The 92,731-nt window shown below is 66.6% G+C and carries 81 protein-coding genes, 4 tRNA genes and 1 pseudogene; 64 read left to right on the top strand and 22 right to left on the bottom strand.

From position 1 onward, the window contains the following. The first annotated feature begins 62 nt into the window (after nucleotides 1–62). The 16 genes from ACESLR_RS00430 to arfB all read left to right on the top strand — a co-directional run bounded on the left by ACESLR_RS00430 (nucleotide 63) and on the right by arfB (nucleotide 16,237). Nucleotides 63–611: a diguanylate cyclase domain-containing protein gene (locus tag ACESLR_RS00430; RefSeq protein ID WP_373066552.1), complete on the top strand. Its 549-nt coding sequence runs from the start codon at nucleotides 63–65 to the stop codon at nucleotides 609–611. After that, the gene (locus ACESLR_RS00425; RefSeq protein WP_373024762.1) at nucleotides 608–1,864 is read left to right on the top strand and encodes a hypothetical protein; all 1,257 of its coding nucleotides are present in this window, start codon (nucleotides 608–610) and stop codon (nucleotides 1,862–1,864) included. The genes ACESLR_RS00430 and ACESLR_RS00425 overlap by 4 nt, the downstream gene beginning before the upstream one ends. A gap of 5 nt (nucleotides 1,865–1,869) precedes the next feature. Beyond that, entirely contained in the window at nucleotides 1,870–2,919 is a 1,050-nt protein-coding gene (locus ACESLR_RS00420) for an EAL domain-containing protein (protein ID WP_373024763.1), read from the top strand. A gap of 349 nt (nucleotides 2,920–3,268) precedes the next feature. Next, entirely contained in the window at nucleotides 3,269–4,435 is a 1,167-nt protein-coding gene (locus tag ACESLR_RS00415) for an aldo/keto reductase (protein WP_373024764.1), read from the top strand. A gap of 135 nt (nucleotides 4,436–4,570) precedes the next feature. Then, nucleotides 4,571–6,154, top strand: coding sequence for an endonuclease MutS2 (locus tag ACESLR_RS00410; RefSeq protein WP_373024765.1), 1,584 nt, complete (start codon nucleotides 4,571–4,573; stop codon nucleotides 6,152–6,154). 243 nt (nucleotides 6,155–6,397) lie between these two features. After that, nucleotides 6,398–8,116: a biosynthetic-type acetolactate synthase large subunit gene (ilvB, locus tag ACESLR_RS00405; protein ID WP_373024766.1), complete on the top strand. Its 1,719-nt coding sequence runs from the start codon at nucleotides 6,398–6,400 to the stop codon at nucleotides 8,114–8,116. Between the two features lie 22 nt (nucleotides 8,117–8,138). After that, nucleotides 8,139–8,633, top strand: a complete 495-nt coding sequence (gene ilvN / locus ACESLR_RS00400) for an acetolactate synthase small subunit (RefSeq protein ID WP_373024767.1) — start codon at nucleotides 8,139–8,141, stop codon at nucleotides 8,631–8,633. A gap of 85 nt (nucleotides 8,634–8,718) precedes the next feature. Further along, the gene (ilvC, locus tag ACESLR_RS00395; RefSeq protein ID WP_373024768.1) at nucleotides 8,719–9,735 is read left to right on the top strand and encodes a ketol-acid reductoisomerase; all 1,017 of its coding nucleotides are present in this window, start codon (nucleotides 8,719–8,721) and stop codon (nucleotides 9,733–9,735) included. Nucleotides 9,736–9,797: 62 nt separating this feature from the next. Continuing rightward, nucleotides 9,798–10,472 carry a phosphatidylserine decarboxylase gene (locus ACESLR_RS00390; protein ID WP_373024769.1) on the top strand — a complete coding sequence of 225 codons (675 nt, stop codon included), beginning with the start codon at nucleotides 9,798–9,800 and terminating at the stop codon, nucleotides 10,470–10,472. Next, on the top strand, nucleotides 10,469–11,296 hold the full coding sequence (pssA, locus tag ACESLR_RS00385; protein ID WP_373024770.1) for a CDP-diacylglycerol--serine O-phosphatidyltransferase: 828 nt from the start codon (nucleotides 10,469–10,471) through the stop codon (nucleotides 11,294–11,296). The genes ACESLR_RS00390 and pssA overlap by 4 nt, the downstream gene beginning before the upstream one ends. Before the next feature lie 4 nt (nucleotides 11,297–11,300). Beyond that, nucleotides 11,301–12,026 carry a uracil-DNA glycosylase family protein gene (locus ACESLR_RS00380; protein WP_373024771.1) on the top strand — a complete coding sequence of 242 codons (726 nt, stop codon included), beginning with the start codon at nucleotides 11,301–11,303 and terminating at the stop codon, nucleotides 12,024–12,026. A gap of 108 nt (nucleotides 12,027–12,134) precedes the next feature. Continuing rightward, nucleotides 12,135–12,614, top strand: coding sequence for a ribosomal protein S18-alanine N-acetyltransferase (gene rimI, locus ACESLR_RS00375; RefSeq protein ID WP_373024772.1), 480 nt, complete (start codon nucleotides 12,135–12,137; stop codon nucleotides 12,612–12,614). A gap of 174 nt (nucleotides 12,615–12,788) precedes the next feature. Next, nucleotides 12,789–13,595: a tetratricopeptide repeat protein gene (locus tag ACESLR_RS00370; RefSeq protein WP_373024774.1), complete on the top strand. Its 807-nt coding sequence runs from the start codon at nucleotides 12,789–12,791 to the stop codon at nucleotides 13,593–13,595. Between the two features lie 150 nt (nucleotides 13,596–13,745). Then, a complete protein-coding gene (locus ACESLR_RS00365) occupies nucleotides 13,746–15,338 on the top strand; it encodes a peptide chain release factor 3 (RefSeq protein WP_373024775.1) in 1,593 nt (530 codons plus the stop codon). 169 nt (nucleotides 15,339–15,507) lie between these two features. Then, nucleotides 15,508–15,813, top strand: coding sequence for a hypothetical protein (locus tag ACESLR_RS00360; RefSeq protein ID WP_373024776.1), 306 nt, complete (start codon nucleotides 15,508–15,510; stop codon nucleotides 15,811–15,813). A gap of 7 nt (nucleotides 15,814–15,820) precedes the next feature. Continuing rightward, on the top strand, nucleotides 15,821–16,237 hold the full coding sequence (gene arfB / locus ACESLR_RS00355; RefSeq protein ID WP_373024777.1) for an alternative ribosome rescue aminoacyl-tRNA hydrolase ArfB: 417 nt from the start codon (nucleotides 15,821–15,823) through the stop codon (nucleotides 16,235–16,237). Nucleotides 16,238–16,439: 202 nt separating this feature from the next. On the opposite strand, the gene ACESLR_RS00350 is transcribed toward arfB, so the two are convergent. The 4 genes from ACESLR_RS00350 to ACESLR_RS00335 form a co-directional block, all read right to left on the bottom strand. Then, nucleotides 16,440–18,266, bottom strand: a complete 1,827-nt coding sequence (locus ACESLR_RS00350; protein WP_373024778.1) for an ABCB family ABC transporter ATP-binding protein/permease — start codon at nucleotides 18,264–18,266, stop codon at nucleotides 16,440–16,442. A gap of 103 nt (nucleotides 18,267–18,369) precedes the next feature. Beyond that, the gene (locus ACESLR_RS00345; RefSeq protein WP_373024779.1) at nucleotides 18,370–18,768 is read right to left on the bottom strand and encodes a hypothetical protein; all 399 of its coding nucleotides are present in this window, start codon (nucleotides 18,766–18,768) and stop codon (nucleotides 18,370–18,372) included. Between the two features lie 76 nt (nucleotides 18,769–18,844). Further along, on the bottom strand, nucleotides 18,845–19,843 hold the full coding sequence (locus tag ACESLR_RS00340) for a GGDEF domain-containing protein (RefSeq protein ID WP_373024780.1): 999 nt from the start codon (nucleotides 19,841–19,843) through the stop codon (nucleotides 18,845–18,847). A 5-nt stretch (nucleotides 19,844–19,848) separates the two neighbouring features. Then, the gene (locus tag ACESLR_RS00335; RefSeq protein ID WP_373024781.1) at nucleotides 19,849–20,310 is read right to left on the bottom strand and encodes a c-type cytochrome; all 462 of its coding nucleotides are present in this window, start codon (nucleotides 20,308–20,310) and stop codon (nucleotides 19,849–19,851) included. A 167-nt stretch (nucleotides 20,311–20,477) separates the two neighbouring features. Between ACESLR_RS00335 and recQ the strand changes: the two genes are divergently transcribed. Both recQ and ACESLR_RS00325 read left to right on the top strand, forming a co-directional pair. Continuing rightward, nucleotides 20,478–22,364: a DNA helicase RecQ gene (gene recQ, locus ACESLR_RS00330; protein ID WP_373024782.1), complete on the top strand. Its 1,887-nt coding sequence runs from the start codon at nucleotides 20,478–20,480 to the stop codon at nucleotides 22,362–22,364. Nucleotides 22,365–22,407: 43 nt separating this feature from the next. Next, complete coding sequence (locus tag ACESLR_RS00325; RefSeq protein WP_373024783.1) at nucleotides 22,408–23,163, top strand: DUF3581 family protein; 756 nt, start codon at nucleotides 22,408–22,410, stop codon at nucleotides 23,161–23,163. Nucleotides 23,164–23,257: 94 nt separating this feature from the next. Here ACESLR_RS00325 and asd read toward each other — a convergent pair whose 3' ends face one another. Further along, nucleotides 23,258–24,112, bottom strand: coding sequence for an archaetidylserine decarboxylase (gene asd, locus ACESLR_RS00320; RefSeq protein ID WP_373024784.1), 855 nt, complete (start codon nucleotides 24,110–24,112; stop codon nucleotides 23,258–23,260). A gap of 77 nt (nucleotides 24,113–24,189) precedes the next feature. On the opposite strand from asd, the gene prmB reads away from it, so the two are divergent. From prmB to ACESLR_RS00210, 22 genes are all read left to right on the top strand, one after another. Continuing rightward, nucleotides 24,190–25,083, top strand: coding sequence for a 50S ribosomal protein L3 N(5)-glutamine methyltransferase (prmB, locus tag ACESLR_RS00315; RefSeq protein ID WP_373024785.1), 894 nt, complete (start codon nucleotides 24,190–24,192; stop codon nucleotides 25,081–25,083). A 91-nt stretch (nucleotides 25,084–25,174) separates the two neighbouring features. Next, complete coding sequence (gene ruvB, locus ACESLR_RS00310) at nucleotides 25,175–26,218, top strand: Holliday junction branch migration DNA helicase RuvB (protein ID WP_373024786.1); 1,044 nt, start codon at nucleotides 25,175–25,177, stop codon at nucleotides 26,216–26,218. Beyond that, the gene (gene ybgC, locus ACESLR_RS00305; RefSeq protein ID WP_373024787.1) at nucleotides 26,215–26,634 is read left to right on the top strand and encodes a tol-pal system-associated acyl-CoA thioesterase; all 420 of its coding nucleotides are present in this window, start codon (nucleotides 26,215–26,217) and stop codon (nucleotides 26,632–26,634) included. The genes ruvB and ybgC overlap by 4 nt, the downstream gene beginning before the upstream one ends. Before the next feature lie 32 nt (nucleotides 26,635–26,666). Beyond that, nucleotides 26,667–27,341 carry a protein TolQ gene (gene tolQ, locus ACESLR_RS00300; RefSeq protein ID WP_373024801.1) on the top strand — a complete coding sequence of 225 codons (675 nt, stop codon included), beginning with the start codon at nucleotides 26,667–26,669 and terminating at the stop codon, nucleotides 27,339–27,341. A gap of 3 nt (nucleotides 27,342–27,344) precedes the next feature. Then, entirely contained in the window at nucleotides 27,345–27,797 is a 453-nt protein-coding gene (gene tolR, locus ACESLR_RS00295; protein WP_373024788.1) for a protein TolR, read from the top strand. Between the two features lie 10 nt (nucleotides 27,798–27,807). Beyond that, nucleotides 27,808–28,821, top strand: coding sequence for a cell envelope integrity protein TolA (gene tolA, locus ACESLR_RS00290; RefSeq protein WP_373024789.1), 1,014 nt, complete (start codon nucleotides 27,808–27,810; stop codon nucleotides 28,819–28,821). 34 nt (nucleotides 28,822–28,855) lie between these two features. Next, the gene (gene tolB / locus ACESLR_RS00285) at nucleotides 28,856–30,142 is read left to right on the top strand and encodes a Tol-Pal system beta propeller repeat protein TolB (protein WP_373024790.1); all 1,287 of its coding nucleotides are present in this window, start codon (nucleotides 28,856–28,858) and stop codon (nucleotides 30,140–30,142) included. A gap of 44 nt (nucleotides 30,143–30,186) precedes the next feature. After that, the gene (pal, locus tag ACESLR_RS00280; protein ID WP_373024791.1) at nucleotides 30,187–30,747 is read left to right on the top strand and encodes a peptidoglycan-associated lipoprotein Pal; all 561 of its coding nucleotides are present in this window, start codon (nucleotides 30,187–30,189) and stop codon (nucleotides 30,745–30,747) included. A 120-nt stretch (nucleotides 30,748–30,867) separates the two neighbouring features. Next, complete coding sequence (gene ybgF, locus ACESLR_RS00275; protein WP_373024792.1) at nucleotides 30,868–31,617, top strand: tol-pal system protein YbgF; 750 nt, start codon at nucleotides 30,868–30,870, stop codon at nucleotides 31,615–31,617. Then, nucleotides 31,614–32,309: a 7-carboxy-7-deazaguanine synthase QueE gene (gene queE / locus ACESLR_RS00270; protein WP_373024793.1), complete on the top strand. Its 696-nt coding sequence runs from the start codon at nucleotides 31,614–31,616 to the stop codon at nucleotides 32,307–32,309. Before ybgF ends, queE begins: the two co-directional genes overlap by 4 nt. A 1-nt stretch (nucleotide 32,310) precedes the next feature. Next, on the top strand, nucleotides 32,311–32,997 hold the full coding sequence (gene queC, locus ACESLR_RS00265; RefSeq protein WP_373024794.1) for a 7-cyano-7-deazaguanine synthase QueC: 687 nt from the start codon (nucleotides 32,311–32,313) through the stop codon (nucleotides 32,995–32,997). Nucleotides 32,998–33,147: 150 nt separating this feature from the next. Beyond that, nucleotides 33,148–34,416 carry a YeeE/YedE family protein gene (locus ACESLR_RS00260; protein WP_373024795.1) on the top strand — a complete coding sequence of 423 codons (1,269 nt, stop codon included), beginning with the start codon at nucleotides 33,148–33,150 and terminating at the stop codon, nucleotides 34,414–34,416. A gap of 139 nt (nucleotides 34,417–34,555) precedes the next feature. After that, nucleotides 34,556–34,631 (top strand) — tRNA-Lys (locus tag ACESLR_RS00255). A gap of 120 nt (nucleotides 34,632–34,751) precedes the next feature. Next, nucleotides 34,752–34,838: transfer RNA gene (locus tag ACESLR_RS00250), tRNA-Leu, on the top strand. 82 nt (nucleotides 34,839–34,920) lie between these two features. Beyond that, complete coding sequence (gene tig, locus ACESLR_RS00245) at nucleotides 34,921–36,228, top strand: trigger factor (RefSeq protein ID WP_373024796.1); 1,308 nt, start codon at nucleotides 34,921–34,923, stop codon at nucleotides 36,226–36,228. Further along, nucleotides 36,225–36,866: an ATP-dependent Clp endopeptidase proteolytic subunit ClpP gene (gene clpP / locus ACESLR_RS00240; RefSeq protein WP_373024797.1), complete on the top strand. Its 642-nt coding sequence runs from the start codon at nucleotides 36,225–36,227 to the stop codon at nucleotides 36,864–36,866. The genes tig and clpP overlap by 4 nt, the downstream gene beginning before the upstream one ends. Nucleotides 36,867–37,007: 141 nt before the next feature. Beyond that, a complete protein-coding gene (gene clpX / locus ACESLR_RS00235) occupies nucleotides 37,008–38,288 on the top strand; it encodes an ATP-dependent Clp protease ATP-binding subunit ClpX (protein ID WP_373024798.1) in 1,281 nt (426 codons plus the stop codon). 82 nt (nucleotides 38,289–38,370) lie between these two features. Beyond that, a complete protein-coding gene (gene lon / locus ACESLR_RS00230) occupies nucleotides 38,371–40,836 on the top strand; it encodes an endopeptidase La (protein ID WP_373024799.1) in 2,466 nt (821 codons plus the stop codon). A 261-nt stretch (nucleotides 40,837–41,097) separates the two neighbouring features. Further along, nucleotides 41,098–41,370, top strand: coding sequence for an HU family DNA-binding protein (locus ACESLR_RS00225; RefSeq protein ID WP_017940837.1), 273 nt, complete (start codon nucleotides 41,098–41,100; stop codon nucleotides 41,368–41,370). Nucleotides 41,371–41,381: 11 nt separating this feature from the next. Beyond that, nucleotides 41,382–41,457: transfer RNA gene (locus ACESLR_RS00220), tRNA-Val, on the top strand. Between the two features lie 36 nt (nucleotides 41,458–41,493). After that, nucleotides 41,494–41,570 (top strand) — tRNA-Asp (locus ACESLR_RS00215). 469 nt (nucleotides 41,571–42,039) lie between these two features. Beyond that, a complete protein-coding gene (locus ACESLR_RS00210; protein WP_373024493.1) occupies nucleotides 42,040–43,929 on the top strand; it encodes a SurA N-terminal domain-containing protein in 1,890 nt (629 codons plus the stop codon). A 311-nt stretch (nucleotides 43,930–44,240) separates the two neighbouring features. Here ACESLR_RS00210 and ACESLR_RS00205 read toward each other — a convergent pair whose 3' ends face one another. Next, entirely contained in the window at nucleotides 44,241–45,041 is an 801-nt protein-coding gene (locus tag ACESLR_RS00205; RefSeq protein WP_373024494.1) for an enoyl-ACP reductase, read from the bottom strand. A gap of 263 nt (nucleotides 45,042–45,304) precedes the next feature. Here ACESLR_RS00205 and ACESLR_RS00200 point away from each other — a divergent pair, with 263 nt between their 5' ends. Genes ACESLR_RS00200 through ACESLR_RS00185 form a run of 4 tightly spaced genes read left to right on the top strand, consistent with a single transcriptional unit; the run spans nucleotide 45,305 to nucleotide 51,471 of the window. Continuing rightward, on the top strand, nucleotides 45,305–47,164 hold the full coding sequence (locus ACESLR_RS00200; RefSeq protein WP_373024495.1) for a peptide-binding protein: 1,860 nt from the start codon (nucleotides 45,305–45,307) through the stop codon (nucleotides 47,162–47,164). Nucleotides 47,165–47,211: 47 nt separating this feature from the next. Continuing rightward, nucleotides 47,212–48,591 carry an ABC transporter permease gene (locus ACESLR_RS00195; RefSeq protein WP_373024496.1) on the top strand — a complete coding sequence of 460 codons (1,380 nt, stop codon included), beginning with the start codon at nucleotides 47,212–47,214 and terminating at the stop codon, nucleotides 48,589–48,591. Next, nucleotides 48,584–49,852: an ABC transporter permease gene (locus ACESLR_RS00190; RefSeq protein WP_373024497.1), complete on the top strand. Its 1,269-nt coding sequence runs from the start codon at nucleotides 48,584–48,586 to the stop codon at nucleotides 49,850–49,852. The genes ACESLR_RS00195 and ACESLR_RS00190 overlap by 8 nt, the downstream gene beginning before the upstream one ends. Nucleotides 49,853–49,854: 2 nt before the next feature. Next, nucleotides 49,855–51,471, top strand: a complete 1,617-nt coding sequence (locus ACESLR_RS00185) for an ABC transporter ATP-binding protein (RefSeq protein ID WP_373024499.1) — start codon at nucleotides 49,855–49,857, stop codon at nucleotides 51,469–51,471. Between the two features lie 281 nt (nucleotides 51,472–51,752). On the opposite strand, the gene mutM is transcribed toward ACESLR_RS00185, so the two are convergent. From mutM to ACESLR_RS00170, 3 genes are read right to left on the bottom strand one after another with little or no spacing between them, the layout of a single operon-like run. Further along, entirely contained in the window at nucleotides 51,753–52,568 is an 816-nt protein-coding gene (gene mutM, locus ACESLR_RS00180) for a bifunctional DNA-formamidopyrimidine glycosylase/DNA-(apurinic or apyrimidinic site) lyase (protein ID WP_373024500.1), read from the bottom strand. After that, complete coding sequence (locus ACESLR_RS00175; RefSeq protein WP_373024501.1) at nucleotides 52,561–53,508, bottom strand: pteridine-dependent deoxygenase like protein; 948 nt, start codon at nucleotides 53,506–53,508, stop codon at nucleotides 52,561–52,563. The genes mutM and ACESLR_RS00175 overlap by 8 nt, the downstream gene beginning before the upstream one ends. Nucleotides 53,509–53,511: 3 nt before the next feature. Next, nucleotides 53,512–54,726, bottom strand: a complete 1,215-nt coding sequence (locus tag ACESLR_RS00170) for an EAL and HDOD domain-containing protein (RefSeq protein WP_373024502.1) — start codon at nucleotides 54,724–54,726, stop codon at nucleotides 53,512–53,514. A 75-nt stretch (nucleotides 54,727–54,801) separates the two neighbouring features. Here ACESLR_RS00170 and ACESLR_RS00165 point away from each other — a divergent pair, with 75 nt between their 5' ends. Continuing rightward, a complete protein-coding gene (locus ACESLR_RS00165) occupies nucleotides 54,802–55,032 on the top strand; it encodes a DUF6967 family protein (RefSeq protein ID WP_373024503.1) in 231 nt (76 codons plus the stop codon). A gap of 154 nt (nucleotides 55,033–55,186) precedes the next feature. Here the strand turns inward: ACESLR_RS00165 and rpmG are convergent, their stop codons facing one another. The 3 genes and pseudogenes from rpmG to ACESLR_RS00150 all read right to left on the bottom strand — a co-directional run bounded on the left by rpmG (nucleotide 55,187) and on the right by ACESLR_RS00150 (nucleotide 57,490). Next, complete coding sequence (gene rpmG, locus ACESLR_RS00160) at nucleotides 55,187–55,357, bottom strand: 50S ribosomal protein L33 (RefSeq protein WP_017941410.1); 171 nt, start codon at nucleotides 55,355–55,357, stop codon at nucleotides 55,187–55,189. A gap of 12 nt (nucleotides 55,358–55,369) precedes the next feature. Further along, complete coding sequence (gene rpmB / locus ACESLR_RS00155; protein WP_018872178.1) at nucleotides 55,370–55,606, bottom strand: 50S ribosomal protein L28; 237 nt, start codon at nucleotides 55,604–55,606, stop codon at nucleotides 55,370–55,372. A gap of 140 nt (nucleotides 55,607–55,746) precedes the next feature. Then, nucleotides 55,747–57,490 (bottom strand): annotated as a pseudogene (locus ACESLR_RS00150) (putative bifunctional diguanylate cyclase/phosphodiesterase). Between the two features lie 184 nt (nucleotides 57,491–57,674). Between ACESLR_RS00150 and ACESLR_RS00145 the strand changes: the two are divergent. The 12 genes from ACESLR_RS00145 to ACESLR_RS00090 all read left to right on the top strand — a co-directional run bounded on the left by ACESLR_RS00145 (nucleotide 57,675) and on the right by ACESLR_RS00090 (nucleotide 73,487). Continuing rightward, nucleotides 57,675–58,568: a LysR family transcriptional regulator gene (locus tag ACESLR_RS00145; RefSeq protein WP_373024505.1), complete on the top strand. Its 894-nt coding sequence runs from the start codon at nucleotides 57,675–57,677 to the stop codon at nucleotides 58,566–58,568. A 42-nt stretch (nucleotides 58,569–58,610) separates the two neighbouring features. After that, a complete protein-coding gene (locus ACESLR_RS00140; protein ID WP_373024507.1) occupies nucleotides 58,611–59,357 on the top strand; it encodes a type 1 glutamine amidotransferase in 747 nt (248 codons plus the stop codon). Next, the gene (locus tag ACESLR_RS00135) at nucleotides 59,354–59,842 is read left to right on the top strand and encodes a hypothetical protein (RefSeq protein ID WP_373024508.1); all 489 of its coding nucleotides are present in this window, start codon (nucleotides 59,354–59,356) and stop codon (nucleotides 59,840–59,842) included. Before ACESLR_RS00140 ends, ACESLR_RS00135 begins: the two co-directional genes overlap by 4 nt. Further along, a complete protein-coding gene (locus ACESLR_RS00130; protein ID WP_373024510.1) occupies nucleotides 59,839–60,936 on the top strand; it encodes an AI-2E family transporter in 1,098 nt (365 codons plus the stop codon). Before ACESLR_RS00135 ends, ACESLR_RS00130 begins: the two co-directional genes overlap by 4 nt. Before the next feature lie 76 nt (nucleotides 60,937–61,012). Further along, nucleotides 61,013–62,545, top strand: a complete 1,533-nt coding sequence (rng, locus tag ACESLR_RS00125; RefSeq protein WP_373024511.1) for a ribonuclease G — start codon at nucleotides 61,013–61,015, stop codon at nucleotides 62,543–62,545. Nucleotides 62,546–62,674: 129 nt separating this feature from the next. Next, nucleotides 62,675–66,604 (top strand): YhdP family protein, encoded by a 3,930-nt coding sequence (locus ACESLR_RS00120; RefSeq protein ID WP_373024512.1) that lies wholly within the window; start codon nucleotides 62,675–62,677, stop codon nucleotides 66,602–66,604. Between the two features lie 56 nt (nucleotides 66,605–66,660). After that, nucleotides 66,661–67,491, top strand: coding sequence for a carbon-nitrogen hydrolase family protein (locus ACESLR_RS00115; RefSeq protein ID WP_373024513.1), 831 nt, complete (start codon nucleotides 66,661–66,663; stop codon nucleotides 67,489–67,491). A gap of 152 nt (nucleotides 67,492–67,643) precedes the next feature. Then, nucleotides 67,644–69,086 carry a metalloprotease TldD gene (gene tldD / locus ACESLR_RS00110; protein WP_373024514.1) on the top strand — a complete coding sequence of 481 codons (1,443 nt, stop codon included), beginning with the start codon at nucleotides 67,644–67,646 and terminating at the stop codon, nucleotides 69,084–69,086. A 42-nt stretch (nucleotides 69,087–69,128) separates the two neighbouring features. Beyond that, nucleotides 69,129–69,392, top strand: coding sequence for a hypothetical protein (locus ACESLR_RS00105; protein WP_373024515.1), 264 nt, complete (start codon nucleotides 69,129–69,131; stop codon nucleotides 69,390–69,392). A gap of 89 nt (nucleotides 69,393–69,481) precedes the next feature. After that, nucleotides 69,482–70,870 (top strand): metalloprotease PmbA, encoded by a 1,389-nt coding sequence (gene pmbA, locus ACESLR_RS00100; protein ID WP_373024516.1) that lies wholly within the window; start codon nucleotides 69,482–69,484, stop codon nucleotides 70,868–70,870. 131 nt (nucleotides 70,871–71,001) lie between these two features. Beyond that, complete coding sequence (locus tag ACESLR_RS00095; RefSeq protein WP_373024517.1) at nucleotides 71,002–72,918, top strand: M48 family metalloprotease; 1,917 nt, start codon at nucleotides 71,002–71,004, stop codon at nucleotides 72,916–72,918. A 365-nt stretch (nucleotides 72,919–73,283) separates the two neighbouring features. Then, nucleotides 73,284–73,487, top strand: coding sequence for a cold-shock protein (locus tag ACESLR_RS00090; RefSeq protein ID WP_018140642.1), 204 nt, complete (start codon nucleotides 73,284–73,286; stop codon nucleotides 73,485–73,487). A gap of 549 nt (nucleotides 73,488–74,036) precedes the next feature. Here the strand turns inward: ACESLR_RS00090 and ACESLR_RS00085 are convergent. Genes ACESLR_RS00085 through purM form a run of 4 tightly spaced genes read right to left on the bottom strand, consistent with a single transcriptional unit; the run spans nucleotide 74,037 to nucleotide 78,013 of the window. After that, nucleotides 74,037–75,443, bottom strand: coding sequence for a dihydrolipoyl dehydrogenase family protein (locus ACESLR_RS00085; protein ID WP_373024518.1), 1,407 nt, complete (start codon nucleotides 75,441–75,443; stop codon nucleotides 74,037–74,039). Between the two features lie 5 nt (nucleotides 75,444–75,448). After that, on the bottom strand, nucleotides 75,449–76,171 hold the full coding sequence (locus ACESLR_RS00080) for a DUF3108 domain-containing protein (RefSeq protein WP_373024537.1): 723 nt from the start codon (nucleotides 76,169–76,171) through the stop codon (nucleotides 75,449–75,451). A gap of 58 nt (nucleotides 76,172–76,229) precedes the next feature. Then, nucleotides 76,230–76,958: a phosphoribosylglycinamide formyltransferase gene (gene purN / locus ACESLR_RS00075; RefSeq protein WP_373024519.1), complete on the bottom strand. Its 729-nt coding sequence runs from the start codon at nucleotides 76,956–76,958 to the stop codon at nucleotides 76,230–76,232. After that, a complete protein-coding gene (gene purM, locus ACESLR_RS00070; protein ID WP_373024520.1) occupies nucleotides 76,955–78,013 on the bottom strand; it encodes a phosphoribosylformylglycinamidine cyclo-ligase in 1,059 nt (352 codons plus the stop codon). Before purM ends, purN begins: the two co-directional genes overlap by 4 nt. A 232-nt stretch (nucleotides 78,014–78,245) precedes the next feature. Between purM and ACESLR_RS00065 the strand changes: the two genes are divergently transcribed. Genes ACESLR_RS00065 through hda form a run of 4 tightly spaced genes read left to right on the top strand, consistent with a single transcriptional unit; the run spans nucleotide 78,246 to nucleotide 81,734 of the window. Beyond that, a complete protein-coding gene (locus tag ACESLR_RS00065; RefSeq protein WP_373066547.1) occupies nucleotides 78,246–79,277 on the top strand; it encodes a DUF2066 domain-containing protein in 1,032 nt (343 codons plus the stop codon). Nucleotides 79,278–79,297: 20 nt separating this feature from the next. Then, nucleotides 79,298–79,888 carry a CDP-alcohol phosphatidyltransferase family protein gene (locus tag ACESLR_RS00060; protein WP_373024522.1) on the top strand — a complete coding sequence of 197 codons (591 nt, stop codon included), beginning with the start codon at nucleotides 79,298–79,300 and terminating at the stop codon, nucleotides 79,886–79,888. Continuing rightward, on the top strand, nucleotides 79,885–81,003 hold the full coding sequence (locus ACESLR_RS00055) for an AI-2E family transporter (protein WP_373024524.1): 1,119 nt from the start codon (nucleotides 79,885–79,887) through the stop codon (nucleotides 81,001–81,003). The genes ACESLR_RS00060 and ACESLR_RS00055 overlap by 4 nt, the downstream gene beginning before the upstream one ends. Beyond that, nucleotides 81,000–81,734, top strand: coding sequence for a DnaA regulatory inactivator Hda (hda, locus tag ACESLR_RS00050; protein WP_373024525.1), 735 nt, complete (start codon nucleotides 81,000–81,002; stop codon nucleotides 81,732–81,734). Before ACESLR_RS00055 ends, hda begins: the two co-directional genes overlap by 4 nt. Nucleotides 81,735–82,117: 383 nt before the next feature. Here the strand turns inward: hda and ACESLR_RS00045 are convergent, their stop codons facing one another. Genes ACESLR_RS00045 through arsC form a run of 3 tightly spaced genes read right to left on the bottom strand, consistent with a single transcriptional unit; the run spans nucleotide 82,118 to nucleotide 83,435 of the window. After that, the gene (locus tag ACESLR_RS00045) at nucleotides 82,118–82,474 is read right to left on the bottom strand and encodes a DUF2069 domain-containing protein (RefSeq protein WP_373024526.1); all 357 of its coding nucleotides are present in this window, start codon (nucleotides 82,472–82,474) and stop codon (nucleotides 82,118–82,120) included. Further along, nucleotides 82,471–83,082, bottom strand: a complete 612-nt coding sequence (wrbA, locus tag ACESLR_RS00040) for an NAD(P)H:quinone oxidoreductase (RefSeq protein ID WP_373024528.1) — start codon at nucleotides 83,080–83,082, stop codon at nucleotides 82,471–82,473. Before wrbA ends, ACESLR_RS00045 begins: the two co-directional genes overlap by 4 nt. Beyond that, entirely contained in the window at nucleotides 83,079–83,435 is a 357-nt protein-coding gene (gene arsC, locus ACESLR_RS00035; protein WP_373024529.1) for an arsenate reductase (glutaredoxin), read from the bottom strand. Before arsC ends, wrbA begins: the two co-directional genes overlap by 4 nt. Nucleotides 83,436–83,458: 23 nt before the next feature. Here arsC and yccX point away from each other — a divergent pair, with 23 nt between their 5' ends. Beyond that, nucleotides 83,459–83,749, top strand: a complete 291-nt coding sequence (gene yccX, locus ACESLR_RS00030) for an acylphosphatase (RefSeq protein WP_373024530.1) — start codon at nucleotides 83,459–83,461, stop codon at nucleotides 83,747–83,749. Nucleotides 83,750–83,885: 136 nt separating this feature from the next. Here the strand turns inward: yccX and ACESLR_RS00025 are convergent, their stop codons facing one another. Genes ACESLR_RS00025 through ACESLR_RS00015 form a run of 3 tightly spaced genes read right to left on the bottom strand, consistent with a single transcriptional unit; the run spans nucleotide 83,886 to nucleotide 87,853 of the window. Further along, nucleotides 83,886–85,748 carry an SLC13 family permease gene (locus ACESLR_RS00025; RefSeq protein WP_373024531.1) on the bottom strand — a complete coding sequence of 621 codons (1,863 nt, stop codon included), beginning with the start codon at nucleotides 85,746–85,748 and terminating at the stop codon, nucleotides 83,886–83,888. 16 nt (nucleotides 85,749–85,764) lie between these two features. Continuing rightward, entirely contained in the window at nucleotides 85,765–87,477 is a 1,713-nt protein-coding gene (locus ACESLR_RS00020; RefSeq protein WP_373024532.1) for a proline--tRNA ligase, read from the bottom strand. A 34-nt stretch (nucleotides 87,478–87,511) separates the two neighbouring features. Beyond that, on the bottom strand, nucleotides 87,512–87,853 hold the full coding sequence (locus tag ACESLR_RS00015) for a phenylpyruvate tautomerase MIF-related protein (RefSeq protein WP_373024534.1): 342 nt from the start codon (nucleotides 87,851–87,853) through the stop codon (nucleotides 87,512–87,514). A gap of 270 nt (nucleotides 87,854–88,123) precedes the next feature. Between ACESLR_RS00015 and ACESLR_RS00010 the strand changes: the two genes are divergently transcribed. Continuing rightward, complete coding sequence (locus tag ACESLR_RS00010; RefSeq protein WP_373024538.1) at nucleotides 88,124–89,149, top strand: efflux RND transporter periplasmic adaptor subunit; 1,026 nt, start codon at nucleotides 88,124–88,126, stop codon at nucleotides 89,147–89,149. After that, entirely contained in the window at nucleotides 89,146–92,454 is a 3,309-nt protein-coding gene (locus ACESLR_RS00005) for an efflux RND transporter permease subunit (protein WP_373024536.1), read from the top strand. Before ACESLR_RS00010 ends, ACESLR_RS00005 begins: the two co-directional genes overlap by 4 nt. Nucleotides 92,455–92,731: the final 277 nt, after the last annotated feature.

Here is a 92,731-nt window from a genome sequence, read left to right as displayed (position 1 = left end):
CGAGCGCTCGGGGCCGGTGCGCCCCGAACTCGAGGAACGCCTGGGGCGACTGTTCCGGACCCATCCGTTGTTGGGCGCCTAGCCGCCGGTCGTACCTTCTGACCGGGCTTCCGAACCGCGCGCTGTTGCTCGATCGGCTGTCCAAGGCCCTGGCCCAGGTTCGTCGCCGGGAACTCTGGCTGGCTGTGGTGTTTCTCGACCTGGATGGATTCAAGGCGATCAATGATCGTCATGGCCATCAGATGGGTGATCGTTTTCTGCACCATCTGGCACGACGTATGGGTGCGCGGCTGCGCGAAGGAGACACGCTCGCACGGCTCGGGGGCGACGAGTTCGTGGTCATCCTGGTCGACCTGGTCGGGCCCGAAGCGGTCGATCCTCTGCTGCAGCGGGTACTGAGAGCGGTGAGCGAGCCGGTACACGAGGATGGGCACGATCTTTGTGTGACCGCCAGCCTGGGCGTCACCCTGACTCGCGGCGAGCCGGGGATTACACCGGACCGGCTGCTGCAGGAGGCGGACCAGGCGATGTACCGCGCCAAGGAGGCCGGCAGGAACCGGTACCATCTGTCAGGATCGCCGCCAGACTCTGCTCCCGGTAGCCGTCCATGATCGTGGCGCGGCCGTGGTTTCTGCGTGGCGCGCTGGTGGCCGGGGTCGGGCTGGTCCTGCTGCTGGGCGTGGTGGCCTCGCTGCTGGTGTATCAGGCGACCGAGCGCGTTGCGCACAGTAGCGATGTCCTGACCCAGACGCGTCTGCCGGAACTGCGGTCGATCGCCATGTTCCGGGCTGATCTGCTGGAGCATGAACGCCTGGCCTACGAACTCTATGCGGTGATCGATGCCGAGCGCATGCGCGAGCCCATCCGCCGCCAGCGGCTTGCGGTGGAGGCCAGGCTCGAGCGCATCGGGCCCCTGCTGGCGGCGGCCGATGGCGAGCGGTTGCGGGATCGCTGGGGTGCCATCGTGACCGAAGTCGACCGCCTGAGCGCGAACATTGCACGCGATCCCACGGACTGGGACGAGGCGCGCGCCCAGTTACGCCGCATCAGCGAGCAGCGCCGGGCTGTGGATCCGGTGCTCGACCGTCTGGCCGATACCGCCGAGGCGCAGGCCGGACTGGCGGAGGAGCGCAACCGCGCGGAGCTGACCTGGATGTCGTCTCTGGTCACGGCCTATTCCGCACTGATCCTGCTGGTCGCAGGGGTTACCGCCTGGATGCTGCGCGGATTGCTGGCCGCAAACGCCCGCAATCATGCGCTTGCCCAGTTTCCCGAACGCAATCCGATGCCGGTGCTGACCCTGGATGCCAGCGCTCGGGTGCAGTACGCCAATCGTTCCGCGCGGCACTGGGTCACGGAGCACCTGGGCGAGGATGCCCCGGTCGGCGCGCTGGTTCCCGGCGCGGTGGCACACACGATCCTGCAGGAGACGCGGGCACGTCCGGAGGGCCGTATCGAGCAGGCACTGGGGGACGCGCTGCTGGCCCTTCACTGGTACTGGTTCGCCGACCGGAACCGTTACCACGTCTACATCCGGGATATTACCGCCGAACGCAACGCACAGCGCCGCCTCGAGCGCATGGCCTTCGAGGACGAAGTGACCGGGTTGCCGAATCGCAACGCGCTGTTGGCGCGCCTGGGCGAGGCTGACGTGTGGGCGTTGCCACGTTGCCTGGCCTTACTGAGTATCGAACGTTTCTACCTGCTCCCGATCAGCCAGGGTATCGATGCTGCCGATGCAATCCTTGCGCGCTTTGCGCAGCTGTTGCGTGAGCGAGCCGGAGAGGCGTTTGGGGGGGCGTGGTCCTGGCGCGGGTCGAGGGTGCGACGTTTGCGCTGTGCGGGTCGGCCCCTGCGCGGATAGGAGACATGGAACAAGTCCTGGAAGATTTTCTGGATGGCCTGCCCGAGGTGGTGCATTCCGGCCACAACATGTTTCATGCGCGCTACCGCATGGGTGTGCGCTGGATCCCGGTGGGTGAGCCATCATCCCCGGAGGCCTTGTTCAGCGACGCCGATGCGGCTCTTCTGCGTCATGGCAACCGGAACCCCGGTGAACGCTATGTGATCTACGATCAGCAGGTCCACGAACAACAAAAACAGATCCTGAAAATCGAGGAACGCCTGCGGGAGGCGATGCATTCAGACGCGCGCGGGCTTTCGATCCATCTGCAACCGAAGGTGGAGATGGGCCAGCGGCGGATCATCGGAGCCGAGGCCCTGCTGCGCTGGGATGATCCGGAGCTCGGCTTGATCAGCCCCGGGCGTTTCGTGCCCATTGCAGAACAGTCCGGGCTGATTTTTGAACTCGGGCAGTGGGTTGTTGGCCGGGTGCTGGGGTTGCTCGCCAGCTGGCGTGATGATCCGGTGCTCGGGCAATTGCATTTGGCCTTGAATGCCGCGCCGGAAGAATTTCAATACGAATTTTACAGTGAACGCATCTTGCAGGGACTGTCCGAGCACGGGGTTGCTCCTGAGCGCCTGGAAGTTGAGGTGACGGAGCGCGTACTGGCGGGCGTTCAGGATGTCGGTCGTCTGGACGGGCTCGGGCAGCTACGCCGCGCCGGAGTAGCAGTGTCCCTGGATGACTTCGGTACAGGTTATTCTTCGCTTGGCTATCTGGCTTCCATGCTGATCAGCAGATTGAAGATCGACAAGCGCTTTGTCGACGCTGTGCCCCCGCAGACCGATTCGGAACCGGCTATGGCCGGTATTATCGTAAACCTTGCAGAGCAACTGGGGCTGGAATGTGTAGCGGAAGGCGTGGAAAGCGTGGAGCAGGCCGATTGGCTCCTGGATGCCGGTTGTCGCTACGCGCAGGGCTATTATTATGCGCGTCCGATGCCGGTCGAGGCCTTCATCGTTCTCGCGCGTAGCGGACTGGGGGCTGTTTCGGCCAAGCCTGCCGGCCAAGCTTGAAGCTTGCACCCAGACGTGTACCCCGTTCGGGAACACGGATCGACAGGGCTGCATTCGGCTCAGTGCCATCGATACGCTGTTAGCGGCGGGCGATGATGCATCGCTCCCCGTGCGTGCCAACGCACGTTGCGATTATCGGGCAATCGGGGGGATACGCTGGCTGGACTGCGGGCATCTGTGGCCGAGGCGAGCCAGAAGCCCGAAACGGTTGCGGGTTTTCGCAAATTCCACTGGCTGACGTACGATCCCTTCGCCTCAAGATCCGGGCGACGGCAGTTCGTTGCGCCCGCCCCGGCGTTACCGGTCTCGTGTGCCGGGTGTATTGATTTGCAAATGAACGAGGAGACGCATGGAGCCCGTGCAGAAACTGATACCCGGATACGCCAACGCCAAGGCGACGCGCCGCTACGCGGAACAGTTCGTGTCCGAGGGCAAGGCCGCCGAGGGGCATTACAGCGAGTTCTCGCGCGCGAAGATGCGTCTGTCGAGTCTGGGGATCGGCACCTTTGGCGGGGCAGCCACCGCGGAGGTCGACGCGCAGATCTCCGCCATTGTTGCGCGTGGCCTGGCCGAGGGCGTCAACGTGGTGGATACCGGTGCGCACTACCGCTATGGCCGGTCGCTGGCCGCGGTCGGGGCCGGCGTGCGCACGGCGCTGGAGGCCGGGGTCCCGCGCGAGGCGATGTTCCTGATCTCCAAGGGCGGGTTCCTGACCCTGCGCGGCGGGCCACCGGAGGACATGGAGGCCTGGTTCCAGCGCGAGATCGAGGCCCAGGGCATGGGCACGAAGGACGACCTGGCCAAGGGCGCACACCTGCTGACGCCGGAATACATCCACTATCAGATGGAGTTGTCGCGCTCGCTGATGGGGGTGGAGACGCTGGACGCGTTTATCATCGACCAGCCCGAGGTGCATATCCACGAGATCGGCAAGGAGCCGACCAACCGGAAGCTGGAACCGGTATTCGAGATGCTGGAGCGGGCGGCGCGCGAAAAGAAGATCCGGACCTACGGCATTTCCACTTTCGAGGGCTTCCGCGAGGAGACCGACGCCGTGGTGTTCCAGTCGCTGACCTCGATGCAGGGCCTGGCCGAACGCGCCGCCCAGACGGTGACCGGCGACGACCATGCGCGGCACCACTTCAAGATCGCCATGCTGCCATTCAACCAGGTGATGCTGGAAGGGTTTACCCGGTTCAACACCGCGACCGGGCAGGGCAACGTCGCAAGCCCGCTGCAGGCCGCGCACCAGTTGGAGGTGTACATGTTCGCGTCGCACTCCATGCTGAAGGGACATCTGGCGAAACAGTCGGTGGAAGTGGTCGAGCAGCAACTGGCGAGCCTGCCCAATCCAGCCCAGCGCGCGATGCAGTTCAACCGCTCCACGCCGGGGCTGGGTACCTCGCTGGTCGGCATGAGCACCCCGGAGCACCTGGACGACATGCTGGCGGTGATGCGCGAGCCGATGATGGACAAGAAGGCCTATCTCGGCATGTTCAAGAAGGCGGAGGAGTAACCAGGATCCTCGCCCTTCCTTGTAGGCGCGTGCTTGCACGCGAAGCCCCTTCCAAAGCCGGATGCGGGCAGGGGCTTCGCCGGCAAGCCGGCTCCCACAAGGTTCCGGCAGAGATTTCATGCACAAGGGTATGCCATGCAGGTTGATTTGAAGGCCCTCGAATTCCCCGCGATCCAGCGCCTGCTGGAGCGCCTGACTGCCACCCCCTACGGCGCGGATGCCGCGCGCGGGCTGGAGCCCGCGCCAAATCTGGATGCGGCGCGCGCATTACAGAAGGCGGTGACGGTCGCGCGCCAGCGCCTGGATGCCGGCACGCTGCCGCGGCTGGGACAGTTGCCGGACGTGCGTGCGGCCCTGCGCCAGGCGGCCAATCCCGGCGCGGCGCTGCCGGTGCAGGCGCTGCACAACCTGCAGACCATCATGCGCCATGCCCGCGAGTTGGCGGACCATCTCGCCGACACCCCGGAGATCTATCCGGCGGACCTGAACAAGCTGTATCCCCCCGAGGCACTGGAAGAGCGCCTGGCGGCCTGCCTGAACCCCGGCGGTTCGCTGCGCGAAGATGCCAGCGCCGCACTGGTCGAGGCCTTCGGGCAGCGCGGGCGGCTGCGCGACGAGGTCGAGGCGGTGGTGAAGAAGCGCCTGGCGGGCTCCGATCTCGCGCAGAAGGGCGAGGATGCGCTGAAGGTGCAGTGGCACCAGGAGCGTGCGGTGATGGTCCTGCGCGGCGAGACGGCCAATACCGTCAAGGGCGTGCGCCGGGGCACGGCGATGGGCGGGCGTGACCAGATCGTCGAGCCAATCGAGGCAGTCCCGCTGAACAACCAGCTCGATACGGTGAATGGCCAGATCAATACCGAGCAGCAGCGCCTGCTGCGCGAGCTGACCGATGGGGTGCGCCAGTACGGCGAACCCCTGGAGCTGATGCTGACCGCGCTGACCTGGATCGACCTGGCCTCGGCTGCGGCGCAGCTCTCGGCCCAGATGAACGCACACGCCCCACAGCTGGAGGCGGAGGCCGGCGTCGAGCTGGCCGAGGCCTATCATCCACTGCTGCTGTTGCAGTTCGCCGAGGGCAACGGCCCGCAGCCGGTGCCCCTCTCGATCCGGCTGGATGGCGAGCAGCCGCTGTTGCTGATTACCGGGCCGAACACCGGCGGCAAGACCGTGGCGCTGAAGACCCTCGGGCTGTTGGTCACCATGGCTTGGTGTGGCCTGCATATCCCGGCCGAGCGGGACTGCCGCATCGGGCGTTTCGACCGGGTGATGGTGGACGTGGGCGACAACCAGAGCCTGTTCCATCACCTGTCGACCTTTGCCGGGCATGTCGAAGTTCTCAAGCGCATCCTCGACCATGCCGGCCCCGAGAGCCTGATCCTGCTGGACGAGCTGGGTACGGGGACCGACCCGGACGAGGGCGCGGCCCTGGCGATGGCGATGCTGGACGAGCTGCGCGCGCGCGGCACGCGCGGGATCGTGAACACCCACCTGGCGCCGCTGAAGGACTACGCGGCGCAGCATGCGGGCATCGTCAATGCCTCGATGCAGTTCGATGCCGAGACCCTGTCGCCCACCTACCGGTTGCTGATCGGGGAGCCTGGGGTGTCCTTCGGCCTCACCATCGCCGAGAAGAACGGCCTGCCGGCGCAACTGGTCGCCCGGGCCCGCGAACACTTCGCCGAGCTGCCCACCGCGCAGGCGGGGGCCGAGCCCAGCTGAACGCGGCGGTGGGGCGCTTTCGGGGGCTACCACGTTGCCGCGCGCCTGGCGATGACGGCGATGCCCGGTTCCGGGCACGGGTGGCTGAAAAGTGGCCGGGTATTCGCGTGGGTCGGCCCGCCCTCGAGCGCTTAATGGCGTGAAATGGTGGCGATTTCATATTAGGATGGTGGGCTATTTTGATTCGTGGTGCATGATCGCCTGACGATCGTGCACAAGCCCCCGGTAAGGAAGTCGACCATCATGTCCGAGACCGCAAGTTCCTCCACCGCCATCACCGGCGCCGAAATCTTCTGCCGCAGCCTGCAGGCCGAGGGTGTCGACGTCGTCTTCGGCTATCCCGGTGGCGCGGTACTGCACATCTATGATGCGCTGTACCGGCAGGACAAGGTCTCCCACGTACTGGTCCGTCACGAGCAGGGCGCGGTGCACGCCGCCGAGGGCTACGCGAAGTCCTCGGACAAGCCCGGCGTGGCGCTGGTGACTTCCGGCCCCGGCGCGACCAACGCGATCACCGGCATTGCCGACGCCTACATGGATTCGGTGCCGCTGGTGGTGTTCTCCGGACAGGTGCCGACCAGCCTGATCGGCAACGATGCATTCCAGGAGGTCGACACCGTCGGCATCACCCGTCCCTGCGTGAAGCACAACTTCCTGGTCAAGGACGTGAAAGATCTGGCCACCACGATCAAGAAGGCCTTCTACGTAGCGACCACCGGACGCCCCGGGCCGGTGGTGGTGGACATCCCGAAGGACGTGACTGCCGACAGCTGCGAGTTCGAGTACCCGGAGAGCATCCATATGCGCTCCTACAACCCGACTACCAAGGGGCACACGGGCCAGATCCGCAAGGCGGTGGAGCTGATCCTGTCGGCCAAGCAGCCGATGATCTACACCGGTGGCGGCGTGATCCTGGGCAAGGGCTCCGAGGCGTTGACCGAGTTCACCCGCAAGCTGGGCTATCCGATCACCAACACCCTGATGGGTCTGGGCGGCTATCCGGCGTCGGACAAGCAGTACCTGGGCATGCTCGGCATGCACGGGACCTACGAGGCCAACATGGCCATGCACCACGCGGATGTGCTGATCGCGATCGGTGCGCGCTTCGATGACCGCGTGACCGGCAACATCGAGAAGTTCTGCCCGCATGCGAAGATCGTCCATGTCGATGTTGACCCGTCCTCCATCTCCAAGAACGTGAAGGTGGACGTGCCGATCGTCGGTGAGGTGGAGCCGGTACTGCGCGAGCTGATCAAGGGGCTGAACGAGAACGGTGGCAAGCCGGATGCCGAGGCCCTGGCGACCTGGTGGAAGCAGATCGAAGAGTGGCAGGCGCAGGACTGCCTGAAATATGACCAGAACTCGGAGCTGATCAAGCCGCAGTACGTGGTGCAGAAGTTCTGGGAGCTGACCAAGGGCGATGCCTACGTGACCTCCGATGTCGGCCAGCACCAGATGTGGGCGGCACAGTTCTACCGTTTCGACAAGCCGAACCGCTGGATCAATTCCGGTGGCCTGGGGACGATGGGGGTCGGTCTTCCGTTCGCGATGGGCGTGCAGTTCGCGCACCCGGATGCCACGGTGGGCTGCATCACCGGCGAGGCCAGCATCCAGATGTGCATCCAGGAGCTGTCGACCTGCTTCCAGTACCAGCTGCCGCTGAAGATCCTGAACCTGAACAACCGCTATCTGGGCATGGTCCGGCAGTGGCAGGAATTCTTCTATCAGGGCCGTTACGCGATGTCCTACATGGATGCCCTGCCGGACTTCGTGAAGCTGGCCGAGGCCTATGGCCACGTCGGCATTCAGGTCACCAAGCCCGGCGACGTCGAGGGTGCGATCGAGGAGGCCCTGGCGCAGAAGGAGCGCCTGGTGTTCCTGGACTTCATCACCGACCAGTCCGAGAACGTCTATCCGATGATCCCGGCCGGTGCCGGCCAGAACGAAATGATCCTGGTCTGAGCCGGGTACAGGGAAAAGCCGTATGCGTCATATCATCAGTGTCCTGCTGGAAAACGAAGCCGGTGCCCTTTCGCGGGTGGCCGGGCTGTTCTCCGCGCGTGGCTACAACATCGAGTCGCTCACCGTCGCGCCCACCGACGACCCGTCGCTGTCGCGCATGACCATCGTCACCAGCGGCTCGGACGAGATCGTCGAGCAGATTACCAAGCAGCTGAACAAACTGATCGACGTGATCAAGCTGCTCGACATGACCGCCTATCCGCACATCGAGCGCGAGATGGCGCTGGTCAAGGTGCGCGTGCCGGAGGCTTCTGACCGCGAGGAGGCCAAGCGTCTGGCCGACATCTTCCGCGGCCGGATCATCGACGTGACCCACGACAGCTACGTGATCGAAATTACCGGCGAGGGCTCCAAGCTGGATGCCTTCCTCGAGGCGCTGCAGCCATTCCCGGTGCTGGAGGTCGTGCGTTCCGGCGTGATGGGCATCGCCCGGGGCGAGGTCAGCCTGCAAATCTGAATCCCCGGGTCCGGCCCCGGCTGGCGGGGCCGGACCCGTTTGTTTGTCATGGGCCCCGCACGGGGCTGATATCAAGGAAATTGCGATGAATCTCTACTACGACAAAGACGCCGATCTCTCCATCATCAAGGGCATGAAGGTGGCCATTATCGGCTACGGCTCGCAGGGCCACGCCCATGCGAACAACCTGAAGGATTCCGGCGTGGACGTGACCGTGGGCCTGCGCGAAGGCTCCGGCTCCCGCGCGAAGGCCGAAGAGGCCGGCCTGAAGGTGGCCGATGTCGACGCCGCAACCGCCAATGCGGACCTGATCATGGTGCTGGCCCCCGACGAATACCAGGCCGCGCTGTACCGCGACGTGCTGGAACCGAACCTGAAGCAGGGCGCGACCCTGGCCTTCGCCCACGGCTTCGCCATCCACTACAACCAGATCGAGCCGCGCAAGGACCTGGACGTGATCATGATCGCGCCCAAGGCCCCGGGCCACACCGTGCGCTCCGAGTTCGTGCGCGGCGGCGGCATCCCCGACCTGATCGCGATCCAGCAGGACGCCTCCGGCAAGGCGCGCGACATCGCCATGTCCTACGCCTCCGCGATCGGCGGCGGCCGCACCGGCATTATCGAGACTACCTTCAAGGACGAGACCGAGACCGACCTGTTCGGCGAGCAGGCCGTGCTCTGCGGCGGGGCTGTCGAACTGGTCAAGGCCGGCTTCGAAACCCTGACCGAGGCCGGCTACGCCCCGGAGATGGCCTACTTCGAGTGCCTGCACGAACTGAAGCTGATCGTGGATCTCATGTACGAGGGCGGTATCGCCAACATGAACTACTCGATTTCCAACAATGCTGAATATGGCGAGTACGTGACCGGCCCGAAGGTGATCAACGAAGAGTCGCGCTGGGCCATGCGCGAGGCGCTGCGCAACATCCAGAATGGTGAATACGCCAAGCAGTTCATCCTGGAAGGCGCGATGAACTATCCGTCGATGACCGCGAACCGTCGCCTGAACGCGGCCCACGAGATCGAGCAGGTCGGCGAACGCCTGCGCTCCATGATGCCGTGGATCAAGGCCAACCAGCTGGTCGACAAGTCCCGCAACTGATACGAGACCCCCGTGGCGGGCGGTCCCGTCCGCCACGGCCCTTATTCCCCGCGGAGCGTGCGATGCTGTTTCCGCTAGCCCCCGAAGGCCGCCTGTTCGTGATTATCGCTGCCTGGATGGCGGTCATCACCTTGCTGGTCGGGGAGGCGGAGCTTGGCCTGTTCATGGTGATTCTCACCGTGTCGCTGATGGCGCTGTTCCGCGATCTCCGGCGCAAGGCCCCGGCGCCCGCCCTGGGTGTAATCGCCCCGGCCGATGGCACCATCGAGTCGATTACCGACACGCGGGATCCCTTCACGAACAAGCCGGCGATCTGCATCCGCCTGCGTCAGCGGCGGCTTGGCGAGTACAACGTGCATGCCCCTCAGGAGGCCGAGATCCGCGAACGGGTATGGCCCGGAAAGGAGACCGACGAGCCCCCGGATACGCAGCTGGCCGGCCGCCTGGCGTACGCACTGGAAACCGACGAGGGCACGCGACTGACGCTGGCGCTCCGTGTTGATCACTGGCCCCGCATGATCCGCATGCAGAACAACGTACCGGGCAACCGTCTCGGACGCGGCAAGCGCATGGGGTTCGCCGGATTTGGTGGTACTTTCGAGGTCTGGCTGCCGGCCGGCTCTCAGGTCATGGTCAAGCCGGGCCAGCGGGTGCTGGGAGGCTCTGCCCTTCTGGGTGGGCTCCCGGAGTCCGAAGCCACCGTGGACGGCGAGGGCGCCGTGGAGATGCTGCAATGAGCGCTGGGGACAAAGCGGACCGACCGGTCGAGCCGGACTACATCGAGGGCGAGGATGCCGTTGCCGACCACCAGCCGCCGCATCGCCGGCGCCGGCGCGGTGTGTTTCTGCTGCCCAACCTGTTCACCACCGGGGTGCTGTTCTCTGGCTTCTTTGCCATTGTCTCCGCGATCAACGGTGAATACATCACCGCCGCCATCGCGATCTTCGTGGCGATGGTGCTGGACACCCTGGACGGGCGTGTCGCACGCATGACCGACACCCAGAGCGAGTTCGGCGCGCAGTACGATTCGCTCTCGGACCTGGTGTCGTTCGGCGTCGCGCCGTCACTGATCGTCTATCTCTGGCACCTGCACGACCTGGGCAACTTTGGCTGGGTGGCGGCCTTCTTCTTTGCCACCGCCGCGGCCCTGCGCCTGGCGCGTTTCAACAGCCGCCTTGCGGTCAGCGACAAGCGCTTCTTCCAGGGACTGCCGAGCCCGGCCAGCGCCGCGATCCTGGTGGGCATGGTCTGGGTGCTGGAGGATTGGGGTATCCCGTCGGAGCTGGCCGATCCCTATGTGGTCGGCATCCTGGCGATCACCGTGCTCTCGGGCGCGGCGATGGTCAGCAACCTGACCTACTTCAGTTTCAAGGACATGGACTTCAAACACCGGGTACCGTTCCTGGCGATCGTCGGGGTCGTGGTCGCCTTGATGCTGCTGGCTCTGGACCCGCCGAAGGTCCTGCTGGCGGGCTTCGTGATCTATGCCCTGTCGGGACCGCTGCTGACCCTGGAGCGCTGGCGCCGGCATCGGCGCCGGGCGCCCTCGTCGGGGGAATAGCCACGTGTTGCTGTCGGTGCGCCAGCGCCGCATTCTCGCGGACATGGGCATCCCGATCTGGCGCTTGCGCGACACGTCCGCCGCGGGGATCGCGTCGTCTGGTGGGGAAGTGCCGGCGTTCGGCAGTCCGGCCGCTGCACCGGAGTTCGGTACCGTGGCACAGGACGCGGCCGTCGAGATCCTGGACTGGGAGGCCCTGGAGGCGCGCGTACGCGACTGCCAGGCCTGTACCGTACTGGCCCGTGACCGCACGCAGACCGTGTTCGGGGTGGGCGACCGCCGTGCCCGCTGGCTGTTCATCGGCGAGGCCCCGGGCGCGGAGGAGGACCGACGCGGCGAGCCCTTCGTCGGCCGGGCGGGACAATTGCTGGACAACATGCTGATGGCGCTGGGCCTGGACCGCCATCACGACGTCTTCATCGCCAACGTGCTGAAGTGCCGCCCGCCCGGGAACCGCGATCCGAAACCGGAGGAGTCGGCGGCGTGCCGCGAATATCTCGACCGCCAGATCGCATTGATCCAGCCTGAGGTGATCGTTGCCCTGGGGCGAATCGCGGCCCAGAGTCTGCTGGAATCGGAAGAGCCCCTGGGGCGCCTTCGAGGGGCGGAGCATCACTACCAGGGGGTGCCGCTGATCGTGACCTACCACCCGGCCTACCTGCTGCGAAAGCCGGGCGACAAGGCGCGTGCCTGGCAGGACCTGCAGCGCGCCCGGGCCTGTCTGACATAACACAACTAAAAGTGAGGAAATGGGAACCTGGGCGGGATCGCCGGGTTCCGACTCCACGAGACAACACTGCGTCCTGTTTTTTTCACTGTTGCCGGAGAAGCTCGAGTCATGAGTGCCGAACCCCGTGTCCAGCCCGAGTTGCGCCGCATGGAGCCGGCCGATGTGGAGGGCGTGATGCGCGTGGAGCGCGAGGCTTATGATTACCCGTGGACCGCCCGCATCTTCGCGGACTGCATCCGGGTGGGCTATGACTGCTGGGTCCTGGAGGTGGACGGGCGCCAGGTAGGCCACAGTGTGCTGACCGTCGCGGCCGGCGAGGCCCACCTGCTGAACCTGACGGTCGACCCCCGCTGGCAGGGAAACGGCCTTGGCCGGTTCTTGGTCCGGCGCCTGTTCGATTATGTCTGCGATCAGGATGCCGAGGCGCTCTTCCTCGAGGTGCGGCCGTCCAACGTGGCCGCGGTCCAGCTCTACCGTTCCGAGGGCTTCGAGCACATCGGGACGCGGCCGTGTTATTACCCGCTCCCCAGCGGGCGCGAGGACGCCTGGGTGCTCACGCGTCGTTGCGCCGCCCCGGCCGGCGCCTGAAGGACAGGTTCCCGAACCCGGCGTGAACCTGGTCACAGGTTGAGCCCCCGTTTGCGGGATTCGCCCGCGTTTTGCCGGTACCGGTTCTCGTCCTGCGGCGTTTGCGTTGTGGTCGCCTACCCCCCGGTCTATGATCGAAACCGATATTCGCCCCGACACCGAATGAGGTATCCCATGTCCCGAGCCCTGCGTGCAATGTTCGTTTCGCTCCCCCTGGCCCTGTCGCTGGTGCTCTCCACTGGCGCCGTGCAGGCCCAGCAGGCCTTCGGCTATGACGAGGAGGAGCGCAAGCAGGAACTGCTGGGCGTCTGGTACGAGATCCGCGAGAGCAACGCACAGAAGGGGGATACCGACGCGATGTTCGACGTGGGCATGGCCAACTACTCCGGGCGCGGCACGGAGGTGGATCATGATCAGGCCGTGCACTGGTTCGAGCGTGCCGCCGATGCGGACCATGCCGCAGCGCACTACTATCTGGGGTACCTCTTTGCTGCTGGCAAGGGCGCCCCGGCGGACGCCGAACGCAGTCGCGAGCACTACACGCGCGCCGCCGAGTTGGGTCATGCCGACGCCCAGTACTGGCTGGGGAGCCAGCTGGCGAATGGCGAGCAGGACCCGGCGGCGGGACTCGAATGGCTCATGAAGGCGGCCGATCAGGGCCTGCCCGCCGCGCAGTATTACGTCGGGCTGCTGCACGAGAACGGCCAGGGCACGACGCGCGACGCCGAAACTGCCGCCCGCTGGTACACCGCCGCGGCGGAGCAGGGCTACCGCCATGCGCAGATCGGGCTGGGCCGCCTGCACCAGAACGGGCGTGGGGTCGAGCGCGACCTGGTCCAGGCGCACGTCTGGTACAGCCTGGCCCAGGACGAGGAGCGTCTCGCCAGCCTCGAGGCCCGCATGAACAACCGTGACCTGGTCACCGCCCAGGGCCGTTTCGAGGAGCAGAACGCCGCGATCCAGGCGGCCTCCGCGCGCTAATTGAACGGCATTCGTTTTTGCGCTGGCGACGGCCCCGGTTTCCGGGGCCGTTTTGGTCTCCGGGTGTGGATCCGCGCGCGGGCTTCCCAAGCTGAACCGAATCCCCGGTTTCGCGTTAAACTTGCGGGCTGTTCCAAGTGGCCCGCATTCATGTCGTTTATCGAGGAAACCCGTCGACGCCGGACCTTCGCGATCATTTCGCACCCGGACGCCGGCAAGACCACTATGACCGAAAAACTCCTGCTGTACGGCGGCGCGATCCAGCTCGCCGGTACGGTCAAGGGGCGCAAGTCGTCGCGCCACGCCACCTCCGACTGGATGGAGATGGAGAAGTCGCGCGGGATTTCGGTTACCTCCTCCGTCATGCAGTACCCCTACAAGGGGCGCATGGTGAACCTGCTCGATACCCCGGGGCACGCGGACTTCTCCGAGGACACCTACCGTACCCTGACGGCGGTCGACTCCGCTTTGATGGTCATCGACGCGGCCAAGGGCGTGGAGGAACGGACCATCAAGCTGATGGAGGTCTGCCGGCTGCGCGATACGCCGATCATGACCTTCGTCAACAAGATGGACCGCGAGGGACGCGACCCGATCGAGCTGCTGGACGAGGTCGAGGAGGTGCTGAAGATCGAGTGCGCGCCGGTGACCTGGCCGATCGGGTCCGGCAAGCGCTTCCGCGGGGTCTACCACATCCGCCGGGACGCAGTGCACCTCTACGATCCCGAGCAGGGCGGGAAAAAGTCCACCGGCGAGATCATCGAGGGCCTGGAGAATCCGCGCCTGGACGAGCTGCTGGGCGACCAGGCTCAGGAACTGCGCGAGGAGCTGGAACTGGTGCAGGGCGCCTCGCACGAGTTCGATCCGGACGCCTACCTGCGCGGCGAGCAGACCCCGGTGTTCTTCGGTTCGGCGATCAACAACTTCGGGATCGAGGAGCTGCTGGACGATTTCGTCGAGTATGCCCCGGGCCCGTTGCCGCGCCCGACGCACTCGCGCCGTGTGGAACCCACCGAGGAGAAATTCACCGGTTTCGTGTTCAAGATCCAGGCGAACATGGACCCGAACCACCGCGACCGTATCGCGTTCATGCGCATCTGCTCCGGCACCTTCGACAAGGGCGCGAAGCTGCGCCACGTGCGTATTGGGCGCGACGTGAAGATCCCGGATGCGCTGACCTTTCTGGCCTCCGACCGCGAGCACGTGGAGACCGCCTATCCCGGCGACATCATCGGCATCCACAACCACGGCACCATCCGTATCGGCGATACCTTCACCCAGGGCGAGGATCTGACCTTTACCGGCGTGCCGAACTTCGCGCCGGAGTTGTTCCGTCGCGCGCAGCTGAAGGACCCGTTGAAGATGAAGCAGCTCGCAAAGGGCTTGCAGGAGCTGTGTGAGGAGGGTGCGACCCAGCTCTACCGTCCGCTGACCAACAATGACCTGATTCTGGGCGCCGTCGGCGTCCTGCAGTTCGACGTGGTCGCCGAGCGGCTGCGCACCGAATACAAGGTCGAGGCACAGTTCGAGAACGTGAACGTACAGACCGCGCGCTGGGTCGAATGCGATGATCCGAAGAAGCTCGAGGAGTTCAAGGAAAAGGCCGCGGCGAACCTGGCCATCGACCACGGCGGCGATCTGGTCTATATCGCCCCGACCCGGGTCAACCTGCAAATGGCGCAGGAGAAATGGCCCGAGATCCGCTTCGAGGCGACCCGCGAGCACGGCCAGCCGACGGAGTAGGACGTCATTCTGGAGCCTTGCCCTGGCACCGGAATCGCGAGGCGCGTAGCGACATGGCGACCTCCATCCGGAACCAACGAATCGTGGCTCGATGCCAGCTTGGGGTGATTGCCACGCCGCCTGCGGCGTCTCGCGATGACGGTGCAGTTGTGCGGTGCAGGAGGAGAGTATGGCGTTTCGATATTCGTCCGTGATCGGCGTGGTACTGGTGCTGGGGATTGGTGGCTGTTCGGCGCACAAGACCGAGACCCGGGTTGACGGGCCCGAGCCGCGTCCGGGCACGGTCGAGCAGATGAACCCGTTCCTGCGTTTTCTCGAGACCCGCCCGACACCGGCGGAATTCGAGCGCGTCTATCCCGACGTGATGCTGGTGCTGCCCGGCGACGTCGTGACCCAGGAATACCGCACCGATAACAGCCGATTCTTTGCCGAGCTGGACGAAGAAGGCCGTATCCACGACGGCGAGTTCCGCTGACCCCGCGATGCTGCGCATCTCCAAAAGCGTCAGCGTGCCCGAGCAGGAGATCGAACTGATCCCGATCCGCGCCCAGGGGGCCGGTGGTCAGAACGTGAACAAGCTCGCCACGGCCATTCACCTGCGCTTCGACATCCGTGCGTCCGGCCTGCCCGATGTCTACAAGGAGCGTCTGCTGCGCCGCCGCGACCGGCGCATCAGCAAGGACGGCGTGATCGTCATCAAGGCGCAGCAGTACCGTACCCAGGAGGCCAATCGCGAGGACGCACTGGAGCGCCTGGCGGAGCTTTTGCGCGAGGCCGGGCGCCCGATCAAGGCGCGCAAGCCGACCCGCCCGACCCGGGCCTCCAAGCTGCGCCGCTTGGAAGGCAAGACCCATCGCGGCCACAAGAAGGCCCTGCGCGGCCGCGTCGACCCCGACTGAGTGGGTCCCCGCGGTGCACGCAGATGGCCCAGGTCAAAAGTCAAAAGCGGACAGGAAGACGGGAAGATCGGAAGAACAGCTGGCGCTCGAGCGAATCGCGGACGATTTCACGCTCTTTTATCCAATTATTTTTTCTTCCAGCCTTCCCATCTTCCTGTGAATTGCTGTTGACCTGGCCCTGCTGTGCGCGCTTCGGAGTGAATCAACACTTGGGCCCCGGCGTTGGGTCCGGGTCGGCGGTGGTGGGTTCGTGTTCCTGTTGGTGCTGCCACAGACGGGCGTAGGCGCCGTCGCGGGCGAGGAGTTCGCGGTGGGTGCCGCGTTCGACTACGCGGCCCTGGTCCAGCACCACGATCTGCTCGGCATCCTTCACGGTCGACAGCCGATGCGCGATGACCAGCGTGGTGCGCCGCGCCGAGACTTCGTTCAGGGCCTGCAGGATCGCCTTCTCCGAGCCCGAGTCCAGTGACGAGGTGGCCTCGTCGAACACCAGGATCGGCGGGTCCTTCAGCAGCATGCGGGCGATGGCGATGCGCTGCTTCTCGCCGCCGGAGACCTTGAGCCCGCGTTCGCCGACCACCGTGTTCAGGCCATCGGGCAGGCGCTGGATGAAGTCGTCCAGATGCGCGAGATGGACGGCGCGCCGGATGGCTTCCTCGGAGGCCCCGGGATCGCCGTAGGCGATGTTGTAGCGAATGCTGGCGTTGAACAGGACGGTGTCCTGGGGGACCACGCCGATTGCGCCGCGCAGGCTCTGCTGGGTCACCTCGCGGATGTCCTGGCCGTCGATGGTGATGCGCCCGTCGGTTACATCAAAGAAGCGGAACAGCAAACGCGCGAGCGTGGACTTGCCGGCGCCGCTGGGCCCAACCACCGCGAGCTTGTGCCCGGCGGGGATTTCGAGCGATACGTCCGCGAGGATCAAGCGCTCCGGCTGGTAGTGGAAGGCGACCTGTTCGAAGCGCACATGCCCGCCGGTGACCTCGAGATCCGGTGCGTCCGGCCGGTCCTCGACCTGCACGGGTTTTCCCAGCAGGGCGAACAGACGCTCGATGTTCGCCAGTGACTGGCGGATCTCGCGATAGACGAAGCCAAGGAAGTTCAGCGGCATGAACAGCTGGATCATGTAGGCGTTGACCATGACCAGGTCGCCCAGTGACATCTGCCCCGAGGCCACGCGGCTGGCGGCCAGCAGCATCATCACGGTGATCGTCCCGGCGATGATCAGGGCCTGTCCGGAGTTCAGCAGCACCAGCGACAGGACATTCTTGGTTCGGGCCTGTTCCCAGGTGGCCAGGCCCTCGTCGTAGCGCCGGGCCTCGAAGCCCTCGTTGCCGAAGTACTTGACCGTCTCGTAGTTCAGCAGGCTGTCGATCGCGCGGGTGTTGGACTCGTTGTCGCGCTGGTTGGCCTCGCGCACGAAGCGGGTGCGCCACTCGGTGATCCACACCGACCAGGCGATGTAGGCCGCCACCGCGATGATGACCGTCAGGGTGAACACGGGGCCCACCGCGACCAGCAGGATGACCGCGACCAGTGCGATTTCGATGATCGTCGGCAGGATGTTGAACACCATGAAGCGCAGCAGGAAGCTGATGCCGCTCGTTCCGCGCTCGATGTCTCGCGCCAGGCCGCCAGTCTCGCGCGCCAGATGAAAGCTCAGTTCCAGCCGGTGCAGGTGTTCGAACACGCGCAGCGCCGCGCGCCGCATGGCGCGCTCGGCCACGCGTACAAAGACGGCATCGCGCAGCTCGCCGAACAGGGTTCCGCCAAATCGCAGCAGGCCGTAGGCAACCACCAGTGCCACCGGGACCGTGACCAGCGCGTCGGTGCCGGAATCCTCGAAGTGGTCGACGATGTACTTCAGTGCTAGCGGCACCAGCACGGTCGCCAGCTTGGCCAGGCCCATCAGGCCGAGGGCGAGGAACAGCCGCCCGCGGAATTCCGCGAGATAGGGGAACAGGGAGCGAACGATGCGCCAGTTGATCGCCTCGTCGGGCGCATCGTGCACGCTGGAATGACCGCGCATGGGGAAATCCGGGGCTGGGTAGGCGGCTTACTTTAGAGCGGCGCGGCACGGTTCGCACATGGGCGCGCATTCAGTAGCGGCTCCTCCCCGGCGTCCGGGAAGGTCAGCGGCGGATGCGGTAGGCCTCGCCCCGGTCCTGTTCCAGGTCGACCTGCAGGCGCCGGTGGCCCCAGTCGTCCTGAGAGCAACGCGCCTCGATCTGCACGAAACGGGTTCCCTCGGGGATGGACAAACGGCGCAGGCTGCGCGTGAACGGCTGTTCGTTTACGTGCGGGTGGTGCAGGATGCGCTCGCCGAGGACGTTCCCATCGGCGTCAAGCACGCGCCAGGCATCGGCATAGTGGTCCCAGCCGCTGTCCGGGTGTTCCACGGTGACGGACACCCGCCACTGGTTCGGGCCGCTGGCGTGCAGCCGGGCCTCCAGGATATCGACCTCGTCGGCTGGGGCGGGCAGGGCCAGAAGGCCCAGAAGGGCGCCGAGGGCCAGTCTCCGTGTCAACATGGCAACACCCCTTATGCCGGTTCGATGGACCCGTCCCAAAGATCCACTGACGGGTCACCGAGGGGTGGGATTGATTTCACGCGGCTTGTACCTGGTTGCGCCCGGCATTCTTGGCAGCGTACAGGGCCCGGTCCGCGCGATCGACCAGGGCCTCCCCTGTCTCGCCCGGCTTCAGTTGGGCCACGCCGAAGCTGGCGGTCAGCGCGTGTCCGGTGTCGAAGTCGGTGACCCCAAGGGCGCGGCGCAGATCCTCGGCCAGATGGCTCGTGGCCGCGGCATCGCCCTGCGGGCACAGGATGAGGAATTCCTCGCCACCCCAGCGGGCGGCCCGGTCGGTCTCGCGGATGCGCGCGGCGATCAGGCGCCCGACCTCGGTGAGCACAGTATCGCCGCGACCGTGCCCCAGGGTGTCGTTAATCGGCTTGAAGTGGTCCAGATCCATCATGATCACGCCAAGCAGGCCCCCGTGACGCTCGGCCCGCCGGATTTCGTCGGCCAGCAACTCGCTCGCCTTCATGCGGTTGTGGAGACCCGTCAGCGGGTCGGTGGTGGCGAGACGTTCCAGGCGGCTCTGGGCCGCCTCCAGGGAGTGTGTTCGTTCCTGGACCAGGCGTTCGAGCGCATGCGCGCGTTCCTCCAGTTCCTTGACCGGGTACGGCTCGTCGGCACCGTGGACGCTGGCGGGGAAGGAGCCGTGCAGGTGTTCCAGACGCCAGCTGTCGTCGGTCCGGTGCAGCAAGAGGCTGGTCCGCAGTCCGTTCAGTCGGACCCGTTGTCCGCGGGTGTCAAGCAGCATGTCGAATACCAGCATCACCAGGGCGACCTCGTCCGTGACGAGGCGGACGTCTTCGCGGTGTATCTCGTAGTCGAAGGGGTCCGGGACCTGTTCGATGTCGCGGCCGACGACGCGCTCCACATCCTCGGGCGTGAAGGCCGATTCGTCGCCTCCAGTTCCGAAGCCACTGACATGCGGCGCGTGCCATCCGAGTACGCCCGCGAGGTCGCGCTTGCGCAGCCAGGCGTCGAGGTACGCGTGAACGGCCTGGCGGATTGCGGCCTTGGAACTGGAGGGCATCGAGCTCAGTCGATGCCGACGGCGCGCTGTTCCTGGCGGATCCAGGCGATGATGTGGGCGGTCTCCTCGCCGGTGATGCCCGCCACCGGCGGCATGTCGCCGAATTCCCAGTGGTGTTGGTTCACGCCCAGAGCCGCCGCGCGATGGAAGGTGATGTCCGGATGGTGCGAGGGCTCGTAGATGCGGTGGATCAGCGGCGGCCCCTGGTCGGTACCGCGGGCCTCTTCCCCGTGGCACTGCATGCAGTTGGACCGGAACAGTGAACGTCCGGCCTCGGGGTCGGCGGAGAAGTCGTCCGGCGGCAGGCTGTAGTCGAGCTCAGCCGTGGAACCGGAAGCCGCGTTCGACTCGCCGCTGGTTTCCTGCTCGGCCGGGTCCCCGGTGTCCGGGTCCGGGGTTTCGGAGCAGGCGGTCAGTGCGAGCAGGGCCAGGCAGGCAACAGTCAGGAGGCGGGCAGTTGTCGGCATCGGTCGTCCTGGGAAAGAGGATTCGGGTGGAAGCTTATCGCGATGGATACCCACGGGGAAATGCATCCCGGGTGTTGTGTACGCGGCGATTGTGGCGCCGGTTGCTTGCAGCGATGGCTGGCATTCGGCAGTGTTCGTCGCTTGTCTTACTGTCTGGAGTACGTCCCTTGGAACCCTCGGGTCTTGCAGTTGGAGAGGCGCAGGGAAGCGCTCCGGCGGCGCCACTGGAGATCCTGCGCGAGACCTTCGGCTATACGGAATTTCGCGGTCAGCAGCAGGCGATCGTCGAGCATGTGACCGCGGGCGGCGACGCGGTGGTGCTGATGCCCACCGGCGGCGGCAAGTCACTTTGCTACCAGATCCCGGCGCTTGCTCGACCCGGCTGCGGCATCGTGATTTCGCCGCTGATCGCGCTGATGCAGGATCAGGTGGCCGCCCTACGCCAAAACGGGGTGGCCGCGGCCAGCCTGGACTCCGGCCAGAAGGCGGACGTGGCGCGTTCCGTTCTGGCGGCCCTGCACGCCGGTGAACTGGACCTGCTGTACATGTCGCCGGAGCGCCTTTTCGCCCCGGGCATGCTGGAGCGCCTGGAGGGCATCGACCTGGCCCTGTTCGCGATCGACGAGGCGCACTGCGTCTCGCAGTGGGGGCATGACTTCCGCCCGGAATACAGCCAGCTGGCGGTGCTGGCCGAGCGTTTCCCGCAGGTGCCGCGCCTGGCACTGACCGCGACCGCCGACGGCCCGACCCGCCAGGAGATCCGAGAACGACTGTGCCTCGACGAGGCGCGCGCCTTCGTCAGTTCCTTCGACCGGCCCAACATCCGCTACCGCATCGCCCAGGCGGACGGTGGCCGGGGTGGTTCCGCGCGCGATCGACTGCTGCGCTTTATCCGCGAGGAACACGCCGGCGAGGCGGGGATTGTCTACTGCCTGTCGCGCAAGAAGGTCGAGGCGGTGGCCGAGTGGCTGGCGGAACAGGGCGTTCCCGCGCTCCCCTATCACGCTGGACTGCCGGCCGCCACGCGCGCGGCGAATCAGACTCGCTTTCTGCGCGAGGAGGGGGTGGTGATGGTCGCCACCATCGCCTTCGGAATGGGCATCGACAAGCCGAACGTGCGCTTTGTCGCCCACCTGAACCTGCCCAAGAGTCTGGAGGGGTACTACCAGGAGACCGGCCGCGCCGGCCGCGACGGTCTGCCGGCGAATGCCTGGATGGTCTACGGGCTACAGGATGTCGTGACCCTGCGCCAGATGCTGGAGGGCTCGCAGGCCGGGGCCGAGCGCCAGCGGGTCGAGCAGCAGAAGCTGGAGGCGATGCTCGGGTTCTGCGAGATCACCAGCTGCCGGCGCCAGGCGCTTCTCGCCTACTTCGACGAGCGCATGCCTCGGCCCTGCGGGACCTGCGACAACTGCATGGAACCACCGGCGACCTGGGACGCCAGCGTGCCGGTGCAGAAGCTGCTGTCGTGCGTCTATCGAACTGGCGAGCGCTTCGGGGCCGGGCATGTGATCGACGTGCTGCGCGGCTCGGCGAGCGAGCGCCTGACCCGCCTGGGCCACGATCGCCTGAGCACCTTCGGTATCGGCAAGGAGCTGGACAAGGCGCAGTGGCGCGGCGTGGTCCGGCAGTTGCTCGCACGCGGGCTGCTGCGCCTGGATGACGAGGGCTACGGCGGACTCCGCCTGGACCCGGACTGTCGCCCGGTGCTGCGGGGCGAGGAGACGATCCACCTGCGCGAGGAGGTGGCCCGCCCGGGACGTGAGGCGCGCGCGGCCCGTCCGGCCCGCCGCGACACCGCCCGCAGCGTCGCGGCAATGGACAGCGAGGATCGCGCTCTGTGGGAGGCCCTGCGCGGGCTGCGCACGGACCTCGCGCGCGACCAGGGGGTGCCGCCCTACGTGATCTTCAGTGATGCCACGTTGCTGGAGATGGTGGCCGCGGCCCCGCGCACCCGCGACGAGATGGCCGGGATCTCCGGGGTGGGGCAGCACAAGCTGGAACGCTACGGCGATGCCTTTATCAAGGCCATCGAGGGACATTTCGGGCTATAGTGGTGCGAAAAACCATGCAGCAAGACGATTTCGGGGAAACCGCGTGACCGACAAAAGCTTCCTTGAGGACTTCTACCGCCTTCGCGACGGTCAGCTGGTCGTGACCCCGGAGCAGGGGAGCGACTTTGCCAAGACGCTCGCCGGCGATTTCAATCCCATCCACGACGCCGACAACCGGCGTTTCTGCGTCCCGGGCGATCTCCTGTTCGCCCTCGTGCTGGATACCTACGGAGCCAGCGCCAACATGCTCTTCCGCTTTACCGGCATGGTGGGCGGCAACGTGCCGCTGGTGTTCCCGGACAACCCGGGTGAGGCCTTCGCCATCACCGACGAAGGCGGCAAGAGCGTGATCGAGGTGGAACGCTCCGGTCCCGTGATCGACGAGCCGAATGCGATCGAGTCGCTGATCCGCAGCTATGTCGGCTTTTCCGGTCAGAACTTTCCGCACGTGCTGGTGCCGCTGATGGAGGAACACGGCGTGATGGTGAACCCGAAGCGCCCGCTGGTGATGTACGAGCGCATGGGCTTTCGCCTGCCCGAGCCGCTGGCGGCCAGCGCCGGGGTGCCGGAGCCGCGCCTGAAGGATGCGGTGATGACGGTCAGCGGCAAGCGTGGCGAGATCCGCCTGGACTACGAACTGGTGATCGACCATTCCGTGGTCGCCGACGGCAGCAAGCACCTGGTCCTGAGCGGCCTGCGCCCGTTCGATGCCGCCGACGTCGAACAGCTGGTCGCCGACTACGAAAGCTGGAAGGCCGCTTACTACAACCAGCCCGCCGGGACCCGTGCCCACGCGTGAGCGTCCGGAATCACCTCGAAGCACACGAAGCCACGAAGAAGGGCCGGATCAATGGCGGATTCCTTCGTGGCTTCGTGTGCTTCGTCGTGAAATCTCAGTAAAACTGCCCCAGGGCCGAGCGGACCTGGACCTCGGTCTCCGGCGTCAGGTGGTCCGCGAGCTGCAGCGGATGTTTCGGCAACAGCAGCACGACTGACGAGCCCAGGTTGAAGCGCCCCATCTCCGCGCCGCGTTCCAGGGTGACGTCGCGGTCGGGATACTCGCTCACGCTGATCTCGCGGCCATGCGGCGGGGTGACCTCTCCGGCCCAGACGGTCTCGATGGAACCGACGTTCTGGGCCCCGATCAGCGCCATGGCCGTCGGCCCTATCGGTGTGTCGAAGCAGGCGATAACCCGTTCGTTGCGGGCGTACAGCCGCGGCACGTGACGCACGATGCGCGGGGAAACCGAGAACAGCCGCCCCGGCACATGGATCATGTGGGTCAGGGTTCCCGTCAGCGGCATGTGCAGTCGGTGGTAGTGGCGCGGTGACAGGTAGAGGGTCACGAAGTGCCCGTGGCGGAAGGCCTCCGCGAGTTCGCCTTCCCCGCCAAGCAGTTCCCGGACCGTGTAGTGATGCCCCTTGGCCTGGAAGATCTGTCCGGCCTCGATGCGCCCGGCGGCGCTGACCCGGGAATCGGCCGGGCTGACCAGGGTATTCGCATCCCCCTCCAGTGGCCGCGCCTCGTCGCGCAGGGCGCGAGTGAACAGGGCGTTGAAGCTGGAATAGGCGGTCAGGTCCGGCTGGGCGGCCTCGTTCATGTTCAGGCCGAAGCGGCGCACGAAGGCGTGCAGCAGCGGTTGCAGCCGCGGCGACTCGATGCGCGCCAGCCGGTGCACGACGCGTGAAAGGGCGTGTTGGGGCAGCAGGTGCGACAGGCGTGCCAGCCAGGGGTCGATCTTGCTCATGCGGTGTCCGAGGGGTGGGTGGCGTACAGGCCGAGGCGGTATGATGACCGCCCTCGCACGCAACGGAAAGACCGGGCATGGATTCGACCACCGGATTGCGCACCCTGCGCGACTTCATTCGCTTCGGCGCCAGCCAGTTTCGCGGGGCCGGCCTGAGCTTCGGGCACGGGACCGACAATGCCTTCGACGAGGCGGCCTGGCTGGTGCTGCACACCCTGCATCTGCCGCTGGACCTGCCCGAGTCGTGGTGGGAATCGCGCCTGAGCGAGGCCGAGCGCACGCGCGTGGTGGCCGTGTTGCGCGAGCGTGTCGCGACGCGCAAGCCCGCCGCTTACCTGACCCGCGAGGCCTGGTTCGCTGGCTTGCCGTTCTATGTCGACGAGCGCGTACTGGTGCCGCGCTCGCCGCTGGCGGAACTGATTGCCGCGGGCTTCGAGCCCTGGGTCGACCCCGATGCCGTGACCCGCGCGCTGGATCTGTGCACCGGGGGCGGGTGCATCGGGATCGCGATGGCCCTGGCCATGCCGCAGGCGCGGGTGGATCTGGCGGATATCTCGACGGATGCATTGGCCGTGGCGCATATCAACATCGAACGCCACCAGGTGGGCGATCGGGTGAGCGCGCTGCAGTCCGACGTGTTCGACGGGATGGAGCCGGGGGATCGCTACGAGCTGATCGTGTCCAATCCGCCGTATGTCGATGCCGGGGACATGGCGGCGCTACCGGATGAATACCGCCACGAGCCGCCACTGGGGCTGGCCGCCGGCGGTGACGGTCTGGATATCGTGCGGCGCATCCTGGCCGGCGCCCGCGAGCATCTGACCGACGACGGTGTGTTGATCGTCGAGGTCGGCAACAGCCAGCCAGCGGTGGAGGCGGCCTTCCCGGATCTGCCGCTGATCTGGCTGGAGTTCGAGGCTGGCGGGCACGGGGTGTTCCTGGTCCACGCCCGTGATCTCCCGGGCACCTGAGCCGCAACGCGCCCGCGCCCGCGGGCATGGGTCCGAAAACCTGCCGGATGGCCCTGTAAACGGCACCGGTGGCGATGCATACTGCGGGGCTATGGAATCACGTCTGGTGGATATGCAGAGTCGGTCCGAGGAAGAGCGGGCGGAGGTCAGCCTGCGCCCGAAGCGGCTCGCGGACTACACCGGCCAGCCCCGCGTGGTCGAGCAGCTGGGGCTGTTCATCGAGGCCGCACGCCGCCGCGACGAGGCCCTGGATCACACCCTGGTGGCCGGCCCGCCCGGTCTGGGCAAGACTACCCTCGCGCACATCGTGGCCAACGAGTTGGGTGTGGGTCTGCGCCAGACCTCTGGTCCGGTGCTGGAGCGCGCCGGCGATCTCGCCGCTATTCTGACCGCGCTCGAGCCGCGCGATGTCCTGTTCGTCGACGAGATCCACCGCCTGCCGACGGTGGTGGAGGAGATTCTGTACCCCGCGCTGGAAGACGGCCAGCTGGACATCGTGATCGGCGAGGGCCCGGCCGCGCGTTCGATCAAGGTGGACCTGCCTCCGTTCACGCTGGTGGGCGCGACCACCCGCGCGGGGCTGCTCTCGGCCCCGTTACGTGACCGGTTCGGTATCGTGCAGCGTCTCGATCATTACACTGTCACGGATCTCGCACATATTGTGGATCGCGCGGCCGGTCTGCTGGGTGTGGGGATCGAGGCCGAGGGTGCGGCGGAGATCGCGCGACGCGGGCGCGGGACGCCCCGCCTGGCCAATCGCCTGCTGCGGCGGGTGCGGGATTTCGCCCAGGTGCGGGCCGACGGCGTGGTGACGCACGAGGTGGCCGCACAGGCGCTGGACCTGCTGGCGATCGACACCTCGGGGCTGGATGCCCAGGACCGCCGCCTGCTGGAAGTGCTGGTGGAGAAGTTTGACGGCGGCCCGGTCGGGGTCGAGAGCCTGGCCACGGCGATGAACGAGGACCGCGGCACGCTGGAGGATGTGGTCGAACCCTTCCTGATTCAGCAGGGCTACCTGCAGCGGACCCCGCGCGGGCGCCAGGCGACCCGGCGCACACTGGCGATGTTCGGTCTGACCCGGATGGACGAGGGCGATCTTCTGACGCCCGCGGCGGAGGGCTCGCGCCAGCCATGACCGCGACATTCGAATGGCCGGTGCGGGTGTACTACGAGGATACCGACGCGGGTGGTGTGGTCTACCACGCGAATTACTTGAAGTTTATGGAACGCGTACGGACCGAATGGCTGCGCGCCCTGGGCTTTGAGCAGGACCGGCTGCGGGCCGAATATGGAATTGTGTTCGCCGTGCGGCGTCTGGCTGTGGAGATGCAGCGCCCTGCACATTTCAACGAGGCTCTGACGGTGACCTGCCGGGTACGGCGCCTGCGCCGCGCCAGCGTCGAGTTCGAGCAAGCAGTGCACCGCGAGGCGACGACGCTGGTGACCGGCGAGGTGGCCATTGCCTGCGTCGATGTCGCCCGGCAGGCACCAGTGGCGATCCCCGACAACGTGGCGCGCGCGATGCGTGCGGCGGAAGGAACAAAGGCATAACGGGAGATGGACAAGTGACAGTCGACTTTTCGATGTACCAGCTGATCATGGACGCGAGTCTGATCGTGCAGCTGGTCATGGTGATCCTGGTGATCGCCTCGGTACTCTCCTGGCTGGTTATCATCATCAAGGCACGCTCGTTAAAGGGGGCCCGGCGCGCCAGTGATGAGTTCGAGGAGCGTTTCTGGTCGGGTGCGGACCTCTCGCACCTGTACGAGGGGGTGCGCCGCAAGGCCGAGATGTCCGGCATGGAGCATGTGTTCTCCTCCGGCTTCAAGGAGTTCCTGCGCGCCCGGCAGCACGGCATGTCCCCGGGAGAGCCCGCCCACCGCGCAATGCGCGTGGCCATCGCGCGCGAGACCGACGAGATGGAACGCTATCTGCAGTTCCTGGCCACCGTCGGCTCGACCAGCCCCTACATCGGGTTGTTCGGGACGGTGTGGGGCATCATGCACGCCTTTCTCGGGCTGTCCGGGGTGCAGCAGGCCACGCTGGCGATGGTCGCACCGGGGATTGCCGAGGCCCTGATCGCCACCGCCCTGGGCCTGTTCGCGGCCATCCCCGCGGTGATTGCCTATAACCGCTTCGCCGGGGACGTCGATCGCGTGGCCGCGCGGCTCGAGAACTTTAGTGACGAGTTCGTGGCCTTGCTGAACCGCCAGGGCGCGGGTAGACCCGCCGAGGGCGCCACCGGGACGCCGGCCTGAGCCATGGCCGAGTCGCGTCGCAACAGCCGCCGACTGCGGCGGCCCATGTCGCAGATCAACGTCGTGCCGTTCATCGACGTGATGCTGGTTTTGCTGATCATCTTCATGATCACCGCACCCATGCTGCAGCAGGGCGTGGAGGTTGATCTTCCGGAGGCCGATGCGGAGGCCCTGGAGGAGGACCCGCAGGCGGCCGAACCGCTGGTGGTCACGGTGGACGAGACGGGTGCCATGAGCCTGAACCAGGGCCCGCAGGTGAACGAACCCCTGGCCCCGCAGGAAATGACCGAGATCGTGCGCGACTTCCTCGCCGAGAACCCGGGTACCCAGACCTTCGTGCGCGGTGACCGCAACGTGGACTACGGTCGCGTGATTGATGCGATGGTCGCCCTGCAACGCGCCGGGGGCGGCCGTGTTGGCCTGATCACCGACCCGCCACGCGATAACCAGGACTGAGTCGAACGCCGTGTTCGAGCTCCTTCGTCGTCACCCTCTCAGCTTGCTCCTCGTCCTGGTCCTGCACGGGCTGCTGTTCGCGGCATTGCTGTTGAACGTGAGCCTGATGTCGCCGACCTCCAGCCGGGCGGCGGTGGAGATCGCGGTGCAGGAGGATATCGAGGTGATCGACGCGGTCGCGGTGGATGCCGAGACCTTCGATCGCGTCGAGCACGAACGCGAGGTGGCCGAGCAGGAGCAGATCGCCGAGCAGCTGCGCGCCGAAGAGGAACGCCGCCGCGCCGAGGAACAGGCCCGGCGCGAGGAAGAGCGCCGCCGGGCCGAGGAGCAGCGCCGGCGCGAGGAGGAGGAGCGTGCCCGGCAGCAGGCACTGGAAGAGGCCGAGGAGGCCCGCCGGGAGGCGGAGGAGGAGCGCCGTCGGGCACGCGAGGAGGCCGAGGCGGAACGCGAGCGCATTCGCCAGGAACGCGAGGCCGCGGAAGAGGCCCGGCGTGAGGCGGAGGAGGCCCGCGAGCGTGAGGAGGCCGAACGCCGGGAACGCGAAGAGGCGGAACGCCAGGCCCGGGAAGAAGCGGAGCGGCGCGAACGCGAGGAGGCCGAACGCCGGGAACGCGAAGAGGCGGAGCGCCGCGCCGAGCAGGAGCGCGAACTGGAGAAGCAGCGCCGCCGCGAGGCGATGGAACGTGAACAGGAACGCATGGCCGAGGCGCAGGCCCGGCGGGAGGAGGCGGAGCGCCAAGCCCGGCTGGACCAGGAGCTCGACGAATGGCGTGCTCAGGTGCAATCCGTGGTACAGCGGCGCTGGCGGCAACCGTCGGGGTTGAATCCCTCGGATCGTGCCATTGTTCTCGTGCGTGTCAACGAGACCGGGCGTATCATCGATTTCGATATCGAGAGTTGCTCTGGCGGGACCGCGTTTTGCGAGTCGGTCCGTCAGACGATGGACCGCCTGTCGTCGCTGCCGCGTCCGCCGGATGCGGATACCGCGCGCGGTGGGGTACGCATCCGCTTCGAGCCCGACTGACCCACCCGGTGTCCACCGGGCAACGAGGAACGACATGCAACGAATGATTCACGCGATGCTGCTGGGGCTGGCGCTGCTGTGGTCGGCGCAGGCCCAGGCCGTCCTGGAAGTCACGGTAACCGAGGGGGTGACCGGTGCCATTCCAGTGGCCGTTGCGCCCTTCGCCTGGGAGGGTGAAGGGCAACCGGACGAGGACGTGAGCCGGATTGTGGCGCAGAACCTGGCCCGCAGTGGACTGTTCGACGTCGAGCGCGAGGACTTGCCGCGGCCCCCCTCGGGTCCGGCCGATTTTATCGCGCAGCCCTGGGCGGACGCCGGGATGGAATACCTGGTGGTCGGCTCCAAGCGCCCCGACGGCGACAACGTGATCGTGGAGTTCCACGTATTCGACGTGCTGGCGGAGGAACGCCTGGGCGGCTGGCGCATCCCGGTGCCGGCCGACATGCTCCGGCGCGGGGCGCATCGTGTGTCGGATATCGTCTACGAGCAGATCACCGGCGATCCGGGCGCCTTCAGCGCCCGCATCGCCTTTGTAAGCGTCGAACGCCGGAACGACTCGCGCGAGTTCAGTCTGGAGGTGGCAGACTCCGACGGGGCCAACCCGCGCACCCTGTTCCGTTCCGAGGACCCGGTTATGTCGCCCGAATGGTCCCCGGACGGGCGCGAGCTGGTGTACGTCTCGTTCGAGAACCGCCGCTCCGAGGTCTTCCGCCAGAACGTGGAAACCGGCGAGCGCAACCGCATCGCGAGCTTTTCCGGAATCAACAGTGCGCCGGCCTGGTCCCCGGACGGCCGCCACCTGGCGCTGAGCCTGTCGCGTGACGGTTCGCCCAACATCTACGTGATGGACCTGGAGTCCGGGGATCTGCGCCAGGTCACCCGGTCTGGTGCGATCGAGACCGAGCCGGTCTGGTCGCCAGACGGTGAAACGATCTATTTCACCTCCGATCGCGCGGGCGCTCCGCAGATCTATGCTCAGTCGGTCAGTGGCGGCAATGCACGCCGTCTCACCTTCGAGAGTGACTACGCGGCGGCGGCAGCGATCTCCCCGGACGGACGTTCACTGGTGTACGTGCATGGGGGTGATGACGGATTTCAGCTGGCCCGTCTCGATCTCGATGATCGCCGTGTGACACGCCTCACGGACGGCCAGGATGCAGAATCGCCAAGCTTTGCCCCCAATGGCAGCATGATCCTGTATGCCATGACGGACGGGGGACGAGGCGTGCTGGGCTCCGTCAGCCGCGACGGCCAGGTGCACCAGCGGCTGTCCGCCCGTGAAGGCGAGGTGCGCGAGCCCGCCTGGTCGCCCCTGAACTGATGTCCAACGCTTTGACTGTCACTTTTCTCAAGGAAACGAACGCCATGAACAACGTCTTTCGCCTGACCCTTTCCGCCGTGGTAATCGCGGCCCTGTCGGCCTGCGCCACGCCGACCCGTGATGCCGAGGATGCCGAGCGCGAGGCTGCCGAAGCTGCCGAACAGGAAAGCGCCGAACGCGAAGGGGAAGGGGAAGGGGCCGAGGCCCGTGCACTCGGGCGGGACCGCGAGTTCGACGAGGCGGCCCTGGATGACCCGGACAGCCCGCTGGCCGAGCGTCTGGTCTACTTCGACTTCGACCGTGACGAGGTGAAATCCGAGTTTATGCCGATGCTGGAGGCGCACGCGGCCTATCTGGCGGAGAATCCCGGCGCCCGCATGCGCCTGGAGGGGCATACCGACGAGCGTGGCACTCGTGAGTACAACCTGGCGCTGGGCGAGCGTCGCGCGCAGTCGGTCCGCCGCGTGCTGAACCTTAACGGCGCCTCGGATGACCAGCTTGAGGTCATCAGTTATGGTGAGGAGATGCCGGTGGCCTTCGAGCAGAACGAGGAGGCCTGGGCCAAGAATCGCCGGGTCGAACTGGTCTACGAATCCCGGCGCTAAGCCACGAGAAGCGAGCGCGGAATCCAGATGCAATTACCGTTCGACAACGCTTGCGGAAATGCCCCCTCGGGGGCATTTCTGTTTCGGCGCCCGGGACGTCCGGGCCTTCTTCCCGCGCCCATGCTGGTTGCGTCGCTTGTTCTGGCGCCGCTGGTGCTGTTGCCTGGTACGGTCGGGGCTCAGGACGATACGGTGTTCGCGACCCAGTCGCAGATCCGCGAGCTTGACCGTCGTCTGGAACGCATCGAACGCGTGCTGGACTCCAGTGCCATGAACGAGCTGCTGCAGGCCTCCGAGTCCCTGACCCGCGATCTGCGCGAGCTGCGCGGCGAGGTGGAGACCCTGCGCCACGAGGTGAACCGCCTCAGTACCCGGCAGCGGGACCAGTTTCGCCACCTGGACGAGCGCGTCGCCTCCGTCGAGAGCGGCGCCACGGTGCCGGATTCGGCTTCGCGTGACGAGGTGGTCGAACTCGATCTGCCGGACGCGGACGAACAGGCCGCCTATCAGACGGCGTTCGATGACCTGATGGCCGGGGACTACACCACTGCGATGCGCAAGCTGGAGCAGTTCCTCGAGGACTACCCGGACGGCAGTTTTGCCGCGAACGCCTGGTACTGGCTGGCCGAGGCCAAGTACGCCAGTGGGGAATTCGAGGCCGCGCTGGAGGATTTCGAGCGTCTGCGCGAGGACTTTCCCGAAAGCGAAAAGAGCGGCGATGCCCTGTTGAAGATTGGCTACGTCCATTTCGAGCTGGAGGATTTCGACGCGGCCCGCGAGGCGCTGGAGGAGGTGCGCGCCGAGTACGGCGGCACCACGCTGGACCGTCTGGCCCGCGAACGCCTGCAGCGAATCGACCAGGCCCAATGACCACCGCCCCATTGCGTGACGCCCGGGGATCGGGAGCCGTCGACCCGGAATCGGTGCGGCTTCGAATCAGCGAGATGTTTGTTTCGCTTCAGGGGGAGGCGTCGCAGGTGGGATGGCCCACTGCCTTCGTCCGCCTCACGGGTTGCCCGTTGCGCTGTCGCTGGTGCGACAGCGAATACGCCTTTGAGGGTGGCGAGGCGTTGATGCTGCCGACTGTCCTGGGATGGGTTGGACGTGCCGGGGTCCAGCATGTCTGCGTGACCGGTGGCGAGCCGTTGGCGCAGCCGGGATGCCTGCCGCTGCTGGAGGCGCTGTGCGATGCCGGATTTGCGGTGTCGCTGGAGACCAGCGGGGCGATGGATGTCGGCGGCGTCGATCCCCGGGTGGCGATCGTGATGGACTGGAAGGCACCGGGCTCGCAGGAAGCCGCACGCAACCAGCCCGGAAACATCCCGCGGCTGAAGGCCGGCGACCAGCTGAAGTTCGTGCTGGCCGGGCGGGAGGACTTCGACTGGGCCCGGGCTGAGCGGGATGGTCTGGCCCTGGCCCCGGAGGTCGAGGTCCTGTTCTCGCCGGTGTTCGGCGAGTTGGAGCCGCGCACCCTGGCCGACTGGATCGTGGCCGAACGTGTCCCGGTGCGCTTCCAGGTCCAGCTGCACAAGCTCCTCTGGGGCGACCAGCCGGGACGCTGAGGTGAGTGAACGCGCGGAGACGGCGGTGGTGCTGCTCTCGGGTGGGCTCGACTCGGCGACCTGCCTGGCCATGGCCCGGGCCGAAGGCCTGGAGTGTCATGCCCTCTCTATCGACTATGGCCAGCGCCATCGCACCGAACTGGATGCCGCGCGGCGGGTCGCGGCCGACCAGGGCGTAACGGACCACCGCGTCGTGGCCGTCGACCTAAGCGCCATTGGCGGTTCTGCCCTGACGGACACGGCGATCGACGTTCCCACAACCCCGACCGAGGGCATCCCGGTGACCTACGTACCGGCGCGCAACACGGTGTTCCTGGCCCTGGCGCTGGGGATGGCCGAGACCCTGGGCGCGCGGCTCTTGTATGTCGGGGCCAACGCGGTGGACTATTCCGGGTACCCGGACTGCCGCCCGGCCTTCATCGACGCCTTCCGCGACCTGGCCCGGGTGGCAACCCGCAGCGGGGTGGAGGGCACGCCCTGGGAGATCCGAGCGCCGCTGATGCACCTGTCCAAGGCCGAGATCATCCGGTCGGGCAGTGACCTCGGGGTGGACTACAGCCGGACGGTCAGCTGTTATCAGGCCGACGCCGACGGGCGCGCCTGCGGGCGTTGCGACAGTTGCCGCATTCGCCGAGAGGGGTTTGCCGCCGCCGGTGTCCCGGATCCGACTCGCTACACCACTGACTGATCCACCCGCAGGCCCCGGGCGGGATGCCCGTGCCCGGTGACTGGCCGGGACCGGAATGAAAACGGGGTCGATCTCGTCTAGCGTCCGATGTATGCTGCGCACCCCGTGGGTGCAGGCTTGCCCTGAAATCTTTCATCGAGAGGATACGTGATGGAATTCTCCAGTTTTTCAGCCGCCGCGATGGCGTTCCTCGGTGGGGCGTTCATTCTCGCCTTCATCATGGGAGCCGTGGCGAACAAGACCAACTTCTGCACCATGGGCGCCGTCTCCGACTGGGTGAACATGGGCGATACTGGGCGCATGCGTTCCTGGCTGCTGGCGATCGCCGTGGCCATGCTGGGCGTGGCCATCCTCGAGTTCTTCGGCGTGCTGAGCGCCGACGGATCCTTCCCGAACTACCGCATGAGCGAGTTCCAGTGGGTCGAACACGCCCTGGGCGGCTTCCTGTTCGGGATCGGCATGACCTACGCCTCGGGCTGCGGGAACAAGACGCTGGTGCGCGTGGGCGGCGGCAACATCAAGTCGCTGATGGTGCTGATCGTGATCGCGATCATCGCGTACTTCATGGTGCGCCCGCTGCCGGGTACCTCCGACACCCTGTACTCCCTGCTGTTCATGGACTGGACTACCGCGCTGGCCGTTTCCACGCCGGCGGGCCAGGACCTGGGTACGCTGGTCGCCGGTGAAGAGAACGGCGTGACCGCCCGCCTGGTGCTGGGTCTGGTGATCGGCGTGCTGCTGCTGGCCCTGATCTTCAAGGCGGCGGACTTCCGCAAGAGCTTCGACAATATCCTGGGCGGTCTGGTGATCGGCCTGATGGTGCTGGGTGCCTGGTGGCTGACGAGCAACGTCCAGATTGATGATGGAATGGACACCTACACGCCCCAGGCCTATATCGCCGACTGGAGCTTCGTGGCCACCGGTGACGAGCCGTTCGAGCCACGCAATGACGCCGAGTGGTCCAACCAGTCCTTTACCTTCATCAATCCGATGGGGCAGAGCTTGCGTTACGTGTCGAACGGTTTCGACAGCAGCGTGCTTTACTTCGGCGTGATGGCGCTGGCCGGCGTGATCCTGGGATCCCTGTTCTGGGCCCTGGTGACGCGCACGTTCCGCTTCGAGTGGTTCGCCTCGGTGCGGGACTTCGTGAACCACTTCATCGGCGCCATCCTGATGGGCTTCGGTGGCGTCCTGGCAATGGGGTGCACCATCGGTCAGGGTATCACCGGTATCTCCACGCTCGCGCTGGGTGGCTTCCTGACGTTCATCATGATCGTCTTCGGGGCCGCGCTGACCATGAAGATCCAGTACTACAAGATGGTTTATGAAGACGAAGCCAGTCTCGGCAAGGCACTGGTCACCTCGCTGGTGGACATGAGGCTGCTGCCGGGTGGCATGCGCAAGCTGGAAGCCATCTGATGGCGTAGCGGCAGGGACGCGTCTTGCGTTTTCCCCGTCGCGCCGTAAACTACGCGGCACTGGAGGCCCGGTGATCCCGGGCCTTCGACTTTGCAACGGTCAGGGCGATCCAGGTGTTCGCCCCGGGCCATACCGAAAAGGGTCGTTAGCTCAGTTGGTAGAGCAGTTGGCTTTTAACCAATTGGTCGTAGGTTCGAATCCTACACGACCCACCATTATTCTCCGGTCCCCGCGCCGGCACATGGGCCCGTTCATGCGGGCCTTTTGTGTTTGGCGGCGGGGAACACGCTAGAATGCGCGGCTGAGCGAACGCAACAAGAGTTATCTGCAAGATCGCGAAAGTGGCGGAACTGGTAGACGCGCTGGGTTTAGGTCCCAGTGGGGTAAAACCCGTGAGAGTTCGAGTCTCTCCTTTCGCACCACTGTCCGCATTTCGAAAAGCCATGAAGGTTACCGCTGCGATCGGCAGGGATGACCGATATCCGAACTATTACGAGGCCCTCCATGCAAGTTTCTGTTGAAGCCACCGGCAACCTGGAACGCAAGATGACCATCCAGGTCCCCTCCGAGCGGGTCGACGCCGAAGTCGACAACCGCCTGAAGTCCCTGGCCAAGAGGGTCAAGCTGGACGGCTTCCGCCCGGGCAAGGTCCCGTTGAAGGTGGTCCGCCAGCGTTATGGCTCCGGGGTGTATCAGGAAGTGCTGAGCGAGGTGCTGCAGGAAAGCTACCGCGAGGCGGTGCAGCAGGAGGGCCTAGAGCCGGCCGGTAATCCGAGCATCGAGCCGACCAACCTCGAGGGTGGCGATGCTATCGAGTTCACCGCTAGCTTCCAGGTCTTCCCGGAAATCGAGGTGGCTGATTTCTCCGACGTCGAAATCGAGCGACCGAAGGCCGAGGTCGCGGACGAGGACATCGACCGGGTGATCGACTCCCTGCGCGAGCAGAACAAGGAATGGGCCGAGGTCAAGCGCAAGGCTAAGAAGGGTGATCGCGTGACCCTGGATTTTGTCGGCAGCCTGAACGGCGAGGAGTTCGAGGGCGGCAAGGCCGAGGACTTCCAGGTCGAAGTCGGCGCCGGGCGGTTGATCGAGGACTTTGAGAAGCAGCTCAAGGGCGTGAAGACCGGCGAGGAGCCAACCATCGACGTCACCTTCCCCGATGACTACCCGGCCGAGAACCTGAAGGGCCAGACGGCGCAGTTCGCGCTGACGATCAAGAAGGTCGAGGGACCCAAGCTGCCGGAGGTCGACGAGGAATTCGCGAAGAAATTCGGCATCGAGGATGGTTCGGTGGAGAAACTTCGCGCCGATGTTCGGTCCAACATGGAAAGGGAGCTGCGCCAAGCCCTGAAGGGTCGGGTCAAACAGCAGGTACTGGAGGCCGTGGTCGACAAGCACGACTTCGACCTGCCGGATGCCCTGGTGAAGTCGGAGATCAACCGTCTTCGCGAGGAGGCCGAGAAGCGGTTCGGCGGGGCTGAACAGACCCAGCCGCTGCCGGACAGCCTGTTCGAGGACGAGGCAAAACGCCGCGTCCGTCTGGGCCTGGCGCTGCGTGCCATCATCGACCAGAAGGGTTTCGAGGTGGACGCCGAGCGGGTCGAACGGGATCTCGAGGAGATGGCCGCGACCTACGAGGACCCGGAAGAGGTGAAGCAGTACTACCGCTCCAATCCCCAGGCCAAGAGCAACCTGGAGTCACTGGTGCTGGAAGATCAGGTGGTCGACTGGGTGGTCGAGCAGGGCAAGGTCACCGAGAAGGAAACCAGCTTCCAGGACGTGATGAATCCGAACAAGGAGTCGACTGAATGAGCCACGACATGGCCGACCAGGGCGCGCAGCATGCCCAGGGACTGAATCTGGTCCCGATGGTGGTCGAACAGACCGCCCGCGGTGAACGCGCCTACGACATCTACTCCCGCCTGCTGAAGGACCGGGTCATCTTCTGTGTGGGTCCGGTCGAGGACTACATGGCCAACGTCATCGTGGCCCAGTTGCTGTTCCTCGAATCGGAGAACCCCGACAAGGAAATCAGCCTGTATATCAACTCCCCGGGTGGCGCGGTGACCGCTGGCATGGCGGTCTACGACACCATGCAGTTCATCAAGCCCGAGGTCAGCACGCTGTGTGTGGGCCAGGCGGCCAGCATGGGTGCCGTCCTGCTGGCGGGCGGGGCCCCCGGCAAACGCCACACGCTGCCGCATTCACGGGTGATGATCCACCAGCCGCTGGGTGGCTTCCAGGGCCAGGCCTCGGATATCGACATCCACGCCCGCGAGATCCTGAAGATCCGTGACGAGCTCAACCGCGTGCTGGCGCACCACACGGGCCAGCCGATCGAGAAGATCGAGCAGGACACCGATCGCGACCGCTTCATGACGGCGACCGATGCGAAGGAATACGGTCTGGTCGACCACGTCCTGACCCATCGCAACTCCGCGGACGACTGAGTCCGCGCCGTTCGCAACCCCGTCCCGGGGCCCCGCTCCGGGACGGGGCCTCAATACCGGACTTCCGCTTGGCTCGTTTGCAACTCGCAGGCAAACGGGGCATGTTTTGAAGGACACTGAAATCGCAACCGAGGCAAACGGATGAGCGACGAAACCACCCCCTCCGCCGACGGCAAGCTCCTGTACTGTTCTTTCTGCGGGAAGAGCCAGCACGAGGTGCGCAAGCTGATCGCCGGGCCATCCGTATTCATCTGCGACGAGTGCGTCGAACTGTGCAACGACATTATCCGCGAGGAGATGCAGGAGGCCGGCCACACCGAGCGCGACTCCCTGCCGACCCCGCACGAGATCCGCGCGATCCTCGACGACTACGTGATCGGCCAGAACTCCGCCAAGAAGATCCTTTCGGTCGCGGTGTACAACCACTACAAGCGCCTGCAGGCCAGGGCCGGCAAGGACGATGTCGAGCTGTCCAAGTCGAACATCATGCTGATCGGCCCCACCGGTTCCGGCAAGACCCTGCTGGCCGAGACCCTGGCGCGGGTGCTGAACGTCCCGTTCACCATTGCCGATGCGACCACGCTGACCGAGGCCGGCTACGTGGGCGAGGATGTCGAGAACATCATCCAGAAGCTGCTGCAGAAGTGCGACTACGATGTGGAAAAGGCCGAGAACGGCATCGTCTACATCGACGAGATCGACAAGGTCTCGCGCAAGTCGGACAACCCTTCCATCACCCGTGACGTCTCGGGCGAGGGCGTGCAGCAGGCGCTCTTGAAGCTCATCGAGGGTACCACCGCCTCGGTGCCGCCGCAGGGCGGGCGCAAGCACCCGCAGCAGGAATTCCTGCAGGTGGACACCAGCAATATTCTGTTCATCTGTGGCGGGGCCTTCTCCGGGCTGGAGAAGGTCATCCAGCAGCGAGCCGAGAAGGGCGGTATCGGCTTTGGTGCCGAGCTGCGCACCACCGAGGCGGCCAAGTCCGGCGGCCAGTGGCTCAAGCAGTTGGAGGCCGACGACCTGGTGCGCTACGGCCTGATCCCCGAGTTCGTCGGACGCCTGCCGGTGCAGGCCACGCTGGACGAGCTGGACGAGGACGCGCTGATCACCATCCTGACGCAGCCGAAGAATGCCCTGGTCAAGCAATATGCCCGCCTGTTCGAGATGGAAGGCGTGGAGCTGGAGTTCCGCGACGACGCTCTGTCCGCGATTGCGCACAAGGCGATGGAGCGCAAAACCGGTGCGCGCGGCCTGCGCACGATCATGGAGAATATCCTGCTCGACACCATGTACGAACTGCCGTCCATGGAAGGGGTCAGCAAGGTGGTGATCGACGAGGCGGTGATCCGCGGCGATGCCGAGCCGTACCTGGTCTACGAGAACGACTCGTTTGCCAAGAAACAGGCTGCCGCGGATTCCTGAGCGGAAGTGTTGCGTCGCCCTTGAAATGGGCGCCGCCGCCCCCACTTCCTCCTGTACATTCGTCCAGCCCTGAGGGGGCAACATGACCGATACCCACTCCTCCCAGAACGAGGTGGACTCCCCCGTCAAGCGCGTCGCGGTGCTGCCGCTGCGCGATGTCGTGGTCTATCCGCACATGGTCATCCCGCTGTTCGTGGGTCGCGAGAAGTCGATCCGCGCGCTGGATTCGGCCATGGCCGAGAACAAGCAGGTCCTGCTGGTCGCGCAGAAGAGCGCGGAGGTCGACGAGCCCGAGGCCGGCGACCTGCACGAGATCGGCACCCTCGGCAATATCCTCCAGCTGCTGCGCCTGCCCGACGGTACCATCAAGGTGCTGGTCGAAGGGGCCCAGCGTGCCCGCGTGATGGACGTCTCTACCACCGGCGACGCCGAGAAGGAGGAGGACTACTTTGTCTCCGACATCCGGCTGATCGACGAGGAATACGATACCGAGGACAAGGAACTCGAGGTTCTCGGACGTTCCGCGCTGAACCAGTTCGAGCAGTACATCAAGCTGAACAAGAAGGTCCCGCCGGAGATCCTGACGTCGCTGGCGGGGATCGACGACACCTCGCGCCTTGCCGATACCATCGCCGCGCACATGTCGCTGAAGCTCGAGGAGAAGCAGCAGGTCCTCGAGATCCCCAACGTGCGCGAACGCCTCGAGCATCTGGTCGCCCGAATCGAGGGCGAGATGGACGTTCTGCAGATCGAGAAGAAGATCCGCGGCCGCGTGAAGCAGCAGATGGAGAAGTCCCAGCGCGAGTACTACCTGAATGAGCAGATGAAGGCCATTCAGAAGGAGCTGGGGGATCTCGAGGACGCGCCGAACGAGCAGGAAGATCTGGCCGAGAAGATCGAGAAGGCCGGGATGCCGGAGGAGGCCAAGAAGAAGGCCACCGCCGAACTGAACAAGCTGAAGATGATGTCGCCGATGTCGGCCGAGGCCACCGTCGTGCGTAGCTACATCGACTGGCTGGTCAACGTCCCGTGGAAGAAGAAGACCCGGGTCAGCAAGGACCTGGCGCGTGCCGAGAAGATCCTTAACGAGGACCACTACGGCCTGGAAGAGGTCAAGGAACGCATCCTCGAGTACCTCGCGGTGCAGTCCCGTGTGCGCAAGCTGAAGGGCCCGATCCTTTGCCTGGTGGGCCCGCCCGGGGTGGGCAAGACCTCGCTGGGGCAGTCCATCGCGCGCGCGACCAATCGCAAGTTCATGCGCATGGCACTGGGCGGGGTTCGTGACGAGGCCGAGATCCGCGGCCATCGCCGCACCTACATCGGTTCGCTGCCGGGCAAGATCATCCAGAACCTGGCCAAGGTGGGTGTGCGCAACCCCCTGTTCCTGCTGGACGAGATCGACAAGATGGCGATGGATTTCCGGGGGGACCCGGCCTCGGCCATGCTCGAGGTGCTGGACCCGGAACAGAACCACACCTTCAGCGACCATTATCTGGAGGTCGACTTCGACCTGTCCGACGTGATGTTCGTGGCGACGGCCAACAGCATGCACATCCCCGGCCCGCTGCTGGACCGCATGGAGGTGATCCGCCTGTCCGGTTACACCGAGGACGAGAAGGTTAATATCGCGCATAACTATTTGCTTGAAAAGCAGATCAAGGCCAACGGTCTGAAGCCGGAGGAGATCCAGATTTCCGACGCGGCGGTCCGCGATATGGTGCGCTACTACACCCGCGAGGCCGGGGTGCGGTCACTTGAGCGCGAGATCGCCAAGGTCTGCCGCAAGGTGGCCAAGCAGCGCCTGCTGGCCAGCGAGAAGGAACGGGCACGGACCACGTCGGTCACGCCGAAGACGCTGGAGAAGTACCTGGGGGTGCGCCGCTTCCGTTTCGGCCTGGCCGAGGAGAACGACCAGATCGGGCAGGTCACCGGCCTGGCCTGGACCGAGGTGGGCGGCGAGCTGCTGACCATCGAGGCCAGCGTGGTCCCGGGCAAGGGGAAGACCCAGCAGACCGGCAAGCTCGGGGATGTGATGCAGGAGTCCATCCATGCCGCCCTGACCGTGGTGCGGTCGCGCGCCGAGGCCCTGGGCCTGGAAGAGAACTTCCATGAGAAGAAGGACCTGCACATCCACGTACCGGAGGGCGCCACGCCCAAGGACGGGCCGTCCGCGGGTATCGGGATGTGCACCGCCATCGTTTCGGCCCTGACGGGGATCCCGGTCCGCGCAGATGTCGCCATGACCGGCGAGATTACCCTGCGCGGCCAGGTTCTGCCGATCGGCGGACTCAAGGAGAAGCTGCTGGCCGCCCATCGCGGCGGGATTCGCACAGTCCTGATCCCGGAGGAAAACGAGAAGGATCTGGTCGACATCCCGAAGAACATCAAGCAGAAGCTCGATATCCGCCCGGTGCGCTGGATCGACGAGGTGCTGGAGGTGGCGCTGACCCACATGCCGGAAGGCAAGGCGGGCGAGGGCCCGGAGAAGGTCGAGGAGGTGGTCAAGCCGGCCAAGGAATCCGGTCGCCGGCGGGTCCGCCATCACTAAGCCTTTGTAATCGGTACCAAAACGCGGACACCGGATTGATCGGTGTCCGCGTTTTTTTTGTGTGTCGGTTCACGTTCGCCCGAAGCCCGGGCACGCCGGACGTTTGACTCGTTTTCGGGGGGCTTGCTATAACCCCATCCGCATCATCTGATTTCGTGCCGAGGGCAGTCGCGGGGCCATGGAGAAAAGGTCCCCGGCTGGTGTAAGCTAGATCCCGTCCGGCAGAAAGCCTGAGTCACCACTGAGATAAGGAAGCGCTTCATGAATAAATCCGAACTGATCGACGCGATCGCGGCGGAAGCCGATGTCCCCAAGGCCCAGGCCGGCCGGATCGTGGATGCCATGGTAAGTGTTGTCGGCGACACGCTCGCCAAGGGTGACCAGGTCTCCCTGGTCGGCTTCGGCACCTTCCTGGTGCGCGAGCGTGAAGCCCGCACCGGCCGCAACCCGCGTACCGGTCAGACCATCCAGATCGCCGCTTCGAAAACGCCTTCGTTCAAGGCTGGCAAAGCGCTGAAGGATCGAGTAAACTAGCGCGCTTTATCGGGTGCTTAGCTCAGTTGGTAGAGCGTCGCCCTTACAAGGCGAATGTCGGCGGTTCGAACCCGTCAGCACCCACCAAGTGCAACCCCGACTCTGGTTGCACTGCATCAATACGGAGCGGTAGTTCAGCTGGTTAGAATACCGGCCTGTCACGCCGGGGGTCGCGGGTTCGAGTCCCGTCCGCTCCGCCAACTCCGAGAAAGGCGCCCTTGTGGCGCCTTTTTCTTTTTTGGCTATTGCGATGCAGGGCGGAAGAAGGTCAAGGGCGTTTGCACCACAGAGGACACGGAGAAGGGAAAGGAATTTGGTTCGGGCGGGCAGGGCGCTTAGCCCCGGGAATCGAATCGGGGCGCGTTCTCCCTCGCAGTCGAATCGACGGGGCCCATGCCATGATTCTGGCGCGGACCGCGCTAACGCGTGGCTGGGCCCTCGGCGCAACTTCGATCCCTTCCAAAGACGCGATTCTCTGGCCTTCACGTGGTTCGGTATTGTCTTTCTCCGTGCCCTCCGTGTCCTCTGTGGTGCAATAACGCTTGATCGTGCTGACCTTCTTCGTGCCTTCGTGGTCGGCCCTCAAGCGCAGACGCGCGCCGGCGTGCCTGCTACCATCAGCGGCTGATTCCCGATTCCCTCTCCACGGCGGAACGAGCAGAGACCATCATGTTGCAAGCGATTCGTGATCGGGCGAGCGGCTGGCTCGCCTATGTGATCATCGGCCTGATCACCATTCCCTTTGCCCTGTGGGGGCTCGGGGAATATTTCGGCGGGGCCGGCCCGCAGGTGGCGGCCGAGGTGAACGGCACGGATATCGCGGTTCGCGACGTGCATCAGGAGGCGCGCACCCAGCGCGACCAGATGGCGCAGATGTTCGGCGGCGAGATTCCCGATGACCTCCTCGACGAGCAGGGTATCCGGCTACAGGCCCTGGAGACGCTGATTCGGCAGGAACTGCTGCGCCAGGCCGCCGATTCCGCCGGGTTCAAGGCCGCGGGAGACAGTGTGCTGCGCGAGATCCGCGCGATGCCGGTGTTTCAGGAGGAGGATCGCTTCAGCCGCGAACGCTACAGTCAGTTGCTGAATGCCCAGCGGATCAGTCCGGCGGATTTCGAGCAGGACATCGCCCGCAGCATCGTCATGTCGCAGATCCAGCGTGGTCTTCAGGCCACCGGCGTGGTGCCGGAGGCCCTGATCGAGGACTTCAGCCGCCTGCGCAATCAGACTCGGGTCGCGAGCTGGACCATCTTCTCCGCGGACGACTTCGACCGCCCCGACGTGGTCGACGATGACGCCATCCAGGAATACTACGAGGCCAATCCGGACGAGTTCACCACGACCGAACGTGTACGCGTGAACTATCTGCGTCTGGATCCGGAAGGCCTGGAGGCCGGGGTCGAGGTGAGCGAGGATGAGGTGCGGGAGCACTATCGGATGAATCGCAGCCGCTACGAGGAGCCGGAGCTGCGCGAGGTGCGCCAGATCCGTATTCAGGACACGGGCGAGGACGGTGAGGCCCGCATCCGCGAGATACGTGAGCGTCTGGAGGACGGCGAGGACTTCGCCGAGCTGGCCGAGGAATACTCGGAGGACAGCCTGACAGCCGATCGAGGTGGCCGCCTTGGGGAGATTGCGCGCGGTGATCTGGATTCCACCCTGGAGACGGTGATCTTCACCCTGCCGGAGGATCTGATCAGCCAGCCGGTGCGAACCGAGCGCGGGTGGTTCGTCCTCGAGGTCACCGATATCCAGGAAGTGCAGCCGCAGCCGTTGGAGGAGGTTCGCGACGAGGTCGAGCAGGATCTGCGCGACCGTACCGCCGAACAGATGCAGATTGACGCCCTGGACGATTTGATGGCGCTGGCGATCGAATTCCCGGACAGCCTGGAACCGGCGGCCGATGCGACGGGCCTGGAAATCCAGACGAGTGACTGGTTCTCTCGCGATTCCGGTGAGGGCATTGCGAATCACCGATCGATTCGCGAGGCGGCGTTTGATCCGCGGGTGCTGGAGGACGGCAACAACAGCGAGGCGATTGATCTGGAGGATGGTTCGACCGTGGTGCTGCGCATCGACGAACACGAGCCGTCGGAGGTGCGTCCTCTGGCCGAGGTGGAGGACGAAATCCGTGATGGTCTGCAGCGCCAGGCGGCCGCCGATGCCGCGCGAGAAGAGGGCGAGGCGTTGATCGAGCGCCTGCACGACGCCGATGACTGGACGGCGGAGGTCGAGGGGGACGCCGATTGGAACCGCTCGGTCGAGGTCACGCGCGACCGGGCGGCCGAGCTGCCTACCGGGTTGCAGGATCACCTGTTCCGTCTGCCGGCCCCGGGCGAGGGCGCGGTGGAGATCGCCGGTGCCCGGATCGGGGGCGGTGATTTCGCGGTGACCGTGCTGGAAGAGGTGCGCATGGACGAGGACGAGGTCGATGCGGCGGCGCGCCAGGAAGCGCGTGATCAGCTCGGCAATGCCTACGGGAGTGCGGAGTTCCGTGCCTATCTGGCCTGGCTGGAAGAGCAGGCGGACATTGAGCGCTTCCCGGAGGCGCTCGACTAGCCTGAATCGGCGTGCCGGGAGGTCATAGGACGTTCCGCCACGACGGACACGGAGAAAGTCGATCGCGTTTGCCCGCACGGGGCGGGTCTCACCGGATCCCGCCGGCTATGAAGCCGTGCAGATCCTCCGCTTCCTCGGTGCACCCGGTGGTTGAACGCCCTTGCCGGGTCGTCCGTGATACAGAACGGGCTTGACTGGCCGAGGCAGGGTTGCGGCCCGCAGACATGGAAAAGCCCGGCTTCGCTCACGCGGGCCGGGCTTTTCCATTCCTGCCGCCTGAAGAGGCGACATGAAGGCTGGAAGCGGGCGAGCTACTTGTCGAGACCAATCTCGGCCGCGCCCAGGCCGACCGTGTTGTAGCCGGAGTCCACGTACATCACCTCGCCGGTGATCCCGGCTGCGAGATCGGAGCAGAGGAAGGCGCCGGCGTTGCCAACCTGCTCGGTGGTCACGTTTCGCCGCAGCGGGGCGTTGGCCTCGACGTGGTCCAGGATGCGCTTGAAATCGCCGATTCCGGAGGCCGCGAGGGTGCGGATCGGGCCGGCGGAGATCGCGTTCACGCGGGTGCCCTCCGGCCCCAGGTTGTACGCGAGGTAGCGCACGTTGGCCTCCAGGCTCGCCTTGGCCAGACCCATCACGTTGTAGTTGGGCATGGAGCGTTCGGCTCCCAGATAGCTGAGGGTCAGGATGGAAGCGTCGCGATCCTTCATCATGCCGCGTCCGGCCTTGGCCAGAGCCGCGAGGCTGTAGGAGCTGACGTCATGCGCGATGCGGAATCCGTCGCGGGTCATGTTGTCGAGGAAGTCGCCCTCCAACTGCTCCTTGGGCGCGAAGGCCACCGAGTGCACCAGGATGTCGATCCCGTCCCAGTAGTCGTCCAGGTGTTCGAAGACCTGCTCGATCTCGCGGTCGTCTTCGACGTTGCAGGGCACGAGGATGTCGGAATCGAAATCCGCGACCAGCTTTTCAACGCGATCGCGCAGGCGCTCGTTCTGATAGGTAAAGGCGAGCTCGGCGCCCTCGCGATGCATGGCCGCGGCAATGCCGTAGGCGATGGAACGGTTACTGGCAACGCCGACGATGAGTGCGCGCTTGCCCTTCAGAAAACCCATTTGAAACTCCTTGGCTCAGATCCGTGCCGACGCACCCGGGCGGGTCGTCGCGACGGCGTCCGACCGCCGGCGGAACCGGGGGGCGGACGCGACTGTCTCCGGATCATACCGATGTGCCGCAAGCGCGGCCAGCACCCGGTGAGCCGGAGCAAGTGGCTTGCTATAGTGCCGGTGTCTGCCCGATACCCGCGGTCCCCGTGATCGCTCGCCCGGGGTCCCGCAACGGGATGGCCGGACCGCCACAGCAACAAGCCGGAGGCCCTGTGAGTCGTCATTTTGGTTGGATCGTGACCCTGATCGTGCTGGGCATCCTGCTGTTGCTGGTGATGGTCCAGATCGACCGCCAGTGGCAGCGCATGGCCGGCATGCAAAGCACCATGAGCGAGCAGGCCCGGGACTTGCGGGCGCTGCGGCGCAGCCTGCAGGGGCTGGAATCGGATCTCGCGTCCGGGCGCTTTGCCGGCATGGAGGCAGATCAGGCCCCGCGGGTCGACGAGGTGCCATCGGCCTTCCGCCGCGCGGCCCGGTCGGTGGAGCAGGAGGACTACGCCGAAGGCGACTGGCTGGTGCAGGCCTTTGGCACGGGGCTGGACACGATCACGCCGTATGTCTCCTCCGACGCTTACGCGTCCGAGGTGCAGAATTACGTGCTCGAGTCACTGGTGGTGCGCGACCCGGAGTCGCTGGAGTGGCAGGGGCTGCTGGCCGAGTCCTGGGAATTCGACGATAGCGGCACGGAACTGACCTTCCAGCTGCGCCCGGGGCTTCAGTTCTCCGACGGTGAGCCGCTGACGGCCGAGGACATCGAGTTCACCTTCGATTTCCTGATGACCGATGCCATCGCGGTCCCGCGGGCGCGTGCCTTCCTGGAAAAGGTCGAGGCGGTCGAGGCGACGGATGAACGCACGGTCCGGTTCACCTTCGAGGAGCCGTACTTCGATGCCATGCGAGTTGCCGGTGGCCTGGACGTGCTGCCGAAGCACTTTTACGAGCGCTACCTGGAAGAGCCCGAGACCTTCAACGAGTCGCGGGGGATCCTGCTCGGCTCCGGGCCGTACCGTCTGGAGGATCCGTCTGGCTGGACCCCGGACGCCGGACGCATCGAGCTGGAGCGCAACCCACGGTACTGGGGGCCGGTGGAGCCGCCGCTGGACCGGCTGGTGTGGCGCGTGATCCAGAACGACAGCGCGCGTCTGACAACTTTCCGCAACCAGGACATCGATGTCTACAGCGCACGACCGCGCGAATATGCCCGGCTGCGCGACGACGAGGCGCTGCGCGAGCGCGCGGATACCCACGAATACATGAGCCCCACGGCGGGGTATTCCTTCATCGCCTGGAACCAGCAGCGCGATGACGAGCCGACGCGATTCGCCGACCCGCGGGTACGCAAGGCGATGAGCTACCTGACCGATATCGACCGGCTGATCGAGGAGGTTATGCTGGGCTATGCCGAACGGGCGATCTCGCCGTTCTCCCCACGCAGCGAGCAGCATAATCCCGATCTCGAGCCGATCCCGTATGACGTCGAGCGCGCCACGGAACTGCTGGCCGAGGCCGGCTATCGCGAGCGCAACCGTGATGGCGTACTGGTCGACGAGGACGGCGAGCCGTTCTCCTTCGAACTGACCTACTTCCAGGACAACGAGGACACCCGCCGGATCGCGCTGTTCCTGCGCGACCTGTATGCCCGTGCCGGCGTCGAGATGAAACCGCAGCCGACCGAGTGGTCCGTGATGCTCGAAAAGCTCAGCCGCCAGGACTTCGATGCCATCACACTGGGGTGGACCAGTGGCGTCGAGGTGGATATCTACCAGATGTTCCACTCCAGCCAGACCGTCTCCGGTGGCGACAACTTTATCCACTACGAGAACCCTGAAATGGACGCCGTCATCGAGGAGGCGCGCGGCGAGGTGGACGAGTCCGCGCGCATGGACCTGTGGCGCGAGGCCGAGCGCATCCTGCTGGAGGACCAGCCGTACACTTTCCTGATGCGACGTCAGACCCTGGCCTTCATCGACCGGCGCATCCAGAACCTGGAGCAGACCGCGCTGGGGCTCAATCTGGGCGCGGTTCCGCTGGAGATCTACGTCCCGTTCGAACAGCAGCGCTACGGGCAGTAGCCGGCGATGCGCATGGCAGCGGAAGGGGCGGGAGGCCGGCGCGCGCGATGCTGACCTATATCCTGCGCCGCATGATCCTGATGGTGCCGACCCTGGTCGGCATCACCGTGGTGGTTTTTGCCGTGATGGCGGCCGCGCCCGGTGGCATCAGCGCCCTGACCCTGGTGGAGGGCCAGGGCCTGGAGCCGCAGGCGCAAAAGGCGATGGAAGAGTACTACAACCGCCTCTATGGCCTGGATCAGCCGGCACCGGTGCAATTCGGGCGCTGGCTGAACAATATCTCGCCGGTGGGTTTTGCCCAGGACGAGGATGGCTCGTTGACGGGATGGCCCCACTTCAAGGTCCCCAATCTGGGCACCAGCTTCCGCTACGGTCGGCCGGTGACCGACCTGATCGCGGAACGCCTGCCAATCACGCTGTTGCTGAACGTTTTGTCCATCCCCCTGATCTACATCGTTGCGGTCGCCGTGGGGGTGCGGGCGGCCACCCAGCATGGTCAGGCCTTCGACTCGCAGTCCGGCGTGGTGCTGCTGGCCCTGTGGTCGGTTCCGACCATGCTGGCGGGAGTTTTGCTGATCGGCTTTTTTGCCTCTGACCAGTTCTGGCAGTGGTTCCCCACCGGGGGGCTCAGCCAGCGTGCGGCGCTGGACATGACCTTCCTGCCCACGGTGGAGGTGGTCTGGGCGCTGCCGTTGCTGCTGATCCTACCGTTTCTGGGGACGGCCCTGGGGGTCTACCTCGCTCGTGCCCTGCCCGCCCTGATTCGCGGCGGACTCGGCGCCGTGCTCGGGGCGCTCTGTGGCTGGCTGATGTTCCGCGATCTGGCGATGGCCGGGATGGTCAGTACAGCCGTGGCCGTGATCATCGGGGTCGCGGTGGGCTGGCTGATCGCGCACAGCGACTGGGGTGTACTGCGCGGCTTCTACCTGGGCACGCTGGGGCTGGGCGCCGGGCTGGCGCTGGCCCTCGGACTGGCGCCGGGGGACATGGTGCCGGGCTTCCTGCTGGACCGGGCCTGGCACCTGGTGCTGCCGGTCCTGTGCCTGTCCTACGGCGGGCTGGCGTTCCTGGCCAAGCTGTCGCGTTCGGCGGTGCTGGAGAACCTGACCTCGGACTACGCGCGCACGGCGCGCGCCAAGGGGGTGGCCGAGCACGACGTGCTGTGGCGCCACGTGTTCCGCAATTCCCTGCTGCCGCTGATCACCGTGTCGGCCACCCTGTTGCCCTCGCTGCTGGCGGGCTCGGTCATCGTGGAGGCGATCTTTTCCATCGACGGCATGGGCAAGCTGGCGGTGGAGGCGGTGCAGACCCGCGACCGCGAGCTGGTGCTGTCGATCACCCTGATCTCCGGCATGCTCACCCTGGTTGGCTACCTGCTGGCCGATCTTGCTTATGCCATCGTCGACCCGCGGGTGAACTATGACTGAGGCCCGATCCAATCCGGGAACCGGGGAGCGCCGCAGTCGTTCCTGGGTGCGGCGTGTGGTGGGCGAGATCCTGCTGCGCTGGGGGGCGCGTCTCGGGATCGCCTGGATCGCGCTGCTGACGCTGGTGGCGATCTTCGCACCGGTGCTGGCGACGTCCTACCCGCTGCTGCTGCAGACTGCCGACGGCGCGTGGTCCATGCCGTTTCTGCGCTACCTGACGGCGGCGGACGTGACTCTGTTCGGGATGCTGGTGCTGGCGTTGGTCTTCTGGCGCCTGCCCGGGCGCCCGTGGCGGCGCTTGGGCTTGTGGGCGGTGCTTGGTGCGGTACTGGCCGTGGTCGCCTGGCAGACGGTGTCGCCGCCATCGTTGGTGATCCACGAGCAGTACCGCGAGGCCGAACGGATGGGCGAGTACCAGACGGTGATTCGCGCGCCGATCCCGTATTCGCCGCGCGACTACCTGCGCGACTACGCCGACACCGGGCTGGAGGCTCCGCGCGAGTCCCCCGAGCGGGTGCACTGGTTCGGTACCGACGACACCGGCGCGGACGTGCTCTCGCGCATGATCCATGCCTCGCGGATCGCGCTGTCCATTGGCTTCATCGCGACCGGAATCGCGCTGGGGATCGGCGTGATCCTCGGTGGTTTGATGGGCTATTTCTCGGGGATCGTAGACATGATCGGGATGCGCCTGGTGGAGATATTCGAGGCCATCCCGACGCTGTTCCTGTTGCTGACGTTTGTCGCCTTCTTCGGGCGCTCGCTGTACCTGATGATGCTGATCATCGGCCTGACGTCGTGGTCGGGCTATGCGCGCTACGTGCGCGCGGAGTTCCTGCGCCTGCGCCAGCAGGACTTTGTTCAGGGCGCCATCGCGTCGGGGCTGTCGCTGCCGTCGATCCTGTTCCGGCACATGCTGCCGAACGGGATCGCGCCGATCCTGGTCGCCGCCAGCTTCGGCGTGGCGTCAGCGATCCTCGCCGAGGCCACGCTCTCGTTCCTCGGCCTGGGGCTGGTCGATGATCCCTCCTGGGGGCAGATGCTGAACCAGGCCGTACAAAGCTCCACCTTCAACTGGTGGATGGCGGCCTTTCCCGGCGGGGCGATCTTCCTGACCGTGTTCGCCTACAACCTGATCGGCGAGGCCCTGCGCGACGCGGTCGACCCGCACGCCCGTTCGGCGGCGCGCACTGCCAATCGCGACGCCGATGCCCGTCCGGCCGCCGGCGCTGCTGGTGCCACCAGTGGCGGGGTGCGCTGATCATGCTGGAGGTCCGCAACCTGCAGATCCGTCACCGCGACAGCGCCGAGGCGCTGGTCGAGGATGCGAGCTTTACCATCCGCGCGGGCGAACTGTTCGCCCTGGTGGGTGAATCGGGCTCCGGCAAGTCGATCACTGCGCTGGCGATCATGCGCCTGCTGGATGCGGGCTTCGAGCGTCCCACGGGCGAGGTCTGGCTGGCCGGGCACGAAGGTCGACAGGAATTGCTGGGACTGCCGTCCACGGCGATGCAGCACGTGCGCGGCGACCGTGTCGGCATGATCTTTCAGGAGCCGATGACCTCGCTGAACCCGGTGCTGACCGTGGGCGACCAGATCGAGGAGGTGCTGCGCCTGCACCGCCCGCAGATGAGTCCGGAGCAGCGCGCCGCGCGGACCCTGGAGGTCCTGCGCGAGGTGCAGCTGCCGAACCCCGAGCAGCGCCGCGACGAGTTTCCGCACAAGCTCTCAGGCGGCCAGCGCCAGCGCGTTATGATCGCCATGGCCCTGGTTGCCGAGCCAGATCTGCTGATCGCGGACGAGCCGACCACCGCGCTGGACGTGACCATCCAGGCCGAGATCCTGAAGCTGATCGACCACCTGCGCGAGAAGAACGGCATGGCGGTACTGCTGATCACCCACGACTTCGGGGTGGTTGCCTCGGTGGCCGATCGCGTGGCGGTGATGCGCAAGGGGCGCCTGGTGGAGCAAGGGGAATGCCTGCCGCTTCTGCGCGATCCGCAGGATGCCTATACCCGCAAGCTGATCCAGGCGCTGCCGGAGAACCTGCCACCGCTGCCGCCGGTGCCGGGAGCGGGGCGAGACGCGTTGTTGCAGGTGTCCGGGCTGCAGGTGCACTTCCCGGTGCTGAAGGGACTGTTGCGCCGTCAGGTGGACGTGGTACGGGCGGTGGACGACGTCAGTTTCGAACTGGACAACGGCGAGGTGTTGGCGGTGGTGGGCGAGTCCGGCTGCGGCAAGACCACGCTGGGTCGGGCCCTCCTGCGTCTGGTCGAGCCCACCGGTGGCGAGATCTGCTACCGCGGCGAGTCGCTGACCCGTATGCCACGCAAGCCGCTGCGCCGGCTGCGGCGCCACTTGCAGGTGGTGTTCCAGGACCCGGCCTCGTCGCTGAACCCGCGCCTGAACGTGCTCACGCTTCTCACCGAACCGATGGCGGTGCACGGGATCGGCGCGAACCAGGATGAACGGATTGCCCTGGCCGGCCGGGTACTGGATCAGGTGGCGTTGCCGGAAGATACCCTGTGGCGCTATCCGCACGAGTTCTCCGGTGGCCAGCGCCAGCGTATCGCCATCGCGCGGGCGCTGGTGCTGGATCCGGACGTGATCATCTGCGACGAGGTCACCAGCGCTCTGGACGTGTCGGTACAGGCCGAGGTGCTGCAGATCCTCGGCCGACTGCGTGCAGAGCGGCGTCTGGCGATGATCTTTATCACCCACGACATGGGTGTGGTGGAGTACTTCTCCGACCGCATGCTGGTCATGCACGACGGGCGCATGGAGGAGATTGGCACCACCGCCGAGGTGCTGGCCAATCCGCAGGCCGACTACACCCGGCACCTGCTGAGCGCCGTGCCGCGCGTGTCGCGCTATCTGTAAGCCCGCCCCTCCCGTTTCGGGGACCGGCAGCCTTTCGCTGGCCATGCCTGTTGGGGACACCACAGAGTGCACCGCGCACGCGGCGCAATTCGATCATGGGGGTCGCAGGATGGTGCCATTTCGAACCGGGGCACGTTGTTTGGGCCTCCCCGCGGAGAAGTGCCGCAGGCCTGGGTGCGTTTTGGGCGCCCCACCGCATCGAATCCTTTCTTGCGTTCCCCTGCGTCCTCCGTGCCCTCCGAGTGAACAACAAGCCTTGCGACGCTGTGACGGAGCAGGATTTACTTCTGGCAGGTGGGGCAGTAGCTGCTGGCGCGCTGCCCGATGCGGCGGGTGCGCAGGACGCTGGCACATACGTGGCAGGTTTCCCCGGCGCGTCCGTACACCCGTAGGGACTGGCGGAAATAGCCGTGTGTGCCGTCCTCGCGCAGGAAGTCGCGCAGGGTGGTCCCGCCCTGTTGGATGGCCTCGGCCAGCACGGCCTTGACGTGCGCCGCCAGCCGCTGGTACTCGACGCGGGTCACCCGGCCGGCCGCGCGCCCCGGGCGGACCCCGGCGAGGAACAGGGCCTCGGTGGCGTAGATATTGCCGACCCCGACCACGTTGGCCTGGTCCATGAGAAAGGCCTTCACCGGGCCGCGACGGCCGCGGCTGCGCCGGAACAGGTAGTCGCCGCCAAACGCGGGGTCCAGCGGTTCTGGCCCCAGTCCCGCCAGCAACGGGTGGGGGCTGCCGTCGGACGGGAGTGGCAGGCAGCAGCCGAAGCGGCGCGGGTCATGCAGCCGGAGCTGGTACCCGTTGTCGAGATGCAGGATCAGGTGGTCGTGCCGGCGCAAGGGGGTCTCCGGCGTGCAGTGGCGCAGGCTGCCGGACATTCCCAGGTGCAGGAGCAGGCCCGCACGGTCGGTTTCCAGCAGCAGGTATTTCGCGCGGCGGGCGAGGCCACGCACGCGGGCGCCGGCCAGCTGCGGGGCCAGCTCGCCCGGCACCGGCCAGCGCAGGCGCGAGTCACGGACCTCGAAGGCCGTGATGCGCCGTCCCGCCAGCAGGCGTGCGAGGCCGCGCCGGGTGGTCTCGACCTCCGGCAGTTCAGGCATGTACGCCCTCGATCTCCAGAAGCAGTTCCTGGCGACAGATGTCGCCGCGCACCCATTGCACGGTGGGGCCCGGCTGGACGGCCTTGTAGTGTTCTGCCAGCACGGCGGCAACGCGGGATCGATGTTCAGGGTGGCGCAGGTAAACCCGCAGCCAAGACGGTCGGGGAAGTTCGCGCCCGGCGGTGTCATGCAGTGCCTGGAGGTTGGCGAGGGTCTCGTGTGCCTGGGCGACGACGTTGTCGGGATGCCGGCTCTCGTGGCCGACAATGCTGGCGGTCCCGGAGAGCAGGACCAGCGGGCCGTCGTTCGTGGCCAGACGGGTGGCGCGGGCAAAGGTCGGGCTCTTCGGGCTGTAGCGCTCCGGGTAGTGATAGGCGCTGACCTGCCGGGGGTTTTCGATCGGCTCGGCCGGGGTCCGGGTGGCGATGAGATAGATGATCAGCGTGCGCTGGTCGCTGCCGATCGCGGTTGCCGCGGGCATCCCTGCCTGCGGAATCTCCAGGGCCTCCAGGGCGTCCGCCCGGCCCATGCAGAACGCCTGGTAACGTTCGATGCCGTTCTCCTCGGCGTGGATGTCGCCGAAGAAGTTCCAGATGCGGGCCAGGTGCTCGAAACCCCGCGCGCGGCAGGCGTCGAGCAGCGCCCGGTAGGCCGCTTCCGTCTGGACCCGCAAATCGTGGTCCGGCCCGACCCAGGTCGCGAACAGGACCTCGTCGTATTCCAGCAGGTGGAGGGGTCCTTCGTGGCTCGCCTTCGGCGTTCCCTGGGCCGTCCAGCACTCGGCATAGTCGTCCGGTTCCAGCGCACGCAGACCGGGATGCACCTCCAGTAGACGGCGGCCACCCTCGATCCCTGCCGGATCGCGTAAACGGATGCGCAGCCCCGAGTCGGGGCCTGCGGCGGCTTCCGGTATGAGCTGGCTGCGCAGGGTGAGAGGCATCGCCTATTCCTCTTCCAGTAACGCGAGCAGATCCTCGGTCCAGCGCACGGCCTCTAGATAGAGGCGGCTGGAGACCGGCGCGGGCACGGGGGTAGGGGCGGGGTCCGGCACAGTGACCGGGCCCTCGAAGGCGTCGATGGTTGCCAGCAGCGGTGCCAGTGGGCCGGTGCTTTCCAGCAGGGCCTGCTCCATCTCGCTGGAGAGGTGCAGCTCGCCCAGGATGCGCCGCAGCGGCACGCCCAGTACGCGATCCAGGCCTGAGAGCATGCCCAGGGTGAAATAGCGTTCGCATTCCTCGGGGGGCAGGTCCAGGGCGCGTGCCATCAGCATGCCCATGCGGGCGCGGATCATGACCTGTTCGAGCCCCTGGGTCTGACCGCCGGAACCGCGCAAGACCATCAGCATGGCGAGGCGCTTGATGCGCCCCTGTCCCAGGCGCAGGATCGCGTCGTGCAGGGAATCGGTCGCGCGCCGGCCGCGGTAGGCCGGGCTGTTGGCGATGCGCAATAGCTGGAGGGCAAGCCCCGGTTCGGCGGCGATCAGGCCCTCCAGCTCTTCCGGCGTGGGGTCGGGCGCCTGCAGCGCCTTCAATAGCCGCAACAGGGCGAGTTCGAGGCTCTCCAGACGCTGGCCTTCGATAACGTGGGGGAAGGACAGGTGAAACCCCTGGAAGAGGCTGAACCCGAGGCGCCGGCAGTGGGCATATGCCTCGGCGGTCTCGACCTTTTCGGCCAGTAGTTCGACGCCGAAGCGACGCAGTTTGGCGACTTCCTCTTCCAGGCGTTCCCCTCCCAGGCTGAGCACGTCCAGCTTGACCAGGTCCGCCAGCTCGACCAGTTCGGCGTGGCTTTCCTGGAACTGGTAGTCATCCAGCGCGATGCGAAACCCCTCGCCCTTCAGCCGGCGCACCGCGGCGATCACCTCGGCATCGATCTCGACATCCTCGAGGATCTCCAGCACCACCTGCTCCGGCGGCAGGCTGGTTATGACCTCGTGCTCGAGAAAGCCGCGCGTCAGGTTGACGAAGGCGAGGTGCTTGCCGACCAGGTGCTCCAGGCCGATGTCGATGAAGGCGCTGCGCAGGAGATCGGAGGTGGCCAGATCGCCGTCGGTGACCGAAGCGGCATCCAGGTGACCCGCGCGGAAGAGGAGTTCGAAGCCGACCAGATTCTCCTGATCGTCGAAGATGGGTTGCCGGCCGACAAAAATTGGTTGCATGCTTGCGCTTGGTCAAGAACGGATGGGCGGCCACGGCTGTGTGAGGCAGGCCGGCTCGGGAGGAACACACGCACCATGGATTCGATCAATGCGCCATTTGGCGAAGTCGTAGAGTTGCGCCAGATCCTGCACGACTCGGGGGTTCCGCTCCTGCGGATTATTATCCGCGATGGCGGACGTTATACCAAAATCGAAGTGGATCCGGCGACGGCGCATCGTTGGGGGCGTGTGATGACGCGCTGGGCAGAGACCGCCGCCGAAGGCAATGACGCGCCCGGGGCGGGCGGGCAGGCCGATCCGGTTTGAGCAAACGCCGAGGCGTCTCGGGTGAGTGCGGTCTGGATCCGGGGTCCTTCGGCCGCGTACATTGCGGAACGCCCACACAGAAAGGGCCCGGCTCCGCGTTCGCGGGCCGGGCCCTTTCATTCCCGTAACCGGGCCATCGTGCTGTAGGGCGCGATTACTTGATCTTGGCTTCCTTGTACATCACGTGTTTGCGGACGACGGGATCAAACTTCTTGATCTCCATCTTCTCGGGCATGTTCCGCTTGTTCTTGGACGTGGTGTAGAAGTGGCCGGTGCCGGCGGAGGACACCAGGCGGATCTTGTCGCGTGCGGACTTGGCAGCCATCGTGAAGCCTCCTTAGATCTTTTCACCGCGGGCACGGCAGTCCGCCAGGACCGCGTCGATGCCGCGCTTGTCGATAATGCGCATGCCCTTGCTGCTGACGCGCAGGCGTACGAAACGGTTCTCGCTCTCCACCCAGAAACGGTGGGAGTGCAGATTGGGCAGGAAGCGCCGCCGCGTCTTGCGGTGGGCGTGCGAAACGTTGTTACCGGTCGCCGGGCGCTTGCCGGTCACCTGACATACTCGGGCCATCGGGGACTCCGGAATTTGGGTCTACCAGAAAGACGGCGGACTATAGCGCAGCACCGGGGGCGGCGCAAGGGATGCCGGGCCGAAAACCGGGGTCTGCGGCCGGAGAATCCGGGGAATGCATGCTTCCGGACTTGTCGCCGTCAGTGGAGGTTCCCCTGGTGACGGTGTTGGCATTGGCCGGATGCGGTCCCCTGCACATGGGCCCAGTCGAGCATCGCGTCGAGCGGCATTGGTCGGGCGATGCCGTGGCCCTGGGCCGCATCGCATCCGTATTCGCGGAGCCGCTCCAGGGTGGCCGCGTCCTCCGCGTCCTCCGCGTCCTCCGCGCCTTCCGCGACGACGTTCAGGCCCAGATCCCGCGCCAGGCTGATGCTGGCGCGGGATCTGGGCGTCGACCGGGTGCCCCAGCATCTGACGCATGAAGGCCTGGTCGATCTTGAGGGTGGTGACGGGCATGCGCTTGAGATAGACGAGCGATGAGTAGCCGGTGCCAAAGTCGTCGATGGCGAGTTCCAGGCCCGCCCCGGTAAGGCGCCGCAGTGCGCGGATTACCTCATCGGGGTCGGCCATCACGGCGGTCTCGGTAAATTCGAGTTCCACCGCGCAGGGCGGCAGGCCGGAGGCGTGGACCTTTTTCAGCAGGTGCTCGGCAAAGAGCGGATCCAGGAAGTTGGGGGCCGAGATGTTCACACTGACCGGCATTTCCAGGCCCTGCGCGCGAAGCCGGGTGATGTCGGCCAGTGCCAGGTCGAGGACCCGGTCCGTGAGGGCGTGGATCAACCCGGTGCGTTCGGCGGGCGGGATGAACGCCCCGGGCGCGATGCGTCCGCGGGTAGGATGCTCCCAGCGCAGCAGGGCCTCGAGACCCATCACGTGCCCGCTCGCGAGCTCGACCTTGGGCTGGTAGTGCAGGTGCAGCTAGCCATCGTAGAGCGCGCTCTGTAGCTAGCCCAGCAGTTCCACCGTGTCCAGGCTGTGGTCGTCGCGGTGCCGGTTGTAACTACGAGAACGGCGGCCGGAGTGGCTGGCCTCGTGCATCGCCATCCAGGCCTTGGTGAGCAGGCGGGTCGGTTCGTCCTGTTCATGGAAAGGAAAGGACGACACGCCCGCGTGGGCGCCGAGATAGACCGGGATATCGAGAACCTCGAACGGGGCCTGCAGGCTGTCGATCGCGCTGCGTGTGACCGCCAGGGCGTCCTTGCGGCTGCGGTGCGGCAGGATCAATGCGAAGTGGTCGTCATGGACGTGGAACAGCGTGGCGCCGGCGGGTGCGGCCACCGCTTGCAGGCGCTGGGTAATGGCACGCAGCAGGGGGCGTTCGGCGGCGAAGCCCAGCGCGCCGATGCTGTCGGGGTAGTTGTCCATCTGCAGGCTGATCACGAACACACGGGTGGCTCGGGCCTCGGGGCGGTCCGCCTCCTGCATCAGTTGGTGCACGTACTGTTCCAGCGATTCGCGGTTCGGCAGGCCGGTTACCGGGTTGTGGTAGGCCTGTTCCAGGAGCCGGTTGGAGTGTCGGCACACGGTGTCGAACAGCCAGCCGGAGAACCCGCCGAGCACGACATAAATGCCCGCGCGCGTAAGCCAGTTCAGGGCGGGCTGGGCGAGCCCGGCGGCGGTGTCCAGCGGCATCAGGGGGCCGAGGACAACGCCCGCCAGGAGCCCGAAGGCCAGGCCGCCCCACAGGCCGAACAGCGCGGCCCCGAGCAGCACCGGAATCAGGATAAAGTTGAGATAGGCGGTGGACGTGCCGCCAGTCTGGTAGACCAGCAGGGCGATCAGGGCCATCAGCACCACTGCACTGGCACCCCCGGCGAGTCGCCAGTGGCCGGGGATTCCCCGTGAGCGTGCATCCGACCAGGCATCGTACGGGGACTGCGGCATACCGGTTTCCCCGGTTTGTGCTGTTGCCTTGAGGACGCTTACGGACCTTGTGGCGTCCGTGGTGGAATTGTCCTTGCAAGGGTGCCGGATGGTTCGCGCGTCGGCGCGGGGTTGCTGTTGCCGGTCGCGGGGGCTTGGTAGCATCCCCGTTCGAACGGATTTCCACTTTATCGGGCGGGGCAGCATGGCCGATCGGCGTTTGCAGGTCTTTCTTACGGTGGCGCGGCTGCTGTCCTTTACCCGGGCCGCCGAGGTGCTGCACATGACGCAGCCCGCGGTGACCTTCCAGGTGCGTCAACTGGAAGAGCAGCTGGACACCCGGTTGTTCGATCGCAATCACAATCGAGTGACACTGACGGACGCCGGCCGCCTGGTTCAACGATATGCCGAGCGCATCTTTGATACCTACGGCGAGCTGGAGGCGGCCCTGCGTGAGCTGAAGGGTGCGGATGGCGGGGCCCTGGTGATTGGAGCCAGTACCACGGTGGCGGAATACATGCTGCCGGCCCTGCTGGGGGCCTTCCGCCGCGAGCATCCGGATATCGGGATCCGCCTGCGCGTCGGCAATACCGAGAGTGTGGTGGTGATGGTCGAGGAGGGGAGCGTGGATCTCGGCATCGTCGAGGCCCCGGTCACCCATCGCAGCCTGCAGGTGCAGCCCTGCCTGGTGGATCAGCTCCGGCTGATTGTGCCGCCGGACCACGAACTGGCAGGGCGCGACACCGCCCAGGTCGCGGATTTCATCGAACGCCCATTCATATGCCGCGAGGAGGGTTCCGGGACCCGCGAGGTCATCATGGAGTACCTTGGGCACGCCGGATACGACCGCAACAGCCTGCGCGGCTGCATGGAACTGGGCAGCTCGGAGGCGATCAAGGGTGCGGTGGTGGCCGGCATGGGGATCTCGGTGTTGTCCGAGGCGGTGGTGGCCAAGGAACTGTCCCTCGGTGACCTGGTGGCGCTCCCGCTTTCGCCGCCGCTGGAACGGCCGATCTCGCTGGTGCACGCGCGGCAGAAGTTCCGCGTGCCCACGCTGGAGGTGCTGATGCAATTCCTGCGTGGGTACTGCACCGGTTAGGCCCGTTCGCCCCGACCCGAATTCAAACAGGATTGACGCGACATGAAGAATTACTGCGTGGTGCAGCATACGTATTCCGAGTTTCTCGGCCTGATCGAGTCGCAGCTGGAAAAACGCGATATCGGGTTCTCCTATTACCGCCCCTTCGTGGGGCAGGACCTGCCGGGATCCGCCGCGCAGTTCGACGGGTTGTGGCTGCTGGGCGGTGCCTGGCCGACCGCGGATCACGAGGAGAATCCCCAGGTCCCCGATGAGCTTTCGCTGATCGATATTTTCCGCCGTTCGAAGCGTCCGGTGGTGGGAATCGGCATGGGCGGGTTGCTCGTGGCCGAGCAGGCCGGCGGCACCGCCCAGGAGGACCCGATGTACCGCGCCCGCTTCGTCACCGCCCACAAGACCGCGGCCGGGCAGGGCGACGAACTGGCGGAGGCCCTGGACGGCCGCCGGGTCCTGCAGCTGGTCAACGGCCGGGTGGACCTGCCGGAGGACGTCCAGCCGGTCCTGGTGGACGACGACGGCGACTGGCTGGCGGTCCGGCCGGACGAACTGACCTATGGCATCCTGTTCCGACCCGAGATGAAGCCCGGGATGCTCGAGGACATCATCATGGAGGCGCGCCACAACCCGCCCCCGAACATGGGTGAGCTCCTGGGCGAGGCGCGCATGGAATGGGGCGAGATGCAGAAGGTGACCGAGGACGTGATCGTGGCCCTGGTGAAGGCGCTGGGCCTGATGCAGGAACGCCGCAAGATGCCGGTGTTCAGCCTGAAGATCGAGGACGAGGGATGATTCCACCGCTCGGCACGGGCAACGACGGGGGCCTGCCCGGTGGGGATCTCGGCTCGGTGCTCGGCGGCGCGCGCAAGAAGGGCCGCGAGGACCCGGCCAGGGCGATCGCCGAGATCGCCGCGCGGCTGTCGCCCGAGGACCAGGCCAGCTTGCTGAAGTTTGCCCGTTTCCTGGAGCAGGAGTCGCCGGCTCCCGCGCCGGAGCCGGTCCCCGAACCGGAACCCATTCCGCGCCCGGAGAACGAGTCGGTGATCAAGGCGATGCGCCGGCTGTCCGCGACCTATCACATGCTGGATCGCTCCAAGCTGCTGAACGAGACCTCGGCCCTGATGGGGCAGCACGTGATGCAGGGGCGCCCGGCGGTGGAGGTGATCGACGAGCTCGAGGTGGTCTTCCGCACCCATTACGAGAAGGCCGTCGCGCAGGATCCCGCGCGACGGGCGGATGCCGGTGACGACCCGGACTCGGGAACGCCCTCGCGATGATCGACATCCTGCGCCAGTGGTACCAGCGTCATTTCACCGACCCGCAGGTGGTGATTCTGGCGTTTCTGCTGCTGGCGGGGTTCCTGATCATCATCTTTGCCGGGCGTATCCTGGCGCCGCTACTGGCCTCGCTAATCATCGCCTACCTGCTGGAGGGGGCGGTGCAAAAGCTCGCGCGCTTCCACATCCCGCGCATCCTCGCCGTGACCTTCGTGCTGCTGGCCTTTCTGGCGCTGACGGTCGCCGCGCTGTTCAGCGTGGTCCCGCTGATGTCGGCCCAGGTGACCCAACTGGTGCGCGAACTGCCGGGCATGATCTCCGAGGGCCAGAACCTGCTGTTGCAGCTCCCCGAGCGCTATCCACAGCTGATTACCGACGATCAGGTGCTTGAGCTGATGGGCGCCATCCGCGCCGAGGCGACCCTGCTGGGGCAGCGCGTGGTGTCGTTCTCGCTGTCTTCGGCGCGGCACATCGTGGACGTGGTGATCTACCTGGTCGTGGTCCCGCTGATGGTGTTCTTCATGCTCAAGGACCGCGACCTGATCCTCGGCTGGGTGCGTGGTTTCATGCCCCGGGATACCCACCTGGCCAGCCAGGTCTGGCGCGAGGTGAACCTGAAGATCGCCAGCTATGTGCGCGGCAAGTTCATCGAGATCGTCATGGTCTGGGCAGTCAGCTTCCTGACCTTCAACTGGTTCGGGCTGGAGTACGCCGTCCTGCTGTCGTTCATGGTGGGCATCTCGGTGATCATCCCGTATATCGGCGCGGCCGTGGTGACCATCCCGGTCGCCGCGGTCGCGTACTTCCAGTTCGGGCTGAGTTCCGAGTTTGCCTGGGTGCTGATTGCCTACGGGGTGATCCAGTTCCTCGACGGCAATGTGCTGGTGCCATTGCTGTTTTCGGAGGTCGTCAACCTGCACCCGGTGGCAATCATCGCCGCGGTGTTCGTGTTCGGCGGCATCTGGGGCCTGTGGGGGGTGTTCTTCGCCATCCCGCTGGCGACCCTGGTACACGCGGTGATTAAGTCCTGGCCACGTGCCCAGCGGCCTCCGCCGGCGGCCGAGACCGACCCGGCGGAAGCCGTCTCGAAGTAGCCGACATCCCGGACCGCCGCCCCGCCCGCGCGCGGGTTTGGCGGTCTGCCCGTGAAATCAAGAACAAGAAGAGCGCATGACCGGAACCGAGATCCTGATGAACGTGACGCCCCAAGAGAGCCGCGTGGCCCTGGTGGAAAATGGCGTCCTGACCGAGCTGCACCTGGAACGTACCCACCGCCGCGGCATCGTGGGCAATATCTACAAGGGCCGGGTGGTGCGCGTGCTGCCGGGCATGGACGCGGCCTTCGTGGATATCGGGCTGGAGCGCACGGCCTTCCTGCATGCCTCCGACGTGGCCCCGGTGGAGCGCGAGGAGCTCAATGGCCAGGGCATCTCCACGGGGACATCGCCCGCGGGCAATGGCAACGGAAACGGTGCGCCGGCCCCCGCGGCCCGCGAGGGCATCCGCGAGCTGCTGCGCGACGGGCAGGAGATTCTGGTGCAGGCGGTCAAGGATCCGCTCGGCTCCAAGGGCGCGCGCCTGACGACCTACATCACGCTGCCATCGCGCAACCTGGTGCTGATGCCGAACCAGTCCAACGTCGGCGTGAGCACGCGCATCGAGGACGAGGGTGTGCGCGCACGGCTGCGCGAGTCCATCGAGCAGCTGCGCGACGAACTGGCGCCCCAGCACGGCTTTATCGTGCGCACCGCCGCGGAATTGGCGGACTACGAGGCGATGTACAACGACACGGCTTTCCTGAAGAAGGTCTGGGACGGCCTGCAGGAGCGGGCCGCCGGGGCGCCGCCGGGGACCGAGGTCTACGTCGACCTGCCGCTGGTCGAGCGTATCCTGCGCGACATGGTGGGTGTGGATATCGAGCGCATCCGTATCGACTCGCGCGAGACCTATCAGAAGGTCTGTGGCTTCGTGGAGCGCTACCTGCCGGAGTTGATCGGCCGCATCGAACATTATCCGGGCGAGCGCCCGATCTTCGACCTGTTCAACGTCGAGGAGGAGATCCATCGTGCCCTGGAGCGCAAGGTGGAACTGAAATCCGGCGGCTACTTGATCTTCGATCAGACCGAGGCGATGACCACCGTCGACATCAATACCGGTGGCTTCGTCGGGCATCGCAAGCTCGAGGAGACCATCTTCAAGACCAACCTGGAGGCGGCCCAGGCGATCGGTCGCCAGCTGCGCCTGCGCAATCTGGGCGGAATCATCATCATCGATTTCATCGACATGCAGGACGACGAGCACAAGCGCCAGGTGATCCGCGCGCTGGAAAAGGCCCTGGAACGCGATCACGTGAAGACGCAGATCTGCGATGTCTCGCCGCTGGGGCTGGTGGAGATGACCCGCAAGCGCACCCGAGAGAGCCTAGAACACCAGATGTGCGAGCCGTGTCAGGTTTGCGGCGGGCGTGGCTACCTGAAATCGGCGGAGACGGTGTGCTACGAGCTGTTTCGCGAGATCCTGCGCGAAGTGCGTCAGTACGACGCGCGCGAGTTGCGGGTGCTCGCGTCGCAGAACGTGATCGACCTGCTGCTGGACGAGGAATCCGCCGCGCTGGCGGAACTGCAGAGCTTCGTCGGCATCCCCATCCGCTTCCAGGTGGAGACGCTCTACACTCAGGAACAGTTCGACGTGGTTTTCGTCTGAACCAGGGGGATCTGGCCCCCGTCTCCATCCGGGAGGGAGCGACGCCAAGGTGAAACACACGTGCGGACCCAGCAAGGATCGGGGTCCCGGTCGGCCGGACGGGCCGCGTCGTGACCGGGCGCGGGGAAAATGAGCATCCGCGCACGCAATGTGCGGGTGACGCTGGGGGTGCTCCTGGCCCTGGCGCTCACCCTGATGATCGCGGTCCTCGCATTGCGCCTGGCACTGCCCCACTGGGACGGGCTGCATGCGTGGGTGGAGAAAACCGCCAGCGAGCAGCTGGAGCGCGAGGTCACGGCGGCGGGTATCGAGCTGGGCTGGGCCGGCTGGTCGCCGGCGCTCGTGGCACAGGACGTGCGAGTCGAAATGCCGGGCGGCGAGCCCGTCCCCATTGATCGCCTCGGGGTCTCCCTGAGCGCCGGGGCCAGCCTGCGCAGCCGCCATCTGGCCTTCGCCGTGCGAATCGAGGGTGTGGAACTGCGGCTGGTGCGCCACACCGACGGCCAGTTTTCCCTCCACGGTCGCGAGGTTGGCATGGGAGAGGGACGACTGCTCACGTTCCCCGTGGCGCAGTGGCCCGACGTCGAGGCGGAGGGAATCCGGCTGGTCTGGGAGGACCGTGGCGCCGGCCTCGAGTCCGCCGCGCGGCTGGATCGGGCGGCCATGCGAACCGCCCATGACGGGTCGCTGCGGCTTTATCTGGAAGGCGCTCTGGATGCCGGCGGACCGGGTGTGGGCGGATCATTCGAACTGGGTGTGCAGGCCCCAGCGGCGGATCTGCGCGACGCGCGTTTCTTCCTGCGGGCCGACGCACTCGAACTGTCCGCCTGGCAGCCGTGGCTCGCCTACCTCGGCTGGCCTGCCCCCGAGGGTTCGGCCTCGCTGCGCCTGTGGGGCGCCCTCGCGGACGGACGCATGGCCTGGCTCAGAGGGGATCACGAGACCATCCTGAACCTGGCCGGAGAACCGGTGGGGCCGGCTATCGGTCATCGTTTCGACTGGCGCGTGCGCGACGGCCGGCACCAGTCGTCCTGGAGCGGTACCCACCCGGGCTCGGGTGATTTGCGCCTGGCGTACCGTCTGGAGGGCGAACCGCGTGCGCTGGTGGTGGATGCGGTGGAACTGGCAGCGCGGGACGTGGACGTCGAGCCCTATGCGCCCCTGCTGACGCTTCTGCGTGAGGCGGCACCCGAGCTGGCCGGGCGCATCGCCGAGCTGCATCCGCGCGGCACTCTGGACCTCGCCCGCTTCGAGGCGCGGCGCGAGGAGGGGCGCCTGAAGCCGGTCTGGGCCGAAGCCGACGTGCGCGATCTAGGCTGGCGCGCGGCCGATCACGGCCTTGGTGTGCAGGGGGCCGCCGGCTATCTGCAGTGGCGCCGCGGCGGTGTGGAGCTGCTGCTGGACAGCCGCGGCCTGCAAGTCGATGTCCCGCGCGTGCTGGCCGATCCGGTCATTTTGGACAGCGCGCGCGGCCGGCTGCGCGCCGAGCGCGACGACGCGGGTCACTGGCGTCTGGCCGGGGAGGGCCTGCATGCCGCCAATGACGATGCCGCGGTTCGGGGCCGGTTGCGGATGCGGCTGGACGGCCACGAGGCGGGCCCCCGGGTGGACTTCGCCATGGACATCCTGCGTGCCGACGGCGAGCGCGCCGCACGTTACCTGCCGTTGTACCACCTGCCGGAGAACGCCTATCAGTGGCTGGTGGACAGCATCGTCAGCGGTATCTCCACGGGCGGCGGCATGGTTTACCGCGGGCGCGGGAAGGACTTCCCGTTCGCCGGTGACGAGGGCGTGTTCGATCTCTGGGCGGATGTCGAGGGAGGTGTCCTCGACTACCAGGAGGACTGGCCGCGGGCCGAGGACCTCGCGGGCCGGCTCCAGTTCCACAACGCGAGCTTCCGGGCCGAGGGGGCGCGCGGACGCATCTTCGACACCGATATCCGCGATACCCGGATCGGGATCGAGGATATGGAGGATGCCGTCCTCGAGCTGGAGGGTGTGGCCGAGGGCGATGCTTCGGATCTGCTGACCTATCTGCGGGAGGCGGGTCTGCTGGAGGACGCGGCCGAACTGCGCGACCAGGCCCGCTTGGATGGCCCCTTCCGGCTGGGGCTCTCCCTGACCCTGCCGCTGCAGGAAGGACGGCTGGACGAGACCCGCGTTGCCGGGGACGTGGACCTGCGGGGCACCCGCGCCGAGGTCCCGGGCTGGCCCGCGGTGCTGGAGGCCGTGGACGGTCGGGTTCGGTTCGATACCCGCGACCGTATCGTCGCCGAGGAGGTCTCGGCACGGGTCCATGGCGAGGCCGTGACCGTGGGGGCGGACTGGCCACTCGATGGTGAGACCGCGCGGCTGACGGCGCGCGGTGAGCAACCCCTGGACCCGTGGCTGGAGGACTATCCGGAGCTGGCCCGCTATCTGGATGGTTCGGCGCACTGGGAGGCCCAGCTACGCCTCGGCCCGGCGGTGGACGGTGTACGGCTGGATCTCGGGTCGGATCTGGTCGGGGTTGCGATCGACTGGCCGGCGCCGATCGGCAAGCCCGCGGAGGAGGCCCGCGGGCTGGAGGTGACCCTCCCGCTGGGGCATGACGGCGCTGGCATCGGCCACCTGACACTGGGATCAGTCCTGCGGGCCCACATGCGCCTATCGCCGACGGCCGCACCCGAGGATCCGGCGGTCCGCGGTGCCGAGCCCCGTACGGCCGTGCGCGGGATGGGGCTGCAGGCCATGGCCCTGGAGATCGGTGCTCCCCGGGCCAGTCCCCTGGCCCTGCCGGGGTCCGGTGTCTCGGTACGCGCCGGCCTGCCCGAGCTGGATGCGGGGGCGTGGCTGGAGGCCCTGCGCGAGGCGCCCTGGGGCGGTGAGATGGACTTGGGAACGGTTGGCGAGGATGACGGCGAGGGGGATGGAGCGGTGGCGTTGAGCCGCCTGGAACTGGATATCCGCGAGCGCATCCGCTGGGGCGAGCGGGAGTTCCCCGGTGTGCGCTTCCTGGGCCGGCGCGGGGATGCCGGCTGGGATCTGGAAGTGGCCTCCGACTGGCTGGCGGGCGAGGCGCGCTGGCGGCCGATGGCGGCGGGGGGGCGAGACCGCTGGCAGGTGCATCTGAACCGCCTGATCCTGGAGGACCTTGAGTGGAACGGAGCCGCGGATCCCGATCCGGGGGTGAAGCCGGTCGCGGAAGGGACATTCGAGGACCCGAGGATATGGCCGGCGGTGGACCTGACGCTCGACAGCCTGGCGCTGGGGGATTACCGTTTCGCGGACATCGAAATGGGGCTGGAGCCGCAGACGGAAGGACTGGTCATCCGGGAACTGGAGCTGCGGGCCCCGGAGGGCGACCTGCACGCGGATACCGTCGGGGCCTGGCAAGTGAACGCCGATGGTCTGCCGGAGACGCGCCTGGACGCGACCCTGTCCGGCGATGACTGGGGTGCCGCGATGCGCTCGGCGGGGCTCTCGCAGGCCCTGTCCGGCGGCTCTGGAGAGGGCTCGCTGTCGCTGACCTGGCCGGGGCCGCTGTATGCGCCACGGCTTGCGCAACTGGCGGGCTCCATGGATCTGGCACTGGAGGACGGGCGCTTGGCGGATGTGGAGCCGGGGGCCGGGCGCCTGCTGGGGCTGGTCAGCCTGGATGTGCTGCCGCGCCGGCTGCGGCTGGATTTCCGCGATCTGTTCACCGAGGGCCTGACCTTCGGAGAGCTGACTGCGGAGGCCACCCTGCGCGACGGGGATCTCTACGTGCCGACCCTGCGCATGGAGGGACCGTCGGCGCGGGTGCGCCTGAGTGGGCGCACCGGGCTGGTGGCGCGCGATTACGATCACGAGATCGTGGTCGTCCCCAGCCTGCGCACCGCGCTCCCGATCGTCGGGGCGCTGGTGGGCGGGCCCGTGACCGGTGTCGCGGTGCTGCTTGCGGAACGTGTGCTGGGGATTGGCGATCAGATAGAAGAGGCGGCCCGTGTAGTGTACGCGGTGACGGGCCCTTGGGATGACCCGCAGGTGCGTGTGCTGGTACAGCCGGTCACGGACCCCGACGGGGCCGACAACGATTGACACCCGGCAGGGCTTCGGCTGCCCTGGCCGGTCTCGCAACGGACGAGCGGAGCAACATGACTCAGGTAGCGGCCATCCAGATGGCCTCCGGACCCCAGCCCCAGGCGAATCTGCTGGAGGCGAAGCGATTGCTGCAGGAGGCCGCCGACAAGGGCGCGTGCCTGGCCGTGCTGCCGGAGAACTTCGCCTTCATGGGTATGCAGGAAACCGGTGTCCTCGAGATCGCTGAGGTTGCCGACGGCGCCGGGCCGTTACAGGCATTCCTGGCGGAGCAGGCCCGGCGATTGGGGCTGTGGATCGTCGGCGGAACCATCCCGTTGCAGACGAAGGACGGCAAGCGTGCGCGCTCGGCCTGTCTGGTGTTCGACGATCAGGGGCAGCAGGTGGCGCGCTACGACAAGATCCACCTGTTTGATGTGCGTCTGCCCGACAGCACCGAGGCCTACACCGAGTCGAAGGTCTTCGAGAGCGGTGACCGCGTGGTGGTCGTGGATACCCCGGTGGGGCGCATGGGCCTGGCGATCTGCTACGACCTGCGCTTCCCCGAGCTGTTCCGGGCACTGCTGGACCAGGGCGCGGAATGGGTGGCCCTGCCGGCGGCCTTCACCGCGCAGACCGGACAGGCACACTGGGATGTCCTGCTGCGGGCCCGTGCCATCGAGAACCAGTACTACATGCTCTCCGCGGCCCAGGGTGGTTTCCATGTGAACGGCCGCGAGACCTTCGGACACAGCGCCCTGGTGGACCCCTGGGGGCGCGTGGTGGGGCAGCTGCAGCGCAATCCCGGGGTGCTGGTAGCCAATCTGGACCATACTCAGGCCGAGCGCATCCGCAACAGCTTCCCGGCGGTTGAGCACCGCCGCCTGCCGTGCCCCGGAACCACATGATGGCCTTGCGATTGGCCGTGGCGCTGGATAAACCCGCAACGCCCGCGCGCTTGAAAGCGCGAGCGGTGCCCCAAGCTCCATACTGAATGGCCGAACACCGTTCCGTCCTCACTCAGGGGGGACGACGGATCTCCGGAACCCAAGAGGACTCCATGATCGACCGCCTTGCGCAACAGACCCTGCTCGACCCCGCCGGTCTCGGCGACAGCGAGCTGAGCACCCTTCTGGGCACCACCTTCGGTCACGGTATCGATGGGGGGGACTGCTACTTCCAGTTCGCCAGCCAGGAAGGCTGGTCGCTGGAGGATGGCATCGTGAAATCCGCCAGCTTCAATATCGAGCGCGGGGTCGGTATCCGCGTGGTGCGCGGCGAGCAGACCGGGTTCGCCTACTCCGACGACATCGCGATGCCGGCCATGCTGGAGGCCGCGAAGACCGCGCGCAGCATCGCCAGCGCCGGCCAGAGCGGGCGCATCGCGGTGGCGTCGCGTTCGCCCTCGTGCCCGGCGCTTTATGCCCCCGACAACCCGCTGGATTCGCTCGGCGAGCAGGCGAAGATCGATCTCCTCAAGGAAGTGGACGCCGTCGCCCGCGCCGAGGATTCCCGCGTGACCCAGGTGATGTGTTCGCTGGCCGGGGTACACGAGGTTGTGCTGGTGCTCAACGCCCGTGGCGAAATGACCACTGATGTGCGTCCGCTGGTGCGCCTGAATGTGCAGGTCATCGTCGAGCAGGGCGGCCGGCGCGAGTCCGGTACGTCCGGTGGTGGCGGTCGCTTCGGCTACCAGTACTTCCGGGAGGAGGGTCGTGCCGCCGGCTATGCCCGCGAGGCGGTGCGCCAGGCCCTGGTGAACCTTGAGGCACGCGAGGCCCCGGCCGGCACCATGAAGGTGGTGCTGGGCCCCGGCTGGCCGGGCGTGCTGCTGCACGAGGCCATTGGCCACGGGCTGGAGGGGGATTTCAACCGCAAGGGGACCTCGGCGTTCTCCGGGCGCGTCGGCGAACAGGTGGCGGCCCGGGGCATCACCATTGTCGACGACGGCACCCTGGAGGGTCGTCGCGGATCGCTGAATGTCGACGACGAGGGCAACCCGACCCAGCAAACCGTGCTGATCGAGGACGGCGTGCTGCGTGGCTACATGCAGGACGAGATGAACGCCCGGCTGATGGGTACGGGCTCGACTGGCAATGGCCGCCGCGAGTCCTATGCCCGGCTCCCGATGCCGCGCATGACCAATACCTACATGCTCGGGGGCGACGCTGATCCGGAGGAGATCCTGGCCTCGGTGGACGATGGCCTGTACGCGGTCAACTTTGGCGGTGGCCAGGTGGATATCACCTCCGGCAAGTTCGTGTTTTCCGCTTCGGAGGCCTACCGGGTGGAGAACGGCAAGGTGACGTACCCGGTCAAGGGTGCGACCCTGATCGGGAATGGTCCGGATGTCCTGACTCGGGTGTCCATGATCGGGAACGACATGAAGCTCGATTCCGGCATCGGCACCTGCGGCAAGGAGGGCCAGGGCGTGCCGGTCGGCGTGGGGCAGCCCACGCTTCGCATTGATGGCATGACCGTGGGCGGTACCCAGGCGGCCTGACGGGCGCGGCACCGGAAAAAAGGGCGACAAGGAGGCAGCAGAATGAATCTCGATTTCCTTGAACAGGAACGTTCCCTGCCGGAAGGGAACGGCCACGACAAGATCGTGCAGTGGCATGTCTTCCGTGCGCGTGAAAAGGCCGAGCAATTCGCCCACCACATCGAGCTGGGCGAAGGCCAGGACCTGGTGGGCGGCTGGACGCGCGACAGCGTCGGCATGCTCTACTGGGTCGGCGTGCACGTCGACGACATGGAGCGCTGGGGCAACGCCGGCGCGGTCCACAAGCACGGCACCCGGTTCGACTAGAAGGCCCTCGACCGGTCCCCGCCCGGGCCATACGGCCCGGGGCCTTTTCCTCAAGATCCCCGATCAGCCATCGAGTAGCGGAACCCTGCATGAGTACATCTCCCGAACGCGCGATCCCGGAACCCGTGTCCCAGGAAGGCGAGGTCCAGGCCCTGTCCCATTCGCCGGAGTCCCTCCAGGCGCGGGTGCAGCGCACGCTGGAGGCCGCGCGCGAGCGCGGTGCCTCGGGCGTCCAGACCGTGGTCAGCCACAGCGTCGGCCTGGAGCTGGGCGTGCGCAAGGGCGAGATCGAGACGCTCGAGCACGAGCGCGACCAGAGCCTTTCGCTGATCGTCTATATCGGCCAATCCAAGGGCGCTGCCTCCACCACCGATTTCAGCGACCAGGCCCTGATCGACACGGTCGAGGCGGCCTGCCGCATTGCCCGCTATACCGAGCCGGACCCGTACGCCGGGATGCCCGACCCCGCGTTCAAGGCGGCCGACTGGGATGACCTCGATCTGGACCACCCGTGGGATTGCGGCGCCGCTGATGCCACCGAGCTGGCGCGTGCCATTGAGGCCGCCGGATTCGCGGCCGACGAGCGCATCGAGAACTCCGAGGGTGCCAGTATCAGTACCCGGCGCGCGATCGCCTTTCTCGGTGACAGCCAGGGGTTCATGGGCGGTTATCGCAGCACGCGCCACTCGCTGTCCTGCGCGCTGGTGGCCCGCAATGCTGCCGGCATGCAGCGCGACTATGCCTACACTGTCGCGCGGCACGCGGATGACCTGATCGCCGCCGAGCAGGTCGGTCGCGAGGCCGCCGAGCGCACCGTGCGCCGGCTGGGCGGGCGCAAGCTGTCCACCCGTAACTGTCCGGTGCTGTTCGCGCCGGAGATGGCGCGCACGCTGATTGGCAGCTTCACCCGTGCGATCTCCGGTCCGGCGCAGTACCGCGAGAGCTCGTTCCTGCTGAACGCCGTCGGCGAGACAGTGTTCCCCGCCTGGATGCAGATCGAGGAGTGCCCGCTGACCCCGCGCGCGCTGGGTAGCGCGCCCTTTGATGGCGAGGGCGTGCGCACCCGCAACCGCCCCCTGATCGCCGACGGCGTGCTGCAAAGTTACACCCTCGACAGTTACGCGGCGCGCCGTCTCGGGCTCGAGACCACCGGCAACGCCGGTGGGGCGCGCAATGTGACCGTGGCCCCGGGTGACAAGGACTTCGCCTCCCTGCTGGCGGAGATGGGGACCGGGTTCCTCGTCACCGAGTTGATCGGCCAGGGGGTGAACATGGTCACCGGCGACTACTCGCGGGGGGCGGCCGGTTTCTGGGTGGAGAACGGCGAGCTGCAGTACCCGGTGGAGGAGATCACCATCGCCGGCAACCTGAAGGACATGTTCCAGCGGATGGCGGCCGTGGGCACCGACGTCGACCGCCGCGGCAACATCCACACCGGTTCCATCTTGGTCGAGTCCATGACGGTCGCCGGCGACTGAACAGCCCCTGGTCGTCCGGCTTCGCCGCAGACGCAGGCGACCGATTCCCCCGCACCCCCTGCCCTGCTACGCTCGGCTCGCGGCCCCCCTGTACGCGTGTGGTGGCCGTTTCCCGGTGGCAAGGGGCGGCCATGAATTTCTTCCGGCAGCAGGACCAGGCGCAACGCAGGACCCGCTTATTGCTGGTGCTGTTCGTCGTGGCGGTGCTGGTGATCGTCGGGTCTCTGGGGCTGATTGTCTGGGCCATTGGGGGTGGCGCCGAGGCTACCGCCTGGACCATGGGCCTCACGGCGGGCCTGATTGTCCTCGCGAGCCTGTACCGCGCCTGGCGGCTGCGTGAGGGTGGTGGCCGCCTGATTGCACTGGAGATGGGGGGTGTCCGCCTCGAAGGCCATCCCGCCGATCCGCAGCAACGTCTGTTGCGTAACGTCGTCGAGGAGATGGCGATCGCCTCGGGGGTGCCGGTGCCCGAGATCTACGTGCTCGAGCAAGACCTGGGCATCAATGCCTTCGCCGCCGGCTTTGCGCCGCACGACGCGGTGATCGCCGTGACCCGCGGCGCGCTGGACAGCCTCGAACGGTCGGAGCTGAAGGGGGTGGTGGCGCACGAGTTCGGGCATATCCTCAATGGCGACATGCGCCTCAACATGCGCCTGATCGGCGTCCTCTACGGAATCGAGGTCCTGGCCTTGCTGGGCCAGGGCGGGCTGACCCGCCGGCGGCGCCGGCACCAGGGCGACGGCGCGGAAACCGGGATCGGGGTGCTCAGTGTCACCCTGATCGTGGTCGGCTATGCCGGGCTGGCCCTGGCGCGCTGGATCCGGGCGGGCATCTCGCGCCAGCGCGAATACCTGGCGGATGCCCACGCCGTGCAGTTCACCCGCGAGCCGGATGGCCTGACCGGGGCGCTGAAAAAGGTCGCGACGCGCTATGCCGGGCTGAACGGCAACACCGAGGAGATCAGCCACATGCTGTTCGCCAGCGACGCGATCGGGCAGATCTTCGAGACCCACCCGCCATTGCTGGACCGCGTGCGAATCCTCCAGCCGCAGTTCGACCCCGAAGAGCTGAAGGGGCTGCGCGAACGGCTCAATGCCCGGGTACGCAAACGCGCCCGCGAGCGTGCGGTGGACGGCATGCAGCGCGAGCGCGAGGGGCGCCTGCCGGGTGCAGAGGCCGTGGGCGATGCCCTCGGTGGGCACCCGGCGCTTACCCACTTCCTGGGCGCCGGCATGCTGCTCGCGGCCATCCCGGGGCCGCTCGCCTGGGCAGCGCGCTCGGAGGCGCGGGTGATCGATGTGGTGTTGTATTTGCTCCTGAGCCGCGAGACCGAGGCGCGCGAGCGCCAGCTGGCGATGATTGGCGAGGCGCTGGGTCGCGAGCGCCAGGAGGCCGTGCGGCGCCTGCGGGATGCGGAACCGGTGCTGCGCGAGGATCTGCGCCTGCCGCTTCTGGAACTCGGGTTTCCGACACTGCGTCGGCTTGATCCGGACCAGCGGACACGGCTTCGGAAACTGGTCGATCGTCTGATTCATGTCGACGGCCAGGTGGTGGTGTTCGAATACGCGCTGGGGCATCTTCTGGACCGGCAACTCCGCGATGTTCAGGACCCGGCGGGGGCGTCCCGCCCAGGGCATGCCTCGCTGGATGCCTATCAGGAAAACGCGCACTACCTGCTGGCGGTTCTGGCGCATCACGGTCATCCGGACGACCCCGCGGCGGCGAGCGCGGCGCTCACGGCCGGTATCGGCGTACTGACCGGGACCCTGCCGCTGGCGGCCGAAATCCCGGAGGCCCTGACCGGGGTGGCGGGTGCGCGTGCCTGGGCCAGCGTGCTGGACCGCGTTCTGGAACAGCTGGATGCCCTGCGCATGCGCGACAAGGATCGCCTGATCCGCGCGATGGTGGCCACCGCGGGCCATGGCGGGCAGGTGGTCGCGGCCGAAGTCGAGCTGCTGCGGGTGATGGCGGCATCGCTGCATGTTCCGCTGCCGCTGGCGCTGGATGAAGTCGTCGCAACCCCGCCGGGCGGGGAGGGGGCTGGCTGAGGCGAACGGCGGCCGCAGCCGTTTTTCCTGCCGCTGTCGGCTCGAAATCGCTTCGACGGGTGCCGGCCCGAAATTAAATTCGTTCCCAAGCGATGGATATCAAAGGGGTTTCGACGGGGCGCACGAGAAAAACCGAAAAAAACACTATCAATGCATGGCGGTTTGGGCGGACAATGGCCGCGAGGTAACGGTAACAGGCTCCATGCAGCACCAGGCGACACCCCGCAAGGGGCGTTCAGATTCGCAGTTCCGGTCCCGGTTGGGGCCGCAGAGAATCACGATCAATCTTCACCGTCGTTCGGTTGCCCTCCAGTCTCTCCTCCTCGAAACACCCAATCTACTATGAACAATCAGAGGTAACCGAAATGGCTACAGGTACAGTGAAATGGTTTAGCGACGAAAAAGGCTTTGGCTTTATTACCCCGACCGATGGCTCCAAGGACGTGTTCGTCCATCACAGCGCCATCCAGGGTAGCGGCTTCAAGTCGCTGGCCGAAGGTCAGAGCGTCTCGTTTGACGTCGAGCAGGGCCAGAAGGGTCCGGCCGCCGCGAACGTCGAAGCGCAGTAAGACAACCCCGGCGCGCAAGCGCCAGGTTGCCGGAGAGCTCCGCCTTGTGCGGGGCTTTTTTCGTTTGGGGGAACGCTGGCCGGGGTTGGGGACTGCAGCATCGCCCCGGCCGGAAAAATGCCCCGTAGAGGGGCCACTTTGCGTCGCGAAACGCCCGCACCGCGCTACGGTCCGCCCATGAATCCTGCATTTCACCAGACGCTTTGGCGGGGCCGGTGCGGATGGCTTGTCCGGGCCCCGTTGCTGGCGCTTTGCGCGCTGTTGCGCGCGCAGCAGGCGGTGGCCAGGGGCCCTATCGCGCGCCGGAGGCGATCCCGGGCGCCAGGACGATCGAGGCTGCCGCAACAGGGCGGGGTACGGGTGCATGCGCTGAGACCGCTCCGGACCGGGGCGGGCGGACTCTCGGGGAGCGCGCATGACGGAAAACGGGGTCGCCCGGGAGGGGTTCCTCAGGGAACGGGGCAGGAGCTCCGGACTCGCGGCGGTCTGGCTGCCAAGCGCGCCCGGGGCGAGCGCTAGTCCAGGGCAACCGGGCGGGTTCCGGCCTGATCAGAGACCGAAGATCTCGGACTTGAGGTTCCATTTGGAGGCGAGGGTTTCGGTGGCGTTGAGGAATTCCTCGGCGCGGGTCGGGTGGTTCCATTGCCCCTTGGCGATCCAGGCCAGAGCGGTGTCGCGGTCGGGGGCCAGCGACAGGATGTGGATCAGTTCGCCGGCGTCGGCGCCGATCACCTCGCCGCCCAGCAGGGCCCCGGTGTCCATGTCGCCGATCAGGCGCACGAAGCCCTCGGGCTCGTCTTGGCCCAAGGCGCGCGGGGAGGTTTCGAAGGCGGCGAAGCCGACCGCCGGTTCCAGTTCCTCGTCCTCGGCGTCGTCCTCGTCCATGCCCAGGCGGGCCATCTCGACGGCGGAGTAGATCGCGATCGGGACAAAGCGCTCGTCCTGTTTGCGGGTGTTGCCGTTCTGGATGTTCTCGACCGCGATGGTCGCGTCGGCCAGGGCGTGGTTGGCGGTCTGCCACTCGCTGGCGACGTCGCCGATGACGTAGATGTTGTCGACGTCGGTCTGCAGGGTGGGCCGTCGCTTCACGAAGCCACGGGCGTCAGTCTGTACCCCGATCGCGTCGAGGTTCAGGCCCTCGGTGTGCGGGGCGCGCCCGGTGCCGAGCAGAACCCAGTCGACCTCGAAGCGGTTGCCTTCGCTGTCGGTGATGGTGACGCCATTGTCGGACGTCTCGACCTTTTCGTAGCCCTTGACGCGGGTGGGCTCGACGCCATCCTCGGCGAGACGATCCTTCAGGGTGCCCAGGGCCTGGGGGCTGAATTTCTGGCCGGACAGGGGCTTCGAGCGGCTCAGCCAGGTGACGTCCTTGCCGAGGTGGTGGAAGATCCAGGCGAACTCGGTGGCGACCACGCCGGAGCCGATGAGGGCGACGCGCTGGCCCGCCGGCGGCTTGTCGTCGAACAGCATGTCGGTGGTGAGCACGCGGCCCGGATCGACCGTGAACGGTGCCGGCACGCTGGCCGTGGCGCCGGTGGCAATGATGGTGTGCCGCGCACGGACGGTCTCGGTGCCGTCGTCGGTGACCACCTCCAGGGTCTCGGCGTCGCGGAAGCGGGCGGCTCCGTGGAGATAGTGGATCTTCAGGTGCTTCATGTAGCCGAGGTAGGAGTTGCGCACCTCGGTGACCACGTCATTCTGGTGGTCCCAGGCCTTGGCCATGTCGGCGGTAAGACCGCCGCTGATACCGCGGCCTTCGAAGTGGCGCTGGGCGGCGACAGTGCGCGCGGTGTGGTACCAGTCTTTCTTGGGTACGCAGCCGCGGTTGAGGCAGCAGCCACCCCAGTCGGATTTTTCGATGATGACGACGTTCAGGCCGCGCAGGGCGCCCAGGACGGCGGCACGATAGCCCCCGGGGCCACTGCCGATGATGGCCAGATCAACGGTTTCGCTCATGGTGGTTACTCGTCGGTCAGATTAATGATCGGGTCGTGCCATTCCAGCTGCGTGAGGTTCAACTCGAACACGCGGCCGTCGGCCTCGTAGTCGAAACGCACCGGGATATGGCGGAGTTCGCGGGCGAACCAGGCGGACAGGGCGACATCGCTGTCTTCCGTGTGGCGGTCGACGCGGATAGTCTCGACGCGGCCGATCGGGGAGTCCATGGTTTCGCGCCCGACGTATTCGAAACGGTATTCGCGCAGGCGGTCGCGTTCCAGGGTCTGGATCGTCGCGCGATCGCCCTTGCTGGAGAGTTCCCCCGTCTCGAGACGCTGCATTATCAAGTACAGCGAGCCGAGGAAGTCCAGGGTGTGTTCCGGCACCTCGAGATCGAAGCGTTCCCCGTTGATGGTGCCAATCGCATGCTGCGACTCCCAGTCGAAGCGGGTCTCGATCTGGCGTTCGCGCCGCGGGGTGATCTGCTGGCTGCGCGACTGCACCAGTTGCAGTTCGCCGTTGCGGCTGTTCATCAGGGACTCGCGGCTCAGTTCGAAACGCCCAAGGATGCGCAGGAAGCCCGAGACATGGGCGTCCATCGCCATGCGGGTCTGAACGTCCTCGTGGTTGAGGGTGATGCGGGCCTTGAGCGTATTGCCCATGGCGCTGGCCTCGTAGCTGGCGGTGTAGGGCGGGATCGGGCGCAGCTCCCCGTCCGCGCTTGCCGGCGTGATCCGGAGGGTCATAAGCAGTGCCAGCAACGTGGCCAGCGCCACGGGAGCTGCGCGCCGGATCAGCACGCCTCTAGACGGCCGTGCGCGGCGGTTGGCTCCGGTCGTCGGGGCCTGAAGCATCATGGGTGTCCTCGTTGAGTTGCAGCGGTGTCGCGAGGGGCGTGCCGTCGCCCTGCAGGATCCGCCCGGACCACTGAACTTCGCCTGAACACACCCGCCGCACGACCTCGGGGTACAGCCGGTGCTCGGCCCGCTGCACCCGGGTGGCCAGCGTTTCGGGCGTGTCGTCGGGCGCCACCGGTACGCGGGCCTGCATGATCACCGGGCCGCCGTCCAGCTCCGGGGTAACAAAGTGGACGCTGGCGCCGTGTTCGGACTCGCCGGCGGCTAGGGCGCGGGCATGGGTGTCCAGACCGCGGAACTTGGGCAGCAGCGAGGGATGAATGTTCAGCAGCCGGCCGGTGAAGCGATCCACAAAACCGGGCGTCAGGATGCGCATGAAGCCGGCCAGGATGACCAGGTCGGGGCTGTAGTCCTCGATAGCATCGGCCAGGTCGGCGTCGAAGGCCTCGCGCGAGGGATAGTCCCGATGGTTCAGCACGCGATGCGGGATGCCGTGGCGTTCGGCGAGGTCCAGCCCCCCGGCATCCGGACGGTTGCTGATCACGCCGACCACCCGGGCCGGGATCCGGCCCTGCTCGCAGGCCTCGATCAGCGCGCCCAGGTTGCTGCCGCGCCCGGAGATCAGTACCACCAGGCGGCGCGAGGCCGCGTTCGGTTGCCCGGCGGATTCGCTCATGCGGCGGCGTAGGTGACGCCGGGCTGGACCTCGTCGCGTTCACGGATCACGCCGATCGGCCAGCTGCGGATACCGGCCCGGGCCAGCTGGGAACTCGCGGCTTCGACCCGGTCCACGGGGAGGATGACTGTCATGCCGATGCCGCAATTGAAGGTGCGCAGCATCTCCTCGTCGGCGATGTCGCCGGCCTCCTGCAGCCAGCGGAACACCGGCGGGCGGGCCCAACTGTCCGGATCGATGCGGGCGCCGAGGGTGTCCGGCAATACGCGCGGGAGATTCTCGGTCAGGCCGCCGCCGGTGATGTGGGCCATCGCGTGTACCGGGAACTGCTCCAGCAGCTCGAGCAGTGGACGCACATAGATCCGGGTGGGGGCCATCAAGGCCTCGCCGAGGGTGATGCCGTCGGCACCGGGCAGGGGGGCGTCAAGGCTGGCGCCGGCGTGTTCCAGCACGCGCCGGACGAGGGAGTAGCCGTTGGAGTGCGGGCCGCTGGCCTCCAGGCCGAGGACCACATCGCCGGCGGTGACCCGGCTGCCGTCGATCAGAGCATCCTTTTCCGCAATGCCGACGGCGAAGCCGGCCACGTCGTAGTCCTCGCCCTGGTACATGCCGGGCATCTCGGCGGTCTCGCCGCCGATTAGGGCGCAGCCGGCCTGTTCGCAGCCTTTGGCGATGCCGGTGACCACGTCGGCGGCAATGTCCACGTCGAGGTGGCCGGTGGCGTAGTAGTCGAGAAAGAACAGCGGCTCGGCCCCCTGAACGACGATGTCGTTGACGCACATCGCGACCAGATCAATGCCGATCCGATCGTGGCGACCGGTTTCCTGGGCCAGGCGCAGCTTGGTGCCGACGCCGTCAGTGCCGGACACCAGGACCGGATGCCGGTAGCGGTCCATCGGCAGCTCGAACAGGGCGCCGAAGCCGCCCAGTCCGGCCATCACGCCGGGGCGCCGGGTGCGCGCCGCGTGCGGCTTGATGCGTTCGACCAGCTCGGCACCGGCCTCGATGTCGACACCGGCCTCGCGGTAGGTGAGGCCTGAACGGGATTCGGACATGGGTTCCCCGATGTTGAATGAGCGCGGGTGGAGCTGCGCCCTGCGGCGGTTTCGCAGAGCCCGACATGGTAGCGAGCCGGGTGCTGCCGTGCAAAGCTGACCCGCACCGCGGACACCCTCCAGGGAGTCGTGCGTACCGACGTGGCGGGGCGTCCCCGGCCGTCTCGGTCGGACCTGCGGGCAAGGGTGGCTGTGGTATTTTGTGGCGCTTGTCGAGTGACGGAACGAGAACATGTCCCTGCATCCCCGAGCCCCCTCGCGCCTGGCCCTGTTGCTGGGCCTCCTTTTCCTGCTGCTGGCCCCGCCGGGCGCGGCCGATGGCCCGCTGGTATTGACGGTCTCGGCCGCGGACGAGGCGCAGGCGCTGGAACAGGGGCTGGAGCAGGCGCTGGTCCGGCTGGCCGGGCTGCGCTCGGAGGCGGTGCTGGATCTGGTCGGGGAGATGCTGGAGGAGCGGGACGACGAGGGCTGGATCGCGGCGCTGGAGCGTCGCCAGCGGGTGGAAGACGACGCCTACCGCTTGGAATTTGATCGCTTCCGCTTGCGCACCGCGCTGCGTGATGCCGGCGTGCCGGCCGTGCTGGGGGAGCGCCCGGGTTTGCTCGTCTGGGCCGTCCACGACGAGGGCGGGCAGCGTGAACTGCTCGGGGATGCGGTGGACGGTCCGGGGGTCCTCGCCGCGCTGGGCGAACTGGCCGAGGCGCGCGACATGCCCCTGCTGTTTCCGCTGGGCGACCTTCAGGACCGTCGCGCCGCACAGCCCTCAGACATCGTCGGCGGGGTGACCGAACCGCTGGTGGAAGCCGCCCGTCGGTACGAGGCCGACGGGGCCCTCGTGCTGCACGTACGGGAGACGGCGAGCGGCGCCGAGGCGCGTGCAATCGCGGTGCACGACGGCCGGGAGTACCGCAGTTCCGCGAGCGGCAAGGACCCCGCGGCGGCGGCGCGCGAGGCGGTGGCGCACGGGCTGGATCAGGTGGCCGAGCGCCTCGCGCGCGTAACGGACGCGTCGGAGTGGTTGCGTCTGGGGTTTGCCGGAGTGCAGGGCTATGCGGCCTTCGAGCGTTTGCGCGCGGAGCTGACGCGGTTGCAGGCGGTGGAGGCGGCGCGCCTGGACTCCCTGGCTGGCGACAGCGTGGTGCTGCAGGTGCGCTCCGGGCTGGATCGCGATGATCTGGCCGAGTTGCTGCGTGGCTCCGGCTTTGCACGGGCCGAGGCACCCGACGAGGGGGCTTCGGCCGACGTCTGGCTGGGCCGGCGCTGAGCGCCGTTGCGTCACATCGGATGCTGCCCCGTCACCAGATTCCCAACGCCGTCACGATCGGCCGGATTCTCCTGATCCCGCCGATTGTCGTCTTGCTGGCGCGGGAACATTACCTGGTGGCGGTGGTGCTGCTGGCGATCGCGGGATTGAGTGATGCCCTGGATGGCTGGCTGGTGCGGCGGTATGGCTGGCATACGCGGCTTGGGGCCTGGCTCGATCCGGCAGCGGACAAACTGCTGATGCTGGGGGTCTATGTGGCTGCGACCCTGTCGGGGCTGCTGCCGTTATGGCTGCTGTTACTGGTGGTGGGGCGCGATGTCTGGCTGACCGTTGGCTCCGTGCTGTATCGGGTGTTCGTCGGTCCCATGGTCATTCGGCCGTTACTGATCAGCAAGATGAACACCTTCCTGCAGATCACGCTGGTGCTGGTGGCCATCGTGAAGGTCGGCCTGCTGGCGCTGGATCCGATCTGGGTGCAGTTGCTGATGATTGGGGTGGCGTTCACGACCCTCGCCAGTGGCCTGGCCTACACCGTGCAATGGGGGCTGGATGCGTGGCGTCGCCTGCGCGACACGAATGGAGCGGACGCGTCGAATCGGAGGACACCATGAAGACAAGTGCCGAGCTTCGCGAGCGGGTCGGGCCGGTTTCGGCCGCGACCCTCGCCGCCCTGGTCGGGCTGCTGGTGCTGGGTGGGGCACTCTATCTGCTCGCACCCATCCTGACGCCCTTTGTGGTGGCGCTGCTGATCGGCTATCTGTTCAATCCACTGGTGACCCGGCTGGCCGCGCGCACCGGGCGCTCCCGCACCCTGGCCACCGTGGTGATCTTTCTGCTGGTGATGCTCGGGCTGGCGGCGCTGATCCTGATCCTGATCCCGCTGGCCATCGCCCAGTTCGAGCGGCTTACGCTGGCGATGCCGCAGATCCTCGGCTGGTTCGACGAGCAGGTGCGCCCGTGGCTGGAGGACCTCGCCGGGGATACCCTGCCGCCACTGGACGCCGGAGCCCTCCAGGGCCTGGTCGCGGAACACTGGCGCGAGGCCGGCGGGCTGGCCGGCGGTCTGCTGCAATGGATTGGCAGTTCCACCGGCGCGCTGGTGCTGGGGGTCCTGAATGTCGTGCTCATCCCGGTGGTGAGTTTCTATCTGTTGCGTGACTGGCCACGCCTGCTGGACGGGTTACGCGACCTGCTGCCGCGGGCCTGGCGCCCTCCAGTCCTGAGCTTTGCCGCGGCATCGGATGAGACACTGGGCGCCTTCCTGCGCGGGCAGTTGCTGGTGATGCTGGCGCTCGGTCTGTTCTACGCGGTCACCCTGACCATGGCGGGTGTCGAGATGGGACTGGCGATCGGCCTGATCGCGGGCGTGGTGAGCTTCATCCCCTATGTCGGTGTCATCGTCGGTGTGCTGCTGGCGAGTGCGGCGGCGCTGGTGCAGGGCGATGGCTGGACCCTGCTGCTGATCGTGCTGGCGATCTTTGCCGTCGCCCAGGTACTGGAGTCCATGGTCCTGACGCCGTGGCTGGTGGGGGACCGGACCGGTCTGCATCCGGTGGCGGTGATTTTTGCCGTGCTGGCGGGTGGCCAGTTGTTCGGATTCTTCGGCGTATTACTGGCGCTGCCGGTGGCGGCGGTCCTGGCCGTAGGCGTGCGTCATCTTCTGGTGCATTACCGGCGCCTGAATGCCGAGGAAGCGTCCTCGAAGCCGGAGGTCCCTCCCCAATGAGTGGCGGCGAGGGTCGCGAGGCGATCTCCCAGCGCCAGCTCCCGCTGGACCTGCGCCTGCGGGATACTTCGCGCTTTGTTGGCTTTTACCCCGGTGGCAACCTGCTGGCGCGGGACGCGGTGGAGGCCTTGGCCGTCGGGGCCGGGATGACCGAGTCGCAGATCCTGTTGCACGGCCCGCCGGGTACAGGCAAGACCCACCTGCTGCAGGCAGCCTGTCATCAGGGTCACGAACGGGGCGAGCCGGTAGGCTACCTGCCACTGGCAGAGGTCGCCGACGCCCCCCCGCTGACCGTTCTCGACGGGCTCGAGCGCGCGCGCCTGGTGGCGCTGGATGATCTTGACTCAGTGGTCGGGCAGGGGGATTGGGACGAGGCCCTGTTCGGGTTGCTGAACCGACTGCGCGACGGCGGCTGCCGGGTGCTGTTGGCGGCGACCCATGCGCCGGAAGGGCTGGGCAGTCGTCTGCCGGATCTGACCTCGCGCCTTGCGTGGGGACCGGTGTTCCGCATGCAGATACCGGAAGAGGCGGACCTCAAGCGCATTCTCGCCCAGCGCGCGGTGTTGCGCGGCCTGGAGCTGCCGGAGGCGGTGGCCGAATACCTGCTGCGCCACTACCGCCGCGACCTGGTGGCGCTACTGGAGCTGCTGGACCGCCTGGACCTGGCTGCCCTGGCCGAGCAGCGGCGCCTGACGATCCCCTTCGTCCGCGATCAGCTCGCGCGGTCCTGACGTCCACCACGAAGTGCCCGGAGAAGGGCCAGGTCAAGGTCAAGGGCGTTCTACAGGAAGGTAGGAAGACGGGAAGGTTCTGGATGGGTGCCGAGGGCGTGAGGACTTGCAGGGGTAGCCTCCAGGCCGCTCGTCATCCCGTCCGGAGCGCAGCGCAGAGCCGGGATCTCCAGCGCAGGATAACCACTGTGGGGAGATCCCGGATCACCGCTGCGCGGTGTCGGGGATGACGAGTGTAGGCGAGGCACTGCGCACCGCTACGGTGTTCCGGGCTATCCGTTCCAACCAATAAATTGCCTTTCTTCCATCCTTCCTATCTTCCTGTGAATCGCCCTTGACCTTGACCTGGCCCTTCTTCGTGCGCTTCGTGGGGAATGAAACGATCAGGACGTCATCTGGCGGGCGCGGCGGGCATCCAGCTTGACGTAGAGCAGGCAGCCGGCGAACCAGGCGAGGCTGGCGGCCGTCATCAGCACGCCGTAGAGCCGGGCATCCGCCGCCGCGGCAAGCGTGATGCCGAGGGTGATGTAGGCGAGTGCCAGCAGGCTGGACCAGGCGTGGGTGTAGCGGCGTCCGTGCAGCATCCCGCGCAGCGGGAACAGCAGCGGCAGGACGAGGATTACCAGCGCCACGGAGATCGGTAGGATCTCCGGCGGGTCGATCCAGGTGGTCCAGACCAGGATCAGGCCGATCAGGGCGAGATAGGCGATCAGCGCCAGTCCGCGTGCCGCGAGGATCATGCCGGATCCCCGGCCTGCAGGCGGCGCGTGATCCGGCCGACCCGCTCGCCCAGGGCCGCGGCGATACGCTGCTCCTCCCGCGTGACCGGGTGCTCGCCCTGGCCACCGGCGATGTGGCTGGCGCCGTAGGGAGAGCCGCCCGAGGTCGTGGTGGTCAGTTCCGGCACGGTGTAGGGCACGCCGACCCAGAGCATTCCCTGGTGGATCAGCGGCAGGGCCATGGTCAGCAGGGTGGTCTCCTGGCCGCCGTGCTGGGTGGCGGTGCTGGTGAACAGCCCGAACGGCCGGTCCACCAGACCGCCGCTGGCCCAGAGGCCGCTGGTGCCGTCGAGAAAGTGCTTGAGCGGCGCGGCCATGTTGCCGAAGCGGGTGGGTGAGCCCATCACCAGCCCGGCACATTCTTCGAGGTCGCGGCTCTCCGCGTAGGGCGGACCGTCAGCGGGGACCGCCGGAGCGTCGCCGGTAACGTTGGTACTGACCGGCGGCACGGTGCGGACACGGGCGACCGCGCCGGCCCGTTCCACGCCGCTGGCGACGTGGCGGGCCAGCTCGGCGGTTGCCCCGTAGCGGCTGTAGTACAGCACCAGGATCTCGGGGGCCGCGCTCATGCCAGGATCTCCAGAACCTTTTCCGGCGGGCGTCCGATGCGGGCGTGGTCGCCGTACACCAGGATCGGACGCTCGATCAATTTGGGGTGCTGGACCATGGTCTGGATCAGCGCCTCGTCGTCCAGCTCGGCATCCTTCAGGCCCAGCTCGCGGTATTCCGCCTCGCCGGTGCGCAGGAGATCACGCGGGGCGATGCCCAGCCGCTCGACGATAGTGCGCAGGGTCGCGGCATCCGGCGGGGTCTTCAGGTATTCGACGATCTGCGGCTCCACGCCTTGCTCGCGCAGCAGCGCCAGGGTCGCGCGCGACTTGCTGCAGCGCGGGTTGTGGTACAGCGTAGGGGCATCGGACATGAATCCACTCCGGAGGACAACAAATGACGGAGGCCAATGATAACCATGCCCGCCGCTGGCGTGTCAGCGGCCGGGTACAGGGCGTGTTCTTCCGTGCATCCACTCGCGATGAAGCGAAACGCCTGGGCCTGACCGGTTACGCCCGCAACGAACCGGATGGCAGTGTGGAGGTGCTGGCCGTGGGGCCGCGCCAGGCGCTGGATACGCTGGAGGAATGGCTGGCGGACGGCCCGCGCATGGCTCGGGTGGACGCGGTGGAGGCCGAGGAGCTGCCACCACCCGAAACCCCGCCGCGGGATTTCGCCACGGGTTGAGGCCATGATGGCTCCGCCGCGAGGATTCACGCCGATCCGGACGGCATTCAGGGCAATGGGGCGATTAAGTATTCTTGCACCCCGGGCTCCGGTTGCGGGTACATGCCCCAGTGAGTCCGTAAAGTCTCTACCCGGCTCAGAAGAGCAGGTTGATGACGAGCAGCGAGACCACCATGAACAGAACCGTCACGCCGGCCCCGGCGCGCAGGTAGTCGACCACACGGTAGCCGCCTGGGTCCATGATCAGGGCATTGACCTGGTGGGTGGGCAGGATGAAGGAGTTGGAGGCCGCGATCGCGACGATCAGCGCGAATACCCGCGGATCGGCGTCGCTGCCCATGCCCTGGGCGACGCTCGCAAAGCTGACCGCCAATGGCACCAGCAGCACGGTGGCGCCGACGTTGGACATCACCAGCGTGAAGAAGGTGGTCAGCAGGAAGACCGCGACCTGCAGCACCCACACCGGCATCCCCTCCAGCTGCTGCATGCCGTTGGTCGCGATCCACTCGCCGGCGCCGGAGTTCTCCACCGCCAGTCCCAGCGGGATCAGCGAGGCGAGCAGGAACACGGTCTTCCAACTGATGCCGCGGTAGGCCTCGTCCATGTTGATGACACCGGTGAAGATCATTCCCAGCGCGCCGCCCAGCAGGGCCAGCGCCAGCGGGAGGTCGGTGAACAGCACCAGCCCCAGCCCCAGCGCCAGGGAGCCGAGCGCGGCCAGCGGTCGGTGGGTCTTCGAGGCCTCTTGCTTGCGCCGCGGGTAGCGACTGGTGACCACGACGAAGTCGCGGTCGTCCTCCAGGTCCTGGAGGTTCTCCCACGGGGTGTGCACGACCAGGGTGTCACCGGCCTTCAGCGGGGTATCCGGGACTTCGTCGATGATCAGGTCGTCGCCGCGCTGGATGCGCAGCACCGAGATGCCGTAGGTGCGGCGCATGCCCTTGTCGCGAACGGTCTGCTCGATCAGGTCGGAGCCGGGCGGGATGATGACCTCGGCGATCCCGCCATGGCGGGCGGACAGGGCGCGCGCGAACATGTCCAGCTCGTCCTTCAGGATCGTCCCGGTCTGGTCGCAGGTCTTGTCGATCGTGGTGACCGGGCCGAGGATCGCCAGGTGCGCGCCGCGTTCCAGCTCCACATCACGGTTCGGCTCGATGCGGGTCTCGTCCCCCGTGGTGACGCCGACCACGTGGACGCCGAAGGCCGCCTCGAAGTCGCCCACGCTGCGCCCGGCCAGCGAACTGTCCTCGCCAAGACGCGCCTCGCGCACACCGAAGTCCATCCCGTAGACGTCGCGGAACCAGGCCGAGGTGGTCTGCACGCGGCTCTCGTCCGGGTCTTCGCCCTGCGGATCGCGGGCGGGCAGGACCCATTTCCCGAACAGGGTGAAGTACAGGATCAGCATGGCCAGCAGCGCCAGCCCGACCGGCGTTACGTCGAACAGTCCGAAACCCTCGACATGTCCCGGCAGCAGGTCGTTCAGCAGGATCAGCGGGCTGGAGGCGACCAGCGTGAGGGTGCCGCCAACGATCGCGGCGAAGCCCATCGGCATCAGAAGTCGCGAGCGCGGGATGCGTGCCGCCGCGCCGATGCGGTTGATCACCGGCATGAACAGTGCGGCCGCGCCGATGTTCTGCATGAAGCTGGTGATGATGCCCACCGCACCCGAGGTCGTGGCCATTACCCGACGCTCGGTGTGCCCGCCGAAGCGCAGGATCAGGTCCGCCAGGCGGTTCATCAAGCCGGAGCGGTCCAGCCCCTTGCCGATGATCATCACCGCGATGATCGCGATCACCGCGTTCGAGGCGAAGCCGGAGAACAGCGCCTTGCCCTCGACGATCGGCGTGACCCCCGGCACCAGCGCGACCATCCCCAGCAGGAACAGCACGCTCAGCGCCGCCAGGTCGATCCGGATCACCTCGGTCACGAACAGCAGGATCGTCAGCCCCAGCAGCCCGAACACGATCCCCATTTCCAGAGTGAAGGCGACCTCGTTCATCGTATCCGCCCCGGTTTTACCGCTGTAGCCGTTCGCGCAGGACCTCGAGCAGGCCGTCCATGGGGAGGTGTTCGGCCTCGGGGGCGCGGCGGTCCTGATACTCGAGCTCGCCGGCGTCCAGGCCGCGTTCGCCAATGACGATCCGGTGCGGGATGCCGATCAGCTCCATGTCGGCGAACATCACGCCGGGGCGCTGTTCGCGGTCGTCCAGCAGGACATGGAAACCGGCGGCCTCGAGTTCGTCATGCAGCATCTCGGCCGCCTCGCGCACGCGTTGGGATTTCTTCGCGCCGATCGGGCACAGCGCGATGTCGAAGGGCGCGATGGCGGTGGGCCAGCAGATGCCGCGCTCGTCGGAGTTCTGCTCGATGGCCGCCGCCACGACGCGCGAGACGCCGATGCCATAGCAGCCCATGGTCACGACCTGTTCGCGGCCGTCCTCGTCCAGCACCCGGGCACCCAGGGCCTGGCTGTACTTGTCGCCCAGCTGGAAGATGTGGCCGACCTCGATGCCGCGACGGATCTCGATCGGACCGGAGCCGTCGGGGGCCGGTTCGCCCTCGGTGATGTTGCGCAGGTCGGCGGTCTCCGGCTGCGGCAGGTCACGGCCCCAGTTCACCCCCGTCAGGTGATGGCCGTCTTCGTTGGCCCCGACCACGAAGTCGGCCATGCCCGGCATGGCCTGGTCGGCCAGCACCGGGATTGGGCTGTTCACCGGGCCCAGCGAGCCGGGGTCGGCGTCGAACGCGGTGCGGATCTCGGCCGCCTCGGCCATGCGCAGCGGTTCGGCGATCCAGGGGTGCTTCTCGGCCTTCACCGCGTTCAGCTCGTGGTCGCCGCGCAGCACGATGGCGACCAGGTCGGCGTCGATCTCGTCGGAGGCGGCGACCACCAGGGTCTTCACCGTCTGCTCGGTCGGGATGTCCAGGAACGTTGCCAGCTCCTCGATGGTGTGCACGTCGGGCGTGGCGATCTTTTCCATTGCTGCGCCGGGAGTCGGGGCCGGCGCCGGCTTCGGGCAGGGGGCCAGCTCGACATTGGCGGCGAAGCCGGCCGGGGAGAAGGCGATGGCATCCTCGCCGGAGCTGGCCAGCACGTGGAACTCGTGCGAGGCATTGCCGCCGATGGCGCCGGTATCGGCTTCCACTGCGCGGAAATCCAGCCCGCAGCGTTCGAAGATCCGGGTGTAGGCCGTGTGCATCTGCTGGTAGGTCTCGGCCAGCGAGGCGTCGTCGATATGGAAGGAGTAGGCATCCTTCATCAGGAATTCACGCGCGCGCATCACGCCGAAGCGCGGCCGGCGTTCGTCGCGGAACTTGGTCTGGACCTGGTAGTAGTTCACGGGCAGTTGGCGGTAGCTGCGGATCTCGCGGCGCACCAGATCGGTGATGACCTCCTCGTGGGTCGGGCCGAAGCAGAAGTCGCGCTCGTGGCGATCCTTGATGCGCAGCAACTCGGCCCCGTAGAAGTCCCAGCGCCCGGATTCCTGCCACAGTTCGGCCGGCTGTACGGCCGGCATCAGCATCTCCAGGGCGCCGGCGCGGTCCATCTCCTCGCGCACGATGTGCTCCACCCGGCGCAGCACGCGCAGCCCCAGCGGCAGCCAGGTGTACAGCCCGGAGGCCAGCCGGCGGATGTAGCCGGCGCGCAGCATCAGCTGGTGGGAGATGATTTCGGCGTCGGCCGGGGTTTCCTTCAGGGTGTTCAGCGGGAATTGCGAGACGCGCATCGGGGGCAGTCCGTGGTTGATGGCTGGAAAGGGTTCAGAACGTGGTGCCGTTGGTGCCCCAGAAGTGGCGCGGGGCGTCGGCGAATTCGATGTAGATGCGGGACGGTTCGATGCCCAGTTCCGCCTGCAGGGCGTCGCAGAGCTTGCGCGATAGCTCGCGGGTCAGGCCCTCGGGCAGGCCGATGCTTTTCAGCTCGCAGTAGGCCAGCGGTTCGGTTGAGCCGCCAAAACACATGGCCGGGTTGTGCCGGCAGGCGACCATCACGTAGCCCTCGGGCTTGCCCAGCCAGTCGGCGACCTCCGCGGACAGGCGCTCGCACAGGCCGGTGGTGTCGTCGGGCAGCGCGGTGTTGGTCTCGACTTGCAGCAGCGGCATGGCATCCTCCGGGTCGTTCCAGAAAGGCCGCCATGATACGGGGAGCGCGTCATCGGTGCAGCGTGCAAACTGTCCGGGACAGGGTGAAACCTTTGTCAGGGTGGCTATACTCGCTGCGAGGAAGGCGCACCGTCCGGGACCGACGGATTGCGTTCAGTATCAGGAAATAATAAATTAGAAAAATCTAATATATGGAGCCGGCCGGCGAGCAGACCGCACGCCTCGGTGACCCCATCAAGCAAGGACAGACGTCTCATGACACGAAACCGGATGCGCCACGCCCTGTGGGGCCTGCTGCTGTTGCCGTTCGCGGCCGAGGCCGAATTGCCGTTCGACACGGCTACCGCGGAACGCCAGACCATTGCCCAGGAACGGATCCTGGACGGTCGCGTGGAGGCGGTGCAGCGCTCTACGATCTCGGCCCAGACCTCCGGTCGCATCCGCGAGATCTACGTGGACGTCGACGACTTTGTCGAGGCCGACGAACTCCTGGTCCGGGTCAGCGACACCGAACAACAGGCCCGCGTGAGCCAGGCCGAAGGCGACCTGGCCGAGGCCCGCGCCCGTTTCAATGAGGCGCGGTCGGAGTTCGAGCGTATCCGCGACGTGTTCGATCGCGGGGTGGTATCGCGGTCGGAGTTCGATCGAGCCGAGGCCGCGCTGGAATCGGCGCGCGCCCGCCTGCGCTCGGCCGAAGGCCGGGTCGAGGAGGCCCGGGAACAACTCGGATATACCGAGGTGTATGCGCCGTATTCCGGGATTGTCACCGAACGGCATGTCGAGGTGGGCGAGTCGGTCAGCCCGGGTTCGCCGCTGTTGTCCGGGATCAGCCTGAATCAGCTGCGCGTTGCGGTGGACGTCCCGCAGCGCCTGATCCACAACGTGCGCGAGCGACGCAGCGCCGAGGTCCTGCTCAACGGTGACCGGGTGACGGCCGAGAGCCTGACCATCTTCCCCTATGCCGACCCCGCCAGCTCCACCTTCCGCATCCGCGTGAATCTGCCGGAACAGCAGGACCTGAGCCTGTTCCCCGGCATGTTCGTGAAGACCGCCTTCGTGGTTGACGACGTCGAACGCCTCCTGGTGCCCGTCGAGGCCGTGGTGTATCGCAGCGAGGTCGTTGCGGTGTACGTGGTTGACGACGAAGACCGGGTCGCGTTCCGCCAGGTGCGGGTCGGGCGCGAACATGACGGGATGGTCGAGATCCATGGGGGCCTGAACGACGGTGAACGCGTGGCGCTGGATCCCGTGCACGCGCAGATCTATCTGAAGGAACATCAGCAGGTGAACCGATGAGCGATGCCACCACGGAGGGGGCGTCCGCCCGGATGGGCATCTCCGGGCGCATTGCCAAGGCCTTCCTGACCACCCAGATCACGCCGCTGCTGGCCCTGATCGGCCTTCTGCTGGGGTTGTTCGCGATCCTCGTGACCCCGCGCGAGGAAGAGCCACAGATCAACGTGACCATGGCCGACGTGTTCATCCCGTTCCCCGGGGCCGGCGCGGAGGAAGTCGCCCAGCTGGTCGCCACGCCGGCCGAACAAGTGCTCTCGGAAATCGAGGGCATCGACGACATCTATTCGACCTCGCGCCCGAACATGGCGCAGATCACCATCCAGTTCAAGGTCGGCGAGGATCGCACCGAGGCCCTGGTACGCCTCTACAACCAGGTCTTCTCCAACCAGGACTGGCTGCCCCAGGGGCTGGGGGTCGGCGAGCCGATCATCAAGCCAATGGGGATCGACGACGTCCCGATCGTCAATGTGACCCTGTGGACCGAGGACGAAGATCGCGGTGGACATGATCTGCTGCGTGTCGCGCATGGCATCGAGGCCGAACTCAAGCGCGTACCGGGCACCCGCGACATCTACACCGTCGGCGGTCCGGACCACGTGGTCCATGTGCGCTTCAAGCCGGAGACCCTCGCGGCCTACAACCTGTCGGTTGAGGATCTGCGCGACAGCCTGCAGGCCTCCAATTTCTCGCGCGATGCCGGACAGCTTTACCAGAACGACGAGGAGATCCTGGTCCAGGCGGGAGACTTCATCACGGACCCCGAGGCGTTTGCCGGTCTGGTCGTCGGCATGCACGACGGGCGCCCGGTCTACCTCGAGGATGTGGCCGAGGTCGAGCAGGGCCCGGCCTATGCCACCGAACACGTACGTTTTGCCCACGGTGCCGCCGCCGGTGAAAGTGCACGGCTGGGCGACAGCCATCCCGCCGTCACGGTGGCGATTGCCAAGCAGCCGGGCACCAATGCCCCGGATATCGCCGATGCCCTGGTCGAACGTCTGGAACAGTTGCGCGGGACCTACATCCCGGACGGGATCGAGACGACCATCACCCGCAATTACGGAAAAACCGCGGACGCCAAGGCCAACACCCTGATCCAGAAGCTGATCCTGGCAACCGCTTCGGTGGTCATCCTGGTCTGGATCGCGCTCGGCTGGCGCGAGGCCTTCATCGTCGGCGTGGCGGTGGTGATCACGCTGGCGATTACGCTGTTCGCCTCCTGGGCCTATGGCTTCACCCTCAACCGCGTGTCGCTGTTCGCGCTGATTTTCTCCATCGGGATACTGGTGGACGATGCCATCGTGGTGGTGGAAAACATCCACCGGCACATGGCCAAGGGTGGGAAAACGTTTCTCGAGGCCATTCCGCTGGCGGTGGACGAGGTCGGGGGGCCGACGATTCTCGCAACCTTTGCCGTGATCGCGGCGCTGCTGCCGATGGCCTTCGTCACCGGGCTGATGGGCCCGTACATGAGCCCGATCCCGATCAACGCCTCGATGGGGATGATCATTTCGCTGGCGGTGGCCTACGTGGTCACCCCGTGGCTGACCTACAAGGTCCTGCGCCGCCAGGCCGAGAAGCACGAACCCGCGGCGGCGCCCGTCAGCGGCGGCCACAGCGCGGAGAACGAGAGTGCCTCGGCCGGGCTGATGAAGATCTTCAACACCCTGCTGCTGCCGTTTCTCGGTAGCGGCGGGCGCAAGAAGACCAACCGCCTGGTGCTGTGGGTCGGCACCCTGATACTGATCCTGGCGTCCGTGTCGCTGGCGTACTTCCAGCTGGTGGTCATGAAGATGCTGCCGTTCGACGACAAGTCGGAGTTCCAGATCGTGCTGGACATGCCGGAAGGGACCAGCCTGGAGCGGACCTCCCGCGTTCTGGCGGAGATGGGCGACTACCTGAAGACGGTTCCCGAGGTGCACAACGTGCAGACTTACGCGGGCACCGCGGCGCCGATCAACTTCAACGGCCTGGTGCGCCAGTATTACCTGCGCGAGGGCTCGCATGTCGGCGACATTCAGGTGAATCTGGTCGATTCCTACGAGCGTGATCGCAAGAGCCACGCGGTAGCCCTCGGCGTGCGCGAGGCGATCAACGCGATCGCCGATCGCCACGACGCGGCGGTCAAGGTGGTCGAGGTCCCGCCGGGGCCGCCGGTGATGTCGCCGATCGTCGCCGAGATCTACGGGCCGGACTACGATGGCCAGATCGAGATCGCCAGACAGGTGCGCGAGCGTTTCGAAAACACGCGCGACATCACCGATATCGACGACTCGGTCGAGTACCCGGGGCAGGAGAAGATTCTGCAGGTCGACCGCGAACGCGCCGCACGCCTGGGCGTGTCGCAGCAGGCCGTGGTGCAGGCGATCGATACCGCCCTGTCCGGCGAGGACGTGACCTACCTGTACGGGTCCAACGTGAAATACGCGGTGCCCGTCCGGCTCGAGTTCGAACAGGCCGAGAAGGGCAGCCTGGACCCGGTCCTGGGGCTCAAGGTGCGCTCGCGCGACGGCACGCTGGTGCCGCTGTCCGAGGTGGTCAATGTGGTCGACTCGAGCGTCGAGCACTCGATCCACCACAAAAATCTGCTGCCGGTGGTCTACGTGATGGGCGATCTGGCCGGTGGGGTCGACAGCCCGCTGTACGGCATGTTCGACATGTTCTTCGGCCTGCGCGACCAGCCGATGGCGTACGGCGAATCGCTGGAGCAGTTGTTTATCGGCCAACCGGACAATCCGTACAACTTTTCCCTGAAGTGGGACGGCGAGTGGCAGGTGACCTACGAGACCTTCCGCGACATGGGGATCGCCTACTCGGTGGGGCTGCTCCTGATCTACCTGTTGGTGGTGGCGCAGTTCCGTTCCTATATGGTCCCGCTGATCATCATGGCGCCGATCCCGCTGACGGTGATCGGGGTAATGCCGGGACACGCCTTCATGGACGCCTTCTTCATGGATGCCAAGTTCACCGCGACCTCGATGATCGGAATGATCGCGCTGGCCGGGATCATCGTGCGCAACTCCATCCTGCTGGTGGACTTCATCAACGAGGAGATCCGCCGCGGCGTGGACGTGATCGAGGCCGTAGTGCATGCCGGTGCGGTACGTGCCAAACCGATCATTCTGACCGGGCTGGCGGCCATGGTGGGGGCCGGGTTCATCCTCGACGACCCGATCTTCTCGGGCCTGGCGATCTCGCTGATCTTTGGCGTGTTCGTCTCCACGCTGCTGACGCTGGTCATCATCCCGGTGCTGTACTACCTGTACGTGCGTAGCCGGGTCGACCTGATCCGCGCCCAGGCCGCGTAGGCCCCCGCCACTTGGGGGCGGCATGCAAGGGACCGGGTCCCGGAAGCGCGCAGCCGGTTGACCGATCACCGGCCGGTCCAAATCGCGCGCGAAGCGGGTAATGGCCCAAATCGGGCATGACGGCGAACTGGGCCATATCCGCTGGTTCCGGACGCAGGTTTGGGTGTCGATAAGTCCCCAATGGAATGGACGCCCCCGCCCTATTACGGCATCGCGATGTGCCAGAGTGGGGGGTGATCACTCTCACTCGAAGAAGACGGAGGCGTCCGGATGCAGG

Origin of the sequence: Thioalkalivibrio sp. (assembly GCF_041685615.1) — a bacterium.
Taxonomy (GTDB): Bacteria; Pseudomonadota; Gammaproteobacteria; order Ectothiorhodospirales; family Ectothiorhodospiraceae; genus Thioalkalivibrio.
Note: the sequence above shows the minus strand (reverse complement) of the source record. Positions and strands in the feature narration are given on the sequence as shown.

Bases quoted from the DNA above. Each gene is read 5' to 3' on its own strand.
- ACESLR_RS00425 (WP_373024762.1), top strand. From the start codon at position 608: ATGATCGTGGCGCGGCCGTGGTTTCTGCGTGGCGCGCTGGTGGCCGGG.
- ACESLR_RS00420 (WP_373024763.1), top strand. From the start codon at position 1,870: ATGGAACAAGTCCTGGAAGATTTTCTGGATGGCCTGCCCGAGGTGGTG.
- ACESLR_RS00415 (WP_373024764.1), top strand. From the start codon at position 3,269: ATGGAGCCCGTGCAGAAACTGATACCCGGATACGCCAACGCCAAGGCG.
- ACESLR_RS00410 (WP_373024765.1), top strand. From the start codon at position 4,571: ATGCAGGTTGATTTGAAGGCCCTCGAATTCCCCGCGATCCAGCGCCTG.
- ilvB (WP_373024766.1), top strand. From the start codon at position 6,398: ATGTCCGAGACCGCAAGTTCCTCCACCGCCATCACCGGCGCCGAAATC.
- ilvN (WP_373024767.1), top strand. From the start codon at position 8,139: ATGCGTCATATCATCAGTGTCCTGCTGGAAAACGAAGCCGGTGCCCTT.
- ilvC (WP_373024768.1), top strand. From the start codon at position 8,719: ATGAATCTCTACTACGACAAAGACGCCGATCTCTCCATCATCAAGGGC.
- ACESLR_RS00390 (WP_373024769.1), top strand. From the start codon at position 9,798: ATGCTGTTTCCGCTAGCCCCCGAAGGCCGCCTGTTCGTGATTATCGCT.
- pssA (WP_373024770.1), top strand. From the start codon at position 10,469: ATGAGCGCTGGGGACAAAGCGGACCGACCGGTCGAGCCGGACTACATC.
- rimI (WP_373024772.1), top strand. From the start codon at position 12,135: ATGAGTGCCGAACCCCGTGTCCAGCCCGAGTTGCGCCGCATGGAGCCG.
- ACESLR_RS00370 (WP_373024774.1), top strand. From the start codon at position 12,789: ATGTCCCGAGCCCTGCGTGCAATGTTCGTTTCGCTCCCCCTGGCCCTG.
- ACESLR_RS00365 (WP_373024775.1), top strand. From the start codon at position 13,746: ATGTCGTTTATCGAGGAAACCCGTCGACGCCGGACCTTCGCGATCATT.
- ACESLR_RS00360 (WP_373024776.1), top strand. From the start codon at position 15,508: ATGGCGTTTCGATATTCGTCCGTGATCGGCGTGGTACTGGTGCTGGGG.
- arfB (WP_373024777.1), top strand. From the start codon at position 15,821: ATGCTGCGCATCTCCAAAAGCGTCAGCGTGCCCGAGCAGGAGATCGAA.
- ACESLR_RS00350 (WP_373024778.1), bottom strand. From the start codon at position 18,266: ATGCGCGGTCATTCCAGCGTGCACGATGCGCCCGACGAGGCGATCAAC.
- ACESLR_RS00345 (WP_373024779.1), bottom strand. From the start codon at position 18,768: ATGTTGACACGGAGACTGGCCCTCGGCGCCCTTCTGGGCCTTCTGGCC.
- ACESLR_RS00340 (WP_373024780.1), bottom strand. From the start codon at position 19,843: ATGCCCTCCAGTTCCAAGGCCGCAATCCGCCAGGCCGTTCACGCGTAC.
- ACESLR_RS00335 (WP_373024781.1), bottom strand. From the start codon at position 20,310: ATGCCGACAACTGCCCGCCTCCTGACTGTTGCCTGCCTGGCCCTGCTC.
- asd (WP_373024784.1), bottom strand. From the start codon at position 24,112: ATGAGCAAGATCGACCCCTGGCTGGCACGCCTGTCGCACCTGCTGCCC.
- prmB (WP_373024785.1), top strand. From the start codon at position 24,190: ATGGATTCGACCACCGGATTGCGCACCCTGCGCGACTTCATTCGCTTC.
- ruvB (WP_373024786.1), top strand. From the start codon at position 25,175: ATGGAATCACGTCTGGTGGATATGCAGAGTCGGTCCGAGGAAGAGCGG.
- ybgC (WP_373024787.1), top strand. From the start codon at position 26,215: ATGACCGCGACATTCGAATGGCCGGTGCGGGTGTACTACGAGGATACC.
- tolQ (WP_373024801.1), top strand. From the start codon at position 26,667: ATGTACCAGCTGATCATGGACGCGAGTCTGATCGTGCAGCTGGTCATG.
- tolR (WP_373024788.1), top strand. From the start codon at position 27,345: ATGGCCGAGTCGCGTCGCAACAGCCGCCGACTGCGGCGGCCCATGTCG.
- tolB (WP_373024790.1), top strand. From the start codon at position 28,856: ATGCAACGAATGATTCACGCGATGCTGCTGGGGCTGGCGCTGCTGTGG.
- pal (WP_373024791.1), top strand. From the start codon at position 30,187: ATGAACAACGTCTTTCGCCTGACCCTTTCCGCCGTGGTAATCGCGGCC.
- ybgF (WP_373024792.1), top strand. From the start codon at position 30,868: ATGCTGGTTGCGTCGCTTGTTCTGGCGCCGCTGGTGCTGTTGCCTGGT.
- queE (WP_373024793.1), top strand. From the start codon at position 31,614: ATGACCACCGCCCCATTGCGTGACGCCCGGGGATCGGGAGCCGTCGAC.
- ACESLR_RS00260 (WP_373024795.1), top strand. From the start codon at position 33,148: ATGGAATTCTCCAGTTTTTCAGCCGCCGCGATGGCGTTCCTCGGTGGG.
- tig (WP_373024796.1), top strand. From the start codon at position 34,921: ATGCAAGTTTCTGTTGAAGCCACCGGCAACCTGGAACGCAAGATGACC.
- clpP (WP_373024797.1), top strand. From the start codon at position 36,225: ATGAGCCACGACATGGCCGACCAGGGCGCGCAGCATGCCCAGGGACTG.
- clpX (WP_373024798.1), top strand. From the start codon at position 37,008: ATGAGCGACGAAACCACCCCCTCCGCCGACGGCAAGCTCCTGTACTGT.
- lon (WP_373024799.1), top strand. From the start codon at position 38,371: ATGACCGATACCCACTCCTCCCAGAACGAGGTGGACTCCCCCGTCAAG.
- ACESLR_RS00225 (WP_017940837.1), top strand. From the start codon at position 41,098: ATGAATAAATCCGAACTGATCGACGCGATCGCGGCGGAAGCCGATGTC.
- ACESLR_RS00210 (WP_373024493.1), top strand. From the start codon at position 42,040: ATGTTGCAAGCGATTCGTGATCGGGCGAGCGGCTGGCTCGCCTATGTG.
- ACESLR_RS00205 (WP_373024494.1), bottom strand. From the start codon at position 45,041: ATGGGTTTTCTGAAGGGCAAGCGCGCACTCATCGTCGGCGTTGCCAGT.
- ACESLR_RS00195 (WP_373024496.1), top strand. From the start codon at position 47,212: ATGCTGACCTATATCCTGCGCCGCATGATCCTGATGGTGCCGACCCTG.
- ACESLR_RS00190 (WP_373024497.1), top strand. From the start codon at position 48,584: ATGACTGAGGCCCGATCCAATCCGGGAACCGGGGAGCGCCGCAGTCGT.
- ACESLR_RS00185 (WP_373024499.1), top strand. From the start codon at position 49,855: ATGCTGGAGGTCCGCAACCTGCAGATCCGTCACCGCGACAGCGCCGAG.
- mutM (WP_373024500.1), bottom strand. From the start codon at position 52,568: ATGCCTGAACTGCCGGAGGTCGAGACCACCCGGCGCGGCCTCGCACGC.
- ACESLR_RS00175 (WP_373024501.1), bottom strand. From the start codon at position 53,508: ATGCCTCTCACCCTGCGCAGCCAGCTCATACCGGAAGCCGCCGCAGGC.
- ACESLR_RS00170 (WP_373024502.1), bottom strand. From the start codon at position 54,726: ATGCAACCAATTTTTGTCGGCCGGCAACCCATCTTCGACGATCAGGAG.
- ACESLR_RS00165 (WP_373024503.1), top strand. From the start codon at position 54,802: ATGGATTCGATCAATGCGCCATTTGGCGAAGTCGTAGAGTTGCGCCAG.
- rpmG (WP_017941410.1), bottom strand. From the start codon at position 55,357: ATGGCTGCCAAGTCCGCACGCGACAAGATCCGCCTGGTGTCCTCCGCC.
- rpmB (WP_018872178.1), bottom strand. From the start codon at position 55,606: ATGGCCCGAGTATGTCAGGTGACCGGCAAGCGCCCGGCGACCGGTAAC.
- ACESLR_RS00145 (WP_373024505.1), top strand. From the start codon at position 57,675: ATGGCCGATCGGCGTTTGCAGGTCTTTCTTACGGTGGCGCGGCTGCTG.
- ACESLR_RS00140 (WP_373024507.1), top strand. From the start codon at position 58,611: ATGAAGAATTACTGCGTGGTGCAGCATACGTATTCCGAGTTTCTCGGC.
- ACESLR_RS00135 (WP_373024508.1), top strand. From the start codon at position 59,354: ATGATTCCACCGCTCGGCACGGGCAACGACGGGGGCCTGCCCGGTGGG.
- ACESLR_RS00130 (WP_373024510.1), top strand. From the start codon at position 59,839: ATGATCGACATCCTGCGCCAGTGGTACCAGCGTCATTTCACCGACCCG.
- rng (WP_373024511.1), top strand. From the start codon at position 61,013: ATGACCGGAACCGAGATCCTGATGAACGTGACGCCCCAAGAGAGCCGC.
- ACESLR_RS00120 (WP_373024512.1), top strand. From the start codon at position 62,675: ATGAGCATCCGCGCACGCAATGTGCGGGTGACGCTGGGGGTGCTCCTG.
- ACESLR_RS00115 (WP_373024513.1), top strand. From the start codon at position 66,661: ATGACTCAGGTAGCGGCCATCCAGATGGCCTCCGGACCCCAGCCCCAG.
- tldD (WP_373024514.1), top strand. From the start codon at position 67,644: ATGATCGACCGCCTTGCGCAACAGACCCTGCTCGACCCCGCCGGTCTC.
- ACESLR_RS00105 (WP_373024515.1), top strand. From the start codon at position 69,129: ATGAATCTCGATTTCCTTGAACAGGAACGTTCCCTGCCGGAAGGGAAC.
- pmbA (WP_373024516.1), top strand. From the start codon at position 69,482: ATGAGTACATCTCCCGAACGCGCGATCCCGGAACCCGTGTCCCAGGAA.
- ACESLR_RS00095 (WP_373024517.1), top strand. From the start codon at position 71,002: ATGAATTTCTTCCGGCAGCAGGACCAGGCGCAACGCAGGACCCGCTTA.
- ACESLR_RS00090 (WP_018140642.1), top strand. From the start codon at position 73,284: ATGGCTACAGGTACAGTGAAATGGTTTAGCGACGAAAAAGGCTTTGGC.
- ACESLR_RS00085 (WP_373024518.1), bottom strand. From the start codon at position 75,443: ATGAGCGAAACCGTTGATCTGGCCATCATCGGCAGTGGCCCCGGGGGC.
- ACESLR_RS00080 (WP_373024537.1), bottom strand. From the start codon at position 76,171: ATGACCCTCCGGATCACGCCGGCAAGCGCGGACGGGGAGCTGCGCCCG.
- purN (WP_373024519.1), bottom strand. From the start codon at position 76,958: ATGAGCGAATCCGCCGGGCAACCGAACGCGGCCTCGCGCCGCCTGGTG.
- purM (WP_373024520.1), bottom strand. From the start codon at position 78,013: ATGTCCGAATCCCGTTCAGGCCTCACCTACCGCGAGGCCGGTGTCGAC.
- ACESLR_RS00065 (WP_373066547.1), top strand. From the start codon at position 78,246: ATGTCCCTGCATCCCCGAGCCCCCTCGCGCCTGGCCCTGTTGCTGGGC.
- ACESLR_RS00060 (WP_373024522.1), top strand. From the start codon at position 79,298: ATGCTGCCCCGTCACCAGATTCCCAACGCCGTCACGATCGGCCGGATT.
- ACESLR_RS00055 (WP_373024524.1), top strand. From the start codon at position 79,885: ATGAAGACAAGTGCCGAGCTTCGCGAGCGGGTCGGGCCGGTTTCGGCC.
- hda (WP_373024525.1), top strand. From the start codon at position 81,000: ATGAGTGGCGGCGAGGGTCGCGAGGCGATCTCCCAGCGCCAGCTCCCG.
- ACESLR_RS00045 (WP_373024526.1), bottom strand. From the start codon at position 82,474: ATGATCCTCGCGGCACGCGGACTGGCGCTGATCGCCTATCTCGCCCTG.
- wrbA (WP_373024528.1), bottom strand. From the start codon at position 83,082: ATGAGCGCGGCCCCCGAGATCCTGGTGCTGTACTACAGCCGCTACGGG.
- arsC (WP_373024529.1), bottom strand. From the start codon at position 83,435: ATGTCCGATGCCCCTACGCTGTACCACAACCCGCGCTGCAGCAAGTCG.
- yccX (WP_373024530.1), top strand. From the start codon at position 83,459: ATGACGGAGGCCAATGATAACCATGCCCGCCGCTGGCGTGTCAGCGGC.
- ACESLR_RS00025 (WP_373024531.1), bottom strand. From the start codon at position 85,748: ATGAACGAGGTCGCCTTCACTCTGGAAATGGGGATCGTGTTCGGGCTG.
- ACESLR_RS00020 (WP_373024532.1), bottom strand. From the start codon at position 87,477: ATGCGCGTCTCGCAATTCCCGCTGAACACCCTGAAGGAAACCCCGGCC.
- ACESLR_RS00015 (WP_373024534.1), bottom strand. From the start codon at position 87,853: ATGCCGCTGCTGCAAGTCGAGACCAACACCGCGCTGCCCGACGACACC.
- ACESLR_RS00010 (WP_373024538.1), top strand. From the start codon at position 88,124: ATGCGCCACGCCCTGTGGGGCCTGCTGCTGTTGCCGTTCGCGGCCGAG.
- ACESLR_RS00005 (WP_373024536.1), top strand. From the start codon at position 89,146: ATGAGCGATGCCACCACGGAGGGGGCGTCCGCCCGGATGGGCATCTCC.